At 44.9% G+C, this 114,888-nt stretch carries 123 protein-coding genes, 1 other RNA gene, 8 pseudogenes and 2 other annotated features (1 of these 134 only partly in view); of the genes and pseudogenes, 107 read left to right on the top strand and 25 right to left on the bottom strand.

What is annotated here, in order from left to right; genetic code table 11:
• From AXI59_RS14535 to AXI59_RS14490, 9 genes are all read left to right on the top strand, one after another.
• On the top strand, window positions 1–7 hold the 3' end of the coding sequence (locus tag AXI59_RS14535) for a phage baseplate upper protein (RefSeq protein ID WP_061522948.1). 1,280 nt of this gene lie to the left of the window's left edge; 7 of the gene's 1,287 nt are visible here — the last part of the coding sequence; its start codon lies beyond the left edge, outside the window; its stop codon occupies window positions 5–7.
• Window positions 8–346, top strand: a complete 339-nt coding sequence (locus AXI59_RS14530) for a DUF2977 domain-containing protein (RefSeq protein ID WP_061522947.1) — start codon at window positions 8–10, stop codon at window positions 344–346.
• Between the two features lie 3 nt (window positions 347–349).
• A complete protein-coding gene (locus AXI59_RS14525) occupies window positions 350–595 on the top strand; it encodes an XkdX family protein (RefSeq protein WP_061522946.1) in 246 nt (81 codons plus the stop codon).
• Window positions 596–629: 34 nt separating this feature from the next.
• Window positions 630–845 carry a BhlA/UviB family holin-like peptide gene (locus AXI59_RS14520; protein ID WP_013351487.1) on the top strand — a complete coding sequence of 72 codons (216 nt, stop codon included), beginning with the start codon at window positions 630–632 and terminating at the stop codon, window positions 843–845.
• Window positions 846–856: 11 nt separating this feature from the next.
• Window positions 857–1,123: a phage holin gene (locus AXI59_RS14515; RefSeq protein ID WP_061522945.1), complete on the top strand. Its 267-nt coding sequence runs from the start codon at window positions 857–859 to the stop codon at window positions 1,121–1,123.
• Between the two features lie 55 nt (window positions 1,124–1,178).
• Window positions 1,179–2,339, top strand: coding sequence for an N-acetylmuramoyl-L-alanine amidase (locus AXI59_RS14510; RefSeq protein WP_061522944.1), 1,161 nt, complete (start codon window positions 1,179–1,181; stop codon window positions 2,337–2,339).
• 627 nt (window positions 2,340–2,966) lie between these two features.
• The gene (locus tag AXI59_RS14500) at window positions 2,967–3,551 is read left to right on the top strand and encodes a DUF5626 family protein (protein ID WP_061522942.1); all 585 of its coding nucleotides are present in this window, start codon (window positions 2,967–2,969) and stop codon (window positions 3,549–3,551) included.
• 331 nt (window positions 3,552–3,882) lie between these two features.
• Complete coding sequence (locus AXI59_RS14495; protein WP_061522941.1) at window positions 3,883–5,013, top strand: response regulator aspartate phosphatase; 1,131 nt, start codon at window positions 3,883–3,885, stop codon at window positions 5,011–5,013.
• Complete coding sequence (locus tag AXI59_RS14490) at window positions 5,003–5,185, top strand: hypothetical protein (RefSeq protein ID WP_061522940.1); 183 nt, start codon at window positions 5,003–5,005, stop codon at window positions 5,183–5,185. Before AXI59_RS14495 ends, AXI59_RS14490 begins: the two co-directional genes overlap by 11 nt.
• Before the next feature lie 54 nt (window positions 5,186–5,239).
• Here the strand turns inward: AXI59_RS14490 and AXI59_RS20660 are convergent, their stop codons facing one another.
• Complete coding sequence (locus AXI59_RS20660) at window positions 5,240–5,368, bottom strand: hypothetical protein (RefSeq protein ID WP_269448772.1); 129 nt, start codon at window positions 5,366–5,368, stop codon at window positions 5,240–5,242.
• A gap of 129 nt (window positions 5,369–5,497) precedes the next feature.
• Between AXI59_RS20660 and radC the strand changes: the two are divergent.
• The 15 genes and pseudogenes from radC to pheA all read left to right on the top strand — a co-directional run.
• Window positions 5,498–5,800: pseudogene (gene radC / locus AXI59_RS14485) on the top strand (RadC family protein); the annotation flags it as partial.
• Window positions 5,801–5,891: 91 nt separating this feature from the next.
• The gene (gene mreB, locus AXI59_RS14480) at window positions 5,892–6,905 is read left to right on the top strand and encodes a cell shape-determining protein MreB (protein WP_061522939.1); all 1,014 of its coding nucleotides are present in this window, start codon (window positions 5,892–5,894) and stop codon (window positions 6,903–6,905) included.
• Window positions 6,906–6,935: 30 nt separating this feature from the next.
• Entirely contained in the window at window positions 6,936–7,808 is an 873-nt protein-coding gene (mreC, locus tag AXI59_RS14475) for a rod shape-determining protein MreC (RefSeq protein WP_061522938.1), read from the top strand.
• The gene (mreD, locus tag AXI59_RS14470; RefSeq protein ID WP_061522937.1) at window positions 7,805–8,323 is read left to right on the top strand and encodes a rod shape-determining protein MreD; all 519 of its coding nucleotides are present in this window, start codon (window positions 7,805–7,807) and stop codon (window positions 8,321–8,323) included. The genes mreC and mreD overlap by 4 nt, the downstream gene beginning before the upstream one ends.
• Window positions 8,324–8,375: 52 nt before the next feature.
• Window positions 8,376–9,056, top strand: a complete 681-nt coding sequence (gene minC, locus AXI59_RS14465; RefSeq protein WP_061523004.1) for a septum site-determining protein MinC — start codon at window positions 8,376–8,378, stop codon at window positions 9,054–9,056.
• A gap of 2 nt (window positions 9,057–9,058) precedes the next feature.
• The gene (gene minD / locus AXI59_RS14460) at window positions 9,059–9,862 is read left to right on the top strand and encodes a septum site-determining protein MinD (protein WP_061522936.1); all 804 of its coding nucleotides are present in this window, start codon (window positions 9,059–9,061) and stop codon (window positions 9,860–9,862) included.
• Between the two features lie 135 nt (window positions 9,863–9,997).
• On the top strand, window positions 9,998–10,798 hold the full coding sequence (locus AXI59_RS14455; RefSeq protein WP_061522935.1) for a M23 family metallopeptidase: 801 nt from the start codon (window positions 9,998–10,000) through the stop codon (window positions 10,796–10,798).
• On the top strand, window positions 10,791–11,657 hold the full coding sequence (locus AXI59_RS14450) for a M50 family metallopeptidase (RefSeq protein WP_061528592.1): 867 nt from the start codon (window positions 10,791–10,793) through the stop codon (window positions 11,655–11,657). Before AXI59_RS14455 ends, AXI59_RS14450 begins: the two co-directional genes overlap by 8 nt.
• Window positions 11,658–11,715: 58 nt before the next feature.
• Window positions 11,716–11,789: a sequence feature (ribosomal protein L21 leader region), on the top strand.
• A 13-nt stretch (window positions 11,790–11,802) separates the two neighbouring features.
• A complete protein-coding gene (gene rplU, locus AXI59_RS14445; RefSeq protein ID WP_003152660.1) occupies window positions 11,803–12,111 on the top strand; it encodes a 50S ribosomal protein L21 in 309 nt (102 codons plus the stop codon).
• 2 nt (window positions 12,112–12,113) lie between these two features.
• Window positions 12,114–12,455: a ribosomal-processing cysteine protease Prp gene (locus tag AXI59_RS14440; RefSeq protein WP_061522933.1), complete on the top strand. Its 342-nt coding sequence runs from the start codon at window positions 12,114–12,116 to the stop codon at window positions 12,453–12,455.
• Window positions 12,456–12,467: 12 nt separating this feature from the next.
• Window positions 12,468–12,752, top strand: a complete 285-nt coding sequence (gene rpmA / locus AXI59_RS14435) for a 50S ribosomal protein L27 (RefSeq protein WP_003152662.1) — start codon at window positions 12,468–12,470, stop codon at window positions 12,750–12,752.
• 318 nt (window positions 12,753–13,070) lie between these two features.
• The gene (locus tag AXI59_RS14430) at window positions 13,071–13,649 is read left to right on the top strand and encodes a sporulation initiation phosphotransferase B (RefSeq protein ID WP_061522932.1); all 579 of its coding nucleotides are present in this window, start codon (window positions 13,071–13,073) and stop codon (window positions 13,647–13,649) included.
• Between the two features lie 31 nt (window positions 13,650–13,680).
• A complete protein-coding gene (gene obgE, locus AXI59_RS14425) occupies window positions 13,681–14,967 on the top strand; it encodes a GTPase ObgE (RefSeq protein ID WP_061522931.1) in 1,287 nt (428 codons plus the stop codon).
• A 52-nt stretch (window positions 14,968–15,019) separates the two neighbouring features.
• Window positions 15,020–15,463 carry a transcriptional regulator ThrR gene (gene thrR / locus AXI59_RS14420; RefSeq protein ID WP_007408173.1) on the top strand — a complete coding sequence of 148 codons (444 nt, stop codon included), beginning with the start codon at window positions 15,020–15,022 and terminating at the stop codon, window positions 15,461–15,463.
• 14 nt (window positions 15,464–15,477) lie between these two features.
• On the top strand, window positions 15,478–16,335 hold the full coding sequence (gene pheA, locus AXI59_RS14415) for a prephenate dehydratase (RefSeq protein WP_061522930.1): 858 nt from the start codon (window positions 15,478–15,480) through the stop codon (window positions 16,333–16,335).
• Between the two features lie 28 nt (window positions 16,336–16,363).
• Here pheA and AXI59_RS14410 read toward each other — a convergent pair whose 3' ends face one another.
• A complete protein-coding gene (locus AXI59_RS14410; protein WP_061528591.1) occupies window positions 16,364–16,906 on the bottom strand; it encodes a transcription repressor NadR in 543 nt (180 codons plus the stop codon).
• On the bottom strand, window positions 16,903–18,054 hold the full coding sequence (locus AXI59_RS14405) for an IscS subfamily cysteine desulfurase (RefSeq protein WP_061528590.1): 1,152 nt from the start codon (window positions 18,052–18,054) through the stop codon (window positions 16,903–16,905). The genes AXI59_RS14410 and AXI59_RS14405 overlap by 4 nt, the downstream gene beginning before the upstream one ends.
• Before the next feature lie 103 nt (window positions 18,055–18,157).
• On the opposite strand from AXI59_RS14405, the gene nadB reads away from it, so the two are divergent.
• From nadB to AXI59_RS14380, 5 genes are all read left to right on the top strand, one after another.
• A complete protein-coding gene (gene nadB / locus AXI59_RS14400) occupies window positions 18,158–19,723 on the top strand; it encodes an L-aspartate oxidase (RefSeq protein WP_061528589.1) in 1,566 nt (521 codons plus the stop codon).
• Window positions 19,705–20,568 carry a carboxylating nicotinate-nucleotide diphosphorylase gene (nadC, locus tag AXI59_RS14395; RefSeq protein WP_061528588.1) on the top strand — a complete coding sequence of 288 codons (864 nt, stop codon included), beginning with the start codon at window positions 19,705–19,707 and terminating at the stop codon, window positions 20,566–20,568. The genes nadB and nadC overlap by 19 nt, the downstream gene beginning before the upstream one ends.
• Entirely contained in the window at window positions 20,555–21,661 is a 1,107-nt protein-coding gene (gene nadA / locus AXI59_RS14390; RefSeq protein WP_061528587.1) for a quinolinate synthase NadA, read from the top strand. Before nadC ends, nadA begins: the two co-directional genes overlap by 14 nt.
• Window positions 21,662–21,788: 127 nt before the next feature.
• Entirely contained in the window at window positions 21,789–22,994 is a 1,206-nt protein-coding gene (gene safA / locus AXI59_RS14385) for a spore coat assembly protein SafA (protein WP_061528586.1), read from the top strand.
• 135 nt (window positions 22,995–23,129) lie between these two features.
• Window positions 23,130–23,738 (top strand): YhcN/YlaJ family sporulation lipoprotein, encoded by a 609-nt coding sequence (locus tag AXI59_RS14380; protein WP_061522923.1) that lies wholly within the window; start codon window positions 23,130–23,132, stop codon window positions 23,736–23,738.
• Window positions 23,739–23,779: 41 nt separating this feature from the next.
• Here AXI59_RS14380 and AXI59_RS14375 read toward each other — a convergent pair.
• Window positions 23,780–25,221 (bottom strand): annotated as a pseudogene (locus AXI59_RS14375) (alanine/glycine:cation symporter family protein).
• 232 nt (window positions 25,222–25,453) lie between these two features.
• Between AXI59_RS14375 and AXI59_RS20535 the strand changes: the two are divergent.
• From AXI59_RS20535 to yajC, 8 genes and pseudogenes are all read left to right on the top strand, one after another.
• Window positions 25,454–25,531: pseudogene (locus AXI59_RS20535) on the top strand (hypothetical protein); the annotation flags it as partial.
• 116 nt (window positions 25,532–25,647) lie between these two features.
• Window positions 25,648–26,151, top strand: a complete 504-nt coding sequence (locus AXI59_RS14370; protein WP_061523003.1) for an intercompartmental signaling factor BofC — start codon at window positions 25,648–25,650, stop codon at window positions 26,149–26,151.
• Between the two features lie 134 nt (window positions 26,152–26,285).
• Entirely contained in the window at window positions 26,286–26,891 is a 606-nt protein-coding gene (gene ruvA / locus AXI59_RS14365; protein ID WP_061522922.1) for a Holliday junction branch migration protein RuvA, read from the top strand.
• Window positions 26,892–26,901: 10 nt separating this feature from the next.
• Window positions 26,902–27,906: a Holliday junction branch migration DNA helicase RuvB gene (gene ruvB / locus AXI59_RS14360; protein ID WP_061522921.1), complete on the top strand. Its 1,005-nt coding sequence runs from the start codon at window positions 26,902–26,904 to the stop codon at window positions 27,904–27,906.
• Window positions 27,899–28,099: a DUF2905 domain-containing protein gene (locus tag AXI59_RS14355; RefSeq protein WP_061522920.1), complete on the top strand. Its 201-nt coding sequence runs from the start codon at window positions 27,899–27,901 to the stop codon at window positions 28,097–28,099. Before ruvB ends, AXI59_RS14355 begins: the two co-directional genes overlap by 8 nt.
• 25 nt (window positions 28,100–28,124) lie before the next feature.
• On the top strand, window positions 28,125–29,153 hold the full coding sequence (gene queA / locus AXI59_RS14350) for a tRNA preQ1(34) S-adenosylmethionine ribosyltransferase-isomerase QueA (protein WP_061522919.1): 1,029 nt from the start codon (window positions 28,125–28,127) through the stop codon (window positions 29,151–29,153).
• A 27-nt stretch (window positions 29,154–29,180) separates the two neighbouring features.
• Window positions 29,181–30,326, top strand: a complete 1,146-nt coding sequence (tgt, locus tag AXI59_RS14345) for a tRNA guanosine(34) transglycosylase Tgt (protein ID WP_061522918.1) — start codon at window positions 29,181–29,183, stop codon at window positions 30,324–30,326.
• A 32-nt stretch (window positions 30,327–30,358) separates the two neighbouring features.
• A complete protein-coding gene (gene yajC / locus AXI59_RS14340; RefSeq protein WP_003152695.1) occupies window positions 30,359–30,619 on the top strand; it encodes a preprotein translocase subunit YajC in 261 nt (86 codons plus the stop codon).
• A gap of 48 nt (window positions 30,620–30,667) precedes the next feature.
• On the opposite strand, the gene AXI59_RS14335 is transcribed toward yajC, so the two are convergent.
• Complete coding sequence (locus AXI59_RS14335; protein WP_061522917.1) at window positions 30,668–31,054, bottom strand: TIGR04086 family membrane protein; 387 nt, start codon at window positions 31,052–31,054, stop codon at window positions 30,668–30,670.
• Window positions 31,055–31,233: 179 nt separating this feature from the next.
• Here AXI59_RS14335 and AXI59_RS14330 point away from each other — a divergent pair, with 179 nt between their 5' ends.
• Complete coding sequence (locus tag AXI59_RS14330) at window positions 31,234–31,890, top strand: DUF421 domain-containing protein (RefSeq protein WP_061522916.1); 657 nt, start codon at window positions 31,234–31,236, stop codon at window positions 31,888–31,890.
• Window positions 31,891–31,897: 7 nt separating this feature from the next.
• Here the strand turns inward: AXI59_RS14330 and spoVB are convergent, their stop codons facing one another.
• Window positions 31,898–33,454: a stage V sporulation protein B gene (gene spoVB / locus AXI59_RS14325; protein ID WP_061522915.1), complete on the bottom strand. Its 1,557-nt coding sequence runs from the start codon at window positions 33,452–33,454 to the stop codon at window positions 31,898–31,900.
• Between the two features lie 114 nt (window positions 33,455–33,568).
• On the opposite strand from spoVB, the gene AXI59_RS14320 reads away from it, so the two are divergent.
• The 8 genes from AXI59_RS14320 to dtd all read left to right on the top strand — a co-directional run bounded on the left by AXI59_RS14320 (window position 33,569) and on the right by dtd (window position 42,900).
• Entirely contained in the window at window positions 33,569–33,865 is a 297-nt protein-coding gene (locus AXI59_RS14320) for a post-transcriptional regulator (protein WP_061522914.1), read from the top strand.
• A 37-nt stretch (window positions 33,866–33,902) separates the two neighbouring features.
• The gene (gene secDF / locus AXI59_RS14315; RefSeq protein ID WP_061528585.1) at window positions 33,903–36,122 is read left to right on the top strand and encodes a protein translocase subunit SecDF; all 2,220 of its coding nucleotides are present in this window, start codon (window positions 33,903–33,905) and stop codon (window positions 36,120–36,122) included.
• Window positions 36,123–36,249: 127 nt separating this feature from the next.
• Window positions 36,250–36,747 carry a cation:proton antiporter regulatory subunit gene (locus AXI59_RS14310; protein ID WP_061528584.1) on the top strand — a complete coding sequence of 166 codons (498 nt, stop codon included), beginning with the start codon at window positions 36,250–36,252 and terminating at the stop codon, window positions 36,745–36,747.
• A gap of 73 nt (window positions 36,748–36,820) precedes the next feature.
• On the top strand, window positions 36,821–37,147 hold the full coding sequence (locus AXI59_RS14305; protein WP_061522911.1) for a LapA family protein: 327 nt from the start codon (window positions 36,821–36,823) through the stop codon (window positions 37,145–37,147).
• A gap of 55 nt (window positions 37,148–37,202) precedes the next feature.
• Complete coding sequence (recJ, locus tag AXI59_RS14300; protein ID WP_061528583.1) at window positions 37,203–39,563, top strand: single-stranded-DNA-specific exonuclease RecJ; 2,361 nt, start codon at window positions 37,203–37,205, stop codon at window positions 39,561–39,563.
• A gap of 5 nt (window positions 39,564–39,568) precedes the next feature.
• Window positions 39,569–40,081, top strand: coding sequence for an adenine phosphoribosyltransferase (locus AXI59_RS14295; RefSeq protein WP_061522909.1), 513 nt, complete (start codon window positions 39,569–39,571; stop codon window positions 40,079–40,081).
• 158 nt (window positions 40,082–40,239) lie between these two features.
• A complete protein-coding gene (gene relA / locus AXI59_RS14290; protein ID WP_061528582.1) occupies window positions 40,240–42,444 on the top strand; it encodes a GTP diphosphokinase in 2,205 nt (734 codons plus the stop codon).
• Between the two features lie 12 nt (window positions 42,445–42,456).
• A complete protein-coding gene (gene dtd, locus AXI59_RS14285; RefSeq protein WP_061528581.1) occupies window positions 42,457–42,900 on the top strand; it encodes a D-aminoacyl-tRNA deacylase in 444 nt (147 codons plus the stop codon).
• 28 nt (window positions 42,901–42,928) lie between these two features.
• Here dtd and AXI59_RS14280 read toward each other — a convergent pair whose 3' ends face one another.
• Window positions 42,929–44,485, bottom strand: a complete 1,557-nt coding sequence (locus AXI59_RS14280; protein WP_061528580.1) for an N-acetylmuramoyl-L-alanine amidase family protein — start codon at window positions 44,483–44,485, stop codon at window positions 42,929–42,931.
• A gap of 130 nt (window positions 44,486–44,615) precedes the next feature.
• Between AXI59_RS14280 and AXI59_RS20065 the strand changes: the two genes are divergently transcribed.
• The 5 genes from AXI59_RS20065 to AXI59_RS14255 all read left to right on the top strand — a co-directional run bounded on the left by AXI59_RS20065 (window position 44,616) and on the right by AXI59_RS14255 (window position 49,312).
• Window positions 44,616–44,786: a YrzK family protein gene (locus AXI59_RS20065; protein WP_167348380.1), complete on the top strand. Its 171-nt coding sequence runs from the start codon at window positions 44,616–44,618 to the stop codon at window positions 44,784–44,786.
• Between the two features lie 53 nt (window positions 44,787–44,839).
• Window positions 44,840–45,084: a binding site (T-box leader), on the top strand.
• 71 nt (window positions 45,085–45,155) lie between these two features.
• Entirely contained in the window at window positions 45,156–46,427 is a 1,272-nt protein-coding gene (hisS, locus tag AXI59_RS14270; RefSeq protein WP_061528579.1) for a histidine--tRNA ligase, read from the top strand.
• A 17-nt stretch (window positions 46,428–46,444) separates the two neighbouring features.
• Window positions 46,445–48,223, top strand: coding sequence for an aspartate--tRNA ligase (aspS, locus tag AXI59_RS14265; protein WP_061528578.1), 1,779 nt, complete (start codon window positions 46,445–46,447; stop codon window positions 48,221–48,223).
• A gap of 61 nt (window positions 48,224–48,284) precedes the next feature.
• Window positions 48,285–48,477: non-coding RNA, 6S RNA (gene ssrS / locus AXI59_RS14260), on the top strand.
• Between the two features lie 70 nt (window positions 48,478–48,547).
• Entirely contained in the window at window positions 48,548–49,312 is a 765-nt protein-coding gene (locus tag AXI59_RS14255; RefSeq protein ID WP_061522902.1) for a tRNA threonylcarbamoyladenosine dehydratase, read from the top strand.
• A 122-nt stretch (window positions 49,313–49,434) separates the two neighbouring features.
• Here AXI59_RS14255 and AXI59_RS14250 read toward each other — a convergent pair whose 3' ends face one another.
• The gene (locus AXI59_RS14250; RefSeq protein ID WP_061522901.1) at window positions 49,435–50,703 is read right to left on the bottom strand and encodes a replication-associated recombination protein A; all 1,269 of its coding nucleotides are present in this window, start codon (window positions 50,701–50,703) and stop codon (window positions 49,435–49,437) included.
• 194 nt (window positions 50,704–50,897) lie between these two features.
• On the opposite strand from AXI59_RS14250, the gene cymR reads away from it, so the two are divergent.
• From cymR to AXI59_RS19465, 8 genes are all read left to right on the top strand, one after another.
• Entirely contained in the window at window positions 50,898–51,314 is a 417-nt protein-coding gene (cymR, locus tag AXI59_RS14245) for a cysteine metabolism transcriptional regulator CymR (RefSeq protein WP_061522900.1), read from the top strand.
• A gap of 18 nt (window positions 51,315–51,332) precedes the next feature.
• A complete protein-coding gene (locus AXI59_RS14240; RefSeq protein ID WP_061528577.1) occupies window positions 51,333–52,472 on the top strand; it encodes a cysteine desulfurase family protein in 1,140 nt (379 codons plus the stop codon).
• A 38-nt stretch (window positions 52,473–52,510) separates the two neighbouring features.
• Window positions 52,511–53,626, top strand: a complete 1,116-nt coding sequence (gene mnmA, locus AXI59_RS14235) for a tRNA 2-thiouridine(34) synthase MnmA (RefSeq protein WP_061522898.1) — start codon at window positions 52,511–52,513, stop codon at window positions 53,624–53,626.
• A gap of 88 nt (window positions 53,627–53,714) precedes the next feature.
• Window positions 53,715–54,335, top strand: coding sequence for a tetratricopeptide repeat protein (locus tag AXI59_RS14230; RefSeq protein ID WP_156476298.1), 621 nt, complete (start codon window positions 53,715–53,717; stop codon window positions 54,333–54,335).
• A 35-nt stretch (window positions 54,336–54,370) separates the two neighbouring features.
• A complete protein-coding gene (recD2, locus tag AXI59_RS14225) occupies window positions 54,371–56,734 on the top strand; it encodes an SF1B family DNA helicase RecD2 (protein WP_061523002.1) in 2,364 nt (787 codons plus the stop codon).
• Between the two features lie 116 nt (window positions 56,735–56,850).
• The gene (locus tag AXI59_RS14220) at window positions 56,851–57,309 is read left to right on the top strand and encodes a PRC-barrel domain-containing protein (protein WP_061522896.1); all 459 of its coding nucleotides are present in this window, start codon (window positions 56,851–56,853) and stop codon (window positions 57,307–57,309) included.
• A 12-nt stretch (window positions 57,310–57,321) separates the two neighbouring features.
• Window positions 57,322–57,513 (top strand): hypothetical protein, encoded by a 192-nt coding sequence (locus tag AXI59_RS14215; protein ID WP_003225893.1) that lies wholly within the window; start codon window positions 57,322–57,324, stop codon window positions 57,511–57,513.
• Window positions 57,514–57,534: 21 nt separating this feature from the next.
• On the top strand, window positions 57,535–57,666 hold the full coding sequence (locus AXI59_RS19465) for a YrzQ family protein (RefSeq protein WP_064485278.1): 132 nt from the start codon (window positions 57,535–57,537) through the stop codon (window positions 57,664–57,666).
• 35 nt (window positions 57,667–57,701) lie between these two features.
• Here the strand turns inward: AXI59_RS19465 and AXI59_RS14210 are convergent, their stop codons facing one another.
• From AXI59_RS14210 to AXI59_RS14195, 4 genes are read right to left on the bottom strand one after another with little or no spacing between them, the layout of a single operon-like run.
• Window positions 57,702–58,364, bottom strand: coding sequence for an amino acid ABC transporter permease (locus tag AXI59_RS14210; RefSeq protein WP_061528576.1), 663 nt, complete (start codon window positions 58,362–58,364; stop codon window positions 57,702–57,704).
• 18 nt (window positions 58,365–58,382) lie between these two features.
• Window positions 58,383–59,033, bottom strand: a complete 651-nt coding sequence (locus tag AXI59_RS14205; protein ID WP_061528575.1) for an amino acid ABC transporter permease — start codon at window positions 59,031–59,033, stop codon at window positions 58,383–58,385.
• A gap of 57 nt (window positions 59,034–59,090) precedes the next feature.
• Window positions 59,091–59,918 carry a transporter substrate-binding domain-containing protein gene (locus tag AXI59_RS14200; protein ID WP_061522893.1) on the bottom strand — a complete coding sequence of 276 codons (828 nt, stop codon included), beginning with the start codon at window positions 59,916–59,918 and terminating at the stop codon, window positions 59,091–59,093.
• 21 nt (window positions 59,919–59,939) lie between these two features.
• Window positions 59,940–60,668 carry an amino acid ABC transporter ATP-binding protein gene (locus tag AXI59_RS14195; RefSeq protein ID WP_061522892.1) on the bottom strand — a complete coding sequence of 243 codons (729 nt, stop codon included), beginning with the start codon at window positions 60,666–60,668 and terminating at the stop codon, window positions 59,940–59,942.
• Between the two features lie 231 nt (window positions 60,669–60,899).
• On the opposite strand from AXI59_RS14195, the gene AXI59_RS14190 reads away from it, so the two are divergent.
• From AXI59_RS14190 to AXI59_RS14130, 13 genes are all read left to right on the top strand, one after another.
• Complete coding sequence (locus AXI59_RS14190) at window positions 60,900–61,961, top strand: AI-2E family transporter (RefSeq protein WP_061528574.1); 1,062 nt, start codon at window positions 60,900–60,902, stop codon at window positions 61,959–61,961.
• 330 nt (window positions 61,962–62,291) lie between these two features.
• Window positions 62,292–64,928, top strand: coding sequence for an alanine--tRNA ligase (gene alaS, locus AXI59_RS14185; protein WP_061528573.1), 2,637 nt, complete (start codon window positions 62,292–62,294; stop codon window positions 64,926–64,928).
• Between the two features lie 84 nt (window positions 64,929–65,012).
• Entirely contained in the window at window positions 65,013–65,279 is a 267-nt protein-coding gene (locus tag AXI59_RS14180) for an IreB family regulatory phosphoprotein (protein WP_003152749.1), read from the top strand.
• Window positions 65,280–65,287: 8 nt separating this feature from the next.
• A complete protein-coding gene (gene ruvX / locus AXI59_RS14175) occupies window positions 65,288–65,704 on the top strand; it encodes a Holliday junction resolvase RuvX (RefSeq protein WP_061528572.1) in 417 nt (138 codons plus the stop codon).
• A 12-nt stretch (window positions 65,705–65,716) separates the two neighbouring features.
• Window positions 65,717–65,998: a DUF1292 domain-containing protein gene (locus AXI59_RS14170; RefSeq protein WP_061522888.1), complete on the top strand. Its 282-nt coding sequence runs from the start codon at window positions 65,717–65,719 to the stop codon at window positions 65,996–65,998.
• A gap of 112 nt (window positions 65,999–66,110) precedes the next feature.
• Window positions 66,111–67,202, top strand: a complete 1,092-nt coding sequence (gene mltG / locus AXI59_RS14165; protein ID WP_061522887.1) for an endolytic transglycosylase MltG — start codon at window positions 66,111–66,113, stop codon at window positions 67,200–67,202.
• Window positions 67,203–67,351: 149 nt separating this feature from the next.
• Window positions 67,352–68,005, top strand: a complete 654-nt coding sequence (locus AXI59_RS14160) for an O-methyltransferase (RefSeq protein WP_061528571.1) — start codon at window positions 67,352–67,354, stop codon at window positions 68,003–68,005.
• Window positions 68,006–68,010: 5 nt separating this feature from the next.
• Window positions 68,011–68,940: a peptidase U32 family protein gene (locus tag AXI59_RS14155; RefSeq protein ID WP_061522885.1), complete on the top strand. Its 930-nt coding sequence runs from the start codon at window positions 68,011–68,013 to the stop codon at window positions 68,938–68,940.
• 17 nt (window positions 68,941–68,957) lie between these two features.
• Window positions 68,958–70,226, top strand: coding sequence for a peptidase U32 family protein (locus AXI59_RS14150; RefSeq protein WP_061522884.1), 1,269 nt, complete (start codon window positions 68,958–68,960; stop codon window positions 70,224–70,226).
• A gap of 6 nt (window positions 70,227–70,232) precedes the next feature.
• A complete protein-coding gene (gene udk, locus AXI59_RS14145) occupies window positions 70,233–70,868 on the top strand; it encodes a uridine kinase (RefSeq protein ID WP_061522883.1) in 636 nt (211 codons plus the stop codon).
• A gap of 254 nt (window positions 70,869–71,122) precedes the next feature.
• The gene (greA, locus tag AXI59_RS14140) at window positions 71,123–71,596 is read left to right on the top strand and encodes a transcription elongation factor GreA (RefSeq protein ID WP_061522882.1); all 474 of its coding nucleotides are present in this window, start codon (window positions 71,123–71,125) and stop codon (window positions 71,594–71,596) included.
• Window positions 71,597–71,647: 51 nt separating this feature from the next.
• Window positions 71,648–73,402 (top strand): peptidoglycan D,D-transpeptidase FtsI family protein, encoded by a 1,755-nt coding sequence (locus AXI59_RS14135; RefSeq protein ID WP_061528570.1) that lies wholly within the window; start codon window positions 71,648–71,650, stop codon window positions 73,400–73,402.
• Between the two features lie 63 nt (window positions 73,403–73,465).
• Window positions 73,466–74,176, top strand: a complete 711-nt coding sequence (locus AXI59_RS14130; protein ID WP_061528569.1) for a YrrS family protein — start codon at window positions 73,466–73,468, stop codon at window positions 74,174–74,176.
• Window positions 74,177–74,224: 48 nt separating this feature from the next.
• Here the strand turns inward: AXI59_RS14130 and AXI59_RS14125 are convergent, their stop codons facing one another.
• Window positions 74,225–74,428: a YrzA family protein gene (locus AXI59_RS14125; protein WP_061528568.1), complete on the bottom strand. Its 204-nt coding sequence runs from the start codon at window positions 74,426–74,428 to the stop codon at window positions 74,225–74,227.
• A 183-nt stretch (window positions 74,429–74,611) separates the two neighbouring features.
• Here AXI59_RS14125 and AXI59_RS14120 point away from each other — a divergent pair, with 183 nt between their 5' ends.
• The 5 genes from AXI59_RS14120 (at window position 74,612) to AXI59_RS14100 (ending at window position 78,396) form a co-directional block, all read left to right on the top strand.
• Window positions 74,612–75,253, top strand: coding sequence for a class I SAM-dependent methyltransferase (locus AXI59_RS14120; protein WP_061528567.1), 642 nt, complete (start codon window positions 74,612–74,614; stop codon window positions 75,251–75,253).
• Window positions 75,254–75,273: 20 nt separating this feature from the next.
• On the top strand, window positions 75,274–75,969 hold the full coding sequence (mtnN, locus tag AXI59_RS14115; protein WP_061528566.1) for a 5'-methylthioadenosine/S-adenosylhomocysteine nucleosidase: 696 nt from the start codon (window positions 75,274–75,276) through the stop codon (window positions 75,967–75,969).
• A gap of 46 nt (window positions 75,970–76,015) precedes the next feature.
• Window positions 76,016–76,939, top strand: a complete 924-nt coding sequence (locus tag AXI59_RS14110) for an O-acetylserine dependent cystathionine beta-synthase (protein WP_061528565.1) — start codon at window positions 76,016–76,018, stop codon at window positions 76,937–76,939.
• 1 nt (window position 76,940) lies between these two features.
• The gene (locus tag AXI59_RS14105) at window positions 76,941–78,083 is read left to right on the top strand and encodes a bifunctional cystathionine gamma-lyase/homocysteine desulfhydrase (RefSeq protein ID WP_061528564.1); all 1,143 of its coding nucleotides are present in this window, start codon (window positions 76,941–76,943) and stop codon (window positions 78,081–78,083) included.
• A gap of 82 nt (window positions 78,084–78,165) precedes the next feature.
• Window positions 78,166–78,396 carry a YrhC family protein gene (locus tag AXI59_RS14100; RefSeq protein WP_061522874.1) on the top strand — a complete coding sequence of 77 codons (231 nt, stop codon included), beginning with the start codon at window positions 78,166–78,168 and terminating at the stop codon, window positions 78,394–78,396.
• A gap of 41 nt (window positions 78,397–78,437) precedes the next feature.
• On the opposite strand, the gene AXI59_RS14095 is transcribed toward AXI59_RS14100, so the two are convergent.
• Window positions 78,438–78,929 (bottom strand): helical membrane plugin domain-containing protein, encoded by a 492-nt coding sequence (locus AXI59_RS14095; RefSeq protein ID WP_061528563.1) that lies wholly within the window; start codon window positions 78,927–78,929, stop codon window positions 78,438–78,440.
• Between the two features lie 18 nt (window positions 78,930–78,947).
• Window positions 78,948–81,890 (bottom strand): formate dehydrogenase subunit alpha, encoded by a 2,943-nt coding sequence (fdhF, locus tag AXI59_RS14090; RefSeq protein WP_156476291.1) that lies wholly within the window; start codon window positions 81,888–81,890, stop codon window positions 78,948–78,950.
• Between the two features lie 303 nt (window positions 81,891–82,193).
• Between fdhF and AXI59_RS14085 the strand changes: the two genes are divergently transcribed.
• The 7 genes from AXI59_RS14085 to AXI59_RS14060 all read left to right on the top strand — a co-directional run bounded on the left by AXI59_RS14085 (window position 82,194) and on the right by AXI59_RS14060 (window position 89,362).
• A complete protein-coding gene (locus AXI59_RS14085) occupies window positions 82,194–82,562 on the top strand; it encodes a Na-translocating system protein MpsC family protein (RefSeq protein ID WP_061528562.1) in 369 nt (122 codons plus the stop codon).
• A gap of 262 nt (window positions 82,563–82,824) precedes the next feature.
• A complete protein-coding gene (locus tag AXI59_RS14080; protein WP_061523001.1) occupies window positions 82,825–83,625 on the top strand; it encodes a formate/nitrite transporter family protein in 801 nt (266 codons plus the stop codon).
• Window positions 83,626–84,017: 392 nt separating this feature from the next.
• Window positions 84,018–84,158 (top strand): YrzI family small protein, encoded by a 141-nt coding sequence (locus AXI59_RS18895; RefSeq protein ID WP_063668161.1) that lies wholly within the window; start codon window positions 84,018–84,020, stop codon window positions 84,156–84,158.
• 174 nt (window positions 84,159–84,332) lie between these two features.
• Window positions 84,333–84,488 (top strand): hypothetical protein, encoded by a 156-nt coding sequence (locus AXI59_RS20530; RefSeq protein WP_229977308.1) that lies wholly within the window; start codon window positions 84,333–84,335, stop codon window positions 84,486–84,488.
• Window positions 84,489–84,661: 173 nt separating this feature from the next.
• On the top strand, window positions 84,662–85,201 hold the full coding sequence (locus AXI59_RS14070) for a class I SAM-dependent methyltransferase (protein WP_061528561.1): 540 nt from the start codon (window positions 84,662–84,664) through the stop codon (window positions 85,199–85,201).
• A gap of 407 nt (window positions 85,202–85,608) precedes the next feature.
• The gene (locus tag AXI59_RS14065; protein WP_061528560.1) at window positions 85,609–86,175 is read left to right on the top strand and encodes a transcriptional regulator FatR; all 567 of its coding nucleotides are present in this window, start codon (window positions 85,609–85,611) and stop codon (window positions 86,173–86,175) included.
• A gap of 28 nt (window positions 86,176–86,203) precedes the next feature.
• The gene (locus AXI59_RS14060; protein WP_061528559.1) at window positions 86,204–89,362 is read left to right on the top strand and encodes a bifunctional cytochrome P450/NADPH--P450 reductase; all 3,159 of its coding nucleotides are present in this window, start codon (window positions 86,204–86,206) and stop codon (window positions 89,360–89,362) included.
• Between the two features lie 143 nt (window positions 89,363–89,505).
• Here the strand turns inward: AXI59_RS14060 and AXI59_RS14055 are convergent, their stop codons facing one another.
• Complete coding sequence (locus AXI59_RS14055) at window positions 89,506–90,723, bottom strand: MFS transporter (protein ID WP_061528558.1); 1,218 nt, start codon at window positions 90,721–90,723, stop codon at window positions 89,506–89,508.
• A gap of 120 nt (window positions 90,724–90,843) precedes the next feature.
• On the opposite strand from AXI59_RS14055, the pseudogene AXI59_RS14050 reads away from it, so the two are divergent.
• Window positions 90,844–91,622: pseudogene (locus AXI59_RS14050) on the top strand (LysR family transcriptional regulator).
• 1 nt (window position 91,623) lies between these two features.
• On the opposite strand, the gene AXI59_RS14045 reads toward AXI59_RS14050, so the two are convergent.
• Both AXI59_RS14045 and AXI59_RS14040 read right to left on the bottom strand, forming a co-directional pair.
• Window positions 91,624–92,430 (bottom strand): MBL fold metallo-hydrolase, encoded by an 807-nt coding sequence (locus AXI59_RS14045; RefSeq protein ID WP_061522867.1) that lies wholly within the window; start codon window positions 92,428–92,430, stop codon window positions 91,624–91,626.
• A gap of 197 nt (window positions 92,431–92,627) precedes the next feature.
• A pseudogene (locus AXI59_RS14040) lies at window positions 92,628–93,023 on the bottom strand (TetR-like C-terminal domain-containing protein); the annotation flags it as partial.
• Between AXI59_RS14040 and AXI59_RS14035 the strand changes: the two are divergent.
• The 8 genes and pseudogenes from AXI59_RS14035 to manA all read left to right on the top strand — a co-directional run bounded on the left by AXI59_RS14035 (window position 92,979) and on the right by manA (window position 101,546).
• Window positions 92,979–93,776 (top strand): aldo/keto reductase, encoded by a 798-nt coding sequence (locus tag AXI59_RS14035; protein ID WP_082791784.1) that lies wholly within the window; start codon window positions 92,979–92,981, stop codon window positions 93,774–93,776. The pseudogene AXI59_RS14040 and the gene AXI59_RS14035 sit on opposite strands and share 45 nt — an antisense overlap.
• A complete protein-coding gene (locus AXI59_RS20745) occupies window positions 93,767–93,979 on the top strand; it encodes an HPr family phosphocarrier protein (protein ID WP_061528557.1) in 213 nt (70 codons plus the stop codon). Before AXI59_RS14035 ends, AXI59_RS20745 begins: the two co-directional genes overlap by 10 nt.
• Window positions 93,980–94,127: 148 nt before the next feature.
• On the top strand, window positions 94,128–94,610 hold the full coding sequence (ybaK, locus tag AXI59_RS14025) for a Cys-tRNA(Pro) deacylase (protein ID WP_061522866.1): 483 nt from the start codon (window positions 94,128–94,130) through the stop codon (window positions 94,608–94,610).
• Window positions 94,611–94,713: 103 nt separating this feature from the next.
• Window positions 94,714–95,634, top strand: a complete 921-nt coding sequence (locus AXI59_RS14020; RefSeq protein WP_061528556.1) for an MBL fold metallo-hydrolase — start codon at window positions 94,714–94,716, stop codon at window positions 95,632–95,634.
• A gap of 99 nt (window positions 95,635–95,733) precedes the next feature.
• Window positions 95,734–96,360, top strand: coding sequence for a hypothetical protein (locus AXI59_RS14015; protein ID WP_061528555.1), 627 nt, complete (start codon window positions 95,734–95,736; stop codon window positions 96,358–96,360).
• A 269-nt stretch (window positions 96,361–96,629) separates the two neighbouring features.
• Window positions 96,630–98,582 carry a mannose transport/utilization transcriptional regulator ManR gene (gene manR, locus AXI59_RS14010; RefSeq protein ID WP_061528554.1) on the top strand — a complete coding sequence of 651 codons (1,953 nt, stop codon included), beginning with the start codon at window positions 96,630–96,632 and terminating at the stop codon, window positions 98,580–98,582.
• 152 nt (window positions 98,583–98,734) lie between these two features.
• Complete coding sequence (locus AXI59_RS14005; RefSeq protein ID WP_061522863.1) at window positions 98,735–100,696, top strand: fructose-specific PTS transporter subunit EIIC; 1,962 nt, start codon at window positions 98,735–98,737, stop codon at window positions 100,694–100,696.
• Window positions 100,697–100,711: 15 nt separating this feature from the next.
• Window positions 100,712–101,546, top strand: a pseudogene (manA, locus tag AXI59_RS14000) (mannose-6-phosphate isomerase, class I).
• A gap of 518 nt (window positions 101,547–102,064) precedes the next feature.
• Here manA and AXI59_RS13995 read toward each other — a convergent pair.
• Together AXI59_RS13995 and AXI59_RS13990 are read right to left on the bottom strand one after the other, a co-directional pair.
• Window positions 102,065–102,463: pseudogene (locus tag AXI59_RS13995) on the bottom strand (sigma-70 family RNA polymerase sigma factor); the annotation flags it as partial.
• Window positions 102,464–102,602: 139 nt separating this feature from the next.
• Entirely contained in the window at window positions 102,603–103,094 is a 492-nt protein-coding gene (locus AXI59_RS13990; RefSeq protein WP_061528553.1) for an ImmA/IrrE family metallo-endopeptidase, read from the bottom strand.
• Window positions 103,095–103,409: 315 nt separating this feature from the next.
• Here AXI59_RS13990 and AXI59_RS13980 point away from each other — a divergent pair, with 315 nt between their 5' ends.
• Window positions 103,410–103,670: a hypothetical protein gene (locus AXI59_RS13980; RefSeq protein WP_061528552.1), complete on the top strand. Its 261-nt coding sequence runs from the start codon at window positions 103,410–103,412 to the stop codon at window positions 103,668–103,670.
• Between the two features lie 3 nt (window positions 103,671–103,673).
• Window positions 103,674–104,489, top strand: coding sequence for a DNA adenine methylase (locus AXI59_RS13975; RefSeq protein ID WP_061528551.1), 816 nt, complete (start codon window positions 103,674–103,676; stop codon window positions 104,487–104,489).
• Window positions 104,490–104,632: 143 nt separating this feature from the next.
• On the opposite strand, the gene AXI59_RS13970 is transcribed toward AXI59_RS13975, so the two are convergent.
• The gene (locus AXI59_RS13970; RefSeq protein ID WP_061528550.1) at window positions 104,633–104,983 is read right to left on the bottom strand and encodes a hypothetical protein; all 351 of its coding nucleotides are present in this window, start codon (window positions 104,981–104,983) and stop codon (window positions 104,633–104,635) included.
• Between the two features lie 130 nt (window positions 104,984–105,113).
• Between AXI59_RS13970 and AXI59_RS13965 the strand changes: the two genes are divergently transcribed.
• Both AXI59_RS13965 and AXI59_RS20060 read left to right on the top strand, forming a co-directional pair.
• The gene (locus tag AXI59_RS13965; RefSeq protein WP_061528613.1) at window positions 105,114–105,518 is read left to right on the top strand and encodes a hypothetical protein; all 405 of its coding nucleotides are present in this window, start codon (window positions 105,114–105,116) and stop codon (window positions 105,516–105,518) included.
• A 9-nt stretch (window positions 105,519–105,527) separates the two neighbouring features.
• Window positions 105,528–105,698, top strand: coding sequence for a hypothetical protein (locus AXI59_RS20060; protein WP_167348379.1), 171 nt, complete (start codon window positions 105,528–105,530; stop codon window positions 105,696–105,698).
• Window positions 105,699–106,038: 340 nt separating this feature from the next.
• On the opposite strand, the gene AXI59_RS13960 is transcribed toward AXI59_RS20060, so the two are convergent.
• Complete coding sequence (locus AXI59_RS13960; protein ID WP_061528549.1) at window positions 106,039–106,410, bottom strand: hypothetical protein; 372 nt, start codon at window positions 106,408–106,410, stop codon at window positions 106,039–106,041.
• Between the two features lie 98 nt (window positions 106,411–106,508).
• Between AXI59_RS13960 and AXI59_RS20180 the strand changes: the two genes are divergently transcribed.
• From AXI59_RS20180 to AXI59_RS13950, 3 genes are all read left to right on the top strand, one after another.
• Window positions 106,509–106,799: a hypothetical protein gene (locus AXI59_RS20180; protein ID WP_205632586.1), complete on the top strand. Its 291-nt coding sequence runs from the start codon at window positions 106,509–106,511 to the stop codon at window positions 106,797–106,799.
• A 101-nt stretch (window positions 106,800–106,900) separates the two neighbouring features.
• A complete protein-coding gene (locus tag AXI59_RS20520) occupies window positions 106,901–107,029 on the top strand; it encodes a hypothetical protein (protein WP_240491527.1) in 129 nt (42 codons plus the stop codon).
• Window positions 107,030–107,043: 14 nt separating this feature from the next.
• Window positions 107,044–107,559 (top strand): sigma-70 family RNA polymerase sigma factor, encoded by a 516-nt coding sequence (locus tag AXI59_RS13950; RefSeq protein WP_061528547.1) that lies wholly within the window; start codon window positions 107,044–107,046, stop codon window positions 107,557–107,559.
• A gap of 67 nt (window positions 107,560–107,626) precedes the next feature.
• Here the strand turns inward: AXI59_RS13950 and AXI59_RS13945 are convergent, their stop codons facing one another.
• Window positions 107,627–107,950 (bottom strand): hypothetical protein, encoded by a 324-nt coding sequence (locus AXI59_RS13945; protein ID WP_061528546.1) that lies wholly within the window; start codon window positions 107,948–107,950, stop codon window positions 107,627–107,629.
• A gap of 24 nt (window positions 107,951–107,974) precedes the next feature.
• Window positions 107,975–108,532: a hypothetical protein gene (locus tag AXI59_RS20175; protein WP_061528545.1), complete on the bottom strand. Its 558-nt coding sequence runs from the start codon at window positions 108,530–108,532 to the stop codon at window positions 107,975–107,977.
• A 162-nt stretch (window positions 108,533–108,694) separates the two neighbouring features.
• On the opposite strand from AXI59_RS20175, the gene AXI59_RS13935 reads away from it, so the two are divergent.
• Window positions 108,695–109,255: a hypothetical protein gene (locus AXI59_RS13935; RefSeq protein WP_061528544.1), complete on the top strand. Its 561-nt coding sequence runs from the start codon at window positions 108,695–108,697 to the stop codon at window positions 109,253–109,255.
• Between the two features lie 742 nt (window positions 109,256–109,997).
• On the opposite strand, the gene AXI59_RS19455 is transcribed toward AXI59_RS13935, so the two are convergent.
• Entirely contained in the window at window positions 109,998–110,129 is a 132-nt protein-coding gene (locus AXI59_RS19455; RefSeq protein ID WP_082791782.1) for a YjcZ family sporulation protein, read from the bottom strand.
• A gap of 181 nt (window positions 110,130–110,310) precedes the next feature.
• Here AXI59_RS19455 and terS point away from each other — a divergent pair, with 181 nt between their 5' ends.
• The 6 genes and pseudogenes from terS to AXI59_RS20515 form a co-directional block, all read left to right on the top strand.
• Window positions 110,311–111,192 (top strand): phage terminase small subunit, encoded by an 882-nt coding sequence (gene terS / locus AXI59_RS13930; RefSeq protein ID WP_082791781.1) that lies wholly within the window; start codon window positions 110,311–110,313, stop codon window positions 111,190–111,192.
• The gene (locus tag AXI59_RS13925) at window positions 111,179–112,144 is read left to right on the top strand and encodes a phage protein (protein WP_061528543.1); all 966 of its coding nucleotides are present in this window, start codon (window positions 111,179–111,181) and stop codon (window positions 112,142–112,144) included. Before terS ends, AXI59_RS13925 begins: the two co-directional genes overlap by 14 nt.
• Before the next feature lie 451 nt (window positions 112,145–112,595).
• Window positions 112,596–113,780 carry a baseplate J/gp47 family protein gene (locus AXI59_RS13915; protein WP_240491526.1) on the top strand — a complete coding sequence of 395 codons (1,185 nt, stop codon included), beginning with the start codon at window positions 112,596–112,598 and terminating at the stop codon, window positions 113,778–113,780.
• The gene (locus AXI59_RS13910; protein ID WP_061528540.1) at window positions 113,777–114,373 is read left to right on the top strand and encodes a hypothetical protein; all 597 of its coding nucleotides are present in this window, start codon (window positions 113,777–113,779) and stop codon (window positions 114,371–114,373) included. The genes AXI59_RS13915 and AXI59_RS13910 overlap by 4 nt, the downstream gene beginning before the upstream one ends.
• Window positions 114,374–114,493: 120 nt before the next feature.
• The gene (locus tag AXI59_RS13905) at window positions 114,494–114,688 is read left to right on the top strand and encodes an XkdX family protein (protein WP_156476237.1); all 195 of its coding nucleotides are present in this window, start codon (window positions 114,494–114,496) and stop codon (window positions 114,686–114,688) included.
• A 72-nt stretch (window positions 114,689–114,760) separates the two neighbouring features.
• Window positions 114,761–114,888 (top strand): annotated as a pseudogene (locus AXI59_RS20515) (hemolysin XhlA family protein); the annotation flags it as partial.

Raw genomic sequence — 114,888 nt, 5'->3', positions numbered from 1 at the left:
CTTTTAATTGCAGATTGTCCTAAATGAAAATAATGAAGTCGTTGCCTATGCTTTGGTCGGGGAGCTTGATAAAGCGGTTGAGGTATCGGATGAATTTGCAACGGCTGATTTTATTTCAAATCCGTTCCGCTACAAATTATCTGAAGGCGCGCTGATTGTGAACCCGGATTATCAAAATCCTGTCATTGATGATTCGAATACACCCGGCCCATTAGAGCAGGCCCAGCAGCAAATTGTTTCCCTTGTTCAGCAGCACATCACCGACAGCCAAGTCATTAAGCAAATGCAAGAACAAATTATCCAATTAGCTAAAACAGTCATGACATTACAGAAGGGGGAAGAGTAACTCATGAATTTTCCAACGTATGCAGACGCACAGGTTTATTATCAATGGGGCTTTGATATTTCATTTTGTGTGGAAGGCGGGGCCATTACACCGGATCAATATAAAGAGATTACCGGGAAGGATTACGGAGAAGAAACAAAGGGAACGGCAGGCGATGCCACACCCTCGGCCGGGCCTTCTGAGTCAACTGGCAGCACTACTGAAAGTGAACAAGTAAAGAAAGATGAAACGGCACCTGTAGGCGAATAGGTGTTTTTATTTTGCCGGAAAGGAGAAACAAACAATGGAAATGGACATCATGCAATATTTGATGACTCAGGGGCCGTTTGCGGTGTTATTTTGCTCCCTGCTGTATTATGTCATGAAAACGAGCAGAGAGCGGGAGGCAAAGCTCTACGGGCAAATTGATTCACAAAATGAGCTTTTAGCAAGGTTCAGTGATAAATATGAAATTGTCATTGATAAGCTGGATGAAATTCAAATGAAAATTGAAAAATAGGAGGATTCTTTATGTTGAATATGAGAGACAGGGGTACGGTCATTCGGACTGTGCTTCTTTTTATTGCATTAATTAACCAAACAATGTTGATGTTTGGAAAGTCACCGCTAGAGATTACAGACAGTCAGGTCACTCAACTTGTGAATGGGTTGTATACCGTCGGATCGGCGGCTTTTACAATTGGCACAACGTTAACAGCGTGGTTTAAAAATAACTACGTGACAGATAAAGGCCATAAACAGAAAGCCATTCTGAAACACCACAAACTCATTAAATAAGGGGTTGCCGTTCGGCAGCCTCTTTTTATATTTGAAAAAGATAGGGGAGATTTTTATGTCATCATTCAGAAACCAATATATTGATATTAACAAATGGACGCGGCCGGGAATTAAAAACAACGGCGTGAGAAAACTGACGGTACACTACACAGCAAATCCTGGGGCAACCGCAGCCAACCATTATACCTTCTTCGGAAGAACGCTTCCAGAGACAAACAGAACGCGACCGCTGAGTAAACAAGAGTTTGCATCTGCTCATATCTTTGTTGATCGGACAGATGCCATTTGCATTATTCCATTGAATGAAGTGGCTTACCATGCGAATGATGTGCAGCAGATTGTTAACGGGCAGCCTTACCGGGGTGTCGCGGCATTAAAACCGAATGCGAATTTCTTATCTGTAGGCGTGGAGCTGTGCATTGAAAAAAACGGCACTTTTCACCCGGATACAGTCGCCCGTGCGGAACAAGTTTGTGCCGAGCTGTGCAAGATGTTTAAACTTGATCCGATTAATGATATTGTTCGGCACTATGATATTACGCATAAAATTTGCCCTGCGCCGTGGGTGAGCAATCCGCAGGGGTTTACTGGTTTTAAGAGCCGCGTTAAAAAACGAATGGCCGGGACGGTTGTAACGGGGTCTGTAGTATCAAATCCAGCCGTTACCCATACAGACACAGGAAGATTTATTAAAAACACTGTGGTGGCAAAGGATGGGCTTGTTTTGCGTACACAACGGAGCGCCGCCTCTTCTATGGTGCTTACCCTGCCGAACGGCACGATTGTAAAATATCAGCTTGGTTCAACTGTGAACGGATGGGGCTATGTTGAGTACACCAATTCCAAAGGCCAAACGTTTCATGGGTATGTCAATGTCTCCTATATCAAGAGTGACAATGAGCTGAAAAGCAGCGGCCAAAAGAAATCGTCATCGTCAAAGCCAAAAACAACCGAGAAATCAAAATTCAGCCTGCCTAACGGGGTGTTTAAAGTCACAAGCCCGTTAACAAAAGGGGAGGCTGTAAAACAGATTCAGACGGCGCTGGCAGCTCTTTATTACTATCCTGACAAAGGGGCACCCAACAACGGAATCGACGGCTATTACGGACCGAAGACAGCAAATGCAGTCAAACGGTTCCAGTCCATGTATGGATTGACTGCGGACGGTATTTACGGACCGAAAACGAAAGCGAAGGTCGAAGCGCTTTTAAAATAAAAGAAGTGCCCCTTTTAAAGGGGCACTCTCATTTTTATTGCAGGGTCTATCCCCTGTTTTTCAGTAAACTGATTATCTCGTTGTTTTGATCAATTTTCTTAAAAGAATTTTTCCTCATAGTGACCAGATACGATATTGCCCACCAAACGACACCTACAATTGCCAGCAAGAAAACATAAGGAATAATGGTCGTGATTACAGTCAGAAAAAAGTCCACTAATTCTTCCTCCTTTTTTATAAATCACTTACACCAGCCAATAAACCTATAAGGGCCAATATTATTGTAATAGCTAAGAAAGCCCAGACTAATGCGCCAAATGGACTGTTAAGCCCCATTCTTTCTCTCCATTGATTCTTGTTTTGGCTGTCCGCTTTAATCTTCCCAAGCTGTATACACAGTATGACATTCAAGAAAACGGATATTACGAGAGCTGTCACTACATACAGGTTCAAAACCATCAACCTTTCTTTTTCAGCCTTCCCTTAAGTACAATATACTCTGTTAGAGAATACAAGAGTCAATATTCATATTTTTCTTTAGTTACATTTTATAGGAATTATTGTATTTTTATGGTTATGTATGTTAGTATGGTTTTGTTTCAAAAAAAGTTTGATAGGAGGAGTAGCATGAAAAAGTTTGTGACAGTTGTTATTGCCACGGTTTTAGCGCTCTTATTGTCAACACCATTTGAACAAACATCAAAGGCTGAGGAATTGCCTCAGCAGTCTTATTTACCTGAGAAGGAATTCGCATTTGATATGGATGTAACTGATCCGCAAGAACAAAAGGTTTTCGATGATAATGGAAATTATGTCGGTACGATGGGGATTATTCCCGAAAAGACTGAGGATGGATTTGAAACGATGGGCACAACCCCAGTCCCGGTAGGTACAACGACATTTAAAATCTACTGGAATACTGGCGTGGTAAACTTGAGCTACCGCATAAAGGTTAACCGCCCGAAACCGAAAAAGGTAATTTCGTATAGTAAAATCACAAAAGCATGGGACGAGTGGCATTTTGTAACACCGCCATTTACTGTGCAAGATGATGTACTGAAAATCACGAATGCCCAAGAAAAATCTAAGTCCCCAGCCACTGCCAGATATAGATTGAAATATGGAATTCTTGGACAAGGATCGATTCACTATGATCTGAAATCAAAAGTAAGCAAACATTATTTATATACGTCAGTTTCTAGTTTTGGATAATCGAAGGGCCTACAAGGCCCTCAGGCTGTCGAGAAAATCTCGACAGCCTTTTTGAAATTTAATCACACAATATACTGGTCTGATCCCATAGGCAGGCACACAATATATTGTGTCTCGGAACGAAAGAAATTAAAAGAATGAGGGTTTCTTTGCCATACGTCTTCAAAACCCCCACTTTCTCTTTAATCTGAGGGCCTACAAGGCCCTTTTTTTCTTGCTCCTCATCGCATAACGAAAAAGCCGAAACATATATTGCGGGTTTTTTTCGTTTCCGCATATTATATAAATAGTTATAATATTACAAAAATAGACATTAAAGGGAGAGGTGTGTATGGATCAAGTTTTATCGTCGTCCCAAGTGGGGGTCAAGATCAACGAATGGTACAGGATGATTCGTCAATTTAGTGTACCAGATGCTGAAATTTTAAAAGCGGAAGTGGAACAAGAAATAAACCAAATGGAAGAAGATCAAGATTTGTTGTTGTATTACTCTCTTATGTGTTTGCGCCACAATTTGATGCTCGAGTACCTTGAACCAAAAACGATGAATGAAGAACGCTCAAATAATTCATACTTATTAGAAAAGATTGAAGGTAGTCGATCTGAATTAAAAGGACTTCTTGAATATTATTTTCACTTTTTCCGTGGGATGTATGAATTTGAGAAATATGAATATCTTAAAGCGATCACGTTTTACAAGCAAGCTGAAAAGAAGTTGTCACTTGTTGCCGATGAGATTGAACGAGCTGAGTTTCATTATAAGGTTGCTGAAGTGTATTACCATATGAAGCAAACACACATGTCGATGCATCACATTATTCAGGCAATTGAGAGCTACAGAGCGCATGAAACCTATACCGTTAGGGAAATTCAGTGTTCATTTGTCATTGGCTTGAATTATTTAGACATGGAGTATCCTGAAAAAGCAATTCCTCATTTTGAAAAAGCTTTGGAAAATGCAAAGAAAGGGGATATATATCGTTTACAGGGTGTGTCTCTTTACAACATCGGTCTTAGTTTTTTTGTCAGCGATGATTTCGAAAAAGCTTCTAAATATTTTGCTCAATCCTTAGCGATTTACGAAGAAAAGTACGAAAATTCAAACAGACTGTTAGACCCTCTTATTATGCTTACAAAGACAAAATTCAAATTAAAGGATAATGAAGCAACTTCTTTATGTGAACGTGGTCTAATGTTATCCAGAAAACTTAATGACGAGATTTTGTACAGTGAGTTTAGATTCCTAAAAACGCTGTATACTCAGGATTCCATTACTGAGCTTGAAAATATCTTGAAGTATTTAGAAGAAAAGATGATGCTACCTGACATGGAGGATTTAGCTACAGACGCAGCGAAGTATTATAAAGAAAATGAAGACCATAAAGCGGCTGGAGTCTTTTATGAGAAAGTGCTTTATGCCCAAAAACAAATTCAGAGAGGGGATTGTCTTTATGAGTATTAAAGTTACTTCTGCATGTATCTTATTCATTGTATTGCTTGGTTTTTTAGGACATTATCTTGTTTCAAAGCCATCAGAAATGAAAGAGGCTAGGCGAGGACAAACAGCTAGTATTGAAATGGCAGCTCATAAGCTAGGTGATATCAACACAGCAAGTAAATTTCAAAGTGTTTAATATTTGTAATAAACAAATGCAAAAAGCCCATCCATTGGAGGGCTTCTTTTTTATTCAATCAATTTTATTTGTTATCTTTCCGGCAGCCCGACGTTTGCCGAGTGTGCCGTTTTTCGCTGAGTTTACATCCCCTAGAATCTTGTCCGCCTTATACAACGCCGATCTGATTTTATTAATATTCATATAATTCCCCTCTTTAAATTATAGCTTAAATATATATTTTTTTTTGAAAGCGAGCTTTTTTTTGAAACCATTTTTTCTTGGCTTCGTCTAACAGACGTGGACTTATGACTTTTTCGTATTTATGTCAAGTTTTCATGTTTATATTTAAATACCAAAAATCAAGTCATTCATAAACGCACCGTTTTTATAGGAAGTCTGAATTCATCTATTGTCCACCCGCGGGAGGTGTTTAAAGAAGCTTTCAAACGATCCGCCGCATCCTTCATTTGCGTTCACAATCATCCTTCAGGAGATCCTACACCAAGCAGGGAAGATATAGAGGTGACAAGACGGCTTTTTGAATGCGGAAATTTAATCGGCATCGAGCTGCTGGATCATTTAGTCATTGGTGATAAAAAATTTGTGAGTTTAAAGGAAAAAGGATATTTGTAACACTTTTTTTTTCGTTAAATTAAGATATAATAGATTTTATGAGTTTTTCCCTTTAGGGTATTTTTGCTTTAAGAAAGGAAGATACATACATATGTTCGGAATTGGTACAAGAGACCTTGGTATAGATCTGGGAACTGCGAATACGCTTGTGTTTGTAAAAGGTAAAGGAATTGTTGTGAGAGAGCCGTCTGTCGTTGCGCTGCAAACGGATACGAAATCAATCGTGGCTGTCGGTAACGACGCCAAAAACATGATCGGGCGCACACCGGGCAACGTGGTGGCCCTCCGTCCGATGAAAGACGGCGTTATCGCTGATTATGAAACTACTGCGACAATGATGAAATATTATATTAATCAGGCTGTGAAAAATAAAGGCTTATTTGCGAGAAAGCCGTACGTTATGGTCTGTGTGCCGTCAGGTATTACAGCGGTTGAAGAACGCGCTGTCATTGACGCGACAAGACAAGCCGGTGCGCGTGACGCTTACCCGATTGAAGAGCCGTTTGCCGCTGCCATCGGTGCAAACCTTCCAGTATGGGAGCCGACGGGCAGCATGGTCGTTGATATCGGAGGCGGAACTACGGAAGTCGCGATTATCTCACTAGGCGGCATTGTTACATCTCAATCTATCCGCGTGGCCGGTGACGAAATGGATGATTCGATCATCAGCTATATCAGAAAAACATATAACCTGATGATCGGGGACCGTACGGCGGAAGCCATCAAAATGGAGATCGGGTCAGCGGAAACGGGCGAAGAAAATGCGACAATGGAAATTCGCGGCCGTGACCTGCTGACAGGCCTGCCGAAAACAATCGAAATTACGGGAACCGAAATTGCAAATGCACTGCGTGATACCGTTCTTTCTATTGTTGACGCGGTGAAGAGCACGCTTGAAAAAACACCGCCTGAACTTGCCGCTGATATTATGGACAGAGGCATTGTATTAACAGGGGGAGGCGCGCTGCTTCGAAACCTTGACAAAGTCATCAGCGATGAAACGAAAATGCCGGTTCTTATCGCTGAAGATCCGCTTGATTGTGTCGCGATCGGTACTGGAAAAGCACTGGAGCACATCCATCTTTTCAAAGGGAAAACAAGATAATCAGGAGTTAAATAGAAGAGGTGTAACACGATGCCGAATAAACGGTTAATGCTATTACTTCTGTGTATTATCATATTGGTGGCTATGATTGGATTCTCGCTGAAGAACGGCCGTAATACCACCTGGCCTGAAAAGCTGATCGGTGATACGACGGGAGTATTTCAAAATATTTTTCACACGCCTGCCGAATATTTTGCAGGGTTCTTCGGGGACATAGAAGACCTGAAAAACACATACAAAGAAAACGAACGTTTAAGAGAAAAACTGGACGGACAGACGCAATATGAAGCAAAGCTCCAAGAATTGAAAGATGAAAACAAGAAATTGCTTGATGAACTCGGGCACGTCAAATCGATTACCGATTATGAACCGATTTTAGCGACCGTTATCGCGAGAAACCCTGATCAATGGTACAAGCAAATCATGATTAATAAGGGATCGAAGCAAAAAGTGGCCAAAGACATGGCTGTCACAAACGAAAAGGGCGCGCTGGTCGGGAAAATTAAAAGCAGCGGGCTGAACAACTTTACATCTGCCGTTCAGCTGTTAAGCGATGTTGACCGCAATAACAGAGTGGCAACCAAAATCTCAGGTAAAAAAGGCAGTAAAGGCTACGGTTTAATTGAGGGGTATGACAAAAAGAAACAAACCCTTAAAATGACCATTCTTGAGCCGGATGAAAAGCGCGAAGTGAAAAAGGGTGATCTTGTGGAAACCTCCGGAACGGGCGGTGTATTTCCTCAAGGCTTGACAGTCGGCGAAGTAACTGACGTCGAATCTGATTCTTACGGCCTGACCAAAATCGCGTACGTCAAACCGGCTGCCAATCTGTATGATTTAGACCATGTTATTGTGGTAAACCGCAGCGTAGCAACTTCTGATACAGGGGTGGGAGGATCGTGAAACGTTTCCTTCTCCCTTTGATTATGATGCTGGTCTTTTCTGCGGAAAGCATCTACACCGATTTGGTGCATTTTCCTTTCATTTCCGACGAGCAGCAGGTCGTTCCGCACTTTCTTTTGCTTGTTTTAATTTTTATGTCCGCTTACATCAATCAAAAACATGCAGTCATTTACGGATTCATTTTCGGTCTTCTCTATGACATCACGTATACTGGTGTTTTAGGAGTTTATATGTTTGGTTTTGCCGGCTTATGCTACCTGGCTGCTAAAGCGTTTAAAGTGCTGCAGACGAACGCTTTAATGGTCATTCTTGTGGCGGTGCTCGGTGTATGTGTGCTTGAATTTTACGTCTACGGAATTCAGACTTTAATTCACAGCGGCACGATGACGTTCAATGAATTTGTCATTCAGCGGTTTTTACCGACCGTTTTACTGAATATTGCAGGCGCAATTGTACTGGTCCTGCCTGTTAGGCTGTTTTATATAAGTCTAAAGAAAGAATTAAGAGATGAGTAAAAAGGATTTTATCTTTTTTTGACGAAAAGAGTATGTTGTTGAGGTGAACATTGTGAAGACCAAAAAGCAGCAATATGTAACAATAAAAGGAACAAAAAACGGCTTAACATTGCATCTGGATGATGCGTGTTCTTTTGATGAGCTTCTCGATGGTCTTCAAAGTATGCTGTCGATTGAACAATATACTGATGGCAAAGGTCAAAAAATCAGTGTTCATATTAAACTCGGACATCGCTATCTGTATCAGGAACAGGAAGAACAGCTCACTGATCTGATCGCGTCAAAGAAAGATTTAGTCGTTCATTCAATTGACAGTGAAGTCATCGCCAAAGAAGAAGCACAGCGCATGAAAGAGGAAGCGGAGATTGTCTCGGTTTCTAAAATAGTCCGTTCAGGACAGGTGCTTCACGTGACGGGAGATTTGCTTTTGATCGGAGATGTGAATCCCGGCGGAACGGTTAAGGCCGGAGGGAATATATTTGTTCTCGGCTCATTAAAAGGAATTGCCCACGCCGGTTATAACGGAAACAGCCGGGCCGTGATTGCGGCTTCCGAAATGCTGCCGACACAATTAAGGATCAATCACGTGTTAAATCGCTCCCCAGACCACATTCAAAAAGGGAACGACATGGAATGTGCTTATTTAGATACAGACGGAAATATGGTCATTGAACGCCTTCAACATTTGGCTCATTTAAGACCTGATCTAACAAGGCTTGAGGGAGGAATGTGAAATTGGGTGAGGCTATCGTAATAACTTCGGGAAAAGGCGGAGTAGGAAAAACAACAACATCTGCAAACCTCGGTACCGCCTTAGCCATTTTAGGGAAACGCGTCTGTTTAGTTGATACAGATATCGGACTGCGAAACCTTGATGTCGTAATGGGTCTTGAAAACAGAATTATATATGACTTAGTTGACGTCATTGAAGGCAGATGCAAGATGCATCAGGCGCTTGTTAAGGATAAACGTTTTGATGATCTGCTTCATTTGATGCCGGCTGCCCAGACAAGCGACAAAACGGCTGTTGTTCCTGAGCAAATCAAATCGCTTGTGCAGCAGCTCAAGCAGGAATTTGATTATGTCATCATTGATTGTCCCGCCGGAATTGAACAGGGCTATAAAAATGCCGTGTCCGGAGCTGATAAGGCGATTGTTGTGACAACGCCGGAAATTTCAGCGGTGCGGGATGCCGACCGTATTATCGGTCTTTTGGAGCAGGAGGAAATTGAACCGCCGCGGCTTATCGTTAACCGCATCAGAAATCACCTTGTGAAAAACGGTGACACGATGGATGTCGACGAGGTTGTTCATCATCTTTCTATTGATCTGCTCGGAATCGTCGCTGACGATGATGAAGTGATTAAAGCATCAAATATCGGCGAGCCGATTGCAATGAATTCAAAAAACCGCGCCAGCATTGCATACCGCAATATTGCCCGGCGTATTTTAGGGGAATCCGTTCCTTTACAGGTGCTTGAAGAGCAGCAAAAAGGGATGATGGCGAAAATAAAGTCATTTTTTGGCGTGCGGTCATAATAAAATAATAGAAAACAAGGATCTGATGAAGCGCCAGCTTGTCAGGTCTTTTTTTGTTTATCATCAGCAAGGCGCATATTTGCAATGGACAAGGCATAGGATGTACAAACCCAACGATTGCAAAGGATGATGGCGATGAGTCACAGAGCTGATGAAATTAGAAAAAGACTGGCCAAAAGAAGAAAGCAGCAGCCCGGTTCAAAACGCCCTGCCGTTCAAACCGCTCAGAAGAAACAAAAGCTCCCGGCTTGGCAGGCAGTCGAGGAACAAGAAAAGCACAGGCTCCTTCCGAGCTATGAAACGGAACATCCGCCGGAATTCAACGGAAGGCATCCATTGATTAACACCAATTCTATCATTTTAAAATGCCTGCTGGCGGCGTGTCTTGTCCTTATCTCCGCTATCGCCTATAAAACTGACAAACAGCCTTTGAGCCAAATCAAGCCGGCTATCGCTCAAACCTTTCAAAAAGAATTTCAGTTTGCTGCCGTGAGCCACTGGTTTGAGTCCGCATTCGGAAATCCGCTCGCTTTTCTCACACCCGGAACGAAAAAAAAGGGCGGCCAAGTAGCGGTCAGTCAGGAGCTGGCCGTACCTGCTGCGGGCAAAATCCAGGAGGACTTTCAGAATAATGGGGAAGGCGTAATCGTAGAAACAGCCAGCGATACAATTGATAGTGTAAAAGAGGGTTATGTCGTTGAAGTCAATAAAGATAAGAAAACAGGGTTGACGGTGAAGGTGCAGCACGCAGACAACAGCTGCAGCATTTACGGCCAGCTTAAAGACGTTAACGTGTCTCTGTATGATTTTATCGATAAAGGCAAAAAGATCGGTTCCATCAAGCTTGGCGATAAAAATAAAGGCCAATACTATTTTGCGATCCAAGAAGGAGACAAATTCATAGATCCGATTCAGGTGATCACATTTGATGAATAAATGGCTGAGTCTGATCTTAAAAATTCACGTTCATCCTTTTCTTTGGATTATCATGGGGCTTGGGCTTGTGACAGGGCACATTAAAGCGCTGTTATGTCTTTTGCTGGTTGTATTCGTCCATGAGCTGGGGCATGCTGCTCTGGCCGTGTTTTTTTCGTGGCGGATTAAACGGATTTTTTTGCTTCCCTTCGGCGGGACGGTTGAAGTGGAGGAGCACGGAAACCGGCCGCTTAAGGAAGAATTTGCGGTCATTCTGGCCGGCCCGCTTCAGCATTTATGGCTTCAGGCAGCGGCCTGGCTTCTTTTTGGGTTAGGCATAGTCGGACAGCAGACGTTCGAGATGTTTACATTTTATAACCTGTCGATTCTTTTCATCAACCTGCTGCCGATCTGGCCGCTTGACGGGGGGAAAATGGTTTTTTTATACTTTTCGAAACAAATGGCATTTCAAAGAGCGCACCTGCTCAGTGTACAGACCTCGTCCGTTTTCGCATTTTTGCTCTGCTGCTGGATTGTACTGGCTGTCCCCTTGCAGATCAGCGCCTGGGTGCTGTTCGTATTTCTCGCGGCTTCCCTGTGGGATGAATACCGGAAAAGGCATTATATTCAGATGAGGTTTCTATTGGAGAGATATTACGGAAATAACCTCGATGTTGAAATGCTGCTCCCTCTGACGGTCAAGGCTGATGCCAAGATTAAGCACGTAATGGCCGAATTTAAGCGGGGATGCAAGCACCCGATTATCATTGAAAAAGCCGGCGAGAAACTCAGCCAGCTCGATGAGAATGAAGTGCTGCACGCGTATTTCGCCGATAAGCGGACAGATTCCTCTATGGAAGAACTGCTGCTGCCTTACTAGAAATAGATTGACATATGTCTTCTGTTTTGATATATTTTTTAATGTTATGGATGTAGCACCATTGCTACAACCGCTCAGTACAGGTGTTAAGAGCTTTTCAGCCCCCTGCTGCTGGCGAGTCTTAGTCTAATAGGAGGTGCAGAGAATGTACGCAATCATTAAAACAGGCGGAAAACAAATCAAAGTTGAAGAAGGTCAAACTGTTTACATCGAAAAACTTGCTGCTGAAGCAGGTGAAACAGTGACGTTTGAAGACGTATTGTTTGTTGGCGGAGACAGCGTGAAAGTCGGCAACCCGACAGTTGCAGGCGCGACAGTTACAGCTAAAGTTGAAAAACAAGGCCGTGCGAAAAAAATCACAGTTTTCCGTTACAAACCAAAGAAAAATGTTCATAAAAAACAAGGTCATCGTCAGCCTTATACTAAATTGACAATCGAAAAAATCAACGCGTAAGCATGATTCAGGCAACAATTCGAAGATCCCGCACAGAAGAGGGCATTTTGTCCTTTGAAATGACGGGGCATGCCGATTTTGCTGAACATGGACGAGATCTCGTTTGCGCCGCGGTCACAGCTGTTGTCTTCGGAGCAGTCAATGCGGTTATCGCACTGGCTCCTCTCGAACCGATTCTTGATATAGGCGAGGACGGGGGTTATTTCTATTTTGAATTCCCTGAAGCCGCTGATCAGGAAGCTTTTCAAAAAGCGCAGCTGCTGATTGAAGGCATGATTGTTTCTCTTGAGACAATCGAGCGGGATTACAATGACCACTTACGGTTGACTACAAACCAAATATAGGAGGTGAGTTACATGCTTAGATTAGATCTTCAGTTTTTCGCTTCTAAAAAAGGTGTAGGTTCTACAAAGAACGGACGTGACTCTGAATCTAAACGTTTAGGCGCTAAACGTGCAGACGGTCAATTCGTTACAGGCGGATCTATCCTTTACCGTCAACGCGGAACGAAAATTTACCCAGGTGAAAACGTGGGCCGCGGAGGAGATGACACTCTTTTTGCTAAAATCGACGGAACTGTTAAATTCGAACGTTTCGGCCGTGACCGCAAAAAAGTGAGCGTATATCCTGTAGCTCAATAATGACACAAAAAACTCCGGTCGTTGACTGGAGTTTTTTTTGCAGTAAGCGGAGTAACATCAAGAATGAAAAGCAGAGGATGTGCGAGTGAACCCCGCCTAGAATGAGAACACCAGCTTCTCATACCCACTGGATATGTTCCCCAAGCAGTGATACTACAATGTTTCTGCCTGGCATCCAAAACGCATGCCGATCCAAAAAAGGAACATGATGAACCAGGAAAAACAAGTGTTTTTCTAACAAAGCCTTCTCTGTTATAATTCATAGTACACACTTATCAAGACTCCTAAATAAGAAATTAAACGATTGGGAGTGCGAAAATGAAGGATGTATCGAAGAAACAAGAAGAACCTATAAGCGAGGCGGCTTTAACCAGCGAGCTGATCCATTTAATGGGCCATTTCCGGCATGATTGGATGAATAAGCTTCAGCTTATTAAAGGAAACTTAAGCTTGCAGAAGTATGACCGCGTTGTTGAAATCATTGACGAAATGGTCATAGATGCAAAGCATGAATCAAAGCTCTCAAACCTGAAAACCCCGCACTTGGCGTTTGACTTTCTGACGTTTAATTGGAAGTCCCAATATATGAGGCTCGAATATGAAGTGCTCGGAGAAATAAAAGATTTATCGGCATATGATCAAAAGCTGTCGAACATGATGAGAAAACTGTTTCATCTGTTCGGTCTGGCGGTAAGCAATGAAAGTGAAAATCATCTGACCGTATCGCTGCAAACGGATCACCCTGACAGACAGCTTATTTTATATCTCGATTTTCACGGAACAATTGCAAATGCAGACGTTTTTGATGATTTTCGCAAATCCCGATATGAGGACTTTGATGTAATCCAATTTGAGCTGACGGGCCATGAATGTGTGGCCGAAATTGGGGTGAACTAGCGGTTTTTCACGGTTTAGAACGGAGGATATTATGTTTGTAGATCAGGTGAAAGTATATGTAAAAGGCGGCGACGGCGGTAACGGAATGGTTGCGTTCCGCCGTGAAAAATATGTGCCGAAAGGCGGGCCTGCGGGCGGCGACGGAGGAAAGGGCGGCGACGTCGTTTTTGAGGTCGATGAAGGTCTGCGCACGTTAATGGATTTCCGTTACCAAAGACATTTCAAAGCCATCCGCGGCGAGCACGGCATGTCTAAAAATCAGCACGGCAAAAACGCGGAGGACATGGTGATTAAAGTTCCGCCCGGCACAGTCGTGACAGATGATGATACAAAACAGGTCATTGCCGATCTGACTGAGCACGGCCAGCGTGCCGTCATAGCAAAAGGCGGACGCGGCGGACGCGGAAATACCCGTTTTGCGACACCGGCCAATCCGGCACCGCAGCTGTCAGAGCACGGAGAACCGGGAAAAGAGCGCTATATCGTGCTTGAATTAAAGGTGCTTGCAGACGTAGGTCTCGTCGGTTTCCCGAGCGTCGGAAAATCTACGCTTTTGTCTGTCGTATCATCGGCAAAACCGAAAATCGCGGATTATCATTTTACAACGCTTGTTCCGAATCTGGGCATGGTGGAAACAGATGACGCGAGAAGCTTTGTCATGGCTGATTTGCCCGGTTTAATTGAAGGGGCTCATGAAGGGGTCGGGTTAGGCCACCAATTTCTCCGCCATATCGAACGGACGCGCGTCATTGTCCACGTGATTGATATGTCGGCGATGGAAGGCCGCGATCCGTATGAGGATTATCTGACCATTAATCAGGAGCTCAGTGAGTATAATCTGCGGCTGACAGAGCGCCCGCAAATTATAGTCGCAAATAAAATGGACATGCCTGAGGCAGCTGAAAACCTAAAGGCGTTTAAAGAAAAGCTTCAGGATGACCATCCTGTCTTCCCGATCAGTGCGGTGACGAGAGAAGGGGTCCGCGAGCTTCTGTTTGAAGTCGCTAACCAATTGGAAACAACGCCTGAATTCCCGCTGTATGATGAGGAAGAACTGGCGGAAAACCGCGTCTTGTACACGATGGAAGATGAAGAAATGCCGTTTAACATCACCCGTGATCCTGACGGTGCGTTTGTGCTTTCAGGAGACAGCCTTGAACGCTTGTTTAAGATGACTGACTTCTCCCGTGACGAATCCGTCAAGCGCTTTGCAAGACAGATGCGCGGAATGGGCGTTGATGAAGCGCTGAGAGAACAGGGAGCAAAAGACGGCGATATCATCAGGCTCTTGGAATTTGAATTTGAATTTATTGATTAAAAAAAGGAGAGCTTGCTTTGCAGGCTCTCTGATGTAAGAGGGAGGGGTGAAAATGAAAGAAGAGACATTTTATTTAGTCCGTGAAGACGTTTTGCCTGATGCGATGCGAAAGACCCTCGAAGTCAAAAAGCTGCTCGACAGAAAAAAAGCTGAGTCAGTTGCAGACGCCGTGCAAAAAGTGGATTTAAGCAGAAGCGCTTTTTATAAATACAGAGATGCTGTTTTCCCTTTTTATACAATGGTTAAAGAACAAATAATCACACTTTTCTTTCATTTGGAGGATCGGTCAGGGGCGTTATCCCAGCTTTTGCAGGCGGTAGCTGACTCTGGAAGCAATGTGCTTTCCATTCACCAGACGATTCCGCTTCAGGGCAGGGCGAATGTAACGCTCTCAATCAGCACGTCCGCCATGGAAGAAAACATTCATACGTTAATGAATAAACTGAGAAAATTTGATTTTATAGAAAAAGTTGAAATCTTAGGGTCAGGTGCGTAAGGAGAGAAGAAATCATGAAAGTCGGTTATTTAGGTCCAGAAGCTACATTTACACATCTAGCAGTCAGTTCTTGCTTTCAAAACAGTATGACACAAGCTGCGTACCATACGATACCGGCATGCATGGATGCGGCGGTTGCAGGGGAAGTTGATCTGGCCTTTGTTCCTTTGGAGAATGCGCTGGAGGGGTCTGTTAATTTAACGATAGACTACTTGATCCACGAACAGCCTTTGTCGATCGTGGGGGAAATGACGCTGCCGATTCACCAGCATCTGCTTGTCCACCCTTCAAGGGAAAATGAGTGGAAACACCTTGAGAAAATTTATTCTCATTCTCATGCAATCGCGCAATGCCACAAATTTCTTCATCGGCATTTTTCGTCTGTTCCTTATGAGTATGCAAAATCAACTGGTGCGGCGGCTAAATACGTCAGCGAGCACTCTGAACTTCCGATCGGTGTGATTGCAAATGAAATGGCGGCCGCTACATACGGATTACGCATCGTTAAGCGTGATATCCAAGATTATCAGGACAACCATACAAGATTTATCATTCTTTCACCTGAAAAAGATGTCTCATTTGAAGTGAATAAGAAGCTGTCTTCAAGACCGAAAACGACGCTGATGGTGACGCTCCCTCAGGACGACCAATCAGGCGCCCTGCACAGGGTGCTGTCCGCTTTTTCATGGAGAAACTTAAACTTGTCAAAGATTGAATCGCGCCCGACAAAAACCGGTCTGGGCAACTATTTCTTTATCATCGATATTGAACAGGCAATGGATAAGGTGCTCATTCCGGGTGCCATTCAAGAACTGGAAGCCCTCGGCTGCCGGGTCAAGCTTCTCGGAACGTATCAATCCTATTGTCTGTAAAAAAAGCCCTCTTGCTTGAGGGCTTTTTTTAATCCTTAATTAATATTCCTGCGTCGTCCAGCGCCTGGCAGGCTTGGTCAATCCGATCTTCTGTCGGTGCGCTCAAAGTATGGAGATGCACGCCTCCGGTCAGCTGAGACAGGTAAGCGGCGTTTGTCGAGTTAATTTTATTCATGAACTGTTTAATTTCTTTACGGGTGCTGACCCGTATGGAAGCCGTTAAATCGCCGTATACGGGATGTTCAATGATGACGTCCTTTATGGTGACACCTTCATCAACGATGAGTTCAAGTTCTTCTTCCGTCCGCTCCGGGCCGTGTATGCAGGCGATAATCCGTTCGGCGCCTTTTTCGCCGCCTGCGGTCCGGCTGATGTATAAATAGCCTTGGCTCGTTGCGATGATCGGCTCATTTTTTGCCTTCAGCAGCGAAATGTCCTGCACGATGACTTGTCTCGACACGTTCGCTTTTTTTGCTAACTCTCCCCCTGTTAATGGTGAGCCGGCTTCTTTCAGCCAATGAAGCAGCGTCTCGCGTCTTTTCGCCCCCGTAAGCTTTATTCCTTCTGTCAAATTGCTGATTCTCCTTTCTTTTGCTCCCATAGCGCCGTAAATGTATGTAATAACATATCGAGCTGTTCGAATGTGGTCTCGTTCCCGAATGAAATCCGGATAAACCGCCGTGCGTCCCGTTCGGGTTTTTTCAACGCCTTCATAGCCGAAGAAGGACCGTGATGCCCGGCGGAACAAGCGCTCCCCGTTGAGATGCAAATATCGTTACGATTACATTCTAACATAACATATTGTCCTTCAAAGAAGTGAAAAAAACACCCGACAATGTGGGGCAGGCACTCGCCCTCGGTCTCCTCAGCCGAGAATGAGACGGGGAGGCCGCTTAGACGGACTTGCTCAAACAAATATTGCCGCAAGCTTTCAGCGTGCAGCCGGTTTTTTTTCATATTCCTCACTGCATATTCCGCCGCAGCCGTAAAAGCTCCGATACCCGGCACATTGACCGTACCGGCCCGAAATCCATTTTCATGTACTGTTTGGGGGTAAACCGGCTTCCAGCTGACACTGGGCCGGATATAAACGGCGCCTGCCCCCTTAGGTCCGTACACCTTATGGCTCGAAACGGAAAGGGCGTCTATTCCCGTCTCGTCGGCATGAATCGGCAGTTTGCCAAAGGTTTGCACGCAATCGCAATGCAGGAGAATCCCCCTTTTATGGAGAAATGCCGCCAGGGGCTGCACCGGCTGGATGAGGCCTGTTTCTGAATTGGCATGCTGAATGGAAACCAATCCTGTATCAGGTCTGATATGGGCTGCCAATATGTCCTCGGTAATAAGCCCGTTTTTATCGGGATACATGACAGTGACGTCAATCCCCTGATGAGAAAGAAAAGCCGCGGCATTATGGATGGAAGGATGCTCCATGGCGGTTGTAATAAAATGTTTTTTTTCGGCAGGAAGGCCGTGTACCAATGATTGAACCGCCAATATGTTCGCTTCCGTTCCGCCGTCCGTAAAATAAATGCCGTCAGCCTCTCCGCCGATCAGCTCCGCTAAAGAATTTCTGCAGTATGTGAGCACATTGGCCGCTTTTCCGCCGGCGTCATGAAGGCTGGTTGCATTTCCGTATACCTCCGTGCTGAGGCGCTGAAATACTTGCAGTGCTTCTTCGCAAACAGGTGCTGACGCTGCGTAGTCAAGATAGATCATGTAGTCAGTCTCCTATCCGTTCATGATAAAAAATGCTTGAGTTTATTTTATCGTTGTGTAAATATAAGTGTCAAGACATGTGTAAACAACAGGAGGCCGATGTATGTCTGAAAAAACAATTATTGTCATTGGTTCGGGGACAGCCGCACTTTCATTTGCTTCCTCATTGCCCCCGTCATACCAAGTGACTGTCATCACGAAAAAAAACGTCAAAAACAGCAATTCACATTACGCCCAAGGCGGAATTGCCGCTTCATACGCAAAAGAAGACTCCATCGAATCCCATGTAAATGATACGCTGTACGCGGGCTGCGGCCATAATGATGTGACAGCTGTTCGGGAACTGTTGAAGAGCGGAAAAAAAATCATCAATCAGCTGATTGTAAGCCAATTTCCATTTGACGTTGATTCATACGGAGAAGTGAGCCTCGGCAAGGAAGGGGCTCATTCAATCCGCAGAATTCTGCATGCCGGAGGTGACGCCACCGGCCGAATCTTGGTTGATTTTCTGCTTCAGCGGCTTAGCGGCAGAATACAAATCATTGAACATGAAACGGCATTAGATCTGCTGATTGAACACGGCCGATGTGCCGGCGTTGCTGTGAAGGATGCGGAGGGCTCTGTTTCATACAGAAGATCGGACTATGTAGTGCTCGCAGCCGGCGGCTGCGGCAATCTTTATCAGCATCATACAAACGATTCTGCGATAACGGGAGACGGAATTGCGCTTGCTTACCGGGCGGGGGCTGAGATAACAGATATGGAATTCACCCAGTTTCATCCGACCCTCCTTATCAAAAACGGAGCGGCATACGGGCTTATATCTGAAGCGGTCAGAGGAGAGGGCGGTTGTTTAACGGACCTGTCAGGGCGCCGGATTATGGCCGGCAGGCACCCGCTGGAAGATTTGGCGCCAAGAGACGTTGTCTCAAGAGCCATTCATGAAGAGATGATGAGAAATAATCCGATCAGCATGGATTGCAGCCGAATTTCCGGCTTTGAAAAGCGGTTTCCGACCATAACGGGCATTTGTCAAGCAGCGGGTATCGATATCAGCGACGGGATACCTGTAGCTCCGGGGATGCATTTTTTAATGGGCGGTGTAAAAGTCAATACATGGGGAGAAACCGCTGTGCCTGACCTATACGCAATTGGAGAAACCGCCTGCACCGGCTTGCATGGAGCGAACCGGCTTGCAAGCAATTCCCTGCTGGAGGCGCTGGTGAGCGGACAAAGAGCGGCTGAGCATATCATTCAAAAACCGGCCAATGGAAGGTTGAAAAAAGCATCAGCGGAACGTGACATCATCTTTCAAGTACCGGATATCCAGCTTCAAGAGCTCCAAGCCAGAATGACAAACGCAGCGGGCATCGTCAGAGAAAAGGAACAATTGCAGGCGTTGGAAAAATGGCTTTCTGACGCGTTTGTGCATCATATTAATGTGAAGGAAATCACAATTGAACAAGCAGAGCTTTCTTTCTTATGGCAGGCCGCAAAACTTGTGACAGCCTCTGCACTGCTGCGGGAAGAAAGCAGGGGAGCCCATTTTCGCTCTGATTTTCCGCAAACGGAGGAACAGTGGCGCGGAAAACAAATCATTCATTCGAAATCAGAAACGGTCATCAGAAAAAACGAAGGGATTTGGAAACAATGGACGTTTTGCAGCTAAAGAAATTGCTGACTCATTTTTTTCAGGAGGATATCGGATCGGGGGACGCCACATCACAAGCGATCTTTTCAGATCATCGGTGTAAGGCTGAAATTATCGCCAAAACTGACGGAGTGTTTGCCGGAGCTGCAATCATCCGTGAAGGTTACGGGCTTTTAGACAGTGAAATCAGCATCGATTTCATCAAAAAAGACGGAGACCGTATGAAGAAAGGGGACGTTCTTGCCTCATTAGAAGGGTCTGCAGCTTCACTTCTTACCGGAGAGCGCGTCATTCTTAACCTCATTCAGAGAATGTCCGGCATCGCGACAATGACCGATGAGGCCAAAAGACGCCTGGATGATCCGGCCATTAAGCTTTGTGATACAAGAAAAACGACACCGGGGCTGCGAATGCTTGAAAAATATGCTGTTCGAATCGGAGGAGGGAGTAACCACCGGTTCGGCTTATATGACGGCATCATGATTAAAGATAACCATATCGCTGCGTGCGGCTCGATAAAGGCGGCTATGGAGCGGGCGCGAAAAGCAGCGGGCCATATGCTTGCGATAGAGGTCGAGATTGAATCAGAGCAGCAGCTGCAAGAGGCCATTGGGGCCGGAGCGGATGTCATTATGTTTGATAATTGTCCGCCTGAAACCGTCAGGGAATTTGCAAACATGACTCCGGGCCATATCAAAACGGAAGCATCCGGCGGAATCACGCTTGAGACATTGCCTGCTTATAAAGGAACGGGCGTTCAGTTTATTTCCTTAGGGTTTCTGACTCATTCTGTCAAAAGCGCCGACATCAGTATGGATGTTGCAGTATCAAAAACGGGGGGACTGGAAAATGTCAATCTTTGATGTCATGACAAAATCAAATGAATTCATGCCGAGCCGTTATAAAGAGATGACTGCTCGGGAAATGGAGGAACGGGTCGCCGCAATTAAACAGAAATTCGGAAAGCGTCTGTTCATTCCCGGCCATCACTATCAAAAGGATGAGGTCATTCAATTTGCCGATACGACGGGTGACTCCCTTCAGCTTGCCCAGGTGGCGGAAAAAAATAAAGAAGCGGAATATATTGTGTTTTGCGGCGTACATTTTATGGCTGAAACGGCAGATATGCTGACGGCAGATGACCAAACCGTTATTTTGCCTGATATGCGTGCGGGCTGTTCGATGGCAGACATGGCAGATATACAGCAGACAGATAAAGCGTGGGAAGAGCTTCAGCGTATGTACGGAGATACCATCATCCCCTTAACGTATGTCAATTCTACTGCAGAGATTAAGGCATTTGTCGGGCGGCACGGCGGGGCGACCGTTACCTCTTCAAATGCCCTGAAAGTGCTGAAATGGGCTTTTATGCAAAAGAAAAGAATTTTATTTTTGCCTGATCAGCATCTGGGCAGAAATACGGCTTATGACCTCGGTATTCCGCTGGAGGATATGGCTGTATGGGACCCGATACAAGAACAATTGCTCACTGAGGAACACCCGGAAAAGATAAGGGTCATTCTGTGGAAAGGGCATTGCTCCGTCCATGAAAAGTTTACCGCGGAAAACATTTCTCATTTGCGTAAGCGTGATCCGGAGATTCGAATTATCGTTCATCCTGAATGCTCGCGGGAGACGGTCTCACTCAGCGACGACAGCGGCTCTACCAAATACATCATTGATACGATTGAACGGGCTGAACCGAACAGTAAGTGGGCGATTGGGACGGAGATGAATCTAGTTCAGCGCCTTATTCAGTCGCATCCGGATAAACAAATTGAATCGCTGAACCCTGATATGTGCCCGTGTCTGACGATGAACAGAATTGACCTTCCTCATTTGCTTTGGTCGTTAGAGCAGGTGGAAAAAGGCGAGCCGACAGGCGTCATCAAAGTGCCGAAGGCCGTTCAAACAGATGCGCTGCAGGCGTTAAACAGAATGCTGAAACATACGTAAAGATGAAAAAATTCCCCTCCTTTCAAAAATTTTTATCATCATGCCTTGTACGTAGGCATATATTGTGAAGAAACATATTGTAATGACAAATGAACTGTTCACGTTTTGTGCATAGGAGGGGAAAACGTTGAAAATTCATATCGTTCAAAAAGGCGATTCGCTCTGGAAAATAGCTGAAAAATACGGAGTTGATTTCGAAGAGATAAAAAAACTGAATACTCAGCTCAGCAATCCAGACTTAATCATGCCTGGAATGAAGATAAAGGTGCCTTCAGAAGCTGTTCCGGTCAGAAAAGAACCTAAGGCACATTTCGGGCCTTCAGTGCAAAAGCACGAGCATCCATATGCTAAGGAAAAGCCGAAATCAGTTGTGGACATTGAAGACACAATGCCGGAAGAAGAAAAAACGTCAGTGCCGTATGTGCCGCCAATGCCCGAAAAACATGAAAATGTACTGCCGGAAGCTGATATGAATCAATATTATCCATCCAATCAGCTGTTTCAGCCGTGGTCGCCTCCTAAGCCGGAGGAGCTAGTGACGCATTTTGTCGAGCCGAAAGAGAATGAGTTTGACATGAATAAATTTCCACAACAGGAGGCAATGATCAATATGGAAAACTCGAATTACCCGAAAATGCCTAATATGCCTAATATGCCTAATATGCCTAATATGCCTAATATGCCGAAGGCGCCTGAAGCCGGCAAGATGGAAAAAGAAAATATAACTTATAACATTCCGAATATGCCTAATATTCCAGCCATGCCGATGCCTAGTATGCCGATGGTTGAGCCGTATATGCATTACCAGATGCCTTGCTGCCCGTGTCCGGTTCCGGTTACGCCGGTGCTGCCGGGGTCAGGATTATGCCACCCTTGCTATCCGATGGGCGGAGGCTATCCGATGCCCATGCCTTATTCGTACGGATTCCATCCTGGTTTTGTTTCACCGGCGGGTTATGGCGGATATGAAAACCAGGCTCATGAAAATATGGAATATGACGGTTACAAACATGCTCACGGAGGCGCAATGTCCGCGAATATGCCTTATTACGGCGGTTACCCGGCGGTCGGTGCCAACTATTACGCGAATGCGCCTCATAAACATGAAGATGGAAAATTTAAGGATGATGATTGCGGCTGTCATGATTCACATCATCACCACCACCATCACGGCTCACATCACCATTATGCGAATATGCCTGTGCAAGCTTATCCGAATATGGGGGCGTACGGCGGGCATTATATGCATTATGGGGGAGCAGCCCCTAACGTCATGGCGAATCAGCCAAATGCAAACCAAATGTTCGGCCGGCCGGACGAAGAAGAAGATTAATCATTCGGGACGATGTATGTCGTTCCTTTTTTTTATGCTGGTCATAACTGACAAGCTTAAACCCCCCATTTGCCGTGCATCCTAAAACATGAGCGGCAACGCTCAGAAGCGATGAATCCACGGGGGGTTTTTCCATTGGGTAAAAAATTGACGACGATAGCCGGCCTTTTGGTCGTGACAGCAAGCTTATCAGCATGCGGAGCAAACAATGCCATGAATGATGGGCGTTACAATCATAATCAGACAACCCGTCCTGTCGGGTACTATTCAAATGATAATGATATCGGCAGACGTCAGAACGGAATGGACCACCAAGGCCCTATTTCCGAAATGATGGAAAACCGAAACGGCCGTCATTATACGACGAATAATACAACGAATGTGTCCGATCGATATGCGCCGAATGACGGCGTTCCGTTAACAACGGACGGCACTTATAACGGCCGTAACGTTAACAACCCGGCTGCGATGTCATACAATGGCTATGACAATGCCGAAAATATCAGAACGGCCTCAAAAATTGCAGACCGTGTGAAAAAAGTAAACGGCGTTCAGGATGCTCAGGTCATTGTAACCGATACCCGAGTCGTCATTGCAGTCAGAACGAACCATCCTTTTACGAAGCATAATGATAAGCAAATCAAACGTGCGGCGAAAAAATTTGCAAACGGCCGCACAATTCAAGTGTTTACCGATAATGCAACGTTTACTAGGCTGCGCGACATGAATCAAAACAGCCGTTAAAAGCAAACTGCCGGATGATGTCATCCGGCAGTGTTTACATATTAAGATACCCGTTTATGGTCAGCATACTTCTTTTCCCAAAAAACAGCATTTTTTATCCCGAGCGCTTTAGGATCAAACACAGGGTCAAGCCCTTGTTTTTTCTGTCTTTCATAGTCCTTTAACGTAAGCAGGGCCGGTTTTGCAAGCACGACAATGGCAATGACATTCAGCCACACCATGATTCCCAGCCCGGCATCTCCCAGCGCCCAGGTAATATCTGCCGTTTTAACAGCACCGTAAAACGTTGCGATAAGAATGACCGCTTTTAAGCCGAGCATCGCCCATTTGTTTTTTCCGCCCCGTGTTAAGTAGACGATATTTGTCTCGGCAATGTAGTAATAAGCCATAATGGTTGTAAAAGCGAAGAAGAAAAGAGCAACCGCGACAAAACCTGCCCCGAATCCCGGCATAACTTGATCAATTGCGGCCTGGGTAAAACCGGGCCCCGCTTCAACCCCTTTGACATGGTAGACAATATACGAGCCATCCTCTGTCTGAGTATTAAACATCCCTGTAAATAAAATCATAAATGCGGTTGCCGAACAGACAAACAGCGTATCAATATAAACCGAAAAAGCCTGAACCAAACCTTGCTTGGCCGGATGAGAAACCTCTGCGGCCGCCGCTGGGTGCGCCCCTGTTCCCTGACCTGCTTCATTAGAATAGATTCCCCGTTTCACTCCCCAAGAAATTGCCATGCCGATAAGGCCGCCAAACGCAGCGTCCAATGCAAACGCGCTTTTGAAGATCAGTGCGATAACCGCAGGCAGCTCCGTAATATTCATTAATATAATGACAAGTGACAAAAGGATATAACCAAAGGCCATGAACGGCACAATCATCTGCGCGGCCTGGGCAATCCGTTTCACTCCGCCGAAAATGATAAAACCGAGCAGCAGTACGAGGAAGCAGCCCGTAAAAATGGGATTGATGCCAAATGCATTATGTACGCTTTCAGCGATCGAATTTGATTGAACACCCGGCATCAGGACGGCCATAGCAACGAGTGCGGCAAAGGCAAATAATACGGCAAACCATTTGATTCCGATCCCTTTTTCTATGTAATAAGCAGGGCCGCCCCTGTATTGGCCGTTTTCTTTCACTTTATAAATTTGTGCGAGGGTGGACTCGACAAAGGCGCTGGCTGAACCGATAAAGGCGATGACCCACATCCAAAACACGGCGCCGGGACCGCCGAACGCTATGGCTGTTGCCACACCTGCAATATTTCCCGTCCCTACGCGCCCTGAGAGCGCAATGGACAATGCCTGAAATGACGATACGCCCGTTTTTCCTTGAAACATCAGGAGAATCATCTCTTTTATATGCCGGACTTGCAAAAAGCGGGTCAAAATCGAAAAGATAAGGCCGACTGCTACAAAATATAAATAACGGGCGTGCTCCACAAAATACCGTTTAAGCTTGCTGTAAATTCTGCCAATCAGATTCCCCCTTGTTTGTCTTATATTTGGATTATGGCGCGGCATGACTATTTACACAATTTTTCGGGTATATTTTCTCCCTCATTATTAAAAAAGCCGGCTTTACCATTCCTTTACATTTTCTTAAAACGCCCTTCATATCGCCTTGTTACGATGGAAGCAATAAGAAAGAGACGGAGGGGCCGGAATGAAAAAAACAAACCAGTATGACCAAGCTTCGGTGCAGGGGAAGTGTATTTAACCGTCAGGGGCTATCGCCTTAAGCTGACGCCCGGGCAAATGAAGCTGATTGCAGGTAAGCGCAAATAGCATGGCAAAGCAGTCTTCCGACGGGAGGGCTGCTTTTTTACGGATGCAAAGGAAAGAATGGTTAAGCCGCCGCATCTTTGGTCAAACTAGCATAAAGAGTTTGATTGAATAAAGAGGTGTTTTTGGTGAAACGTCTTTTGTTTATACTTATATTATCAGCCGCAGCCCTTTTTACAGGGGAGCCCCGCGTGTTTGGAGCGGAGGTTGAGCATTATGGGCCGCTTCGGGTGCACGTGCAGTTGGAAAGGGTTTATTTAGACGGAGATGTCGGCATTGAACATACGGATGAAACCGTTTTGGCGATGGAAGATTTCTGGGCGGCCTATGCGGGATGGACGCTTGTTGAACAGAAAAAAGGGTTTGTGCTGTTCCGCAAGCATGTAGATGATATCTCTCCGCTCAGCAAAGTCAACGGATATATCGGCATCACGGACGGGGGCGTCATTTCCACTTTTCACGGCCGACCCGACTCTTTAGCGGAGCCGATCCAGTCCTTCTTTCAGATTGATTTAGAACGGCTGGAAAGCCATTTGCAAAAGCACTTGGAAAACGGCATTCCGTACAGGACAAAAGCAGAATTTGAGAGCGTCATCGATCATATTAAGACATACAGCGGATGATTTTTGTGTAAGACATGTTCCCCATGTCTTTTTTTTCTGACATGAGGGGCGGCAACGCGAACATACGTTAACTTTTCTTAAGACTTTGGCTGTTTTTATGGTACAATGAAAAGCAGTCAAAGAGGTGAATAGGTGTGATTGAATTCGTGAAGGGGACGATTGATTACGTATCTCCCCAATACATTGTGATTGAAAACGGCGGAATCGGCTATCAGATCTTCACCCCGAATCCGTTTATCTATAAGGTAAGCAATCAAGAGACCATTTTTACGTACCATCATATTAAAGAAGACGCCTTTTCCCTGTACGGCTTTTCAACCCGTGAAGAAAAAGCGCTTTTCACAAAGCTGTTAAACGTCACGGGCATCGGGCCGAAAGGGGCGCTCGCGATACTCGGTTCGGGTGATCCGGGGGCGGTCATTGAAGCGATTGAACAGGAAGATGAAGCCTTTTTGGTGAAGTTTCCCGGCGTCGGCAAAAAAACGGCGCGGCAGATCATTTTGGATTTAAAAGGGAAGCTTGCCGATGTAGTGCCTGAAATGATCGACAACTTGTTTAATCATGAAGAACGCATTGAAAAACAAGAGGCTGAGACCGCGCTCGATGAGGCGCTTGAAGCGCTCAGGGTTCTCGGCTATGCCGAGAAAGAGATTAAGAAAGTGCTTCCTCACTTAAAAGAGGAAAAGGCGCTTTCCACAGATCAATATGTGAAAAAAGCATTGCAAAAACTATTAAAGTAAGGTGATGTTCATGGATGAACGGCTCGTTTCAAGTGAAGCAGACAGCCATGAATCAATAATCGAGCAAAGTCTCAGGCCGCAAAGCCTCGCGCAATACATCGGCCAGCAGAAGGTAAAAGAAAATTTGCGCGTATTTATCGATGCGGCAAAAATGAGGCAGGAAACGCTTGACCACGTTCTTTTATACGGACCACCGGGGCTCGGGAAAACAACGCTTGCGTCCATTGTGGCCAATGAGATGGGAGTGGAGATGCGGACCACATCAGGGCCTGCGATTGAAAGGCCCGGTGATTTGGCCGCGATTTTGACGGCGCTTGAGCCGGGTGATGTGCTGTTTATAGATGAAATTCACAGGCTGAACCGCTCAATCGAAGAAGTGCTGTATCCGGCAATGGAGGATTTCTGCCTCGATATCGTCATTGGAAAAGGCCCTTCCGCCCGATCCGTCCGTCTTGATCTTCCGCCTTTTACGCTGGTGGGCGCGACGACGAGAGTCGGCCTATTAACGGCGCCGCTCAGAGATCGGTTCGGCGTGCTGTCGCGCCTTGAATATTATACGCAGGAAGAGCTTACAGATATCGTTTCGAGAACGGCAGAGGTATTTGAAGCAGATATAGAAAAAGCGTCTGCTTTAGAAATTGCCAGACGTTCAAGGGGAACGCCGCGGGTCGCAAACCGGCTCCTCAGAAGGGTCAGGGATTTTGCCCAAGTGTTAGGCGACAGCCGCATTACGGAAGAAATCGCTCATGATGCGCTTGAGCGCCTTCAAGTCGACGCGCTCGGCCTTGACCATATTGACCACAAGCTTTTAATGGGTATGATTGAAAAATTCAACGGCGGTCCTGTCGGGCTTGACACGATTTCCGCGACAATCGGCGAAGAACCGCATACAATAGAGGACGTATACGAACCGTACCTTCTGCAAATCGGATTTCTCCAAAGAACGCCGAGAGGGCGGATCGTGACGCGGGCCGTGTACGAGCATTTTCGATTGGAGGCGCCCCGCTATGACTGAATTTCCTAAAATTCTCATGGTTCTAGGTGCTGTTTTGCTTATTGCCGGCGCAGTCTGGCATTTTGTCGGAAGGCTGCCCGGAGATATTTTCGTCAAAAAAGGGAACGTAACATTTTTCTTTCCCGTTGTCACTTGTATTATTATCAGTGTGATATTATCAATCTTACTCAATCTTTTCAGCAGAATGAAATAACTAAAGACAGAATAAAGGTGAAATGATGAAAGTCGATTTATTTGATTTTGAACTGCCTGATCACTTAATTGCCCAAGTACCGCTGAAACAGCGTGACGCTTCACGGCTGATGGTGCTTGACAAACATACGGGCGGGCTTACGGACAGTTCATTTAAAGAGATTGTCAGCTTTTTTAAAGAAGGGGACTGTCTCGTATTGAACAATACCCGTGTTCTGCCTGCCAGATTATTCGGCACAAAAGAAGATACGGGAGCAAAAGTGGAGCTCCTTTTGTTAAAACAGGAAGAAAATGACAGGTGGGAAACGCTTGTAAAGCCGGCGAAACGTGTGAAAAAAGGCACGGTTCTGACGTTTGGCGACGGCCGGCTGAAAGCGGTCTGCACAGAAGAGCTTGACCACGGCGGCAGAAAAGTGGAGTTCCGTTATGACGGAATTTTCTATGAGGTGCTTGAATCGCTCGGTGAAATGCCGCTGCCGCCTTATATAAAAGAGCAGCTTGACGACAAAGAACGTTACCAAACCGTTTTCTCAAAGGAAATCGGTTCTGCCGCCGCGCCGACAGCCGGGCTTCATTTTACGGAAGAAATCCTGGACGAGCTGAAGCAAAAAGGCGTACGGATTGAATTTATCACTCTTCACGTCGGGCTCGGGACATTCCGTCCGGTGAGCGCGGATGAAGTGGAAGAACACAATATGCATGCGGAATTTTATGAGATGACGGAAGAAACCGCCGCCTCTTTAAATGAGGTCAGAAAGGCGGGAGGCCGCATCGTATCAGTCGGGACGACATCAACGCGCACGCTTGAAACCATTGCCGGCGACAATGACGGTGTATTTACCGCTTCAAGCGGCTGGACTTCCATTTTCATTTATCCGGGCTACGAGTTTAAAGCGATAGACGGCATGATCACAAATTTCCACTTGCCGAAATCGTCGCTGATTATGCTTGTTTCTGCGCTTGCCGGCAGAGATCATGTTCTTCATGCATACCGCCACGCGGTAGAAGAGGAATATCGTTTCTTCAGTTTTGGCGACGCTATGCTGATTATCTAATTTGAATGACAGGAGGCCTCATATCAAGTGGCTGAACAACCTATACGTTATGAATTTATAAAGGAATGCAAACAAACGGGAGCGCGTCTGGGCAGAGTGCACACGCCCCATGGCTCCTTTGAGACGCCGGTATTTATGCCGGTAGGAACGCTTGCGACGGTGAAGACCATGTCTCCTGACGAGCTGAAATCAATGGATGCGGGAATTATTTTAAGCAACACCTACCATTTGTGGCTCCGTCCCGGACATGACATCGTCAAAGAAGCGGGCGGACTTCATCAGTTCATGAACTGGGATCGCGCTATTTTAACAGATTCCGGCGGCTTTCAGGTCTTCTCATTAAGTAAGTTCCGCAATATCGAAGAAGAAGGCGTTCATTTCCGCAATCACTTAAATGGAGATAAGCTGTTTTTATCTCCGGAAAAAGCGATGGAAATTCAAAATGCCCTCGGCTCAGATATTATGATGGCTTTTGACGAATGCCCGCCGTATCCGGCAGAGTATGATTATATGAAACGGTCTGTAGAGCGGACAAGCCGCTGGGCGGAACGCTGTCTGAAAGCCCACGCGCGCTCAGATGAGCAGGGCCTCTTCGGTATCGTTCAAGGCGGAGAATATGAAGATTTACGGACACAAAGCGCGAAAGACTTGATTTCCCTTGATTTTCCGGGCTATGCTATAGGCGGATTGTCTGTCGGCGAACCGAAGCACGTCATGAACCGGGTGCTTGAGTTTACGACGCCGCTTTTGCCGAAGGACAAGCCGAGATACCTGATGGGCGTCGGTTCGCCGGATGCCTTAATTGACGGGGCAATCCGCGGAGTTGATATGTTTGACTGCGTGCTGCCGACACGTATTGCCCGAAACGGCACAGTGTTTACAAATGAAGGCCGGCTGAATATGAAAAACGCTAAGTATGAGCGGGATTTCCGTCCGATTGATGAAGAGTGCAGCTGCCATACATGCAAAAATTACTCACGTGCTTACATCAGACATTTGATCCGATGCAATGAAACGTTTGGAATTCGATTAACAACTTACCATAACCTTCATTTTCTGTTACACTTAATGGAGCAAGTGAGACAGGCTATCCGTGAGGATCGTCTGGGTGATTTCCGAGAAGAGTTCTTTGAGCGTTACGGCTATAACAAGCCAAATGCGAAAAGCTTCTAAATAAAATAATTTTTTGAAAGGGAGGGACGCAGATGGGTACATTAGGTACAATCGTTCCTATTATCTTAATGTTTGCAGTTCTTTATTTCTTACTGATTCGTCCGCAGCAAAAGCAGCAAAAGGCTGTGCGTCAGATGCAGGAAGAGCTGAAAAAAGGAGATTCAGTGGTGACAATCGGAGGATTGCACGGCACTGTTGATTCAATTGATGAAAGCAAGGTCGTCATCAAAACAGGTGATAACACCCGTTTAACGTTTGACCGCCGCGCGATCAGAGAAGCTTCTGCTGAGTAACAGCGAAGCTTATACATAATAAAAAAGAGCGGGCTTCCGCTCTTTTTTTTACGCTGATCTGCTTCCCTTTACATTCACCCCGAAAATCCCGCCCAGCATACTGACTCCTAAAAACCCGAGATGAAACAGCAGCTGTCCTGAAGTAAACGTTTTTCCAAATCCTAAATACTGAAACAGCAAAATGATTAAGGAAAAACAAACGGCGGTTAACGCTCCGATCATCCAGCCTTTCTCTTTTGCTTTTCCGCCTGAAATAAACCCGCCGACAAATAAAGAAAGAAATGAAAGGGCGGTGATCAGCCAGCTGAAAGATGACTCTTCCATTGATGTGACGGTCAGTAAAAGCGAAATGGCTAAACTCGTAAGAAGCATGGCTGCAAAAATAGCGACTAAGCCGTACAAAACGCCTTTTCCCACTTGTTTTGTTTCTTCCATCTTTATCTCCTCTCCGCCCAGCGGACTGATGTTTGTAAAGTGTCATCAGCCAAGCCCGGGCTCGTCTTTTTCTAAATGTATTCTCTGAATGTTCGGATTAGACGTAAAAGCATCACATTCACGCATTTCTTACATAAATCAGAGCGGTTGGCAAAAGCTATGACCGTTGGAGGTGCGACATGGAAGATATTTTCATTATTACGTTTCGTACGATTGTGCTGTATTTCATCATTCTTGTGATTTTTAGGCTGATGGGCAAGCGGGAAATCGGAGAGCTGAGCATTTTGGATCTTGTCGTTTCTATTATGATTGCCGAAATTGCCGTTTTGGCGATTGAAAACGTAAAGGATCAGCTGTTGCATACAGTTGTGCCGATTGTCGTTTTAATGATCATTCAAGTAAGCCTTGCTTATATTTCGCTCAAAAGCCAAAAAATACGGCAGCTTCTTGACGGAAAGCCGACGGTTATCATTAAGCAGGGAAAAATTGATGAACGGGCGATGAGATCGCAGCGCTACAATTTTGACGATTTACTCATGCAGCTGAGAGAAAATAATATCGAAAGAATATCCGACGTGTCATACGCCGTTTTGGAATCGTCAGGAAAACTTTCAATCGTTAAAAAGAAAAATAATAAGCATAAACAGCTCGAAACACCGCTTATTGTTGACGGGATTATTCAAAACGAGCATTTAGACAGAATCGGCAAAGATAAACAATGGCTCGAAAAAAATTTAGCAAAAAGAGGCTACAGCGATCTTTCTGAGATCGCATTCTGCACGTTTACAGACGGCGTTTTTTTTATTGACATAAAAGACGAAAAAGGGGAGTCTTAAACCGGATTCAGCGCATCACAAGCCTGCCGATGACAGGAATCCGGCCCAGCTCCTCCCTTTTAATCAGACGGAATAAAAGCAGCAGCACGATATATAAAAGAACGGTCATGGCGATCCAGCCTGCGAGATTAACGGCTTCAGACCCAGAAAAGCGGACAGCGTGCTTTAAGAAACTGCTCACATACCCGCATATAAAAATCACGGCAAAACACAGTGCGTATTCTTTTATTTTAATGCTGATCGGGAGTACTTTGCTGACAGTGGCAGCATGTAATAGGGTGACAAGCACCATCCCTGTCACAATCGCTAACGCCGCGCCCATAATGCCGAGCGAAGGTCTGGTCGCCAGGACAAAAATAAGTCCGGTTTTGACAACGGCGCCGATAAAACTGTTCATCATGGCGGCCCCCGCTAAATTGAGCGCCTGCAGCACCGCTTGAAGGGGCCCCTGAAAATAATAAAGCAGAAAAAACGGCGCCATGACTTTTATAAACACCGCCGCACCTGTTGATCCGTACATGACGGACATCAGCTCATCGGCAAAGGAGAACAAAATGACCACTGAAATTCCCCCGCTTAAAAGACAGAGCCGCATCGCCTGTTCCAGCCGATATTCGACAACCTGCAACTTTTTTTGCTCCATTCCTTCACTGATCGCAGGAACTAACGCCGTTGACAGAGAATAGGTAATAAAGCTGGGCAAGGTTAAAAGCGTCATGGCAAATCCCGTCAGTTCACCGTACTGACTGGTTGCCGCAGCGGTGGCCACCCCTGCAATCGCCAAGCTCTGCGCGACGACAATCGGTTCAAAAAACCATGACAGGTTTCCGATAAAACGGCTTCCCGTCGTCGGAAGCGATACACTCATAAGCTGAAGGAAGGTTTCTTTTCCGTTTGCAATGGACTGGAAAAACTGTTTTCTGATTTTGATGGTCTTTTTGTATTTGAAACAAATGAATAGATAAATGAGAGAGGCGAGCTCTCCGATGACAGAAGAAATCATGGCTCCGGCCGCGGCATATTCAATTCCGTACGGCAGGAAAATGGTGGTGCACACTGCCACAAGGGAAATGCGCACGACTTGCTCAAGCACTTGAGAAAGCGCCAGCGGATTCATATTTTGCCTGCCTTGGAAATAACCCCGCAGCACACTGGAGACGGCAATAATCGGCACGACCGGTGTAATGGCTAACAGCGGGTAAACCGTCCGTTTATCTGTCAGCATCGTTTCAGCCATAACGGGTGCAAAACATAAAAACAGCGGCGTGAAAATAAGACTCAATATCCCTGTGATGGTTAGAGACATGACTAAAATATTTTTGGTTTTCTTTTGGTCTCCCCGGGCGCTGGCTTCAGCGACAAGCTTGCTGATGGCGACCGGAAGGCCGAATTGGGTCAAAGTGGTGGCCAAGAAAAAGGTGGGGGCAGCCATCATATACAGCCCGACCCCTTCTTCACCGATAAACCGGGCGATAACCACCCGATTGACAAAGCCGAGCATTCTTGTAATCATCCCAGCTGTGATGAGAATAAGAGTGCCTCTTAAAAACGTCTGTTTTGCCATTTTCAAACCCCTGCCTTCTCAAACTACCTGGAATCATATACAATAAAGATATGCGCCAATGTCGTCCAAGCATGACAAGTCTTCATGAAAAATGAAAAAAGGAGCGTGCGTTCAGTGGAGAAACATCCCGCCGAAATGTATAAAGATCATTTACGGCCTTTTTTGTACAGTAAGCTTGAAGAGTTCAAAATCCTTGGCTACGATGATGTTGAGCACGAGAGTTTATGGTCATACTTAATACATAAAAAATGGAAAAAGAATGCTGAGCTGCCGCTGTATGAATTGGCCGGCGGTATTTTATCAGTTAAAATTGGCGATTTTATGAACTATGCAACCGTAGAAGCATTTAAGACGTCTAATTGGCTGGAAAGCGAAGAGGGCCAGGAAGCTTTGGACGAACTGCTGAGATAGCGATTTTGATGGCATAGGTTTAAGGAGGAAATACATAATGAAAAAAGGACGCTTGATTGCGTTTTTCCTGATTGTATTAGTAATCGGCACGGGATTGGGATACTTTACAAAACCGGCTGCAAACAATATTACATTAGGATTGGATTTGCGCGGCGGGTTTGAAGTTCTGTATGATGTGCAGCCCGTCAAAAAAGGCGATAAAATAACAAAAGACGTGCTGGTCAGCACGGTGGAAGCATTAAACCGCCGGGCCAACGTTCTCGGCGTCAGTGAGCCGAACATTCAGATTGAAGGGAATAACCGCATACGCGTTCAGCTTGCGGGTGTGACCAACCAGAACAGGGCGCGTGAAATCCTGTCCACAGAAGCACAGCTCTCTTTCAGGGATACGAACGATAAGGAGCTTCTGAACGGTTCAGACCTTGTGGAAAACGGCGCGAAACAAACATTCAATGCGACGACGAACGAACCGATCGTCAGCGTCAAGCTGAAGGATGCGGACAAGTTCGGAGATGTGACGAAAAAAGTCATGAAAATGGCGCCTAACAATCAGCTTGTCATTTGGCTTGATTACAGTAAAGGCGACTCATTTAAAAAAGAAGTGGGCAAAAAGCATCCGAAATATGTATCCGCTCCGAACGTGAGCCAGGAATTAAATACAAGGGATGTCACGATTGAAGGCAACTTCACCGTTCAAAAAGCAAAGGACTTGGCGAATATTCTAAATGCCGGCGCACTGCCGGTTAAACTGACTGAAAAATATTCAACCTCAGTAGGGGCGCAATTCGGACAGCAGGCATTACATGACACAGTAGAAGCAGGAATCATCGGAATTGCACTTGTTTTCTTATTTATGCTGCTTTTCTACCGGCTGCCAGGACTCATTGCGGTCATCACGCTTTCTGTATATGTGTATATCACGCTCCAAGTCTTTGACTGGATGCAGGCGGTGCTGACGCTGCCTGGTATCGCGGCGCTTATTTTAGGTGTCGGGATGGCGGTTGACGCCAACATTATTACCTATGAACGGATTAAAGAGGAGCTGAAGCTCGGCAAGTCCGTCCGCTCTGCTTTCCGTTCCGGGAACAGACGGTCATTTGCAACCATTTTTGATGCGAATATCACAACGATCATCGCTGCGATTGTGCTCTTTATATTCGGGACAAGCTCTGTAAAAGGGTTTGCTACGATGCTGATCCTGTCGATTTTGACAAGCTTTATTACGGCTGTCTTCCTCTCAAGGTTCCTGCTGTCTCTTCTCGTGGAAAGCAGATGGCTTGACCGGAAAAAAGGCTGGTTCGGCGTCAGTAAAAAACACATTATGGACATTCAAAAAACGGACGAAAATACAGAGCCTCATACGGCGTTCCAAAAATGGGACTTCACGAGCAAACGAAAATACTTCTTTATTTTCTCAAGTGCCGTTACCATTGCGGGAATTATCGTCTTACTGATCTTTAAACTGAATCTGGGAATCGATTTTGCAAGCGGTGCGCGGATTGATGTGCAAAGCAATCATTCCTTAACGGCGCAGCAGGTCGAACATGACTTTGACTCCCTCGGCATGAAGCCGGAAAATGTAGTGCTGTCCGGGAAAGAGAATCATGTTGCCGCGGCCCGGTTTGTCGGTGAGCCTTCTAAAGAAAAAATAGCCGAGATCAAAACGTACTTCAAAGATAAATACGGAGCGGAACCGAATGTCAGCACCGTATCGCCGACGGTAGGAAAAGAATTGGCCCGCAACGCCTTATACGCGGTGGCGATTGCTTCCATCGGCATCATTATTTACGTGTCGTTCCGATTTGAGTACAGAATGGCTATTGCGGCAATCGTATCATTGCTGTATGACGCTTTCTTTATTGTTGCGTTTTTCAGCATCACAAGACTTGAAGTTGACGTTACCTTTATTGCCGCGATTCTCACCATTATCGGTTACTCGATAAATGATACGATTGTTACATTTGACCGTATACGAGAACATATGAAAAAACGCAAGCCGAAGTCATTTGCCGAACTGAACCACATCGTAAATCTGAGCTTGCAGCAAACCTTTACCCGTTCGATCAATACGGTTATGACCGTTCTGATTGTTGTCGTAGTATTGCTCATTTTAGGCTCATCGTCTATTACAAACTTCTCTATCGCATTATTAATCGGTTTGTTAACGGGCGTTTACTCCTCTCTTTACATTGCCGCACAGCTTTGGCTTGTATGGAAAGGAAAAGAATTTACGAAGAAAAAATCAATCGAAGAATAATGGCAAGCAGGCTGTCTTTAGAAGGCAGCCTGTTTTTAGGTTACATTGAACTTGAAACCGGCATTTGCTATAATGGCATACGCTTACATAATCAATCATCATTGTAAAAACATGTAGGAGGGTTCTTATGAAGGTTCGTGAGTCGGAGCTTCCGGGCATCGGTCAGAAGGTCGAAATCATTACGAAAAATCAAGAAAAAATCAGTATTATACTTCATGATGACGGCAGAAGAGAGCTCTATTACTTCGATGAGAACGATCATGAGGAATGTATGGCTTCTATTGCATTTAATGACGAAGAGGCAAGGCGGATTTCTGCGATTTTAGGCGGAATGACGTATAAACCGAAAGCGCTCGAATCTGTGGAAGTTGCGCTCGATGACCTGGTTATTGAATGGTTTAAAACGGAGCCTCAAGCGCCAGCAGTCCGCCGCACCATCGGAGAATTGGATATAAAGACGCATTACAATGTCCAAGTCATTGCCATCGTGAAGAAAAATCAGCAAAAGCAGCTGAGTCCGGGCTTTGACACATTGATTGAAGAGGGAGACACCCTCGTGATATCCGGGGAAAGAAGCGGGTTGAAAAAGCTGATTCGCGAGCAATTAACTGCCCGGGAAAACTGACATCTTACTGATGGTTTATCAGCAGGAAGATAAGGGAACAACATGTAGAAATCAACAGTCTGGAGGCTGACGTATGAATAAACAATGGACCATTATATTTGCTCTGATATTTACCTTAATCGTCGCCATTTTCGCCGTCATTAACGTGAGGGCGGTAGAGGTTGATTATCTGTTCGGAACCTCTGAATGGCCGCTTATTTTAGTTATTTTAGGCTCCGTTTTAATGGGGGCGCTCATCGTCTTTTCCGTCGGGATTTTTCAAATCATGAAACTGAAGCGTGAAATCAAAACGCTTCGGAAAGAAAACCGATCCGCGCCTGAATTAACAGCTGAAACAGATGATAAAAAACCTGCGGCGGTGACGGAGGAAACGCTGAAAGAGAAAAAAGGATTAGAATAACATTTGAAACCCCTCAGTCCGCTCTAGTATAATAGGGTGGTTGAGGGGTGAATTTATGTTAGCGTCAAAAATGCGCTGGGAAATCCAGCAGCCAGATCAGGATAAGGTCAAATCACTCACAGAACAATTGGACATAACACCTCTTGTGGCGTCTCTGCTTGTGAAGAGAGGTTTTGACACTGCAGAAAGCGCAAGGCTGTTTTTACATACAAAGGATGCAGACTTTTATGATCCGTTTGAATTGAAAGGAATGCAAGAAGCGGTTGATCGGATAAAGCTGGCGATTTCACGCGGCGAGCCGATTATGATTTATGGAGATTACGATGCCGACGGCGTCACAAGCACGTCAGTGATGCTGAAAACGCTCCGTCAGCTTTCAGCCAATGTTGATTTCTATATTCCGGACCGTTTTACGGAAGGTTACGGGCCGAACGAACATGCCTTCCGTTCCATAAAAGAGCGGGGATTTTCGCTTATTATCACGGTTGATACGGGCATTGCCGCCGTTCACGAAGCGGAGGTCGCGAAAGAGCTGGGCTTAGACGTCATTATCACCGACCACCATGAGCCGGGTCCGGCGCTTCCTGACGTTTATGCGATTGTCCACCCGAAGCAGCCAGGGTGCAGCTATCCGTTTAAAGAACTGGCGGGCGTCGGTGTGGCGTTTAAGCTTGCCCATGCACTCACGGGCTCCTTGCCGGAAGCTCTTCTTGATCTAGCAGCTATCGGCACGATCGCAGATCTGGTGCCGCTTCATGATGAAAACAGATTAATCGCTTCACTCGGAATAGAAAGGCTTCGGACAACAAATCGTCCGGGCTTGCAGGCCTTAATTAAGCTGTCCGGCGGAGATATCGGACAAGCGGATGAGGAAACGATCGGTTTTCAGGTCGCACCGAGGCTTAATGCCGTCGGAAGAATTGAACAGGCTGATCCCGCCGTTCATCTGCTGATGACTGAAGACCCTTTTGAGGCGGAGGAACTTGCAGCCAATATCGACCAGCTGAATAAAGAGCGGCAGAAGATGGTGAAAACCATGACGGAAGAGGCCGTTGAAATGATTCAGCAGCAAAGCGGGAACCCGTCGGCGATTGTTGTGGCAAAAGCCGGCTGGAATCCGGGCGTTGTCGGTATTGTCGCCTCTAAGCTTGTAGAGCGTTTTTACCGGCCTGCGGTTGTTCTTGGCATTGATGAAGAAAAAGGGATTGCAAAAGGTTCGGCGCGGAGCATCAGGGGTTTTAACCTTTTTACAAGCCTTTCAAACTGCAGAGACATTCTTCCCCATTTCGGCGGACATCCGATGGCCGCAGGGATGACGCTGAAGGCTGAAGATGTGCCTGATTTAAGGGACAGGCTTAATCAAATGGCTGAAGAAACGCTTACCGAAGAGGATTTTATCCCCGTTCAAGACGTAGATCTTGTTTGCGGTGTTGAAGACATTACCGTCGAGAGCATAACCGAAATGAATATGCTGTCGCCGTTTGGCATGCTTAACCCGAAACCGCATGTGATGGTGGAAAATGCAGTGCTGGAAGATGTCCGTCTGATCGGAGCGAATAAAAACCACGTAAAAATGACGGTGAAAAATGATTCCGCCATGCTTGATTGCGTCGGCTTTAACAAAGGCGAGCTTGAAGCGGGGCTTGTGCCCGGATCAAACATTTCCATCGTCGGTGAAATGTCCATTAATGAATGGAACAACAGAAAGAAGCCTCAGCTTATGATTAAAGATGCTGCGGTTTTTGAATGGCAGCTTTTTGATGTAAGAGGCAAGCGGACATGGGAAGAAACGGTCACTGCACTTCCAGAGGAAAAAAGAGTGCTGATCAGTTTTAACGGGAAGACGGATCAGCAGCTCCGGACGGAAGAGCTGCGCGGTGAGCTGAATGAAATCAAATCAGAGGCTGAGGCAAAAGCGCTTCAGCTTGACGAAAAATATGCCGTTTTTCTGGATGTGCCGCCATCAACGGACCTGCTGAGGGATTTGCTTCACGGAAAGAAACCGGAACGGATTTATTTTATTTTTATCAATCATGAAGAACATTTCCTGTCCTCATTTCCGTCGCGAAATGATTTCAAGTGGTTTTATGCGTTTCTCTTGAAAAGGGGCACTTTTGACTTGCAGAAGCATGGTTCAGATCTTGCCAGACACAGAGGTTGGTCAATTGACACAATCAATTTCATGACAAAGGTGTTTTTTGATCTAGGTTTTGTTAAAATAGAAGATGGTGTGCTGTCTGTAGTGAGCGGCGCAAAAAAACGCGATCTGGCAGACTCGCAAACCTATCAGGTAAAACAGCAGCTGATGGAATTAGACCAAAAGCTGAATTATTCCGCGGCCAAAGAGCTGAAGGAATGGCTGAATAAGCTCATGAATCAAGATTCAGAGGCTTATGAAAGTACGAGGAGGACATAGAACAGATGGATCTTAAAAAATACGTAACAATTGTGCCCGATTATCCGAAAGAGGGCGTGCAATTTAAAGATATTACGACATTAATGGACAAAGGCGACGTATACCGATACGCGACTGACCAAATTGTTGAATATGCAAAAGAAAAAGAAATTGATTTAGTGGTCGGACCGGAAGCGCGGGGCTTTATTATCGGCTGTCCTGTCGCATATGCGCTTGGAGTCGGTTTTGCGCCTGTCCGCAAAGAAGGAAAACTTCCGCGTGAAGTCATTAAAGTCGATTACGGCTTGGAGTACGGAAAAGACGTGCTGACCATTCATAAAGATGCCATTTTGCCCGGCCAGCGCGTGCTGATTACTGATGACTTATTGGCAACAGGCGGCACAATCGAGGCGACGATTAAGCTTGTTGAAGAGCTTGGCGGCGTCGTGGCGGGAATTGCGTTTTTAATAGAGCTTTCTTACCTTGACGGCAGAGAAAAGCTTGACGATTACGACATTTTAACGTTAATGAAATATTAACCGCATAATGGAAAAAAGCACTCATGACCGGGTGCTTTTTTCCTATTATTTCATCATGCTGACAGAATCTTTAGGTGTTTTGAACTTCTGCCCTTTACATCTCTCGTTTTTTTCTTGATAATAAACTAATACAGTTTACATTTAAAAAAGGTGATTCCATGGCGAACGAACAAGTATTGACTGCCGAGCAAGTAATAGATAAAGCACGCACCTATCTGCCGGAGGAGCAGATTGCGTTTGTTGAGAAAGCTTACCTGTACGCACAAGACGCGCATCGCGAACAGTACCGCAAATCAGGTGAGCCGTACATCATTCATCCGATTCAGGTGGCGGGTATTCTCGTTGATCTTGAAATGGACCCATCCACAATTGCAGGCGGATTTTTGCATGATGTGGTGGAGGACACCGATGTCACCCTCGATGATCTAAAGGAAACATTCTCAGAAGAAGTGGCGATGCTTGTGGACGGTGTAACGAAGCTCGGTAAAATTAAGTATAAATCTCAAGAGGAACAGCAGGCGGAAAACCATCGCAAAATGTTTGTCGCTATGGCTCAGGATATAAGAGTCATATTGATCAAGCTGGCGGATCGCCTTCATAATATGCGCACGTTAAAGCATCTTCCTCAGGAAAAACAGCGGAGAATTTCAAATGAGACGCTTGAAATCTTTGCTCCTTTGGCACACCGCCTCGGGATTTCTAAAATTAAATGGGAGCTTGAGGATACCGCTCTCCGTTATTTGAATCCTCAGCAATATTACAGAATCGTAAACCTCATGAAGAAAAAGCGCGCGGAACGCGAACTTTATGTAGATGAGGTTGTCAACGAAGTGAAAAAACGTGTCGAAGAAGTGAACATCAAAGCTGACTTCTCGGGCCGCCCGAAGCATATTTACAGTATTTATCGCAAGATGGCGCTGCAAAACAAACAATTCAATGAAATATATGATCTGCTCGCCGTCCGTATTCTTGTCGGAAGCATAAAAGACTGCTATGCGGTGCTCGGCATTATCCACACTTGCTGGAAGCCGATGCCGGGCAGATTTAAAGATTATATTGCGATGCCTAAGCCAAACATGTATCAATCCCTTCACACGACTGTGATAGGGCCTAAAGGCGACCCGCTGGAAGTGCAGATCAGAACATTCGAGATGCATGAAATAGCTGAATACGGGGTTGCGGCCCACTGGGCATATAAAGAAGGCAAGGCGGCAAACGAAGAAGCGACATTTGAGAAAAAGCTTTCTTGGTTCCGTGAAATATTGGAATTCCAAAACGAATCAACCGATGCGGAAGAATTTATGGAATCATTAAAAATTGATTTGTTTTCTGACATGGTATACGTGTTTACGCCAAAAGGCGATGTCATAGAGCTTCCGTCAGGCTCCGTTCCGATCGACTTTTCCTACAGAATTCATTCGGAAATCGGCAATAAAACAATCGGAGCGAAAGTCAACGGAAAAATGGTGACGCTTGACCATAAGCTGAGAACGGGGGACATCGTCGAAATTTTGACTTCCAAGCATTCGTACGGACCGAGCCAAGACTGGGTCAAACTTGCCCAGACCTCGCAGGCGAAACATAAAATCCGCCAGTTCTTTAAAAAACAGCGGCGTGAAGAAAACGTCGAAAAGGGCCGTGAACTGGTCGAGAAAGAAATTAAGAACCTTGATTTTGAGGTGAAGGACGTTTTAACGCCTGACAACCTTCAAAAGGTCGCCGATAAGTTTAATTTCACTAATGAAGAGGATATGTATGCGGCGGTAGGCTATAACGGCATCACTGCTTTGCAGGTGGCCAACAGGCTGACGGAAAAAGAACGGAAGCTGCGTGATCAGGAAGAGCAGGAAAAAATCGTTCAAGAGGTCACTGCTGAGCCGAAGCAGTATCCGCAAGGCAGAAAGCGGGAAGCGGGGGTCCGCGTAAAAGGCATTGACAATCTTCTCGTCCGTTTGTCAAAATGCTGCAACCCGGTGCCTGGCGACCATATCGTCGGCTTTATTACAAAAGGCCGCGGTGTATCCGTTCACCGTGACGACTGTCCGAACGTGAAAACAAATGAAGCGCAGGAGCGTCTTATCCCAGTCGAATGGGAACATGAATCACATGTTCAAAAGCGCAAGGAATATAATGTTGAAATCGAAATTTTAGGCTATGACCGCCGCGGACTGTTAAACGAGGTGCTTCAAGCCGTAAATGAAACGAAAACAAATATTTCATCTGTTTCCGGCAAATCCGACCGCAATAAAGTGGCAACGATTCATATGGCGATTTTCATTCAAAACATCAATCATCTGCATAAAGTGGTCGAGCGGATCAAACAGATCAGAGACATTTATTCAGTACGCCGGGTAATGAATTAAAAGGAGCTTACAATGAGATTAGTTGTTCAGCGCGTAACAGAAGCAAGCGTGACAGTTGACGGCACCGAAGTCGGCCGGATCGGCCCCGGCATTATGGCGCTTGTCGGCGTCACTCATGAAGATACAGCGGAAGATGCCGCTTATTTAGCCGACAAAATTATTAATCTCCGGATTTTTGAAGACGAAAGCGGGAAGATGAATCTATCGCTTTTAGACACAGGCGGAGAACTTTTATCAGTCTCCCAGTTTACGCTTTACGGAGAAACGAAAAAAGGACGCCGCCCGAATTTTATGAATGCGGCCAAGCCGGATCAAGCTCTGCTCCTTTATGAAAAATGGAACGAGCTTCTTCGTGAAAAAGGGGTCAAAGTCGAAACCGGAACATTCGGAGCCATGATGGATGTTCAACTGACAAACTCAGGGCCTGTCACATTGATCATGGATTCTAAACAATAAAAAAGCTGCCATTCGGCCGCTTTTTTTGTTACTGAAAATAATGTTCCAATCCGCTTTCAATTCCGTCTGTCACCTTTTCCTGATAAGAGCCGCTATGTAAGATCGTTTCTTCTTGCGGATGACTGAGATAGCCGAGCTCATACAGCATGGCAGGCCGCTTGTTTTCCCTCAGTACGTAATAATCCCCGAATAATACGCCGCGGTCAGGAATAGGCGAACGCTTCACCACTTCGGAGTGAACGTCTGAGGCAAGCTCACGATCCTTTGACGGACTGTAATAATACGCCGTGCTTCCGCGGGTCGATGTATCAGCATAGCTGTCATAGTGAATGCTGATAAAGGCATCTGCATTTCGGTAATGAGAGGTTGAGACACGTGACTGCAGGCTGATAAACGTATCGTCCTGCCTTGTGACATACACATTTGCGCCGGCTGCTCTCAATTTGCCTGCTAAAAGTTTAGCGGTTTTAATCGTTAAGTTTTTTTCGAACTGTCCTGAGTAGCCGATCGTTCCGCTGTCTTTCCCGCCGTGTCCGGGGTCAACAACGATCGTTTTGTTTTTGAGTGATCCGTTTCCGCCCGAGGCTTTAGGGGCCGGTGCTTCGCCGGATTCCTCCCCGCTTTTTGACGTCTGGACGACCCAGCTGGCCACATAAGCCGTTTGGCCGTTTTCTAGCCGGACTTCATACCATTTGCCGCTGGATCCGATAATCGGGTAAGATGCGCCCTTATTGGCCCGTTCCACGATGGAAGCAGAGGTTGAAGCCGAGCTTCTTAAATTCGTCCCGCCGTAAACAATATACGCTTTTTTCGCGGAGCTTGAGCTGTCAGAGCCGCCGGAGCCGGAAGCGCTGTCTGATGAATCAGACTCCCTTATGATATAGTGGCTCGCCGCCCATCCTTTTTGCCCGTTTGCTTCAATATTCAGCCAGCCGTGGTCTTCGCTTAAAATCGATACCTTTGTTCCGCGGGATAATTTTGTGATAATTGCTGAATCATGTGATGCTGCGCTTCTGACATTCAGTGAGGAAACGCCGACCGTCCCGCTTTTTGAGCCGTTTTGGGACCGATTCTCTCCCGGCTCCTGCCCGCGGCTTCCCGCTGTAACGTATTCGGAAGAAACCCATCCGGACGTTCCTTGATAAGAAATTTTTACCCAGCCGGTGTTCTTGTCAAGGACAGAGGCACTTTCGCCTTGCGGCAGTTTGCCGATGACTTCGTACGAAGTTCCTGGCCCTTTTCTGATTCGGAGGTCAGGATCAGTTGAAGTGACTGTTCCGCTTTGTGCGGACGAACTGCTTGTCCCCCCGGTTGTTTTTGATATCAGCCAGGAGACGACCCATCCGGTTTTGCCGGAGCTCAGCTGAACCTGCACCCAGTCACCCTCTTCTTTGAGGATCGGATATCTTTCTCCTTTTTTCACTTCAGCTATAATTCCATAGCTCAGGCCGGGACCGCCTCTGACATTGATCTTGTCTGTTGCGATGACGGCTTCTCCCTCTGCGGCAATGACGGTATGAAATGACGGAAGAAGTGCTGTGATGATGACGCTGCATAAAATAAGAGCAAGAGTTTTCTTATTCATGGCTGTCCTCCTTTCTGAACTAACTAAAATATATTCTTGTATAATATCGTAATTTCCTTGCTGAATGTTAAATAAAAATAAAATGATTTGTTTATACTAGTCATAAATACAGCGAAAAGGTGTGCAAATCATGAAATATCAACCAAAAATGGGTCGCGCGCTGCATGATACAGAAGCAAATCTGCACTTCAGTGAACAGGCTGGGGCGGATCAGGCCGGCTATCTTGAAGAGACGTCTTCGGAGCTCGGACTCTTATCAAAGGAAGCCGTCTCAAGGAGAAACAGACGGAATAAAACTTGACAGAGAAGTGCAATCCCATTATTATAATAGAAATTGATGTACATATGAAATCATTTGAACCGATAATGGAGAAGAGTAGGTCAGAATGCATGGAGAAGAGAGGAACCGTCCCGGGCTGAAAGCGGATCCGCACTGCATCTTTCTCGAAACAACACTCCGGAGGTTTCCTGCTGAACGCTTTTGCATGATGATGCACCGGTCATTAGGCAGCGGACGTGAACCTGCGTTAAAGGCCAGAGCGGGAATGCTGAGGCGTTCCAACTAGGGTGGCACCACGGGTATAACTCTCGTCCCTACTATACATGTATAGTAGGGGCGGGAGTTTTTTATTTTATGTTTTTAAGAAAGACAATGAAGGAGGCCTGTAAGATGGCATATCACATTCCGAGAGGCACACAGGATATACTGCCGGGTGAATCAGACAGATGGCAGTTCGTTGAACAAATAATGAGAGACACGTGCCGTACTTATCAATATAAAGAAATCCGCACGCCGATTTTTGAACATACAGAACTGTTCGCAAGAGGCGTCGGTGAATCTACAGACATCGTGCAAAAAGAAATGTATACCTTTGAAGACCGCAAAGGCAGAAGCCTGACGCTTCGTCCTGAAGGTACGGCTGCTGCTGTACGCGCGTTTAATGAAAATAAATTATTCGCGAATCCGGTTCAGCCGACGAAACTTTACTATGTCGGGCCGATGTTCCGTTATGAACGCCCGCAGACGGGACGCTTCCGCCAATTCTATCAATTCGGGATTGAAGCCATCGGTTCTAAAGATCCGGCCGTAGACGCAGAAGTGATCGCGCTTGCGATGAGTATTTACCGAAAAGCCGGCTTGAAAAATGTCAAGCTCGTGCTGAACAGCCTCGGTGATCAAAACAGCCGTCAGGCTTATCGGGAAGCGCTCGTCAAACATTTTGAACCGCGCATCGGTGAATTTTGTTCAGACTGCCAGTCGCGCCTGCACACAAATCCGCTCAGAATTCTCGATTGCAAGAAAGACAGGGAGCATGAGCTGATGAAAACGGCTCCGTCTATTCTTGATTATTTAAATGAAGAATCGGCAGCCTATTTTCAAAAGGTGCAGCAATACGTAACAGCGCTCGGCATTCCGTTTGAGATTGATCCGAACCTTGTCAGAGGGCTTGATTATTACAATCATACTGCGTTTGAAATCATGAGCAATGCAGAAGGTTTCGGAGCGATTACAACACTTGCCGGCGGCGGGCGCTATGACGGGCTTGTCGAGCAGATTGGCGGACCGGAAGCGCCGGGTATCGGGTTTGCAATGAGCATCGAACGCCTCCTGGCGGCGATTGACGCAGAGAAAACGGAGCTTCCCGTCAACCGGGGAATTGACTGCTATATCGTAACGCTTGGAGAAAAGGCGAAGGATTATTCCGTTTCTCTCGTGTACAAACTGAGAGAAGCCGGCATTTCAAGCGAAATTGATTATGAAAACAAAAAAATGAAGGGCCAATTCAAAACAGCTGACCGTCTGGGAGCGCGTTTTATAGCGATTTTAGGGGAAGACGAGCTTGCCCAAAACAAAATCAATCTAAAAAATGCGGATACCGGAGAACAGCGTGAAGTGGTTTTAGATGAGCTGATACAAGTGTTAAAGGCAGATCAAAAGTAGTGAAGGAGAGGAACGCTATGTTTGGAAGAACATTTTATTGTGGCGATATCACTGAAAAAGCAATTGGCGAATCCGTCAAACTGAAAGGATGGGTGCAGAAACGGCGTGATCTCGGCGGTTTGATCTTTATTGATCTGCGTGACCGTTCGGGTATTGTGCAAGTGGTATTTAATCCTGACGTATCAGCGGAAGCCCTTGCTGTTGCGGAAAGCATCAGAAATGAATACGTGCTTGATATCGAAGGAACGGTTGTTGCCCGTGAAGAAGGCACAGTGAATCAAAATCTGAAAACGGGCAAAATCGAAATTAAGGCTGAAGCGGTAACGGTGCTGAGCACGGCAAAAACTCCGCCGTTTGCGATCAGCGAGCAGGCGGATGACGTTTCAGAGGACGTCCGTTTGAAATACCGCTATTTGGATTTGCGCCGTCCGGCCATGTTCCAGACACTGCAAATGCGTCATCAGGTAACAAAGGCGATCCGCCATTTCTTGGATGAAAACGGATTTCTCGATATTGAAACACCGATTTTAACGAAAAGCTCACCGGAAGGCGCCCGGGATTACTTAGTGCCGAGCCGGGTGCATGAAGGAGAATTTTACGCCCTTCCGCAATCACCGCAAATTTTTAAGCAGCTGCTGATGGTTTCAGGTTTTGAGCGTTATTATCAAGTGGCCCGCTGCTTCCGTGATGAAGACTTGCGTGCCGACCGCCAGCCTGAATTCACGCAAATCGATATCGAAATGTCCTTCATGAGCCAAGAAGACATTATGGCTCTTGCAGAAGAAATGATGGCGAAGGTCATGCTAGAAACAAAGGGCGTCGAAGTCTCACTTCCGCTTCCGCGCATGACGTATGATGAAGCCATGAACCGTTACGGTTCCGATAAACCGGATACTCGCTTCGGCATGCTGCTGACGGATGTATCCGACATTGTGAAGGATACCGAATTTAAAGTGTTCTCATCAGCCGTTGCAAACGGCGGCGTTGTCAAAGCCATCAATGTCAAAGGCGCTGCCGGCGACTATTCCAGAAAAGATATCGATGCGCTCGGCGTATTTGCCGGAAACTACGGCGCCAAAGGCCTTGCATGGGTAAAAGTTGAAGCTGAAGGCGTTAAAGGCCCGATTGCGAAATTCTTTGATGAAGAGAAGCAGGCGAAGCTGATTGAAGCGCTTGACGCTGCTGAAGGCGATTTGCTGCTGTTTGGCGCTGACAAGTTTGAGATTGTCGCCCAATCGCTTGGCGCACTTCGTTTGAAGCTCGGAAAAGAGCGCGGCTTGATCGACGAAACCCTCTTCAACTTCTTATGGGTCGTTGATTGGCCGCTATTAGAGCATGACGCGGAAGAAGGCCGTTTTTATGCGGCGCACCATCCGTTTACAATGCCTGTGCGTGAAGATCTTGAGCTGATCGAAACCGCGCCTGAGGACATGAAAGCGCAAGCCTATGACCTTGTCTTAAACGGCTACGAACTGGGCGGCGGCTCGATCCGTATTTTCGAAAAGGATATTCAAGAAAAAATGTTTGCGCTCCTCGGCTTCACAAAAGAACAAGCGGTTGAGGAATTCGGTTATCTTCTCGAAGCATTTGAATACGGCGCTCCTCCGCACGGCGGAATTGCCCTTGGCTTGGACCGTTTGGTTATGCTTCTTGCGGGCCGCACGAATTTAAGAGATACAATCGCCTTCCCGAAAACGGCAAGCGCGAGCTGCCTGCTGACAGAAGCGCCGGGAGAAGTGAGCGACGCCCAGCTTGATGAACTTCACCTTTCTGTCAAAAGTAAAGTGAAAAATTAAGATGAGCAGTTTGTTTCTTGAAAATCAAAATCTGCTGTGATATGATTTTGACAAGTTAAATAAAGTCCTGATGTGTTAGTTGAATACCTAGTTTTGACCGAACATTTTTTTGATTTGGGAGCCCGCATTTTTAAATGGCGTACATGCCTCTTTTCATTCGGTAAAGAGGACTTACAAGATTTAAAAAAGGGCACCCACCTGCTGAGAGCGGGTTCAAAACGAAGGAAAGCTGCAACGGCACAATTGGGACTTTATTTTTTATGTTCTGAAACAACGGCTTCTTTAAGCCGTGATCCTATAAAACCAGAATGTGGAGTGAGGTTCTTGTTACACCAGTTTTCCCGTAATGAGTTAGCGATTGGAAAAGAAGGGCTGGAAACATTAAAAAACAGCACGGTGGCCGTTCTCGGCGTCGGCGGAGTCGGTTCATTTGCAGCCGAAGCTTTGGCGAGGTCAGGGGTAGGGCGCATCCTGCTTGTCGATAAAGATGACGTTGACATTACAAACGTAAACCGCCAAATTCACGCGCTCTTGTCAACGGTGGGCCAGCCGAAGACGGATTTAATGAAAGCGCGGATTGCTGACATAAACCCTGATTGTGATGTTATTGCTTTAAAAATGTTTTATACGGAAGAGACGTATGAGCAATTTTTTGACTATCCTCTCGATTATGTCATTGATGCGTCAGATACCATTCATTATAAAATCCATTTAATGAAGGAATGCCTGAAACGGAACATTCCGTTAATTTCCAGCATGGGAGCGGCAAACAAGACAGACCCGACACGCTTTCAAATCGCTGATATTTCCAAAACCCATACTGATCCGATTGCCAAAGTCGTCCGGACAAGGCTTCGCAAAGAAGGGATTAAAAAAGGCGTACAGGTTATCTTTTCTGATGAAAGCCCGATCGTCATTCGGGAAGAGGTCAGAAAAGAAGTAGGGAATGATGAAGCGAAAATCCGCAAAGCGCAAATGCCGCCGTCTTCCAACGCTTTCGTTCCGTCAGTGGCCGGCCTGATTATGGGCGGACATGTCGTGATGGAGCTTTTGAAGGATATTGAAATTAAAAGAGTGAAGGATAAATAAAAAGGAAAACAGCCTTAGTGAGTAAGGCTGTTTTTTGTTTTGAACAGAAACTTACGGGGATTTTATAAGACTTCCATTTTCATGTACAAAAAACAAGAACACATCGTTGTGTCCTTGCTTGGCTACTTTTTCTGCTTCATTAATTTTTCATATACCTGCTTTATAGCGGCTTCAAATTTCCCCGTTTGTTTCGGCTTATAATATTGTTTGTTTTTTAGCGGGTCAGGCAAGTATTGCTGCTCTACCCAGCCGTTCTCAAAATTATGCGGATATTGATAGCCGATTCCCCGTCCGAGCTCTTCTGCCCCTTTATAGTGCGCATCCTTTAAATGCTTCGGCACGTCTCCGATTTTCCCCGCCCTGATATCCTTGATCGCTTCATCAACTGCTAAAATGGCGGAGTTGGATTTTGGCGAAAGGCACAGCTCAATGACCGCGTTAGCCAGCGGTATTCTCGCTTCAGGAAAGCCGATCCGCTCTGCGGTCTGGATGGCGCTCAGCACCCTGGCACCGGCCTGCGGGCTTGCAAGTCCGATATCTTCATAGGCAATGACAAGAAGCCGCCGTGATATGCTTTCAAGATCTCCCGCTTCAATAAGACGCGCCAAATAGTGAAGGGCGGCGTTTGCATCAGAGCCGCGAATCGATTTCTGGAACGCGGATAAGACGTCATAATGCGCATCTCCGTTTTTATCATGGGAAAAGCTTTTTTTCTGGAGGCATTCTTCCGCGGTTTCAAGCGTAATGCGGATGGCGCCGCCGTCGGACTCTTTCGTTGATAACACGGAGAGCTCAAGCGCGTTTAAGGCCGAACGGACGTCTCCGCCGCAGCCGCTGGCGAAATGATCCATCGCTTCGTCATCAACTGCAACACGGTAAGAACCGAGTCCCCGGTGTTCATCCTTCAGCGCTCTTGTCAGCGCCTGCTTGATTAAATCGGGCGTTAAAGGTTCAAGCTCAAATATTTGCGTCCGGCTTCTGATGGCCGGGTTAATGGCGTGGTAGGGATTGGCTGTCGTTGCGCCGATTAAGATAATCATGCCGTTTTCTAAATAAGGCAGCAGAAAATCCTGTTTTCCCTTATCGAGCCTGTGAACTTCATCAAGTATTAAAATGACCTGCCCGGACATTTTCGCTTCCTGTGCGACAATCTCCATATCTTTTTTATTATTGATAACGGCATTCAGTTTCCGAAAAGCAATGCTTGTCGAGCCTGCAATGGCCGTGGCTATCGAGGTTTTGCCGATTCCCGGCGGCCCGTACAGGATCATTGATGATAAATGCTTGGCACGCACCATTCTGCCGATAATTTTATCTTCTTTGACCAAATGCTCTTGGCCGATAATATCTTCTATTTTGGTAGGACGCATCCGATACGCTAATGGCTTCATGATCATCTCTCCTTACATATACAGGGTAACGGAAAAATAACGAATAGAAAAGGGGATTGTCTCAGTCCGCGTGAGCCAATGAAAATTAGGATAAGTTATGTTATAATAACAGTTGGTCTATAAGATACTAAACAGATTATTCATATCCATTTACTTGTATAAATTAACAATTAGAAATGACTGGGGTGTTCATAATGAAAATATCGACAAAGGGAAGATACGGGCTCACCATTATGATTGAATTGGCGAAAAAGCACGGAGACGGTCCGACTTCGCTAAAAAGCATTGCCCAAACAAACAGCCTTTCGGAGCATTACTTAGAACAGCTTGTATCACCGCTCAGAAACGCAGGGCTCGTAAAAAGCATCAGGGGTGCTTACGGCGGTTACGTGCTTGGCGGCCAGCCTGAAGAGATAACGGCCGGAGACATTATCAGAGTGCTGGAAGGGCCGATCAGCCCGGTGGAAGTGCTTGAGGATGAAGAGCCTGCCAAACGGGAGTTATGGATCCGCATCCGAGACGCCGTAAAAGAAGTGCTGGACAGCACGACATTAGAAGACCTTGCGAGCTACACGGACGGCGAGCAGGAAGCATACATGTTCTATATTTAAATCAGAGGTGTAAAAACAATGGAACGGATTTATTTAGATCATGCCGCGACATCTCCCATGGATGAGCGTGTGCTGGAAAAAATGAAACCGCACTTTTTCGGCAGTTTCGGCAATCCGTCAAGCATTCATTCCTTCGGGAGAGAATCACGCAAATGGGTAGACGAAGCAAGAGCGGAGATCGCGCGGGAAATCGGAGCGAAAGAACAGGAAATCATTTTCACAAGCGGAGGAACGGAAGCTGATAATTTAGCCATCCTTGGAACCGCTGCTGCCCGGACAGACAAAGGAAAGCATATCATTACGACAGCTATTGAACATCATGCCGTGTTGCATGCTTGCGAAAAGCTGGAGGAAGACGGGTTTGAGGTGACATACCTGATCCCGGGTCCTTCAGGACGGATCAGTGCAAATCAGGTGAAAGAAGCGCTTCGTGATGATACAATCCTTGTTACCGTCATGTATGGCAATAACGAAGTCGGAACCGTTCAGCCGATTGACGAGATCGGCGGGCTGTTAAGCGGGCATCAGGCATATTTTCACACAGATGCCGTTCAGGCGTTCGGTTATGTGCCGATTGACGTGAATAAAAGCCGAATTGACTTGCTGTCTGTTTCCGGTCATAAGCTAAACGGACCAAAAGGGACAGGCTTTTTATATGTAAATCAAGAGGTGAAGCTGTCTCCGATGCTCCTTGGGGGAGAGCAGGAAAGAAAACGGCGCGCAGGAACGGAAAATGTGCCGGGCATCGCCGGGTTAAAAGAAGCGGTCGTTCTTTCAAGCCGGGAGCGGGAGGAAAAAACCGCTCTGTTTAAGGAGTTTAAAAACATGATCATCAGCACGCTGGAAAAAGCCGGCGTCAAGGCAGAGGTAAACGGAGATGAGGCGAACAGCCTGCCTCATATTTTAAACCTTTATTTTCCGGGTGTGCCGGTAGAAGCGCTGCTGGTCAATCTTGATATGGAAGGCATTGCCGTATCAAGCGGGTCTGCATGTACGGCCGGCTCCGTTCTCCCGTCCCATGTGCTGACGGGTATGTTCGGAAGCGAGAGCGACAGGCTGACCTCGTCGATCCGCATCAGCTTCGGCCTCGGCAATACGGCGGAACAAATCGAAGCAGCCGCCGAAAAGCTTGCCGCCGTTGTCAAACGGCTTGCTTAAACAAGGCGGACTTACGTTTTTTAATGGAGTGAATGCAAATGGAAAAACGGCCGGAGGATACAAGAGTCGTTGTCGGTATGTCAGGCGGCGTCGACTCTTCTGTGGCAGCCCTTTTGTTAAAAGAGCAGGGCTACGATGTAATCGGGATATTTATGAAAAACTGGGACGATACGGATGAGAACGGTTTTTGCACGGCGACGGAAGATTATGAAGATGTCATCCGGGTCTGCAACCAAATCGGGATTCCGTATTATGCCGTCAATTTTGAAAAGCAGTATTGGGAAAAGGTGTTTCAATATTTCCTGGATGAATATAAAGCCGGAAGAACCCCAAACCCGGATGTCATGTGCAACAAAGAAATTAAGTTTAAGGCTTTCTTAGAGCATGCTTTATCACTCGGAGCGGATTATCTCGCCACAGGCCATTATGCGCGGGTTGACAGAAGCGGCGATTCAGTGCGTATGCTTCGCGGCCTTGATGAGAATAAAGATCAAACCTACTTTTTAAATCAGCTCAGCCAAGAGCAGCTCAGTAAAGTCATGTTCCCGATCGGTGATCTGCAAAAAAGCCGCGTGCGGGAAATCGCCAAAGAAGCAGAGCTTGCGACCGCAGCGAAAAAAGACAGCACAGGCATCTGCTTTATCGGTGAACGCAACTTCAAAACGTTCCTCAGCCAATATCTCCCTGCTCAGCCGGGCGATATGATGACGATGGACGGAGAAGTGAAGGGGCGCCATGACGGACTGATGTATTATACGATCGGCCAGAGGCACGGCCTCGGAATCGGAGGAAGCGGCGAGCCATGGTTTGCGGTCGGAAAAGATCTTGAAAAAAATATTTTATACGTTGATCAAGGGTTCCATAATCCGCTTCTGTATTCTGATAAGATTACAGCGACAAACGTCAGCTGGACGCGTCCCGGCATTATGGACGGAAGTGAAATGACCTGCACGGCGAAATTCCGCTACCGTCAGGAAGATCACAAAGTTACCGTGAAAATGACGGGCGCAGATGAAGCGGAAATCTTATTTGACGGGCAGGTTCGCGCCGTGACGCCGGGTCAAGCCGTCGTCTTTTATGACGGTGAAGAGTGCCTTGGCGGCGGAACGATTGATGATGTCTTTAAAGACGGAACGAAATTGTGGTACGTATAACACATGTAAAAAACCTCAACTCGCATGTTGGGGTTTTTTAGCGAAAGGAAGATGAGAAATGGATTATAATAAAATGGGTATTGACGCCATGCAGGAAGGCGATTTTGAAAAAGCGGCAGAGGCCTTTACAAAGGCAATTGAAGAAAACGGCCAAGACCCGGTCCCATACATCAACTTTGCGAACCTGCTTTCCTCAGTCAATGAATTGGAGCGGGCGCTTGCATTTTATAACAAAGCGCTTGAATTGGACAGTTCAGCGGCAGCGGCTTATTATGGAGCGGGAAATGTATATGTCATGAAAGAATCTTATCCGGAAGCGAAGGACATGTTTGAAAAAGCGCTTCGTTCAGGGATGGAAAATGGCGACTTGTTTTATATGCTCGGCACCGTACTCGTTAAATTAGAGCAGCCTAAGCTTGCGCTGCCTTATTTGCAGCGTGCGGTTGAACTGAATGAAAATGACACGGAGGCCCGTTTCCAATTCGGAATGTGCCTGGCAAATGAAGAAATGCTCGATGAGGCACTGGCGCAATTTGAGACGGTTATTAAGCAGGACCCCGGCCATGCGGACGCGTTTTATAATGCCGGAGTTGCTTACGCGTACAAAGAAAACCGCGAAAAGGCGCTTCAGATGCTTGAACGCACGCTTGACATACAGCCGGATCATATGCTCGCGCTTCACGCGAAACAGCTTATCGCCCAATCATAATCGAGAAGGAGGGAAGGCTCGTGGATCAGCTGAAAATGGAAGAAGAGCCGTTTGTAAAAGGCACCATTCTTACTGTCATTTATCATAATGACACCAACCTGTACACGGTACTGAAAGTAAAGGTTGCCGAAACGTCTGAAGCGATTGAAGACAAGGTCGTATCCGTAACGGGCTACTTCCCTCTGCTGCAAGAAGAAGAGACCTACACGTTTTACGGAAAAACGGCAACACATCCCAAGTTCGGCCTGCAATTTCAGGCAGAGCATTTTAAAAAAGAAATTCCGACCACAAAAGAAGGTATCATCCACTATTTATCAAGTGATCTGTTTGAGGGCATCGGTAAAAAAACGGCAGAAGAAATCGTAAAAAAGCTGGGAGACAGCGCACTGAATAAAATTCTGGCCGATGCTTCGGTTCTTTATGATGTGCCGAAAATGTCAAAAAAGAAAGCGGACAAGCTTGCGGGCGAGCTTCAGCGCCATCAGGGCCTGGAGCAGATTATGATTTCTCTGAACCAATACGGCTTCGGGCCGCAGCTGTCTATGAAAATTTATCAGGCTTACGAAACAGAAACGCTCGAAAAAATTCAGGAAAATCCTTATCAGCTTGTGAAGGATGTGGAAGGCATCGGCTTTGTAAAAGCGGATGAGCTGGGCGGAAAAATGGGGCTGTCCGGAAACCACCCTGAGCGGATTAAAGCGGCTATTTTATACACCATTGAATCAACCTGCCTTGCAGAGGGTCACACGTACATAGAAACAAAGCAACTCATCATCAACACACAAACGCTTTTAAACCAATCCGCTGACGGCGGGCGCGTGACGGAGATGGACGCGGCCAACGGCATCATCGCTCTCGGGGAGCATAAAGATATTGTCATAGAAGATGAACGCTGTTATTTTCCATCCTTGTTTTACGCGGAGCAGAACGTTGCGAAGCGCGTGCTTGATATTGCGGGCCAAACTGAGTACGCTGATCAATTTCCCGAATCAGAATTTTTGCTGGCACTCGGTGAATTGGAAGAGCGCATGAAAGTTCAATACGCCCCGAGCCAAAAGGATGCGATTCAAAAGGCGCTGTCATCACCGATGCTGCTGCTGACCGGAGGACCCGGTACCGGAAAAACAACCGTAATCAGAGGGATCGTCGAATTATACAGCGAACTGCACGGCGTGTCGCTCGATCCGGCAGATTATAAAAAAGACGAAGCATTTCCAGTGCTGCTTGCCGCCCCGACTGGAAGAGCCGCAAAACGGATGAGCGAATCAACGGGTTTGCCGGCTGTCACGATTCACAGGCTGCTCGGCTGGAACGGGGCTGAAGGTTTTACCCATAATGAGGATCAGCCGATTGAAGGAAAGCTGCTCATTATAGATGAAGCGAGTATGCTCGATATTTGGCTGGCGAACCATCTGTTTAAGGCGCTTCCTAAGAATATTCAGCTGATTATTGTCGGCGATGAGGACCAGCTTCCGTCTGTAGGGCCGGGCCAAGTATTAAGAGATCTGTTGGCCTCGGAGGTGCTGCCGACGGTCCGCCTGACCGACATTTACCGCCAGGCTGAAGGATCGTCCATTGTTGAGCTTGCCCACGATATGAAAAAAGGAATGCTGCCTAAAGGACTGACGGCACCGACGAAAGACCGCTCTTTTATCCGCTGCAATTCCTCGCAAATTAAAGAGGTTGTTGATAAGGTCGTCTCAAATGCTTTAACAAAGGGCTATACATCAAAAGATATCCAAGTGCTTGCGCCAATGTACAGGGGAAAAGCCGGAATTAATGAGCTTAACATGCTTTTGCAGGGCATTATGAATCCGCCGAAAGAAAAAAGGCGTGAATTGAAATTCGGGGATGTCGTCTACAGGACGGGAGATAAAATATTGCAGCTTGTCAATCAGCCGGAAAACAATGTATTTAACGGTGACATCGGCGAAATCGTGTCCATCTTTTATGCCAAAGAAAATACGGAAAAAGAAGACATGGTGGTCGTTTCGTTTGACGGCAATGAAATCACTTTTACGAAAAAAGATTTCAGCCAATTTACCCATGCCTATTGCTGTTCGATTCATAAGTCTCAAGGAAGCGAATTTCCGATTGTCGTTCTTCCGGTAGTCAAAGGCTATTATCGGATGCTCAGGAGAAATCTGCTGTATACCGCCATTACAAGGGCGAAAAAATTTCTGATTCTTTGCGGAGAAGAAGAAGCGCTTGAGTGGGGTGTCAAAAACAATGATGCAACTGTCAGACAAACATCGCTGAAAAACAGGCTGGCGCAGCAGACGGAAGAGATGGATGAAGAACTGGCGGCGCTGCAAAAAGAGCTGCCGTTCAGTGTTTATGATGCAAACATCGGAATGGAAGGCATTACGCCGTTTGATTTTATGAAAGAAGAAGCGTGAACAGATCCCGGCATGAACAGGTGCCGGGTTTTTTATTGTGGAAGTCATTTCAAAGTATGGCGCCCGGCTTCTCTGCAAAACCTATACGTGTTCAACAAAAGGTGGTTGATCACACTTTGAGAACATGCCATGCAGCTGAAGGACGCACTGTATATGCCGAACGCACTCGCCGTAACCTCGGAATGATATCGGATGTGTGTTTCTCTCTCGACGGACAGTTTCTCGGTTTTGTACTTGAGCAGAAACGCCTGTTTCATCACCGCCATCTCTTTTTGCAGGCCTCTGATATAAGCGATATGAGCCAGCAAGCCGTTTTTGCCGGCCCGGATAACCTTCAGCCTTTGCCGAAGCGCTGTTTCACCTATGAGCAGATTAAGATGCAGCCGGTGAAATCACCTGAGGGTGAAATGATGGGGCTTCTGGAAGATGTATACTTTTGTATGGACAAGGGCATAATCGTAGCATATGAACTCTCGGACGGCTTCTTTTCAGATCTGGCGGGCAAACGCCAAGTGCGGCGTGCAGCCGATACGCTTATTGAAATAGGGAAAGACGGCATCGTCCTGAACGGATAAGAGGTGTAGTCTGTGCTTATATGTCCAAACTGCAAAAGTAAAGATATCGGCAAAATCGGCGTAAACCAATATTATTGCTGGGGCTGTTTCATTGAACTGACGGTGGCAAAAGGCAAAATTGCGACACATCAAGTAGAGGAAGACGGCACGTTAAGCAGTCTTGATGATTTGTTTTCTGAAGATGAACGCAGTATCAATTTTTAGTTTTGAAAGGAGATACGCGCGATGGGTAAAACAATGACCTCTTTATTGGCTTTAGGAGCGGGAGCCATTATGTACCGTATGGCCTCTCAGTCAGATATGATGAACAAAAAAGGCATGAAACGGATGAGAAGACGTGTCATGAAAATGTTTTAATTTGAAAAAGGATACTTCTTATAGGAGTATCCTTTTTACGTCTGTCTGGCTTCAAGCCGTCTGGCTGCTAGTGAAAGGCTGTAATTGACCGCAAAATACATAAAGGCCGCCAGCGCAAATATCGGGAAGAAATAACCGCCGTCTGCACTTTGTCCGTTTAATATCTGCGCATTATGAATCAATTCGGGAAGAGCGATGACAACCGCGAGAGACGTATCCTTTAACAAAGAGATAAATTGGCTTACAATCGGCGGAACCATGCGGCGAAGTGCCTGCGGCATCACGACGAGAAAGAGTGTTTGCGTATAGGACAGGCCTGAAGAACGTGCCGCTTCAATCTGTCCTTTATCAACGGATTGTAAACTGCTTCCGCTTCTGATGATTTCTGACAGCATGGCCGATTCGAATATGGTAAGCGCCGTGATGGCCGCTGCTGTAATCTCCAGTTTAATTCCGATTTCCGGCAGGGCGAAAAAAGTGAAGAAAATGATTAGTAACAGCGGCAGGTTTCGGATGGTTTCAACAGCTGCCGCAATGACGCGGGAGACAATCGGGATTTTCGCATAGCGCAAAGTGCCGGCGACAAGCCCAAAAATAAAACTGAGTATAATCGAAATAAAAGCAACATAAATCGTAATCAAAAAACCGTTCCATAAAAACAGCAGATGGTCCGGCGTATAGGCGCCGATGAAGTCCATGGCTCTCACTCTCCTTCGTCAATAGCTTTTTCCAAGGCGTTTTTCTAAATAATGAACACCGAGGCTGAGCGGTATCGTTAAAATTAAATAAAAGAGCGCCGCAAAGATGTACACATCAAATACAACGAGTGTGCTGGAGGAAACGAGATCCGCCTGATACATTAAATCCAATCCCGCCACCACCCCGAGTATGGAGGAGTTCTTTACAAGGTTTAAAAATTGGTTTCCAAGCGGCGGAATAACGATTTTAATCGCCTGGGGAAGGATGATGTATCTCATCGCCTGGCCGTATGTAAAGCCTGAGGATCTGGCAGCTTCCATTTGTCCTTTGGCGACGGTCTGAATCCCGGCCCTGATTGCTTCTGCGATAAAGGCGGACGTATATATAGTCAGCGCGATCGTCCCCGCCTGGAAGCCGTCAAGCCGCAGACCGGCGTTCGGAAGGCCGAAATAGAAAACAAATGTAATTAAGAGGAGGGGAATATTTCGGATGAATTCCACATACGCTGTTCCGATCCATTGAAATGGCTTAAAAGACGTAATTCTCATAACGGCAATCAGAACACCCAGCAGAAAACTGCCGGCCAGTGCGATCAGGCTTGCGAGCAGCGTGTGGAAAAACCCGTCCAGATACATATCGAAGTTATTAGTTAAAATGGAAATGTTCACGCTTTTTCACTCCTTATAAAATGGGGATGAGCATACCTGCTCATCCCGCAGATGGTGCTATTTTGCTGGGTCTTCTTTCATCCATTTTTTATAGATTTCATCATATCTTCCGTCGGACTTCATTTTTTTCAAAGAGGCGTTTATCTCCTTTACGAGGCCCGATTGGCCTTTTTTCACGGCGATTCCGTACGGCTCATCGGTAAAAGTGCCGCCTGTCAGCTGATAGTTTTTATTTTCATCAGCCATGCCGTACAAAATGGCGTTATCGGTTGTAAGGGCGTCTCCCTGTCCTGATTTAAGAGCGGTGAAAGCTTCCGCGTAATTTTCAAATTCCAGCACTGTCGCGTCAGGCGCTTTTTCCCTGATGTTTTGTGAGGAGGTTGAGCCTTTTACCGCCAAAACTTTAGAGCCTTTCCCGAGGTCAACGGTGCTTTTCATCTTGCTTCCTTTTTTGACGAGCAGGGATTGCCCGGCTTTGAAATAGACATCTGAGAAATCAACTTCTTTCTTGCGTTCATCCGTTATCGTCATTGTTGCTGCGATAGCATCGATATCGCCGTTTTGCAGCATCGGTATCCTCGTTTTGGATGTGACTTCTTTAAACTCTGCTTTCTTCTCATCGCCTAAAATATCTTTTGCGATTTGTTTGGCGATATCAATATCGAAACCTTCAATGTCTCCGGAGCTTGGGTTTTTCAGCCCGAATAATCTGGTGTCGGTTTTGACGCCGAAGACGATTTTGTCATTGTCTTTAATAGCGGCCAATGTATCTTTTTTGCTCCCTTTTGAATCTCCGCCCGTTTCCTTGCCTCCGCAAGCGGCTAACATGAAGACGGCCAAAAGTGAAATTAATCCGAAAGATAACCATTTTTTTACACGTGACATTAAAGTTCCTCCGCTTCTTTATCAGTGATTTAATATACGGCTTAAGAATAAACGCGCCCTCTCCTCGCGGGGGCTCGCGTAAAACTCAGCCGGTGCAGCTTCTTCTAAGATAGATCCGCCGTCGATAAAAACAATGCGGTCGGCGACCTCTTTGGCAAATCCCATTTCATGAGTCACGACAACCATTGTCATGCCTTCTTTTGCGAGAGTTTTCATGACATCCAGCACCTCTCCGATCATTTCGGGGTCGAGCGCGGACGTCGGTTCATCGAACAGCATGACTTCAGGCTTCATCGCAAGTCCTCTGGCGATGGCCACGCGCTGCTGCTGCCCGCCTGAAAGCTGTGATGGATACGCATCCGCTTTGTCAGGAATGCCGACTTTCTTCAAATAAGATAAGGCGGTTTCTTTTGCTTCCTCTTTTGATTGGTTCAGTACTTTCATCGGGGCAAGCATGATATTTTGCAATACGGTTTTATGCGGATACAAATGAAAATGCTGAAACACCATGCCGATGTTGCGGCGGACTTTATTAATATCCGTTTTTTTATCGTGGATGGCTGTGCCGTTTACCGTCAAGGTGCCTTCGTCAATCGTTTCCAGCTGGTTAATGCAGCGGAGAAGCGTGCTTTTTCCTGAGCCGGAAGGGCCGATGACAACGACAACCTCTCCCTTTTGAATCTGTAAATTAATGTCCTTCAGTACATGAAAATCTCCATAGTGCTTATTTACATCCTGAAAAGAGATCATTGCAATCCTCCTAAACAAAACTTCAAACAAGATGTGTCATATTTCCTAACTTTATATGTTAATAATATTAACGTTACGGTGTATTATACAGATTTTTTTGATTTGTAGTCAAATTTTTTTGTAATTTCTGACAATTCATTCGGTCAAGAGGTCTGCGTCATAAGGCTGACATTTACGAATCGGGAATAATTCCTGCTTTCTGTCAAAAGATAAAGCAAGAGGTGAAACACAATGCTTCAAAAACCGCTGCAGCTCTTAATGTGGGTGGCAATATGTCTGCTCGTATTGTTAACAGTGTATGTCTTTTGTATGCTCGATATGTTATGGTCGCCCTTGTGGCTTGTTATAAAATCTCTCTTTATTCCTATCTTCATTGCAGTATTTATCGCTTATCTTTTGCTTCCGATTACCGAATGGCTTCACGGCAAAGGGATGCCTAGAACTTTAAGCCTGCTTTTGATTTATTTTCTGTTTTTCGGAGGGATCGGCTGGAGCGTTTATAAAGGGGTGCCCGTATTAATTGAACAGCTGACGGATTTGTCCGCGAGCATCCCGGACCTTGCTGAAAACTACAACAGCATGCTGCGGCATTTGCATAATCATACGGATCATTGGCCGGACGGCATGCACCACCGGATGGACAAAATGATTCAGCAGACGGAAAATTTTCTCGCCGGGACGATTGAGAGCACCATCAGAAGCATTCGTTTTGTGCTTGATTATATTCTGATTGCGGCGACGATTCCTTTTCTCGTTTTCTATATGGTCAAAGATATTGACTTAATGAAAAAGACAGTCTGGTATTTAACCCCGAAGTCATGGAGAAAAAGGGGCAGTGAATTTTTGCGGGATGTCGATGACTCTCTCGGCGACTATATCCGCGGCCAGCTGCTCGTTTGTTTTTTGCTCGGTCTTTTGGCCGGCGGTTCTTTTTGGCTGTTCGGTCTGCCTTATCCGCTGATTTTAGGCCTCATTATCGGAATTACGAATGTGATTCCGTACTTCGGCCCGTTTATCGGCGCGGTTCCGGCGCTGCTCCTTTCGCTGGCGCTGTCGGTTAAGGCTGTAATCGTCGTCATTGTCACCATCTTTATTCTGCAGTTTATAGAAGGCAATATCTTAAGCCCGCTCATTGTCGGCCGAAGCCTCAAAATGCATCCCGTCGTTATTATGCTTGCGCTTTTGGCCGGCGGAGAACTTGCGGGCATTCCAGGCATGATTCTCGCCGTCCCGGCAACAGCCGTTTTAAAGGTGATGGTCATTCACTTTTTGCGGATAAGGACGGAACATTGACATTCGGACCTTGCTTGTCTATAATTTCGAGTAGAATACATACGAATCTCGAGTGACGGATACGAGTACGCCGAAGACCTGTTTAAGAGAGAAGCTCCAACATGCTGAAAGGAGCTTTAACAGAAGAGCGGCAGAAGCTAATCCTGAGTGCAGTTAAAGGCTGCCGCAGTCCTGCGTTACGGGATGAAAGGTGACGGGCCGGCGGCGCCCGTAATCAGGGTGGTACCGCGAGACAGCTCTCGTCCCTGTGTGAACGCATGGTTTGCATAGGGAGAGGGCTTTTTTGCTGTCGCAAAAGAGAATTTCGGGTAGTGATAAGGAGGAATATCGATGAAACACTTAACATCTGCTGAAGTGCGTCAAATGTTTTTAGATTTCTTTAAAGAAAAAGGCCATGCCGTAGAGCCGAGCGCCTCATTGGTGCCTCATGAAGATCCGTCTTTATTGTGGATCAACAGCGGCGTTGCGACGCTGAAAAAATACTTTGACGGCCGTGTCGTGCCGGAAAATCCAAGAATCGTGAACGCGCAAAAATCAATCCGCACAAATGATATTGAAAATGTGGGAAAAACAGCGCGCCACCATACATTTTTTGAGATGCTCGGAAACTTTTCCATCGGAGATTATTTTAAAGAAGAAGCCATAACTTGGGCGTGGGAATTTTTAACGAGCGAGAAATGGATCGGTTTTGATCAAGAGCTTTTATCCGTCACGGTGCACCCTGAGGATGAAGAAGCATATGACCTGTGGGCAAAAAAAATCGGCGTTCCCGAAGAAAGAATCATCCGTTTGGAAGGAAACTTCTGGGATATCGGCGAGGGCCCGAGCGGACCGAATACAGAGATTTTCTATGACCGCGGCGAAAAATACGGCAATGATCCATCCGATCCTGAATTGTATCCGGGCGGGGAAAATGATCGTTATCTTGAAGTGTGGAACTTAGTGTTCTCTGAGTTTAACCACAATCCGGACGGCACGTATACGCCGCTTCCGAAGAAAAATATTGATACGGGCATGGGGCTTGAACGGATGGTTTCTGTCATCCAAGACGTTCCGACCAACTTTGACACCGATTTGTTTATGCCGATTATCGAAGCGGCAGAACGTATTTCGGAAGAAACATATGGCAAAGACGATGTGAAGGACACGGCTTTTAAAGTCATTGCAGACCATATCAGAACGGTAGCCTTTGCGGTGAGCGACGGGGCGCTTCCTTCAAATGAAGGGCGCGGCTATGTGCTGAGACGCCTTTTGCGCCGGGCTGTGCGATATGCGAAAACAATCGGCATCAACCGTCCGTTTATGTATGAGCTTGTTCCGACTGTAGCTGACATTATGGCGGCCTTCTATCCGGAAGTCAAAGAAAAACAAGACTTTATCGCCAAAGTCATTAAAACGGAGGAAGAGCGCTTTCATGAAACGCTGAATGAAGGGCTTGCCATTTTATCCGACGTCATGAAAAAAGAAAAAGAAAACGGAAGCGGGATCATCTCAGGAAAAGACGTGTTCAAACTGTACGATACGTACGGCTTCCCGGTCGAATTGACGGAGGAATACGCAGAAGATGAACAAATGAAGGTTGACCACAAAGGCTTTGAAGAAGAAATGAACAAACAGCGCGAGCGCGCCAGAAACGCTCGTCAAGATGTCGGCAGCATGCAGGTGCAGGGCGGCGCATTGCGAGACATTACCGCTGAAAGCACATTTGTCGGCTACAGCCGTACAAAAGCCGAGGCTAAAGTAATCGAGCTTCTCCGGGACGGACAATTAATCGGCGAGGCGCATGAAGGGGATACGGTTCAGATTCTTCTTGATGAAACACCGTTCTACGCTGAAAGCGGCGGACAAATAGGCGATAAGGGCGTGCTGAGAAGCGGACAGGCTGTCGTGAAAATTAAAGACGTCAAAAAAGCGCCGAACGGCCAGCACGTGCATGAAGGTACAGTGGAAAGCGGCACTGTTCAAAAAGGCATCAGCGTTACTGCGGAAGTTGAGGATCAAATGAGAAGCGGCGTGGTGAAAAACCATACGGCAACACACCTTCTTCATCAGGCGCTCAAAGACGTCCTCGGCACACATGTCAACCAAGCGGGTTCACTTGTAACAGAAAACCGGCTTCGCTTTGATTTCTCCCACTTCGGCCAGGTGACAAAAGAAGAACTTGACCGCATTGAAGTGATTGTGAACGAAAAAATCTGGGCCAGCATTCCTGTAGCGATTGACCTCAAACCGATCAGTGAAGCGAAAGAAATGGGCGCAATGGCTCTGTTCGGCGAGAAATACGGTGATATCGTACGCGTCGTTCAAGTCGGGGATTACAGCCTTGAACTTTGCGGCGGCTGCCACGTCAGCAACACGGCTGAAATCGGCTTGTTTAAAATCGTATCTGAATCAGGAATCGGGGCCGGCACACGAAGAATCGAAGCCGTAACAGGAAAAGGCGCTTATCAGGAAATGAACAGCCAGCTCGGCTTGCTTTATCAGGCAGCAGATGAATTAAAGGCAAACGTAAAAGATGTGCCGAAACGCATCCAATCTCTTCAGGCAGAGCTGAAAGAAGCGCAAAGAGAAAATGAATCACTCTTAAGCAAGCTCGGCAATGTAGAAGCGGGCGCCATTTTGTCTAAAGTAAAAGACATCGGCGGTGTGAAAGTGCTTGCTGAAAAAGTAAACGCCAAAGATATGAACCACCTGCGTACAATGGTGGATGAATTAAAGGCGAAACTCGGTTCCGCGGTTATTATCCTGGGAGCGGTGCAAAATGATAAGGTCAATCTTTCAGCAGGCGTAACCAAAGATCTGATCGAAAAAGGACTTCATGCCGGCAAAATGGTCAAACAAGCAGCGGAAGTGTGCGGCGGAGGCGGCGGAGGCCGTCCTGACATGGCGCAGGCCGGCGGAAAGCAGCCTGAGAAATTGGAAGAGGCCCTCAATTCTGCGGAAGATTGGATAAAATCCGTTTTATAATCCTTTCAACTAGTGTAGAATGATGATAAGATGAGGACCTCAGGCTGAACTTTGCCTGCGAATTTGGGAAAGAGGTGCAAAACGGTGAGCTCGTTTGATAAAACGATGAAATTTAATTTCTCCGATGATTCTGCTGAAACAAACGTCGAAGAAGTGCTGATTACGGTATATGATGCGCTTCAGGAAAAGGGGTACAATCCTATCAACCAGATTGTCGGATACTTGCTGTCAGGAGATCCTGCATACATTCCTAGGCATCGCGACGCCCGGAACTTAATTCGTAAATTGGAACGCGACGAATTAATTGAGGAATTGGTAAAATCCTATCTAGAACAGCATAAAGAGGCGTAAACAAACTCATGAGAATACTGGGACTTGATTTGGGAACGAAAACACTCGGCGTTGCTTTGAGCGATGAGATGGGCTGGACGGCCCAGGGCATCGAGACGATAAAAATAAACGAAGCGGAAGGGGATTTGGGGCTTGCCCGTTTATCCGAGCTGATAAAGGACTATAATGTAGATAAAATCGTGCTCGGCTTTCCGAAAAACATGAACGGAACGATCGGCCCGAGAGGCGAAGCCAGCCAAACATTTGCGAAACTGCTTGAAACAACGTACAATGTTCCTGTTGTACTGTGGGACGAGCGTCTGACGACGATGGCGGCTGAAAAAATGCTGATCGCGGCTGACGTCAGCAGGCAAAAACGAAAAAAAGTCATTGATAAAATGGCGGCTGTCATGATCCTTCAAGGATATCTGGACAGCTTAAACTAAGAGGTGAAAACAATGGAACACGGCGAAAAACACATTACGATTGTCGATGATCAAGGCAATGAACAGCTTTGTGAAGTGCTGTTTACATTTGAAAACGACGAATTTAACAAATCTTACGTCCTTTACTATCCGATTGATGCCCAGGATGATGAAGAGATCGAAATTCATGCTTCAAGCTTCGAGCCGAATGAAAACGGAGAAGACGGCGAGCTGATGCCGATCGAAACTGATGAAGAGTGGGAAATGATCGAAGAAACGCTGAATACGTTTTTAGCGGAAGAAGACGAAGAATAAGCCGACACAAAAAGCCGGAGCCGATAAGCCGCTCCGGCTTTTTTGTTTGTAATAAATTGCCGAATGCACCCGAATCATGTAGTATAAGAGCTGTTGGGAGGGAAAAACTTGTATGGATATCAATCAGCCTAAAAATTCATTTCTGCACAAAAACAAAAAAATGACTATAATACTGTCCTCCGTTATTGCTGTTCTCATCATCATTGGCGGTGCTTTTTTCTATGGAAAATCATTGCTCGCGCCAGTTGAAAAAGGCAGTAAAACGACAGTAAATATTAACATTCCGAGCGGGTCTTCGGTATCAGCCATAGCGGCTGTCCTTGAGGATCAGCATGTCATCAAAAGCAAGAAAGCGTTTCAGCTCTATGTGAAATATAAAGGCGCTGCCGGGTTTCAGGCCGGTTATTACCACCTGAACAAAGGAATGGACGCGGATGCGATTATCAAAAAGCTGACTGCAGGCTCAACGGGCTATGCGTTTCAAATCACCGTTCCGGAGGGGAAACAACTCACCCAAATTGCCGAAGCGATCGCAAAGGAAACGTCATTTTCAAAACAACAGGTTATGGCTAAGCTTGACGACGAAACCTTCATAGCCAAATTAAAAAAACAATTTCCCGATACGATAACAGACGCTCTTTCTAATAAGAAGCTGAAGCATCCGCTCGAAGGCTATCTGTATCCGGCTACATACCCGTTTAACGATCCGGATACATCCCTGGACGCGATTCTGACGGCTATGGTTCAGGAGACAAACACCCGCGTCGAAACGTATAAATCGGTTCTTGCGAAAAAGAAACTTTCCGTGCATAACGCACTTACGATGGCATCGCTCATCGAAGAAGAAGCAACGGCGAAAGCCGACCGCCATAAAATCGCAAGCGTATTTTACAACAGGCTTAAAGAAAAGATGCCGCTGCAAACCGATCCGACTGTTTTATATGCGGCGGGCAAACATAAAAGCCGTGTCTATTATAAAGATTTGAAAATCGACTCTCCGTACAACACGTACAAGCATAAGGGGCTGCCGCCGGGGCCGATTGCCAATGCCGGCGATTCTTCATGGGAAGCGGCGCTTAACCCGGATAAAACCGATTTCCTCTATTTCTTGGCAAAATCAAACGGCGAAGTTGTTTTTACGAAAACATTAAAAGAACATAATAAAGCAAAGGAAAAGTTTATTTCCAAAAAAGACAGCGAATAAAGGAGGGCAAAAGCTCTCCTTTTATTCCATTCTAAAAGGTTTTATGATAAAATATATCGGGTTGTTTACTTATGAATAAAGAAGTGTCTTAGAGAGTGTCCCCGCGGATTCGATTGGGGCACTCCTTTTTAGAACGGAGGCTGTTTGCCGTGAATGATCGGTATGAACAAATAAATGAGTATATAAACGCATTGCTGAAGCCTCGGCCTGATAAAGTGAAAAAGCTTGAAGCCTATGCAAAAGAGCATCATGTTCCGATTATGGAAGAAGCGGGCATCGAGGTGCTGCTTCAGATGCTGTCTATTCAACAGGCGAAAAACATTTTAGAAATCGGTACGGCAATCGGATATTCCGCGATTCGTATGGCATCAGAGCTGCCGGAAGCGGACATTTACACGATTGAACGTGATGAAAAACGCTATAAAGAAGCTGTGAACAATATAAAAGACTTTGAAATGGATGATCGGATTCACGTACTATACGGGGATGCGTTGGAGCTTTCGGAGTCTGTACATGTCACGGCTCCTTATGATGCGATTTTTATCGACGCGGCCAAAGGCCAGTATACGAACTTTTTTGAGCTCTACGAACCTATGCTTGCGCCGGACGGCGTCATTTTCACAGACAACGTGCTGTTTAAAGGTCTGGTGGCGCAAGACCATTCACAAATTGAGCCGAAAAGAAGACGGAAGCTCGTCGAAAAAATCGATCAATATAATCAATGGCTGATGAACCGCCCTGACTATCAAACGGTCATACTGCCGGTCGGAGACGGTATCGCCATTAGTAAAAAGAAGAGGTGACGATCATGAAAAAACCTGAGCTCTTGGTGACACCGACAGCGGTACAGGATATTCTGCCGCTTATAAAAGCAGGCGCAACGGCGCTGTTAGTCGGGGAACAAAGATACGGCCTGAGACTGGCCGGGGAATTTTCAAGAGAAGATATCAAAGAAGCTGCAGCCATTGCCCATAAAGAGGGCGTGAAAGTGTACGCGGCTGTCAATGCTATTTTTCATAATGAAAAAGCGGACGAGCTTAACGGCTACCTTGCCTTTCTGCAAGAAGCCGGCGTCGATGCTGCTGTATTCGGAGATCCGGCCGTTTTAATGGCGGCGCGGGAAGCAGCTCCTGGCCTCAAACTTCACTGGAGCACTGAAACAACTGGAACCAACTACTACTCCTGCAACTATTGGGGCCGCAAAGGCGCAGCCCGCGCGGTGCTCGCAAAGGAATTAAATATGGACAGCATCGTTGAGATTAAAGAAAATGCTGAAGTGGAAGTTGAAATTCAAGTCCACGGCATGACTTGCATGTTTCAATCAAAACGTTCATTAATCGGCCATTATTTCGAATATCAGGGTAAAGTCATGGACATCGAACAGAAGAAAAAAGAAGCGGGCATGTTTCTGCATGATAAAGAACGGGGCAATAAATACCCGATTTTTGAGGATGAAAACGGCACGCATATCATGAGCCCGAACGATGTGTGCATCATAGACGAATTAGAGGATCTGATTGACGCAGGCGTGGATTCTTTTAAAATCGACGGCGTCCTGAAGTCTCCGGAATATTTAGTTGAAGTGACCCGCATGTACAGAGAAGCGATTGATTTATGCGCTGACAGCCGGGAAGCATACGAAGATCAAAAAGAGAGCTGGATAGAGCGGATTGAAAGCATTCAGCCTGTGAACAGAAATATAGACACAGGATTTTTCTTTAAAGAAACGGTCTATTAAAAAGGAGGGTGTAACGGATGACTGCCGTAAATCAAACCATTTCCAAAGTCGTAAACGGAAAACGCGTCATTACGAAAAAACCTGAACTCCTTGCTCCGGCAGGAAACCTGGAAAAATTAAAAATCGCCGTCCACTACGGGGCTGACGCGGTTTTTATCGGAGGTCAGGAATACGGACTGCGTTCCAATGCTGATAACTTTTCTATAGAAGAAATTGCAGAGGGCGTAGAATTTGCCAAAAAATACGGGGCGAAAATATACGTGACAACAAATATTTTTGCCCATAATGAAAATATGGACGGCCTTGAGGAATACTTAAAAGCGTTAGGAGACGCGAAAGTGGCCGGAATTATCGTTGCCGATCCGCTGATCATTGAAACATGCCGGAGAGTGGCGCCGGACGTAGAAGTGCATCTCAGCACGCAGCAGTCTCTTTCAAACTGGAGAGCGGTCCAGTTTTGGAAAGAAGAAGGCCTTGACCGTGTGGTGCTGGCCCGTGAAACGAGCGGACTGGAAATCAAAGAGATGAAAGAGAAAGTGGATATTGAAATTGAAACCTTTATCCACGGCGCAATGTGTATCGCCTATTCAGGCCGCTGTGTACTGAGCAATCACATGACGGCGCGGGATTCCAACCGCGGCGGCTGCTGCCAGTCGTGCCGCTGGGACTACGACCTGTATCAGACAGACGGGGCAAACGCGGTCGCATTGTATGATGACGGAGACGCTCCGTTTGCGATGAGCCCGAAAGATTTAAAATTGATTGAATCCATTCCGCAAATGATCGAGATGGGCATCGACAGCCTGAAGATTGAAGGCCGGATGAAATCTATCCATTATGTCGCAACGGTTGTCAGCGTCTATCGCAAAGTCATTGATGCATACTGCGCCGATCCCGAAAACTTTGTCATCCAAAAAGAATGGCTTGAAGAACTGGATAAGTGCGCAAACAGAGACACAGCGCCCGCTTTCTTTGAAGGCACACCGGGCTTTGAGGAGCAGATGTTTGGAGAACACGGAAAGAAAACAACATTTGATTTTGCCGGCCTTGTGCTCGCATATAACGAAGAAACTCAAATGGTGACGCTCCAGCAGCGCAATTTCTTTAAACAAGGTGACGTCGTGGAATTTTTCGGACCGGAAATTGAGAATTTCACATACACCATCGGCACTATTTGGGACGAAGACGGAAACGAGCTTGATGCTGCCCGCCATCCCCTGCAAATCGTTACATTTAAAGTAGACAAAAAGATTTATCCAAGCAACATGATGAGAAAGGGGAAGTAATTACTAATGGGTAAGAGTCCTGTAGTCATAGGCATCGCGGGAGGTTCCGGATCAGGAAAAACAAGCGTCACCCGTTCCATTTACGAACAGTTTAAAGGGCACTCGATTTTAATGATCCAGCAAGACCTTTATTATAAAGACCAAAGCCATCTTCCTTTTGAAGAAAGGCTGAATACAAACTACGATCACCCGCTCGCATTTGATAATGACTATTTAATCGAGCATATTCAGGAACTTTTGAATTACCGGCCGATTGAAAAACCGATCTACGACTATAAAATTCATACGCGTTCTGAGGAAACCGTTCCGGTTGAGCCGAAGGATGTCATTATTTTAGAAGGCATTCTCGTCTTGGAAGATAAGAGACTCCGCGACTTGATGGATATTAAGCTGTATGTCGATACTGACGCCGATCTCCGTATCATCAGACGTATTATGAGAGATATTAACGAAAGAGGCCGTTCAATCGATTCAGTCATTGAACAATATGTGTCCGTCGTCAGGCCGATGCACAATCAGTTCGTAGAGCCGACAAAACGCTACGCGGATATCATTATACCGGAGGGCGGCCAAAATCACGTCGCGATCGACCTGATGGTCACGAAGATTCAAACGATCCTTGAACAAAATGCAATTTTGTAATACCATAGCATAGACATAAATAACTCAGACCATATTATGTATAGGCTGGAAGGGAATGCGACAGTTCCCTTCTTTCCCTGTTTATAAACCGAAATATTTGCAGAACACGCACCATTCAGTTTAAGATAAACAGTACCTATATGGGAGAGAAGAACGAGGACTGCCCTGTGTTCTCATTCTTGATTTTTTCGTTTATGCTCTCATACATAATCAAATGTTATTGTTGAGGGACAACCACCAAGGAGTGAAGGAACATGGCACAAGAAAAAGTTTTTCCAATGACTGAAGAAGGAAAACAAAAACTTGAACAAGAATTAGAGCAATTGAAAACGGTTAAACGTAAAGAAGTAGTGGAACGCATTAAAATCGCAAGAAGCTTCGGAGATCTTTCCGAGAACTCTGAGTATGATTCTGCAAAAGAAGAACAGGCATTTGTGGAAGGGCGTATCACAACGCTGGAAAACATGATCCGCAATGCGAAAATCATTGAAGACGACGGCGGTTCAAATGTAGTCGGTTTGGGAAAAACTGTCTCATTCGTTGAATTGCCTGACGGTGAAGAAGAATCTTACACCATTGTCGGAAGCGCTGAAGCTGACCCGTTTGAAGGAAAAATTTCAAACGACTCGCCAATCGCGAAAAGCCTGCTCGGCAAAAAAGTGGATGATGAAGTCACAGTACAGACACCGGGCGGAGAAATGCTCGTGAAAATTGTGAAAATTTCATAAGATCCGTTTAACAATGAAACACCTCGTCCAAAATGTGGATGAGGTGTTTTTATGATCGTATCGAAAAGGCTGAAGACAGCCGTCATTTGTTTTTTGCTGGTGTTTTTCTTTCTGCTCGCCAGGCTTGCTGAAATCCAGCTGTTTTTTACAGAATCTTTTTCAAAATCAAATATTAATCTGCTTCAAGAAAGCGTCAAGCAGCGGACCGAAGAGGTGCTGATTTCTGACGGCAGAGGATCTTTCCTTGACCGGAACGGTGCCGAGCTGACCGGCAAAAAACAGCCGGCCGTCGTCCTGTTTCCGTTTCTCGTGACACAGGATTGGCCGATTAAACGGGTCTCGGCAATCCTCGGAATGAAGCAGGAAGACCTTAAGCAAATGCTCACTGAAGCGAAAAAACCGGTGATCTTAAACGGCAAAAAATTAAAGCATCTATCAAAACAATCTGTCTCAAATATCAATTCTTTGAAATATCCCGGCATTTACGGCGTATATATGAAAGACAGCAAAGAAACCAACATAGCCGCACATCTTTTAGGCGTGACAAATCAAGACCCCGAGCTTCTCAAAAAGAAATATCCCGGACGAAAAGAACTGCCGATAACGTCGAAAATCGGGACAAGCGGGATGGAACGGACATTTGATGAATTTTTACTTGCCGATCATGACACAAAGCTTTTGTATCATGTGGACGGAAGGGGAAACCCTTTGTTCGGAATGGACGTCAAATATACGGCTGAAGCAAACGCATTTTATCCGCTGCAAGTAAAAACCACCATTGACCGGAACATTCAAAAAGCAATGGAAGATGTATTAAAAGAACGCGGTTTAAAAAAGGGGGGAGCAGTCCTCTTAGACATTGAAAAAAGCAGTGTTCTCGGAATGGTATCAAAGCCTGACGCCGATGTGTCAAAGCAGCAGACATTGCAAAATTACATGCTGATGCCGATTTATCCGGGATCAGTATTTAAAACGGTTATCGCGGCAGCGGCGATCGAACGAAATGCAGTGAAGCCGAGCAGCAGCTTTAATTGCAGCCTCAATCTGTACGGGGAGCCCGGGGACGATAAAGGCACGCTCAATTTTGGCGAAAGCTTTGCCCAAAGCTGCAATTATACGTTCACAAGCCTTGCGGAAGAAATGATCAAAAAGGACAAGTCCGTGATTGAGAACATGGCGGAAAAGCTCGGTCTCACACAGCGGGCGGGCTGGGAAGGCAAGCTGTACCGCGAAGACGATTTCCGGCAATTATACAGTGAAAAAAACGGCGTCATTTGGGGAGACCAAAAGGATAAAACCGTGAAAAAAGCCGTTGCACAGACAGCCATTGGGCAAAAAAACGTGAAAGTAACACCCCTTGAGGTCGCCAATATGATGGCGACGATCGCACGCGGCGGTCAGAAAAAACAAGTCAAGATCGCAGACAAGATTGAATACAAAAACGGCACGACAATGGCTGCATTTAAAGAACAGGAGTTAAAGGGCAAGAACATTGACAAGTACACGGCGCAGCAGCTCCAAAAAGCGCTCAGGGAAGTCGTTGCATCACCAAAAGGAACGGGCAGAAGATTTCAGGACCTGCCTTACGCTGTAGCGGGGAAATCGGGAACGGCCCAGACAGGAATGTTCACGAAGGATAAAAAAACGCTTTACCACAAGTGGTTTGCCGGATATTTTCCTGCCGACAAACCGAAATACGCTCTCGTCGTCCTGCATATGGACACGCTGGGGAATAAGGCTCTGACAAATACAGTGTTTTATGATATTGTTAAAAAGGTACATCAAAATGAAACAAATCAGACATAGAACAACGGCTCAGCCCGTGGTAAAATATATGCTGAGCAAGAGGGATAAAGGAGTGCAGAATGATTGAGCAATAAACAATCTCGTTTTGAAAACCGTGATAAGCGCAGGAAGGCAAACTTGGTGCTTAACATTTTAATCGCTATCGTATCTATTCTTATTGTCGTTGTTGCAGTCAGCCTCTTCATCAACAGCCCGTCAAGCGACGTGAGCGAAAAAGCGGACACGAGCCAAAAGCAGGAATCTCCTGCATCAGGCAAAACGCAGCAAAAATCAGATGAAGACATAAAAGACAGTAAAAAAGATACCTCATCAGACGATGCCAAAAAAGATAAATCGGATAAATCTGACTCAGTTTCAGATTCCGACAGCAAAAAAGACGATTCATCTAAAAGTGATGCTGACAAAAGCAAAAAAGACTCAGAATCAAGCGATCCGTTTAAAGGAGCCACAGTAACAGAGGGCGGCTCATCAAGCAATGTCGAAAAAACCATTGTCAATTCCAAATGGAAACCCGTCGGTACAAAGCAGACCGGTGAACATGCGGCGACTTACGATTCAAGCTCTGAAGACTGGTCAGAAATGCTTGACGCCATGGCTTACGCGACTGGTGTGTCAAAGGATAACATGACCGTGCTGTGGCTTGGAAACAACGGAAGCCCGCAAGATGCGAAGGGCAAAATTTTGGATAAAACAAATGGAAAAAAATACCAGGTTACTATTACCTGGGAAGACAAAAAAGGCTGGAAGCCGACAAAAGTGGAAACATTAAAATAAACACAAAAAAGCAGCTGATCCGATTCAGCTGCTTTTTTGATTTACCTGTTACACATCAGCGGAAAAATGCACTGCCGCGCTGTATATGATTCTGCCGTCAACGGCCGTCATCTGATGGGAAACTGAACGGACACGCAGCATAATCGCCTGGTTGTTTTCAATTTGAACGTTAATTTTCTTTTCCAGCTCCTGTAAAGAAGCAGCTTCAAAAAATTCTACTTTATCTTTTATTAAATCCAATTGAAAATTCATCGCAAAAAGACCTCCCGATTTCTTAACGATCATATGAAAGTATAAGCCTTTTTGCCGTATTTACGCAATCATCCCAAAGTATTTTAGTACCCTTTTTTTCTTTTTTGTGATAGGATAGGAACTGTTCCATCAATAATTCATACTATACTCATAGGAATTATAAAATATGGAGAGTGAAAATATATGGGCCGTGAATTTATTCCTTTATTTGAAGATTGGGCAGCGACTTATGATGCAACGGTGAATGGGGCTGACAAACAATATGCAGAGGTATTCAGAGGGTATGAAGACATCCTTGATACCATCGTCAGCCTTTCCGGATCAAACGTGTTAGAATTCGGACCCGGTACGGGCAATTTAACAGCAAAATTAGTCGATGCGAACAAAAAGGTGTTTGGTGTAGAACCGTCTCCGTCTATGAGGAAATTGGCAGCTGACAAGCTTTCTGATAAAGCCGCATTCAGCGACGGAGATTTTCTCGAGTTTCCTGATCCGCCTTTTCAAATAGATACCATCGTCAGCTCGTACGCCTTTCATCATTTGACCGATGAAGAAAAGCAAACGGCTGTAAAGCAGTATGGCACAATCCTTCAGAAGCATGATAAAATAGTGTTTGCCGATACCGTCTTTGAAGATGCTGAATCATATGCTGAAGCGATAGCAAAAGCCAGCCAAAACGGCTATCACCAATTGGCGAACGATTTAAAGACGGAATATTATCCGACACTCGAGACGATGAAAACCATCTTTTCAGCTGAGGGATTTACTGCGCGATTTACGCAGCAAAATGACTTTGTCTGGATAATGGAGGCGATTAAACGGTAAATTGAAGGGATTGTGTATAAATGAAACTGGCAGTTATCGGAGCAATGGAAGAGGAAGTTACCATTTTAAGAAGCAAACTGAAAGATGCGAAACAGGAAACGATCGCCCACTGTGAATTTACGACGGGCACATATGAAGGCGTCGAAGTGATCCTTTTAAAATCAGGTATCGGAAAAGTAAACGCGGCGATCAGCACGACGCTGCTGCTTGACCGTTTCAAACCTGATTATGTGATTAACACAGGCTCAGCGGGCGGATTCCATCATACATTAAATGTAGGCGACGTCGTCATTTCAACAGATGTCCGCCACCATGATGTGGATGTGACGGCGTTTGACTATGAATACGGACAGGTGCCGGGTCTTCCTGCCGCATACGAAGCTGATGAAAAGCTGATCAGCATCACGGAGGAAGCGGTTTCTGAATTGAACGGAATTCAAGTGGCAAAAGGCACGATCGCTACAGGTGATTCCTTTATGAACGATCCGAAACGGGTTGAAGATGTACGCGCCAAATTTGCGGATTTGTATGCTGTGGAAATGGAAGCGGCCGCTGTCGCCCAAGTGTGCTACCAATTCAAAACTCCTTTTGTTGTCATTAGAGCTTTATCTGACATTGCCGGAAAAGAATCTGATGTTTCATTTGATAAATTTTTAGAACAGGCTGCCGTTCATTCAACAGAGCTTGTCCTGAATGTAATCAAACGTATTCATTAAGCGGGGGACTCGAGTTCTCCTCCGCTTTTTAGGAGGAGGACATATATTGAACGTGATAACAGATGTCACAGAGCTCATCGGAAACACGCCGCTGCTCCGGCTGAATCATTTTGATATTCCTGAGGGAACAGCGGTATATGCTAAGCTTGAGATGATGAATCCGGGCGGAAGCATTAAAGACAGACTTGGTGAGATGCTGATTGAAGATGCGCTCCAATCAGGGAAATTAAAATCAGGCGGCGTCATTATCGAAGCGACTGCCGGCAACACCGGAATCGGACTCGCTCTCAGCGCCAGAAAGCATCAGCTTCGCGCTATCTTTTGTGTCCCGGAGCATTTCAGCAGAGAAAAACAGAAAATCATGGAAGCGCTCGGAGCGGAGATTGTGCATACACCCCGGGAAGGCGGTATGCAGGGAGCAATCCAAAAAGCGCTTGAGCTGGAACAGGAGATCAACAATTCTTACGCCGTTTTGCAATTCAAAAACCGAGTAAATCCATTGACTTACTATAGGACGTTAGGGCCTGAAATATGGGAGGCGCTCAGCGGAAATATTCATGCTTTTGTCGCCGGCGCTGGCTCAGGCGGCACCTTTGCCGGAACGGCGGCCTATTTAAAAGAAAAAAATCCCGGTATTAAAACGGTAATCGTTGAACCGGAAGGCTCGATCCTTAACGGCGGAGAGCCTTATGCCCATAAAACAGAAGGCATCGGGATGGAGTTTATCCCTGATTATATGGATCAAAGCCATTTTGATGCCATTTATACGGTAGAGGATGAGACGGCGTTTTCACTTGTGAAAGAAGCGGCGGAAAAAGAAGGCCTTCTCATCGGAAGCTCATCCGGCGCAGCCCTCTATGCCGCCCTGCAAGAAGCGAAAAAAGCGCCCCGCGGGGCAAATATCGTCACGATTTTTCCTGACGGCAGCGATCGTTATATAAGCAAAAACATTTTTCAAGGAGGTCAGTAAGATGAAGAAAAGAACATTGATGGTGCACGGAGGAATTACGGGAGATGAAAAAACAGGAGCAGTCTCCGTACCTATTTATCAAGTAAGCACCTACAAGCAGCCGAAAGCCGGCGAGCATACAGGCTATGAATATTCGAGAACGGCCAACCCGACGAGAACGGCTCTTGAAAGCTTAATCACAGAACTTGAAGGCGGCTCGGCGGGATATGCGTTCAGTTCAGGCATGGCTGCAATTACAGCTGTTATGATGCTGTTTGACAGCGGAGACCATGTCGTATTGACTGATGATGTATACGGCGGGACATACCGGGTCATGACGGGCGTTTTAAACCGTCTCGGCATTGAAGCTGACTTTGTTGATACGAGCAGCAAAGAGAAAGTCAAAAAAGCGATCCGGCCAAATACAAAAGCCATTTATATTGAAACGCCGACAAATCCGCTGCTGAAAGTGACCGACCTCAAGCTGATGGCCGATATCGCAAAAGAAGCGGGCGTGCTGCTCATTGTCGATAATACGTTTTATACGCCGTATTTCCAGCAGCCGCTCCAACTCGGCGCTGACATCGTACTGCACAGCGCGACAAAATATCTCGGCGGCCATAGCGATGTCGTCGGCGGCTTAGTTGTAACAGCTGATAAAGAGCTCGGCGAAAAACTTCATTATGTGCAAAACTCGACAGGCGGCGTTTTAGGGCCGCAGGATTCGTGGCTGCTTATCAGAGGCATTAAAACGCTCGGGCTCAGAATGGACGCCATCAATCATAGCGCCGGAAAAATTGCCGAGCTGCTTGAGCAGCACGATGCCGTTCAGACGTTATACTATCCGGGCTCATCCAAGCATCAGGGCCATGAGCTCACAAAGACGCAAAGCACCGGTTTTGGCGGTATGATTTCCTTTGATATCGGAAGCAGCGAGCGGGTAGATGCATTTTTAGAAAAGCTGCACCTCTTTACGATTGCAGAAAGCTTAGGAGCGGTCGAAAGTTTAATCTCTGTACCGTCCAGAATGACGCACGCTTCAATTCCGCGTGATCGCCGTCTTGCACTTGGCATCACTGACGGACTGATCCGAATTTCCGTCGGTATTGAAGATACGGAAGATTTAGTAGCGGATGTAAAACAGGCGCTTGATTCGCTAGCATAATGATTGGATAGATTTACATTCTCTGTCGGCTGTCAGCTTATATTATAATGTTGCTATACTATCAAACTGGCAGGTGACCTTTATGGAGAAGAAAAGACTAAAATCGCTAAAAGAAGATTTTAAGCATTACGCATTTATTCTGCTTGCGGTCAGCACCTTCATTTATATCGGCGCAGTTCTTCCCGGACAAGGGCTGACGGTGAGTCAGAAAATGCTGATGTTTTTAACGGATTGTGTATTTTTAGCGGGCGCTTATTTTTGCGTTGACCGTTCACTTATATATAAAAAGAGGCTGGAAAAAGCTGATGAATAAAAAATAAGCCATTGTCCTTTGACAATGGCTTATTTTGATACTTACTCGGATGATTTTTCGCGTAATTCTTTTCCCATTCCTTTTAAAAATTGAAGACCGAAGCCGAGCGCACGGTTAATATCGGGGTCACCGATCGCTTTCATCAGCTCAAACATACTGACTTTCCGGTCCTCCTTCAAAAAGCTTTGCGCCTGATCCGTACCGGCCATCACGCTTTCTAAAAGCCTGCCCATAAACTCGGGATCTGCTTTTGATAATGCTCCGCCTGCAGCCATCATCGTATTCAGGAGATTTGTGACAGGTTCACGGGAAATTTGTCCGAGTGCGATCTTTGCAATTTCCTCTTTCGCCTGAAGCATATGGTTTGCTGCATCGAATATGCCCAAGCCATTCAGCTCTCCTATAATCGCCATCGTTTTGGTGACGGCTTCTTCGTTTTCTGCGAGAAGTGCTTTCAGCTCTTCCAGTTTTTCAGCTTTCAGCTGTTCTTCCGTTTTTGTTTCCTTTTGTATCGTGGTAATAGGGCTTGCCATAACTTGTTTCCTCCTTTCTTAATCGGTTAAATGAACATATCCCGGACGATTCCATTTTCGCTCCGCTTCAACGCCGTTTTGCGGATGGCGTTTTTTGTTCCGCGGATTTGTTTTCGGCAGCGGCGGAGTGTCGCAGGAGCCGAGCACTTCCATGCGGACTTTTGTCTGCTTATAGGCAGGCGTATGTGTGCGTGAATCATATGCAGGCCCTGTCAGGAAGTTAATCGCTGAATCTTTATCCGTTGAGTTCATCGGCAAGTACAGTTCATTTGCACGGACACGGTCTGTCACAAGCGCGTTTAATTTAACCGCTCCAAAAGGAGAGACGAGGCGAATCAGCGTTCCGTCGCAAATCCCGCGTTCAGCTGCCAGCTCCGGTGAAACTTCAACGAATACGTCCGGCACTTTAGACTGGATGCCTTTTGATTTGTTCGTCATGTTTCCTTCGTGGAAATGCTCAAGCATACGTCCGTTGTTAATATGGAGGTCATATTCCTCTGGGAACACAGCTGGCTCCACCCAGTCGCTCAGCGCGAAACGGGCTTTTTTATCAGGGAAGTTAAAGCCATCTTCATAAAGAAGCGGAGTGCTTTCTCCCGTAAAGCTGCCCCATAAGAAACTGTTCCAGCCTTCAATAACATCATAGCTCGCTTTTCCAAACAGCGGAGAAAGGCTCGCCATTTCTGAGAAAATGTCGCTTGGATGAGTATAATTCCAGTCAGCGCCCAAACGATTGGCAACCTCTTGAATAATCCACCAGTCGGGTTTTGCATCTCCGAGCGTCGGAAGCGCCTGATACAATCTTTGCACACGGCGTTCTGTGTTTGTAAATGTTCCGTCTTTTTCAAGAGAAGGAACGGCAGGCAATATGACGTCTGCATATTGAGCGGTTCTGGAAAGGAAAATATCCTGCACCACAAAGAATTCAAGGCTTGATAAGATGTCGTGAACATGGTTGGCGTTTGAATCCACAAGCGCCATATCTTCACCGACAAGGTACATGGCTTTCATTTTGCCTTCTTCGATCGCGTGAAGCATTTCAATATTATCGAGACCCGGTTTGCCGTCAATCGCTACGCCGTAAGCCTCTTCGAATTTCGCGCGTGCTTCATCATCGGTAATATGCTGATATCCCGGAAGCCAGCCCGGCAAAGTTCCCATATCGCAAGCGCCTTGAACGTTGTTATGGCCCCGAAGCGGATACGCGCCCGCACCCGGACGGCGGTAGTTTCCGGTCGCAAGCAGCAGGTTGGAAATCGCCGCAGACGTATCAGAGCCGCCTGTATTTTGGGTAACGCCCATGCCCCACAGAACACAAGTGCCGTCAGCGTCACGAATCATTTCCGCAATGCTGATAATGGTTTCTTTAGAAAGCCCGGTGATGCTTTCCGCATAGTCTAATGTATATTTTTTCAGCGTTTCTTTATAATCTTCAAAGAAATTGACATTTTCATCAATAAACGCTTGGTCGTGCCAGCCCTGATCGATCATATATTTCGTGACCGCCATGAGCCAGACCTGGTCAGTCCCTTGTTTCGGGCTGATAAAGAGGTCAGACCGTTCCGCCATTTCATTTCTGCGCAGATCGGCAACAATTAATTTTTGGCCGTGCAGCTTATGGGCACGTTTTACGCGGGTGGCCAGAACCGGATGTCCTTCCGCCGGATTGGCGCCGACAATGATCACAAGCCCGGCTTTTGCAATATCTTTGATTGTGCCTGCATCTCCGCCCATACCGACGGTGCGGAATAAGCCGTCCGTTGCCGGTGACTGGCAGTAGCGGGAGCAGTTATCCACGTTGTTTGTTTCAAACACTTGACGCGCTAATTTTTGAATCACATAGTTGTCTTCATTCGTTATTTTAGAAGAAGAAATGAAGCCGACAGAACCTTTTCCATGCTCCGTCTTAATTGTTCCGAGTCTGGAAGCAACAAGGTCAAGCGCTTCTTCCCATGAGGATTCAACAAATGTCCCGTTTTTCCGGATAAGCGGTTTTGTAATCCGTTCTTCTGAATTCACGAAGTCCCAGCCGAATTTTCCTTTTACACAAGTTGAAATGGCATTAACCGGTGCGTCGGAAACAGGCTGAATTTTAAGAATGTCGCGGCCTTTCGTCCATACTTCAAATGAGCATCCGACTCCGCAGAACGTGCAGACCGTTTTCGTTTTTTTCGTCCGTGTATCGCGCATAGCGGCTTCCACTTCTGAAACGGCGAAGATGCTCGTGTAGTCAGGCTCCACATTTTTAACTAAATCAATCATCGGCTCCATGACATCTTGTTTTATGCCCGTCATAAATCCGGCTTGCCCAAGCATTGATTTTTCCATCAGTGCATTACAAGGGCAGACGGTGACACACTGGCCGCAGCTGACGCAGGACGATTCATTAATCGCTACGCCTTCATCCCAAATGACACGCGGACGGTCGCGCTCCCAATCAATTGAAAGGGTTTCATTCACCTGCAGGTTTTGGCATACTTCAACACATTGGCCGCAGGCGATGCATTGGTTCGGATCATAGCGGTAAAACGGGTGAGACATATCCACTGCACACTTCGAATCATCCTTCGGTGTATATGGGTATTTCTGATGTTCAATGCCCATCATTTCCGCGGTATTATGCAGTGTGCAGTTTCCGTTGTTGTTATCGCAAACCGTACAGTAAAGCAAGTGGTTTTCAAGCAGACGGTCCATTGCTTCTGTCTGCGCTTCTTTCACTCTGCCTGCCGTGAGCGAAATAGACATTCCGTTTTCTGCAATTGTGGAACAGGAGCGCTGCAATTTCCCATTCACTTCAACAATACATGTATCACATGTTTGAATCGGATCTACTTCCGGTACATGGCATATTTGCGGTATGTCAATGCCGTTTTGATTCAAAATATCTAAAATTTTAGATCCCTCTGGTGCTTTGTACTCAGTGCCGTCAATATTGACACGGATAGACTGAACGTCTGTCACTTCCAATTCCCCTCCATCTTTTAAACTCGAAAAAAGCCATGCACATACACCGGCCTCTTGTCCAGAGGTCAGTATAAACACGCATGGCGGAATAGTTCACTAGCAAGCCTTACTAACAGACCAATCCAATTTGTATAAAACGATAGATTCATAACACGTTTCCTATTACAAATCCATCAACACTGCTTTTATTATAAGATGATATTTATTATAATACAATACGAAAGGAAAACTTTAACCAGGTGAAATGTCACAAGGGGAACCGGGAATGTCTTTCATAGGCTTGAATTGGAGGGGGACAATATGTCTAAAAAAATTCATGAGTTTAACGATATCATCCGCAAATTGCGCAAAGAATTATTCGGAAAAGGGCCCGAGCGCATTCATACCGTTTTTGTGGAGAACATGGCGGTATCAACGCTTTACGGCAATTTAAGCGCAAGTGAGCAGTTTATCGCCCGCACGCCAGAGGGGAGAGAGATGGTTCATTCGGCGCGGACGAGTTTAATTCAGGAGCTCTATTCGAAAAAAACGCCTGAGGGCATGGAAGAGCTCATCGGCGCAAAGCTCGTTCATCTGTTTTCAGACATCAAGATTGAAGAGAATATCGCGGTGTCTGTATTTGTATTTGACCGCACAATTGAAGAGCACAGAGAAGAAATCAAAAGCTGAAAAAATTCAATTGACACGAAATTGTCACATTTGATATGATATGACTGCTGGCAGTGGCATAAGGACGAATTCATGGAATGTGTGCATGATCTGTATATATTCTATATCGTATATTTTAATTCTGCTTGATATTGTTGTATGGGTATGCATACAAGTTAGGCAGCATTCAAACCCCGTTTCTGACGGGCTATTTGAATGCTGCCTTTTTTACTGAGTTCCTTTTGAAAACTGCAGGATGAATTGATAATGGAGGGGTTTAATGATGGCTTTTCGTAAACCGGACGAAATAGCGGAGCTTGCAGTCGAAGCAGGGGTGAAAAAAGTAAATTCGCCGCTTTCTTCGCTGCTTGTATTAGGATTTTTGGGAGGGGCATTTATCGCCTTCGGTTATTTGCTTGATATTCGCGTAATCGGTGACCTTCCGAAAGAATGGGGCAGTCTGTCTAGCTTAATCGGTGCGGCAGTATTTCCGGTCGGACTGGTGCTCGTTATTCTTGCCGGAGCCGAGTTGATTACGGGAAATATGATGTCGGTTGCCATGGCGCTGTTTTCTAAAAGAATTTCAGCCGGAGCACTGGTGAAAAACTGGATCATTATTACGTTAATGAATCTCGTCGGGGCGCTGTTTGTCGCCTACTTTTTCGGACATGTCGTCGGATTAACAGAAACAGGCCCTTATTTGGAGAAAACGATTGCGGTCGCACAAGGGAAACTGGATATGCCGTTTGGAAAAGTGCTTGTTTCAGCTGTCGGCTGCAACTGGCTTGTCTGCCTTGCTGTATGGCTTTCTTTTGGGGCGGAAGACGGAGCGGGTAAAATCGCGGGCATTTGGTTCCCGATTATGGCGTTTGTCGCGATTGGTTTCCAGCACGTTGTCGCCAATATGTTTATTATCCCAGCCGCCATTTTTGCAGGCTCTTTTACATGGGGCGGGCTTATCGGCAATCTGATCCCGGCTTTTATCGGAAATGTCATCGGCGGCGCGGTGTTTGTAGGACTCATTTATTTTATTGCTTATTCAAAAAAAGACCGGGAAAAACAAGGGATGAAAAAAGCTTCCTGACATACGAAAGCTGCCGGATTAGAAGGACAATTGAAGTGGAAATCCAGCACATTTTCAGTCCATTTCTAGAAAAAAATGTTTACAAAATGGTATTTGGTGGATATACTTACAAAGGAAGAAAAAAGCAAAGGGAGGTTGGATCAAATGACTTCGTTAAACAGCAAGCCGAACCTAAATGTGAATCGATTCAGCCTGTGGAAGAGTTCGTGTCCTTCCTTAACCTCTGCCCATTCAGCACGTTAATTTGGAGTATTTCAGGACATTCGCAGCTCCCCGCAGGTTAAAGAAGCGACAGTCTTCTTTTGTCTGCGGATTTAGTCTGCCCGCAGCACATCTTGACTTTGCTGCGGGTTATTTTCGCTTGTGCGGACAATGAAAGGGGGTGAGCGATAATGACCATTAACCTTTTCTTTTTAACATTAACCATTTCAAAACGTTTTAAAAGCGCTGAAGAGTATGAACGAGAACAGCAAGTCGAGGAGTTCTATAATGAAGCGAGAGAACGCCAGCTGAAACACTTTTATATGAACTAAACCGGCCGCAAGAGACAAAATGGAGGAGAAGGAGGAGATGACGATGTTCAGAATTGAGCTGTTGATTCATTATACAATGGAGAAGGACCAGGTTTAGCTTGAAATCCGCTGTCACTGAGCAGCCGGCCTGCATACGATGATAAAGTAAGAAATTATAGGTAAGCAGGTGACGGCATGCAGGGCGATCAGAACAGACTTCCATCCATCGGGCACGGGTATGCGTCAATGCCCCACTCTTTTAAACACGGCTATGGCAACCCGTATCGCCGGCAAAGAATGGCGGCGATTTCCTGGCAAAGAAGATATATATCACCTTATTATTGGTACTAGGGCAGGCGGAAAACCTACGTTTTCCGTCTTTTTTTATGAAAACTAATGTAAATTTCAAATAAATCGAAACGTTTATAAAAAGAAATGCGTCTAGTTAGTACCTCATACTAATATGAGGTGATTATTATCTTTGAATACTAAAATGACAGGAAAAGAAAAGCGGGTGTTATACAATGTTGCAACATACATCTTCAGCATTAAAAAGAATGCGCGCGAAATACTTGGCAAAATCAGAACCAGCACAAAGAGTCATTCAGCAAATGATGATGGATATACAAGAACATGACCGCATTCTGGAAATTGGAACAGGAAACGGCAAGATGTTTAAAAAAATAATCGGACAGCTTGAAAAAGGCAGTTTAAAAAGTATAGAATCTTCGAAAAGAAAACTGCGGAAAACGGCACGCGCAAACCGTTCCGCTATAAAGGCCGGAACGGGAGAAATTCTGCCGGGGCGCCCTGAAAGCATCCCATTTAATGACCGCAGTTTTCACAAAGTTCTTTCTTTACATACTGTTGAAACGGTCAGTGATTACCAGCTTGCATTAAAAGAAGTGTACCGAGTGCTTCAAATCGACGGGCGATTGTACATTGTCCTTCAGCCATCCGGAATAAGTGAAAAGGACGTAATTCAGCTGCTGCGCGATCAATATTTCAGAGAGATTTCAGTTGTCAGCAGAGATTCATTCCATTTTATTACTGCCATTAAATAGAATCATTTCTCGGGAAATAAAAAGAGCTGCATAAGTCATTGCAGCTCTTCAGCTGTCGAGAAAATCTCGACAGCCTTTTTGAAATTTAATCACACAATATACTGGTCTGATCCCATAGGCAGGCACACAATATATTGTGTCTCGGAACGAAAGAAATTAAAAGAATGAGGGTTTCTTTGCCATACGTCTTCAAAACCCCCACTTTCTCTTTAATCTGAAGAGCTGCATAAGTCATTGCAGCTCTTTTTAATAAATTGGGCATATTTTCTTATTTTCGATTTTTTCAGATATATTTTATATTAAAAAAGGTTTTTTTCTTATACAATGATAATCAGATGACCTTATGTTATATATTTTTGAACAAACGGAATGAATATTCATTCCGTAATTGGAAAGGGAGGGCTGTCATGACATCTTCAAACAAAGTAGATCTCATTATGAAAGCATCGCTCACTCTGTTTACAGAAAGAGGCTTTGACGCGACGACGATTCCGATGATTGCCGCGCAGGCCGATGTCGGAACCGGAACGATTTACCGCTACTTCGACAGTAAAGAAACGCTTGTGAATGTGCTTTATCAGGAAAGCGTTCAGCGTTTTACTGAAAAATTCAAAACCGATTTTTCAAAAATATCTGTAAGAGAAGGGTTTCAGCAGCTTTTTTATTGTCTCGTTGATTTTACGAAGGAAAGTGAATATGCGTTATTTTTCCTTGAAACGAATAAAGATGCTTACTTTTTAAATGAAACGAGTCATAAGCTGCTTGATGAATTAACAAAGATGCTGGGTGAGTATTTTCAGCGCGGCAAGTCTGAAGGAGTGCTTCGCAATCTGCCGTCAAATGTGCTTATGGCGATCGTGCTCGGCGCTTATCTTAAACTCTATCAGCTCGTCCGAACGGGCAGCGTGGAGATAACAAAGCCATTTCTGAAAGAATTAGAGCTGTGCTGCTGGGACGCTATCAGGAATCATTAACTATTCGCCGAAGGGAAGGAAGATCAATATGAAACAATTGAACGCTATACCTCAGCCGAAAACGTACGGACCGCTTAAAAATCTCCCCCATATCGAAAAAGAGAAACTGGCACAATCTCTTTGGAAAATTGCCGAAGAATACGGACCGATTTTCCGCTTTGAATTTCCAAGCTCCGCTGCGGTGTTCGTTTCCGGCCATAGGCTGGCAGCTGAAGTATTCGATGAATCGAGATTTGACAAAAACCTCGGCAAAGGACTGCTGAAAGTCCGTGAATTTGCCGGCGACGGATTGTTTACAAGCTGGACAAACGAGAAGAACTGGCAGAAAGCGCATCGGATTTTATTGCCGAGCTTCAGCCAAAAAGCTATGAAAGGCTATCATTCTATGATGCTGGATATTGCGATGCAGCTCGTGCAAAAATGGAGCAGACTGAATCCGAAAGAAGAAATTGACGTTGCTGAAGACATGACGCGCCTGACGTTAGATACAATCGGGCTGTGCGGATTTCATTTTCGCTTTAACAGCTTTTACCGCGACACACAGCATCCTTTCATTATAAGCATGCTTCGCGGGCTGCAAGAGGCGATGCGCCAATCGCAAAGACACAGCCTGCAAGATAAGCTGATGGTCAAAACAAGACACCAATTTCAGCAAGATATCGAAGTGATGAATTCGCTTGTTGATAAGATCATAGCTGAGCGAAGGGAAAACCCGGATGAAGAAATCACAGACCTTTTGTCATTGATGCTTGATGCCAAAGACCCGGTAACAGGCGAAACGCTTGATGATGAGAATATCCGCTATCAAATCATCACATTTTTAATCGCGGGACATGAAACGACAAGCGGTCTGCTTTCCTTTGCGATATACTGCCTGCTGAAAAACAAAGATAAATTGGAAAAAGCCAGTCAGGAGGCTGAACAGGTATTAACGGGAGACCTCCCTGATTATAAGCAGATCCAGCAGTTAAAATATATCCGCATGGTATTAAACGAGACATTGCGGCTTTATCCGACGGCTCCGGCCTTTTCATTATATGCGAAGGAAGATACGGTTCTTGGCGGGAAATATCCGATTGAGAAAGGACAGCCTGTGACGATTCTAACACCGCAATTACACCGTGATAAAAGCGCGTGGGGAGAAGATGCAGAAATGTTCCGTCCGGAGCGTTTCAGTGATCCCGCTGCGATCCCGAATCACGCTTATAAGCCTTTCGGAAACGGACAGCGTGCATGCATCGGGATGCAGTTTGCCCTGCATGAAGCGACAATGGTGCTCGGCCTCGTCTTAAAGCACTTTGAGCTGATTGATCACAAACATTATGAGCTGTCCATTAAAGAGGCCTTAACCATTAAGCCCGGCGACTTTACCATTCGGGTGAAAAAGAAGGACGTCCCGCTTCAGCCTGTACAAGAGAAACAAGCCGAGACGAGCGATACCAAAGAGGAGCTGAAAGATATACCGACTCACGGAACTCCGCTTCTCGTGCTTTACGGATCAAATTTAGGCACTGCGGAAGGAATCGCGGAAGAACTCTTCGATATCGGTCGCAGCAAAGGTTTTGCAGCCGAAACGGCTCCGCTTGATGATTATATCGGAAAACTGCCTACTGAAGGGGCGGTTGTCATTGTAACGGCTTCATATAACGGAGCTCCGCCTGATAATGCAGCAGGATTTGTGAAGTGGATGGATACGCTAAAAGATCATGATTTGAATGGCGTTTCATATGCCGTTTTCGGCTGCGGAAACCGCAACTGGGCGAGCACATACCAGCGGATTCCCCGCCTTATAGACAAAACGCTTGAGTTAAAAGGGGCAAAACGTCTCACATCCATCGGTGAAGGAGACGGAGCGGACGATTTTGAGAGCAGTCAGGAAGCATGGGAGAATTTGTTTTGGCAAGACATCATCAAGGCTTTTGATTTGGAAGATGTCACTGATCAGCAAAATAGATCATCACTATCAATTGAGTTTGTGAATGAAGCGACTGAAACGCCGCTTGCCAAAACCTATGACGCCTTTGAAACGAAAGTCATAAAAAATAAAGAGCTTCATACAGGAAACAGCACGCGGTCTGTCCGGCATATTGAGCTGCTTCTTCCTGAAACGGAAGCTTATCAAGAAGGGGACCATCTCGGTGTGCTGCCGAAAAACAGTGATGAACTTATAAACCGCGTGATACGCCGTTTCGGTCTGGACCCGCATCAGCTCTTTAAAATCAGCGGGCGCCATGTTCCTCATCTGCCTATGGATCGTCCGGTCAATGCCTCAGAGCTGCTGGCGTCGCATGTGGAATTGCAGGAACCGGCGACAAGAGCACAGCTTCGTGAGCTTGCGGCATACACGGTTTGCCCGCCGCACCAGAAGGAATTGGAATATCTTCATTCTGATGATGCGGCCTATAGAGAAAACGTGCTGAAAAAACGAATGACGATGCTGGATCTTTTAGAAGATTATCCGGCTTGTGAAATGCCGTTTGAACGGTTTTTAGAACTTCTGCCGTCATTGAAGGCGCGCTATTATTCCATCTCCAGTTCGCCAAAGGCCGCCAATGAGAAGGTGAGTATAACGGTCGGCGTCGTGGCGGCTCCGTCTTGGAGCGGCCGGGGAGAATACCGCGGCGTCGCTTCAAATTATTTAGCCGGATTACAGGAGGGAGATCGTGCAGTCTGCTTCATCCGTTCTCCGCAATCCGGGTTCGCATTGCCGGAGAATACGGAGACTCCGCTTATTATGGTGGGAGCGGGCACGGGTATTGCGCCATTCAGAGGATTCATCCAAGCGCGCGCTGCCGAAAAAGCGGCGGGAAACAGCCTGGGCGAAGCTCATTTATACTTCGGCTGCCGGCACCCTGAAGAGGATGACCTTTATAAAGATGAATTTATTCAAGCTGAGCAATCGGGGCTTGTCACGGTGCACCGGGCATATTCACGCTTAGACCAGAATTGTAAGATATATGTACAGGATATTCTGCATCGGGAAGCTTCACAAATCATTGGGCTTCTTGATAAAGGAGGCCATCTCTATATATGCGGAGACGGAAGCAAAATGGCTCCGGCTGTAGAAAACGTATTGCTTCGGGCATATGGAAGCGTACATGACACCGATGCAAATACTTCGCTGAAGTGGCTTGAGAAACTGCAAGCGGAAGGAAGATACGCGAAAGATGTTTGGGCGGGTGTGTAAAAGGTGAAAGACATCACACCTGACTAATGTAATACAACGAAGAAAGCCGGCACGATATTTGAAATCTACTGAATCAAAAGGAATAGTTATAGGGAGTATCGTGCCGGCCTTATCCTTACTATCGGACAAAAGACACAAAAACTTTAATGTTTTTGTTTATTTAAATGAAAACAGTCCCGTTTGTTTTTTTGAAACTCTGCCAAAAATAAAATCGGAAAAGAGAGCAAAAGCATAACAGAAATAAATGCAATAATGCCGATCCACTGAAAATGCGCCCAAAAGAATCCGCCAAATGATCCCGCAACGCTAGAACCAATATAATAGAATAGCAGATATAAAGAAGAGGCTTGCGAGCGATGATCACCGGCAGCGCGGGCGACCCACGAGCTTGCAATCGAATGCGATCCGAAGAAACCGAATGTAAAGACGGCAATCCCTGCGATTTTAAGCGCCAGCTGCGGTAAAAGAGTAATGACTGCGCCGGCCAGCATAACGAAGATGGCAATCTTAATCATCTTTGAACTGCCGTACAGATCCGCTTTTTTTCCCATATAAACAGAACTGAAAGTCCCTGCGAGATAGACAACGAAAATAAACCCGATCAAAGTTTGTGACAAATGATAAGGGGCCGCCATTAATTGAAAACCGATATAATTATATAAGGTTACAAAGCTCCCCATTAATATAAACCCTAACGAAATTAATAAAAGCAGCCGTTTGTGATGAAAGACCGCCCCGTATTCCTTGAGGGCCGTTTTCAAGCTCATGCCCCGTTTTTCAGAATGGCGCGGATCGGGAAGAAAGCGCCAAAATAAAAAGCTTAACGCGATAGACAGAATACCGATGATGCCAAGCGCCTGCCGCCAGCCGAATAAATCTGTCAGAAGCCCCGTTAAAAGCCTGCCGCTCATTCCTCCAATGCTTGTGCCGCTGATATACAGGCCCATCATTTTCCCAAGGCCTTTCGGATCGAATTCCTCGCCTACATATGTCATGGCGACAGCCGGAACGCCTGCCAAAAAAATGCCGAGCAGTCCTCTCATTGCCAAAAGCGCCGGAAAAGCCGGACTGAAGGCTGTTAACAGACCGAGAATAGACGTGGCAGATAATGAAAGCACCATTAATTTTTTTCTCCCAAACTTGTCGGATAAGGAAGCCGCGGCTACTAACGAAAATGCCAATACTGCAGTAGAGATGGATAAAGTTAAGCTGGCAGCCGCCGCAGAAATATGAAATTCTTCAGAAAACAAAGGCAAAAGCGGCTGTGTCGTATAAAGTGTGGCAAATGTCACAAAACCGCTGATAAACAGGGCCAGGCTGGCTTGTCGGTAAGACTTTGTATGAGGCTGAATAAACGTCATGAATGTCCCTCTTTTCTTACTGATGTCTTATATGTATCGTACGCTTTTCATTTCGATGTGTCTAATTTATAATTACTATTATATTAATGCATTTTGGTTATAACGGAAGGGGAGGGAAAGATGGAACCGCATCGGCTTGATAACTTTATTGCGGTTGCGAAACATCGGCATTTTACTAATGCGGCCAAAGAAAGAATGATCTCTCAGCCGGCGTTAAGCAGGTCCATTATCAATTCTCATCAAAGCAAAACAAGCCCGCCGCGCCTTAAATGACGGGATTGAACAAGTCAAAAAGAATATAGTCTGGAGTATGGTGAAATAGCAGTATCATTTCTCCATACGCTTGGTTTGCACTTAATGCCGCAGCTGATTGCCGAGTTTAAAAATCAGTATCCGAATGTGACCTTCAGGCTCTATCAAGGAGCAAATGAAACGCTTCGCAAAATGATGAAAACGGGAGATGCCGATATCCGCCTCAGCCCGCCGCCTTTGCCTAATGAACTTTTGCAATGGACGGTGGAGAAAGAGCCGCTTTACGCGGTGCTTCCGAAGACGCACCCTCTTGCAGCGGAGAAGGGCATTAAAATGAAGGGAAATCAGCATGCGGAGTTTGGTCGGATACGGAAGTATATGGGTGATCTGATGTGCGGGATTTGAATATTCACCCGCATCTCGCATTTGAAGGAGAGGAAGCGGCAACCATATTAGGGCTGACAGCCGCCTGTTTAGGTGCGGCAGTATTGCCGAAAACAACGGAGCATCAGTATTTTCCGGTCGCAGATTATACGTGCGAACGGACCATTGCATTGGCCCAGTTAAAAAACTACGAGCGCTCACCGGCCGCTGAGCGTTTTAAACAGTTTGCGGTTGAGTATTATAACGGCCGCACTGATGCGTAAGTCATTTCTTCAAAATGGATGTTACGATATGTTTTGAGTCCCACTGTCCTTTCGAAAAAACAGTAATGGGGTACTTGCGGGGAAATAGCAGCTGCTGAATGTCGTCGGCCGTCATACCTTTCTGATGCAATTGACGGACTTGATCAGTAACCTCATACAGATAATGAAGCTTTTGCCGAAGTTTATCCTTTCCGTTTTCAATATATCCGGCATGACAGCAAAACATTTCGTCAAAGTCAAAGGTGAGGATGTTTTCAATTGACTCAATAATTTGCGGAATCGACTCACTTTCCAACACAACCTTTGTTTTTGTGCTTACGTACAAATCACCTGAAAAAAGCTGTCCGGTTGAATGATTTAAGAAAGCTGTATGATCCCTTGAGTGGCCGGGGGTGAATATCGTCTCCCAACAATAACGGTTTGATGTAAATTTTTCCGGAAATGGCTGCGCTTTAAAAGGCGGTCTTGTTCCCCAGAAGAGCTTTCTGTATAAGGGATACTTACCTGATGCTGCTGCTTCAGGGACAGACAATTGGTTCAAGTAAATCGGTAAATTCCGCTCCTTTTGAAGCCAGGCCGCGCCCCCTGTATGATCCTCATGTATGTGTGTGCAATAAAGAGCATCAAACGATTGAGTATGAAAAAAATCCTGAAACTGAGGCGCTAATGATCGGGCGCCTGAATCAATAAGAATTCCGTCCGTCACATAACAATACACATTTAGTTTTACCGACAGAAACTGTATCGAACCGTTAGCAAAATGTACGTCTTTCACTTTACCTGCGTGCAAGTTTTTCCGGAACAGCAATTCGATCCCTCCCTTATGAATGATTAATCATTCAATTTCATTTGTAACATTTTTCTTTGTGAAAATCCAGTGAATGATATGAAATTGCATGCTTCGGAAATAAGCAGACAGCATCGCGAAAAGGGAAAGATAGGACAGCAAAATGCCGTCCAAATATTAAATAAAAGTACTAAGCCTATTTAGAACGCTCACAGAGCTTATAAATTCCGATCTAACAAAATGCCCAGCTGTTCTGCTACGACATGAGGCGGATCTGGTATACCCTTCGTAAAATAGGATTCCACTAATCCTACGATCGCTGACCCAAAGAATGTGAGAATAACATCCTTACTTAATCCTTGATTTTTTCCTTCAGTTATATTCACCTCACCTTTCAATTCTTCGATGACAAGTTCCAAGAACTTACTGCGAAACGCGGAGGCTCCTTTACTTGTCAACATCGTCGAAAAGAATAAATAATTGCTTTCAAAGTATTTAAACCAAATCACATTCCCTTCTTTAAAATCCAATTCGGCTGCAGAGGCGCAGAGTTTTCTCAGTTCGTTCATATGTTCGTCAATGAGCTTATCCAGAAGATCGTACTTATCCAAGTAAAAGTGTTTTGGCCGACAGGTCCGGATGTCAATGCAAAAGGCTTGTCCAGGCGCCGCATGTTGCAAGGTGCTGAAGACAGTCTGCGGCGTTTAAAAACGGATTACATTGATTTTTACTTTGTGCATGATTTTGATGAACGTACACCAATTGAGGAAACACTGCGTGCACTGGATGACCTGCAGCGGCAAGGGAAGATTCTCTATCCCGCCGTCAGTAACTGGGCGGCTTGGCAGATTGCCAAGGCATTAGGGATTTCTGCAAAAGAACAGCTTGCCCGTTTTGAACTCATTCAGCCAATGTATAACCTGGTTAAACGTCAAGCTGAGGCCGAAATTCTGCCGCTTGCTGCTTCTGAACAAATGGGAGTCATCTCATACAGTCCTCTGGGGGCTGAACTTCTCACCGGGAAATATGGGGTCAATAAACGGCCGGATCAAGGACGATTGGTTGAAGAAGCTAGATATACAGACCGATATGGAGATGAAATGAATTTTACTGTGGCTGACCGATTCAGCGCCTATAGTACGGAACAAGGAATAGACCCTTCGACGCTTGCCGTTGCGTGGGTGATGTCCAATCCTGCCGTCACAGCACCGATTATCGGGGCAAGAAATGCGGAGCAGCTGGAGTCTTCGCTTGCTGCTGCAGATGTAAACATGACTCCGGAATGGCGCGATGAAATATCTTCACTTTCTGTCACTCCCGCACCTGCAACGGACCGGGGTGAAACCCTGCTCTCGAAATGGACATGAGGGCAAAGCGGCAGCTTTATGAAACCGATGAAGAACAGAGGAATTCGCCCGTGCCGCAACGTTCCCCAAATCCCTCAGCTTTTGTGATGTCACTGGGAATAAAACCCGGCGCCCGCATTCAGATCAGAGCTGAAGGAACTGATGAATATGAAGCTTTACAAGGAATAGAAGAGTTCTTAAAAAGAAACGAGTTAACAAAGTAAAGCATGAATGCTTTCTGTATGAAGCAGCCCCCTTCTTTGAGAAGGGGGTTTTTTCAACTGATTATGCAGGTAAGTAGAAGAAGTGATGGCACTGATGTTACTATTTATATATTAGCTGGAAGGAATCGATTGATAGCGGGGGAAGAGCATGGCGAAAAAAACGGTTAAAACAAATGCTGTCCGTATCATTGAACAGCAAAACATCTCCTATGAGTTATTAGGTTACAAAACAGAAAGCGGGCAGCCGGCAGACGGCATTTCTGTTTCGGAAAAAATCGGTTATTCTGCCGAGTGTGTATATAAAACATTGGTTGCAACGGCAGGAGCAGATCGTTATTACGTCTTTGTTGTACCCGTTGCCGAGGAATTAGATCTAAAAAAGGCCGCTAAGGCAATAGGTGAGAAGAAAATAGAAATGATTGCAATGAAGGACCTTCTGGGGGTAACTGGCTATGTAAGAGGCGGCTGCTCACCGATCGGTATGAAGAAATGGTTCCCGACTTATATGGATGCATCCGCCGAAACCCTGGATTTCATCATTGTCAGTGCAGGAAAAATCGGAATGCAGCTGAAATTAGCGCCGAAAGATTTAGCCAAAGTATGCTGTGCGAAATTTATTGAAGTTGTTTAATACTAATTAAATTGCTTGTTACATGAACGCAAACCGAATCTTCAATTATAAACAGCTTTTCAGAACACAGCATAATAATAAAAGGCACTCAAGGAGAAACAGAGTGAAAAAAAGATACGAAAACTTGAATGGCGCAGTGAATGAACATGGATTCAGGGACATGATGAAATGGATGAAAGAAAGAAGAGGGAAAATCCAAGACTTAAGCGAGAACATTCCAATAGCGGGTTTTAGGGACGTCAAAAATGTTGCAAATAATCGAACGAAAACGTCAATCACATGGATCGGCCATTCTACGTTTCTCATCCAAATGCACGGGCTGAACATGATCACCGATCCTGTATGGGCGAGCCGAATGGGGTTGCAAAAACGGCTGACAAAGCCGGGGTATGAATTAAGCGAAATGCCGGAAATTGATGTCGTACTGATCTCCCACGGACATTATGATCATCTCGATTTTCCAAGTATTAAAAGATTGAAAGGAAACCCGGCTTACTATGTGCCTATGGGACTGAAACAGCTGTTTATAAAAAAAGGGTACAAGAAGGTCTATGAGGTGAATTGGTGGGATCGTGTTGAGGTGCAAAGAGTGAATGTTTCTTTTGTTCCCGCCCAGCATTGGACACGAAGAACACTTTGGGATACCAATACCTCTCATTGGGGAGGATGGATCATAGAAAACGAAAACGGCGAATCCATTTATTTTGCAGGTGATACAGGATATTTTGACGGCTTTAAAAAAATCGGCGAAAGGTTCAATATTAAGGCGGCACTAATGCCGATTGGCGCATACGAACCAGAATGGTTTATGAAAGTGTCACATATCAATCCGGAAGATGCCATTAAAGCATTTTTGGAGCTGCAAACTGACAGCTTTATTCCGATGCATTACGGAGCATTTCGGCTTGCTGATGATACAGGCCCCGAAGCGTTAAGAAGATTGCTTAAAGAATGGGAGCGGCTGGAATTGAATCAAAAAAAACTGAAAACGTTAGCTCTTGGAGAAACATGTTGGCTTCATTAGCAAGTTTTTTTGTAAACACCAACCGTTTCAAACGATTGGTGTTTTATCTTTGAAATTAGAGATAGGCTCTCCTAGTCTAAATAGTACAGGTGGTAAAAAGTGAAATTAGAAACAGCAAACCTTTTAAAAGCATTATCAGAGTATCAGTTTTATCATTGGGAAGATCATGAGGAGAATCAGCATCATCTAATGATTGGCCTCCCTGAAGATATGATTAATATAAGGAACTTTTATGATTCATTTGGCTTTGAATGCATAGATAATGAATATTCCGATGTTAAAATATCGAAAAAACAATGGACAGATATTGAAAATTTATTTTTTCAGTGGGTTTCTCCTTATTTATCAACATTCAACCAAACAATTGTCACTCCATTTTTGAGTAATGATTGGGAAGGAGAATTTGATTTAGAGGATATCGATGAAGATGAGCTTGCTGCTGCATATAAAAAGTACAAGGAGTTTTTAATATCTAAAGATTTGTATGATAAAACGCCAACTTTGATTGAGACTAGCAGAGGTTATAAAATTAATAATGCAGATGATTTTTCAACATTAGGTAAGATGGCTGCAAGAAATAATAAATATTTATTTTTTGCAGATGAAGAAAAAGTCTTTATGTTTACAGACTCACTGACATTTAATATTTATTTTAAAAATCAAGAAGTCTTAGAGAAAGAAAAGGAAAAGATTGTACAGTTATTAAGCCCTCAATTCTTAATATGATCACAGTCCAAGACGGAAAGCCTGCGGATACTGAACTTACAGCATTAATGCTGTTTGTTTGGTGTCCGCTTTTTGCATGAGCTGCCGGGCTGGTCTTTCATTTGGGGAATGAAGGATAAAAAGGTTTCATTATAAAAAATGTTTTTTTCCGGGAGCTTCGGTAAAAAACAAAACTTTTGGCTCTTTTGTTTTATTTTATAATGTAAACGGTTTCGTATGTAATAATCATTATTGTTCAAATGGATACTAACAGAAGGATAGAAAAACAGATGAAATACATGAATTCAAGACAAAAAGAGATTTTGTATCTGTTGTTATCTGAACCTGATGACTATTTAGTTGTGCAAGATTTCGCAGACAGGATCCGGTGTTCTGAAAAAACGATCAGAAATGATTTGAAAACGATCGAGGATTACCTAACTGAACATTCTCAAGCTCAGTTTATTCGTAAACCTGGATTAGGCGTCTATTTAAATATAGCAGAACAGGAAAGGGCCCGGTTAAGCCAACAATTATATAATGAACATTTGACTTCCGGGCAGCGGGCCGATGAAGAAAGAATGCCTCAAATTGCTTATGACTTATTAATGAATCCAAAGCATGTTTCCGCAAAAGAAATTGCCGCTCAGCATTTTGTTAACAGATCTTCTATTAAAAAGGATTTATGTGCGGTTGAAGAGTGGCTGAAGCGATTTGACCTTACACTGGTTTCCAAGCAGCGGCTTGGATTAAAGATTGAAGGGAACGAAAAAAATAAAAGAAAAGCATTATCAAGAATATCTGATTTGGCTGATAATACGGAGTTTACAAGCCGATTTATTAAAAGTAAGTTCTTAAGTCATGAAGCAGACTTTGTGAAGAAAGAAATCAAATCATTACAAAAAAAGCATTCGATCTATTTCACCGATGAAACGTTTGAGAGTTTACTGCTGCATACATTGTTAACGATCCGCCGAATCAAAATGAAGCAGCCAATCTCAATTCCCCCAAGACAGCTGGCCGCAGTAAAAAAGAAGAAAGAATATCAATGGACACTAGCTTGTTTAAAACGGCTGGAGCCGGTGTTTGCAATCCGCTTTCCTGAAGAAGAAGCCGTATATTTAACTTTACATATATTGGGCGGGAAAGTTCGCTATCCGCTACAAAAAGAAGAGAAAAATGATCTTGAAAATTCTGAGCTTCCCAAAGTTGTAAGGCATTTAATCAATCGTGTTTCAGAGCTGAAAATGCTGGATTTCCATAAAGATCAGGATCTGATCAACGGATTGAACATTCATCTCAATACGGTATTAAAACGGCTGAGCTACGATCTTTCTGTATCAAACCCCATGCTCAATGACATCAAGAAAATGTACCCTTATTTGTTTCATCTTATCATTGACGTTTTAGAAGACATAAATCAAACGTTTGATCTTCATATTCCTGAAGAAGAGGCCGCATATTTGACACTGCATTTTCAGGCAGCGATCGAACGGCTGCATCGCAACAGTGAGAAACATAAAAAGGCGATTGTCGTCTGTCACATGGGCATCGGAATGTCACAATTGCTGCGAACCAAAATTGAAAGAAAATTTCATCAAATTACTGTTTTGGCCTGTATCGCAAAAACCGATTTAGCGTTCTTTACAAAAAGGCATGAGGATATAGATTTTGTTGTTTCAACGACAGATCTGGAAAATATAACAATTCCTCATATTGTGGTATCACCGCTTTTGGAGCCTTCTGATGAGAAGAGATTGAGTGTATTTATGCATCAGCTTGATGAATCGCATCGCCAAAAGCAAAAAACATTTAAGATGTTGAACGATACGACTCCTTTTTTGGTTTTTTTGCAGCAAGAGACAGAGCACCGCTACAAGTTAATTGAACAAATGTCGTCAGCTTTGTATGAGAAAGGCTATGTTGAAAAGGAATATGGCGTTCATGCGGTAATGAGAGAAAAAATGTCGGCGACAAATATTGGGGCAGGGATTGCCATTCCTCATGCAAACTCTAAGTATATTAAACAATCAGCAATTGCAATCGCCACATTAAAAGAGCCGCTTGATTGGGGCGCTGAAAAAGTGTCGCTCGTTTTTATGCTGGCTGTCAAACACGAGGACCAAAACATGACAAGGCAATTGTTTAGTGAGCTTTCATACCTCAGCGAGCAGCCGGCCTTCATTCAAAAACTGACGAAAGAATCAAATGTCATGACATTCTTATCTTATTTGAATTATTAAAAGCAGGGATTGATTCCTTGCTTTTTTTTGTTTATAGGGAAAAATGCCTTTATTTCCGGAACTTCTGGTAAAAAAAGCGATTATAATGGCGTGATTTCGGTATACAGTTGAGACAAGATTTTGTTATTCAGACTGCAGAGGAGGATTTGTATATGAAACTGTTAGCGATTACATCCTGCCCGAACGGAATTGCCCATACGTATATGGCAGCCGAAAATCTGCAAAAAGCTGCCGACAGATTAGGCGTTGATATCAAAGTTGAGACCCAGGGCGGAATCGGGGTGGAAAATAAGCTGACCGAAGAGGAGATTCGGGAAGCAGACGCAATCATTATTGCTGCGGACCGCTCGGTAAACAAAGACCGATTTATAGGCAAAAAGCTGTTGGCCGTCGGAGTTCAGGACGGCATCCGCAAACCGGAAGATTTGATTCAAAAAGCACTTAGCGGAGATATACCGGTCTATCGGTCAGCTTCAAAATCTGAATCTAACAATCAACAGGAGAAAAAACAAAATCCGATTTACCGTCATTTAATGAACGGCGTTTCTTTTATGGTTCCTTTCATTGTCGTCGGCGGATTATTGATAGCGGTTGCATTGACGCTTGGAGGCGAAAAAACACCTAAAGGCTTAGTCATTCCGGATGAGTCTTTTTGGAAAACGATTGAGCAGATCGGGAGCGCTTCCTTTTCATTCATGATCCCCATTTTAGCCGGATATATCGCGTATAGCATCGCCGATAAGCCGGGACTAGTCCCAGGGATGATCGGCGGGTATATTGCAGCAACTGGAAGTTTTTACGGCAGCGCAAGCGGCGCCGGTTTCCTTGGAGGAATGATTGCCGGATTTTTAGCGGGATACGCGGCACTTGGGATAAAAAAATTAAAAGTTCCAAAAGCGATCCAGCCGATTATGCCGATTATTATTATTCCGGTGTTTGCTTCACTGATTGTAGGTTTAGCATTTGTATTTTTGATTGGCGCACCTGTAGCTCAAATTTTCGCATCTTTAACGGTTTGGCTGGCCGGGATGAAAGGTTCGAGTTCAATCCTTCTGGCATTGATTTTAGGAGCGATGATCTCATTTGATATGGGCGGTCCCGTAAATAAGGTGGCATTTCTGTTTGGATCGGCAATGATTGGAGAAGGAAATTATGAAATTATGGGGCCAATTGCCGTCTCCATTTGTATACCGCCGATTGGCCTCGGAATTGCGACGTTTTTCGGAAAAAGAAAATTCGCTGCGTCAGAAAGAGAAATGGGAAAAGCTTCATTTACAATGGGGCTCTTCGGTATCACTGAAGGAGCCATTCCATTTGCGGCACAAGATCCTCTTCGTGTCATTCCCAGTATTATGGCGGGTTCTATGACTGGTTCGGTGATCGCCATGATTGGCCATGTGGGAGACAGAGTGGCACACGGCGGTCCTATAGTTGCAGTACTTGGAGCGGTTGACCATGTATTGATGTTTTTTATTGCCGTGATTGCAGGATCTCTTGTCACCGCACTGTTAGTCAATGTACTGAAAAAAGATATGACGGATGCGTCCCCCGTGATCAGCGAAGCTGCACCGCCTGCCGGCCCAAGTGAAGCGGCAGCAGCAAAAGAAACCAAGCAGCCGATTCAAGCTGAAAGCCAAAAAGCCGAGATGATGGAAATCAAAAAACTGGCTGACATTATCAGTACAGAGCTGATTGAACCACATTTATCCGGGGAAACCAGGGATGACATTATTGATGAAATGATTCAAAAATTGTCCCGCGGAGGGGTGCTGCTTTCAGAAAAAGGATTTAAACAAGCGATCTTGGATCGTGAACAGCAGGGATCGACGGCGATTGGTATGAATATCGCAATTCCGCACGGGAAGTCTGAAGCTGTCATGAAGCCGAGTGTTGCGTTTGGAATAAAACGTTCAGGCGTTGACTGGAACAGCCTGGATGGATCAGAAGCAAAATTAATTTTTATGATCGCCGTACCGAAAGAGAGCGGAGGAAATCAGCACCTGAAGATATTGCAGATGTTATCTCGCAAACTAATGGATGACAGCTATAGGAAAAGGCTGCTCTCCGTCCGAACAAAAGAAGAGGCATACGAGCTGCTGGATGAAATCATATAAAGCGGGGGAATTATCATGACGGCTGAACCGTTATTTTTCAAGCCTGTTTTCAAAGAGAGAATTTGGGGAGGCACTGCCTTATCTGCTTTTGACTATAAAATTCCGTCAGAACGAACAGGGGAGTGCTGGGCATTTGCCGCTCATAAAAATGGACAAAGCGTTGTTCAAAACGGAGTGTATCAAGGCGTTACGCTCGGTGAATTATGGGAACATCACAGACATTTATTCGGACATCTTGAAGGGGACCGTTTCCCTCTTCTCACAAAAATTTTAGATGCAGATCAAGACTTATCCGTTCAGGTGCATCCGAATGATGAGTTTGCCAAAAAACGTGAAAACGGGGAGCTTGGAAAAACCGAATGCTGGTACATCATTGATTGCCAAAAAGATGCAGAGATCATTTACGGTCACAATGCAAAAACAAAAGAAGAACTGATAACGATGATTGAGCTTGGAGAATGGGACGAGCTCCTGCGCCGTGTAAAAGTAAAGCCGGGAGATTTCATTTATGTTCCAAGCGGTACCGTTCATGCGATTGGGAAAGGTATTCTCGTTTTAGAGACGCAGCAAAATTCAGATACAACTTATAGATTATATGATTACGAGCGGAAAGATGCAGAAGGCAAGATGCGCGAGCTTCATTTGGAAAAGAGTATAGAAGTGATAAATGTTCCATCTAACCAAGAACAGCAAACTGTTCATTCTTGTCAGTGTGATTGAAGGGGAAGGCAGGATTTTCACCGGCGAGCATGAAAATCACTTTAAAAAAGGAGATCATATGCTGCTGCCGTACGGGATTGAAGAATTCAAACTTTCGGGCCATGCAAAGTGTATAGTATCTAATCTGTAATATGATGTAATATAAACTCATTCCTTCTCGAATCTAATAGAATGAATTAAAACCCTTCTCAAATCGGAGCGGGGTTTTTTAAATAAAACGGAACGTGGCCAATTGTTATGAACCAGCATAGAAAGAATGCGCGGAGACATTGTTTTAACACGTGGTCGGGGTTTCAGGGACGTTAAAGCTGTTGCAGCCAACCGAACGAAGAAGGTAATCAAATGGATCGGCATTCTGCGTTCTTCATCCAAATGAGCGGGTTGAACGTTATCACGGATCCTGTATGGGCGAGCCGAATGGGAGGATTCAAAAACGACTGGAAAATCCGGGGTATGAATTAATCGAAATGACGAAATTGATGTCGTACTCATATCGCACAGATTATGGACCTCTCGATTTTTATGAAACGCGTTAGCCTTAAAATAAGGAAAATCAGTGTCGGATTCACTAATATACAATTGAAACGCAAAAAAGCAAGCTAACCATAGCCTGCTTTTCTCTATGATAACTCCACTGATCATTTCCCTTCATTTCCCTTTCGATTTCTTCCGCTTCTCCTTCTCCGCCCGATAAAACTCATGAAACATTTTCATCAGCGCCCGCTTCTCAATCCGGGACACATAACTCCTCGAAATCCCAAGCTCCTTCGCAATTTCTCTCTGTGTTTTCTCTTTTTTTAAATCCAAACCGAAACGGCCGACGATGACTTCTTTTTCTCGGTCGTCTAAAATGTCGATATATTTTTTGACCTTTTCAAGCTCCATGTTGAGCTGAATGGTGTCGATTACATCTTCACTTTCTGACTTGAGGACATCGATCAGGCTTATTTCATTCCCTTCTTTATCCTGGCCGATGGGATCATGAAGGGAGACGTCTTTTTTCGTTTTTTTCAAGGCGCGCAGATGCATTAAAATCTCAATTCTTATTACTAAAGGGGAGTGCATAGCCGAAACAACATGATATCAGCGTATGATTGAGCGCAAGGGGATATTCTGGCCCTATATGCAACAAACCAATTAAAATAAGCAGACGTGCTGCGGCCTGCTTATTTTAGTGCACAATTATTCACGCCGGAACAGCTTCTATAATAAGTCTGGCTTTGTTGAGGTACATATTTAAGCGGATATAGGCAAATGATTCAGGGACTTTGAATATGTCAGCAATGACTTTTGCCGCGTGGTATTGATTATGGGGAATATCTATTTGCCGGAGCATGAATGTAGGAATGCAGAAATGATACGCAAAATAATTCGCCTGACACTCTAAATACTCTTTCCAATAAATCGGCATGATTTTATTGTTGCATTCATGTCTGAACTCGTGGCAGACCTCATGAGAAAAATCAAACCATTGTTCTTTTCTGGATTTTCGAGAATCTAAAGAAATGGTGAACATTCCATTAAAGCGCAGCGCAAAACTGGTTACCGGATTGTAAACAATTAAAATATCCAGCGCATGAGCGATATGATCAAAATTAATGTCAATTGGATGGAGAATGTTTATTTCTCTATATAGCCTTTCAATCCAATCTTCCAGATGACTTTTTGTGTATACCAAGATGAACGCCCCCTTAAATATTTGGAAATTAAAATTTATACAATCTTCCTATGGTAAATGTGTCCAATTACCTATTGAAAATTATGGATCAAACATATGTTCTGTTTTAAGTGAAAAATATGTTTTATTTTATTTGTTCTCTCAGGCTCAGGCAGAGATTCAGCGGCTTTCTGAAGAGAATCGCAGGTTTAGAAAAGCCTTTTATCAGTTTGCAAATATGAAAACAGTTAGAACGGCGCCTGAGTTAGTGATACAAAGGTATTCCCGATATGCGAAGGAGCTTCTTGAAGGCAAAGAATTGGAGGGCGATGCAGAATGATGCCATTACAGGTAGAACTGCAACGGAACGTGAAGGCCACAAAGGACGAAGCAATGACCGTCGAGCAGGCGGCCGAGCTTTTAAAGGTTCCCCAGGAATACATCCCGATCCTGGTCGCTCGGTCTGACGATCTAAAAATGATCGGCGACGATACCATTATCGCTAAACGGGATAAAACAAATATCTGGCTGGTCGGGGGATGCGTGGCGCTCTTCTTCTTCGCTATCTCTGTCCTGCCGAATTTGATCGGGGGTTAAGGTATGGCGCGCTCACCATTCGGCGGCAAAGGACGTTACGCCGATCACATAATAAATAAAATGCCCGCACATAAGGTGTACGTCGAGCCTTTTGGCGGCGCGGCTCATGTCATAGCAAACAAGCCGCAAATAGGCCATGAAGTGTATAACGACATTGACGGCCATGTAGTAAATTTCTTGATGCAAGTCAGAAAGGATCCGAAGGCCATGCAGCAGGCTTGCGAATCCATTCCGTACAGCCGTGCGCTCTATGAGAAATGGAAAACCGAGGATTACCCGCAAGATGATTTTGACCGGGCTGTCAGGTGGTTTTATATGAATCGCTCCGGTATTAGTAAGGGGAACGCGGAGGAAGTACCGCAGACAGGCTGGAGGCATAGCACACAAAGTGGGCAGAACCCTGCTGGCGGATACATAAGCGCCTGTGCTGCCTTTCAGTCCTTCGCCAACCGGATGAAGGGCGTCATGATCGAATGTAAGGATTATCGTAACATCATTGATAAATACGATAGCCCAGATACTTTGTTTTATGTGGATCCGCCATATGTTGGCCGTGAGCGGTTTTATGCTGGCGGCTTTACCGAAGAGGATCACCGGGAACTGGCCCGGCTGCTTAATCAGGTCAAAGGGAAAGTGGTTCTTTCTTATTACGATGATCCTTTGATACTCGAGATCTACCCGAACTGGGAGTCAGAAACCTTTTCCGCATACAAACAGGTTGTCGGCGGATCCGGAAAAAGCCGCGGTGCTGAAGAATTATTGCTGTTCAACTATAAAATCACTCAGCTCAGCTTATTTGATCCGGAGGCCCGACCATGATCGAATACCATTGCCCGGACTGCAATTACACCAAACTTGATTTAGAAATCCGCGCAGATGCCTGTTGCCCGCATTGTGGCCGCGGCATGAACGGTAAAGTGGGAAATTAGAAGAGCATATTAGAATGCTCTTCTATTCGAAAATTAATAGACAAATACGTGTAGCTGACCGTATACTGATCCGTTTTTGAATATAGTTAAATATGCATTGCCAGTTTTATAGCCACGGACAAGTCCATTGGTATCTACTGTGAAAACAGCGCTATTATCTGAATGATAAGCGAATCCTGATCCTAAATATTTTGCATCTAATTGTTTAGAACCCCCAGCTCTTACTTCAAAAGTATCGTAATAGGATTTAATTGGACCAGGAGATATAGTTGTTTGCGTTTCGTTTTTTGGAGGAGTTATCTCCTTAGCGGAAGCCATACCACTAATGGATAAAGCTAATACAGGAATCGATAGTGCAGTAACAGCAGTCTTTTTGAAATTCATTTTAAACACTCCTTTGGTTTTTTATGGAACACAATAAGATTTCGAGCAATATAAAGATTATCCTTGTAAATAAATGTTAATTATTTGTGAACAAAGAGGTACTTGTTATATGAAGAAAGGAGAACAAGAAATGAAAAAACTATTCAAATCAATCATTCTATCAGCAGTATTAATTATAGGAGCGGTGGCCGTTGCGCCATCTGCTTCCGCCGCATGGTCGGGACACCAGACTAGTAAAAAGGTGCGGGTATACACAGGTGCAACAACCTACTCCTCTCGAGCAACCTCTGTCGATTGGAAAGCAGAAAAAACAACGGCCGGCCGTGTTTATTACTCAGCAATGCTTGTCAGATCGGATAATTACAGCAATTCGGGCGCGCAGCGGGGCAATTTCACAACAGCAACCCCATTGAAAAGGTTCAGCCTTTCAGGGGTGAAGCCGGGCACATACAGGATAATCGTCAATATATACTCGGATTCAAACGAACGGAATTATATCGGCTCGGCCAGTTCAGCGAAAATATATATTAAATAGGGGGATTCGATGGCTCTGAGAATAGTTTTTCTGCTGATGGGGATAGGATTCTGGTTTTATTTCCAGTACGAATATAGGCCGGACATGAAGGCGAACATCACATTAATAGGCGCAATCATAGCATTAACGGCTGCGGCGTTTTTTCAAGATATTGATAAGTATACAGAGAAAAAGCGTTGAATATTGCAATGTAAACCAAGGTCAATCAAAGTAAAAAGCAGGCCATCAGGCCTGCTAATTAAAAGTGATATTTTTTTGTGTATGAATCAGGGAATTTAGCTCCCACTGATTGTCCACCAATGCTTACGCCCAATAAAAATGATCCTTTTATGTGAATCTTAACTCCTCTATTTTTATCATAAAAAGAGTAGTTTGACATTGATTGATGCCAAGAAGATGGGAAGCTTGAAGAGTCAGACTTGATAGATGTCACTTTTTTGAATTTTTTTGATTTTCCTGACCCTGTGTATGTATATTTGAAGTCGATCCACATACTATATGGCAACCAAACTGAATATGCCTATCTTAAACTTTCTGAATTATTCCAACGTATTCTTTTTGTTCCTGTCTTAGTAAAAGATGCAGCTAAGAATGTAATGCTAGCTGGAGTTGTGCTATCATTGTATTCTTGAACGTTTTGCTTCTTATTTTTAGAAGCTTTTTCATAATCAGCAACAGCTTTCTTAAATTCTTCTACATTATCGAATTTGATAGTAGGTGTACCTTTTGGTAAGTTATAAACTAGCTCCACACTATCTGTTTGCTTATCAAACTTTTGAAGTTCTTGTTTGATTGTTTTTTGATCTTTTTGGACTGCTGTTGTAGCTTTAGTATTAAATGGAGTAAATATTAAAGCTGTACAGAGTGCGACTAAAACTGCGACTTTTTTCATGTTGAAGACTCCTTTGTATAATAATGTAACGTATGATATAATAACATGTAAAATTATGGTAGTCTATATATTTTTGAAAAAAAGGAGAAATTATGAAGTTGTCAAGAAAGAAAGTATATTCTCTTTTAAGTATTATCACAGTTATTATCTTGTCTCTTATCCCTGGATTAGGTCTATTTGCTAGTATTGAATTTTCTAAGCCTCATTATTTATTTGGATATCCAGCTAAATGGTTTGGTTATTCTGGAGATTTTCTTTTTAGTTTTCAAGTATTTAATTTGTTGTTCAATTTTGCTCTTTTCTATTTTGTTTTTGCCATATTAGATAAACTACGTAAAGTTCTATGGAAAAACCTATTACACATTAAAAATAGACTCTCAAACAGATAAAAATAAAATACCTGTCCTAGACGGAAAGCCTGCGGACACTGAACTTACAGCATTAGCGCTGTTTGTTCGGTGTCCGTTTTTTTGTTATCAGGAGGGATGACATGAAGCGGAAGAAAAAAGAGCCAGATAAAAACGTTTCTGAGCGATCAGATCGCTTTTGGCAGCGGATGATGGGACAAAATATGCAAACTCTGAAAAGAGGCAAGGGCGGCGCATTTAAGCGCAAATAAAGGGAGGAATCAGAATGCAGGATTTAATCATTGAATATAAACGAGCTTTAAGAGAAACGAGAAAAATGTATCGGCTCTACAAAGATACAGCTGAAGTCAATCTGACGGCTGAACAGATTAACGACAAAAAGATTATCAGTAGCATGATCAGTGATATTGAATTCACTCTTGAGTGGCTGCAGAACGGAAGACAGCCCGGCGCCCGCCGAGGTGCTGACAGAAGAGACGCATATCAAAGGACGATTCTTGCTGATCCGCGCTTAATTGATGCGCTGCCGGAAGAATATGCAATCGTTCAAGAAGCTGAGGGCGAGGTAAGCGATTGGGATAAGGAAAGAATCGCTGATGCCCTTTCCGTTCTCACAGAAAGAGAAAAAGACATATTCATGATGCATGCTGTGCAAAACATGTCATTCGAAGAGATAGCGCAGTTTTTGGGGATTAAAAAAGGAACTGTGCAGAAGAACATTGAACGTTCCCGTTTGAAAATGAAAAATAGAGCAAACCACAGCCTATTCTGTTTAGCGTGAATAGGCTCTTTAAAATAAAAATACACTTAATAAAAAAGAGAGCTTACGCTCTCGATTTTTTTAATGGCTATTTCAATACTTTTTCAATAATTTTAGTATGTAAGTCATCAGCTTTATAACCCAGAAGGATATCTTCTAATACTTGGTCTGTTAAACTAGGGATTCCTTTAATTTCAGCCAATTTTTTTCTGAAATCATCTTTAGAAGGTTTGAGCTTTTTAATCATAATTTCTGCAAAAAATCCATCTAGATCTGATATTTCTTGCTCTGTAAAGCCATGTTTTAATAAAGCTAAATCTCTTGTTCTAAAATCTGGTGCAAGGTGATCATGTAATGAGACGATTGCATTTCTCATCAGCATTAATTGCATTTCTAACTCTTCATGTTTCAAATGGAATTCCCCCTACAACAATCTTTACAGTAGCCATTTTGCTACATAAACTACCCAATAAGCAATACTTCTTGCAGAACTATTCTTGATACCTGTTCCCATTAAAGCAGAAGCTATTTGTCCTTCTACAGTTCCCCATGCCAAGGATTCGTATTTTAATAGTTTGTTTAATACCGGCTCGACATACTTATTCCAACGAATTTCAAGAGACTTTGCAGCTCTTTTTCCTCCAACTGTTCCAACTAAATTAAACACTTTTTGTTTGTGTTTTATAAGTGCTTTTATTCCTGCTTTTACCGCAGCAGTAGTCCCAGCTTGAGTTTTAAATGTAGGAGAAAGTCCTACAGAAGGGGCTGCATCCATGGTTTTTTCTAGAAGGGCTGGATCAGAGAATACTGATTCTAATGCCGCTAAATCCTCAGCTGACTCACTTTCAAACTCATAACTTACCTGCTCTTCTTCTTTTACGATTACAGGCTTCTGTGCAATTTCTTCTGCATGGATTGTAGGGAGAATAGTTGTAGCCAATAGGCTAGCTGTAATTAAAGATAGTGTCCCTTTTGCTAAAAAATTTAACTTCAAACCAAAAACCTCCTAAAAATTACTTTTACATGGGATATTCTACATAAATATTACTTATTAGGCAATGCTATCAAACTAAAAACTGGTAATTTTTGTTCGACAAATTTTGCAAATAGTGATTTTTAGAAAGTATTGGCCGATGTAGATATGGGGTGATATTTTATGACGAGAAAATTGAGTGAATCAAAAGTGGTTTTAACTTACTTGAAAAATCGCTATGGAAAAATTTATAACCTAACAATGGGAGAAGAAAAGGAATTACAAGAAACAATTATATTAGATCATGATAAAGATGATCTTAATAGAATGCTTAACAGGGTAGAGGGATCAATTAACATTGCAAAAGATAGTCAGACATTAAATGTTCAACCTTTTTCGTTTTTTATGGTATTGATTACTGCTTTTTCTTCTGCGACTGTAGGGTTAGTGGCGGCATCCATAACTATGTTCAATAGCTTTATTGGAAAATATTTAGATGATAAAGAAATCAAAAAAGATGAAATTTTAAATATGATGAATTCAATAGATTTCTCCCCTATTTTTCAGTCAGTGGCAAAATCTATCGCGGTGCCATTTATCATTGTTTTTTTTGCATGGTTAATGTTTTATTGGAGGTCAACAGCAAAAATAGATAAACGTTACAGTGTCTATGTTTTATTGAAGGAGTGTATAGAAGACTATGAAAAAGTAAAGGATCAGATGGAACAAATAGAAGAATACTAATTGGAAGAATGGGTTTTATTTGATTTAAGCATCCTTCGGGGTGCTTTTTGTCTTACGACTGCCACCTATTTATGAAAGTCACTTTCGTTCGACAAATTTTGCGAATGGTTCCTTTCTTCTACTCCTTAACCGATAATAAGGTGGGAGGTGAGAAAGTGGCTGATTTAAAAGAGTGTAAACATGATGAACTGAAAAGTGTTAAGACGGATTCTCCGTATAAGATGGTTATTAAAGTGTAAGTCGTGTGAAAAAACGATTTCTGCTTTAGAAGATATAGATATTCGAAAGTGGAATTCGCATATGTATAGGAATCACCAATTTTTTGAGAATCAATTTAATCACTTGAAAAGAGAAGTAGATACATTAAAAAGTGAATTGGATAAAAAATATGTTAATTATTGACTTGCTAGAAAGACTAAATAATCGCTTGAGATAATTGTTATAAGCATCCTTCGGGGTGCTTTTTTATATTCCCTGTAAACTGATTCCGGTAAATCTCAGGGAGACAATTGGCGGCTAACGGCTTGAGTACGGTGTCGGTTTAGAGGGAATATGCAATAGAAAATAAGTAGAGGAGATGTGAAATTGAACATCCAAGGACGATTTAAAAAAGCTCATTGAGCTTGATATAGAGCTTCAGAAAGATGAAGATTTGTACTAAGTAATCACATAGCAAAACGCCATAAAAACTTATTATGGCGTCTGCAGTATTACAAGAAGGTGATTCAAAAAGGCTTTGGATTTAAAGGAATGAAGCGCCAACAATGATCAACAGAATGAATAACACTACGATCAATACGAAGCAGCTGCATCCGCCAAAGCCGCCAGAGTATCCGCCAGAGTATCCACCATAACAACCACAACCACCGTACATAATGTCACCTCCTTTAGTGGAGATAGTATATGGTATGCCAAACAATAACTTTCGACATAGATTTAAGTTTGAAAAAGAAGAAATGAATACTTTGTCTAAAGGTGTAACAGTGGACACATCAGCAAAAACTATTAAAACAAACTCAAACTCAATTACATGGCTCGGGGGTGGGTGAAATGTAATGCCAAGAAAAAGAGATCCACGCAGAGACGAGGCTTTTCATTTGTGGAAAGAGAGCGGCGAAACCAAGAAACTAAAAGACATTGCCGATGAATTGGGCGTCACCAGCAGCACCGTCCGCAAATGGAAAGCTAATGATAAATGGGAAGAAAAAATGAATGGGAGCGCTCCTAAATCGAAAGGGAGCGCTCCTTTTCGTCCTGGTGCTCCGAAAGGTAACAAAAATGCCCAGGGTAATAAAGGCGGCAAGGCCCCGCCCGGGAATCAAAACGCTAAAGGGAACAGGGGCGGCGCAGCTCCTAAAGGGAATAAAAACTCTGTGCGTACAGGTGAGTATGAATCCATTTTATTTGATTTTATGGATGATACAGAAAAAGAGTTGTTTGATCAGATTGAAACTGATCCACTCTATCAAATTGAGTTAACGATTCGCGAGCTATATTTAAAAGAGCGTCGTATGATGAAACGTATCATGCAAATTGAGAATGGACTAAATGAAAAGCAGCGTCGAGTTCTTCAGCAAATGCGTAAGGTAAAAGACATAATGCCGACAAACGATAAAAAAACGGGTTTGGTCAAGCATGTACCTCTTACTAACGAACGACTCGTTGTTGTGGAAGTAGAAGAAACAGAAATGCGGTCCATTGACGATATTTTGAATATCGAGGAAGCGATGACCCGTGTTACTGATAGACGTCTTAAAGCCATACGTCAAAAACACGATATGATGCGATCAATGGATGAGCATGATCTCAAAATACAACAAATGAGCTTGAATATTGAGAAGACGAAGAAGGTTGTTAGTGGCAGCGACGGAAACACCCAAGAAAATAAGATTGCCGCAATGTTGAAAAGAATGGTGGATGACAATGGAACTGAATAAAAAGCTGTTTGGCCGGGTCGTTAAGATAACCATTGATAACGGCAGTTCGCAGATCACATTCGATTACAAGGACTTAGAAATTCATTTTGAGGTGCCCTTCGACGATGATTTCAAACCGAATGAAACAAAAGTCGATATTTACAATCTCAGCAAAGATTCAATCAACAAAATCAAAAAAGGCAGCACAATAACGGTTCAGGCTGGGTATCGAGACGACTACGGCGTTTTGACGATTGGCAAAGTGACAAAGGTTCTGAATAACTGGAGCGGCTTGGATAAGGTGACTTCAATCTATTCAAAAGATGGCGACGATTATACCCATATGAAAGTGACAACGGCAAATGCTGATCCAGCTGAAAAATATTACGTCAAAAAAAGATATAAGCTTGCAAAACCAGTTGTTACTGTCAGGAAAGATAAGAACGGGCGAACGTACAAGACTGTCAGGAATTACGGGACGCGGGAAGAGGTTAGGTATCGAAAACGATACATGAAGATTACTTTTAAAGCCGGAACTACTTCGAGGCAAATTGTAGATAAACTGCTGCGCGTTCTCGGAATTAAAGTGAAAAACATTATCCTGCCGAAAAATAAGGTGTACAAAAAAGGATACCGGGTGACTGGCTTAATAGAAAATAATTTAGAGGAAGTCATACATGATGCCGGAGCCGTTATGTACTATCGACGGGGGAAACCGGTAATTCGTCCACTTAATCAGGGCGATGATGAACGTTTTAAATTAGAAGAGGCCACCGGGCTTATTGAGACACCTGAGCAAGTCGAAGAAGATGATTTCAAAGGTTACAAGGTGAAGTGTCTTCTTCAGCACCGTATCACCGTTGCTTCAATTATTGAAATCAACAGCAAAACAGCAAAAGGAAAATATCGAGTGAAAGAAGGCACCCATTCATTTGATGGAAAAGACTTTTTCACAGAATGCAAGGTGATGTAATGAGTAAAGCGACGAGGTTTTTCGATGCGTTTGAAAAAAGAATCAAACTATCTATCCATACACTGGCCCCGGCTGGTGTTGTGAAATACAATGCCGAGAAGCATACTGCTGACCTGCAATTGTTGTTTCTTACGAATGATGGTGAATACCTTCATGAATACCCTTTGATCGAACATGCACCAGTTTTAAAGCATGTTGAGCCTGATATAAAGGTCGGTTCTTCGGTCTTTGTTTCATTCGCTGAAAGATCCCTTGATAACTTGGATGGAAACAAAACGTTTGATCCTGATTCTCGACGAACGCACAGTATCAATGATCCGGTGGTCATAGGAGTGTGGGAAGNNCATTGCGAGCGTTGAATCAGTTGAGTTTTCTCTTGATAAAGAGACGAGAAACATATCTGTCCACTTAAAAATGAAGAAAGAGGATGACCAAACAATCGAACTGGGGGGTGTTGATCTTGCTTGATGAAACAGGATTCCAACGGCAGACCTATTCGGAGCTCCTTGACAGCATGGAGGACAAAGCGAAGGAGCTGTTTGGCGAAGATATAAACACATCAAGCAAAACGCCATTAGGCATTATCCTGCGTATTTTCGCTTGGTTTTTAGCGGGAATTTGGGACATTGCAGAGCGGGTTTATAATAGCGGCTTTGTCAGTAAGTCGGAGGGTGTTCAGTTGGACAGGTTGGGAAGCAATTTCGGAATAAGCCGGGAGCCGGCAGCCGAGGCGGTCACAACTCTGTTTTTTACCGGGGAACCCGGATTCGTCATAGAAGAACAAACCCAATATACAACGGAATCCGGTATTTATTTTGAACTAATCGAAGATGTTGTAATCGGGGATGATGGAACGGGCACAGGGGCGGCTGTGTCACTGTCTAAAGGGATTATTAACAACGTCGCGGCAAATAACATTACTGAACAGGCAGAGACGTTAGAAGGCGTTTATTCAGTGAATAATCCGGAAGCTGCTTCCGGCGGCACTGACGAGGAATCTGATCCGGAATTTCGGGCGCGAATTAAAAAATCAGTTGAGGGCAGTTCTGCTTCTACGAATAGCGGCATCATTTCGGCATTGCTTGCCGTTTCGGGCGTTCGTTCAGCGAATATAGTTGCGAACAATACTATGCAAACGGATGCGGACGGAAATCCACCGAAAAGCATTCATGCTTATGTTCTTGGGGGAACAAAAGTAGACGTGGCCCAAGCTCTGTTTGACAGCGTGGCGGCCGGTATTGAAACAGTTGGAGAACAATCGGTTGTCATTACGGATGCAAGCGGTTTGAATCATGATGTCAAATTTGATTTTGCAAAAGAAGTAAAAATTTATGTGCAGCTTGATTTAAAAACAAACGCTTCATTCCCTGCCGACGGCGTGAGCCAAATCAAAAACAATCTCGTATATAAAATTGGCGGGATTGATGAAAATGGTTCATCTTTTACCGGCTCGCAGATGGGGTATGACGTTATTCTGTCACAGCTTTTTAATGCTGTATATCAGGTGAATGGGGTTTCAGACGTTACTATACAAATCGGGAAGGATGCGGCGGCTCTCGGTCAGTCAAATATCGCAATTGAACCGAGAGAAGTTGCGCAGGTTCAATTCTCTGAAATCGTGGTGAACCTCATATGATCAAAGATTTAATAGGGAAGCTTACCGATGCGTTCTTGAAAGACGAAAAGAGCAATATCGGGAAGCTTTTTTTAATTGTTGATGAACAATTGACAGCATTAAAAAATTCACTGACAACGGCGGAACAATGGCGGGATATTGACGCGGCGCGCGGCAAATCGCTGGACCTTCTCGGAGATAACGTAGCCCAGGACCGGGGCCGGGCCACTGATGAAATATACCGTGTGCTCATTCGTGGCAAGGTCGCCCGGAATGCCTCAGATGGGACAACAAACCGGATTATTGAAGCGCTGGCAAAAACATTGAACTGCAAGCCGAGTGAAATAAACATTGTAAGCAGCAAGGAGAACAATCAAGATGAACCAGCTGCAATCATTGTGAAAAAGGCGCCGATCGAGGCATTAAGTAAGGTGGGAATGAGCGAAACACAATTTTCAAACATCGTTCAGAAAACAGTGGCTGCGGGTGTTCGAGTAGCCTATGTGGATTTAAACGGGACTTTCCGTTTTTCCTCTTTAGCGGACACGATAGAAACAAGCGAATATGGGTTTTCTTCTGATGGGAAAGATGGCGGTACTCTGGGAGGCATCTAGGCGTTCAGCTTACAAATGAAATCTTAGCACGAAAGCAGGCTGAAGCAGTAAATATGTCAATGGGCGAACAGCTTGCCGCCTTAAAGCTTAAAGTATTGGAATTGGAAGGAGGAACGACCAGTGAATCTTAATTTTTGGGTTTATGCCTTGTTCTACAAGTGGGCGACAACAGCAATGGTAAAGCAGGCAATGGGTTTTAATGATTGTACCGTCAAAGATATGAAAGAGGGTGTGGCGGCTGCATATGTTACACCGGATCAGTTTCAGGAAGTAACAGGGCAACCATACGAGGAACAAACAGAAGCCAATAAATAAGGCTTTTTTATTTTGCCTCGAAGGAGGTGAAACGTATGAGATAGATAAAAGGGGGGCGTACTAATGTCGCAGATGACGGAGGTACCAGATATGAACCAGATACAACATGAATTTACTGTATTTAAGGGGGAGCAAAAGGCGCTCGAACAACGCGTAAGCGCATTGGAAAGAGTCTCCGACCGACAAGACCAGCAAATCAT

This window comes from Bacillus nakamurai, from assembly GCF_001584325.1.
In the GTDB taxonomy this organism is placed as follows: Bacteria; Bacillota; Bacilli; order Bacillales; family Bacillaceae; genus Bacillus; species Bacillus nakamurai.
This window is presented reverse-complemented; position numbering and strand designations above follow the sequence as displayed.

Bases quoted from the DNA above. Each gene is read 5' to 3' on its own strand.
- nadC (WP_061528588.1), top strand. From the start codon at position 19,705: ATGGACGTTTTGCAGCTAAAGAAATTGCTGACTCATTTTTTTCAGGAG.
- AXI59_RS20060 (WP_167348379.1), top strand. From the start codon at position 105,528: ATGGCTCTGAGAATAGTTTTTCTGCTGATGGGGATAGGATTCTGGTTT.
- mreC (WP_061522938.1), top strand. From the start codon at position 6,936: ATGCCGAATAAACGGTTAATGCTATTACTTCTGTGTATTATCATATTG.
- AXI59_RS13910 (WP_061528540.1), top strand. From the start codon at position 113,777: ATGATCAAAGATTTAATAGGGAAGCTTACCGATGCGTTCTTGAAAGAC.
- dtd (WP_061528581.1), top strand. From the start codon at position 42,457: ATGAGATTAGTTGTTCAGCGCGTAACAGAAGCAAGCGTGACAGTTGAC.
- AXI59_RS14125 (WP_061528568.1), bottom strand. From the start codon at position 74,428: ATGAATTTTCAATTGGATTTAATAAAAGATAAAGTAGAATTTTTTGAA.
- rpmA (WP_003152662.1), top strand. From the start codon at position 12,468: ATGCTTAGATTAGATCTTCAGTTTTTCGCTTCTAAAAAAGGTGTAGGT.
- thrR (WP_007408173.1), top strand. From the start codon at position 15,020: ATGAAAGAAGAGACATTTTATTTAGTCCGTGAAGACGTTTTGCCTGAT.
- AXI59_RS14200 (WP_061522893.1), bottom strand. From the start codon at position 59,918: ATGTCACGTGTAAAAAAATGGTTATCTTTCGGATTAATTTCACTTTTG.
- AXI59_RS20520 (WP_240491527.1), top strand. From the start codon at position 106,901: ATGAAGCGGAAGAAAAAAGAGCCAGATAAAAACGTTTCTGAGCGATCA.
- AXI59_RS13950 (WP_061528547.1), top strand. From the start codon at position 107,044: ATGCAGGATTTAATCATTGAATATAAACGAGCTTTAAGAGAAACGAGA.
- AXI59_RS14355 (WP_061522920.1), top strand. From the start codon at position 27,899: ATGACTGAATTTCCTAAAATTCTCATGGTTCTAGGTGCTGTTTTGCTT.
- AXI59_RS13965 (WP_061528613.1), top strand. From the start codon at position 105,114: ATGAAAAAACTATTCAAATCAATCATTCTATCAGCAGTATTAATTATA.
- AXI59_RS14150 (WP_061522884.1), top strand. From the start codon at position 68,958: ATGACTGCCGTAAATCAAACCATTTCCAAAGTCGTAAACGGAAAACGC.
- nadA (WP_061528587.1), top strand. From the start codon at position 20,555: ATGTCAATCTTTGATGTCATGACAAAATCAAATGAATTCATGCCGAGC.
- AXI59_RS13935 (WP_061528544.1), top strand. From the start codon at position 108,695: ATGACGAGAAAATTGAGTGAATCAAAAGTGGTTTTAACTTACTTGAAA.
- AXI59_RS14135 (WP_061528570.1), top strand. From the start codon at position 71,648: ATGATCGTATCGAAAAGGCTGAAGACAGCCGTCATTTGTTTTTTGCTG.
- nadB (WP_061528589.1), top strand. From the start codon at position 18,158: ATGTCTGAAAAAACAATTATTGTCATTGGTTCGGGGACAGCCGCACTT.
- AXI59_RS20745 (WP_061528557.1), top strand. From the start codon at position 93,767: ATGGACATGAGGGCAAAGCGGCAGCTTTATGAAACCGATGAAGAACAG.
- AXI59_RS14440 (WP_061522933.1), top strand. From the start codon at position 12,114: ATGATTCAGGCAACAATTCGAAGATCCCGCACAGAAGAGGGCATTTTG.
- AXI59_RS14120 (WP_061528567.1), top strand. From the start codon at position 74,612: ATGGGCCGTGAATTTATTCCTTTATTTGAAGATTGGGCAGCGACTTAT.
- AXI59_RS14455 (WP_061522935.1), top strand. From the start codon at position 9,998: ATGAGTCACAGAGCTGATGAAATTAGAAAAAGACTGGCCAAAAGAAGA.
- pheA (WP_061522930.1), top strand. From the start codon at position 15,478: ATGAAAGTCGGTTATTTAGGTCCAGAAGCTACATTTACACATCTAGCA.
- ruvB (WP_061522921.1), top strand. From the start codon at position 26,902: ATGGATGAACGGCTCGTTTCAAGTGAAGCAGACAGCCATGAATCAATA.
- AXI59_RS18895 (WP_063668161.1), top strand. From the start codon at position 84,018: ATGACCATTAACCTTTTCTTTTTAACATTAACCATTTCAAAACGTTTT.
- AXI59_RS14495 (WP_061522941.1), top strand. From the start codon at position 3,883: ATGGATCAAGTTTTATCGTCGTCCCAAGTGGGGGTCAAGATCAACGAA.
- AXI59_RS14190 (WP_061528574.1), top strand. From the start codon at position 60,900: ATGCTTCAAAAACCGCTGCAGCTCTTAATGTGGGTGGCAATATGTCTG.
- AXI59_RS14305 (WP_061522911.1), top strand. From the start codon at position 36,821: ATGAATAAACAATGGACCATTATATTTGCTCTGATATTTACCTTAATC.
- AXI59_RS20660 (WP_269448772.1), bottom strand. From the start codon at position 5,368: ATGAATATTAATAAAATCAGATCGGCGTTGTATAAGGCGGACAAGATT.
- AXI59_RS14155 (WP_061522885.1), top strand. From the start codon at position 68,011: ATGAAAAAACCTGAGCTCTTGGTGACACCGACAGCGGTACAGGATATT.
- AXI59_RS13975 (WP_061528551.1), top strand. From the start codon at position 103,674: ATGGCGCGCTCACCATTCGGCGGCAAAGGACGTTACGCCGATCACATA.
- alaS (WP_061528573.1), top strand. From the start codon at position 62,292: ATGAAACACTTAACATCTGCTGAAGTGCGTCAAATGTTTTTAGATTTC.
- AXI59_RS13970 (WP_061528550.1), bottom strand. From the start codon at position 104,983: ATGAATTTCAAAAAGACTGCTGTTACTGCACTATCGATTCCTGTATTA.
- AXI59_RS14210 (WP_061528576.1), bottom strand. From the start codon at position 58,364: ATGGACTTCATCGGCGCCTATACGCCGGACCATCTGCTGTTTTTATGG.
- AXI59_RS14035 (WP_082791784.1), top strand. From the start codon at position 92,979: ATGTTCGTCAATGAGCTTATCCAGAAGATCGTACTTATCCAAGTAAAA.
- recJ (WP_061528583.1), top strand. From the start codon at position 37,203: ATGTTAGCGTCAAAAATGCGCTGGGAAATCCAGCAGCCAGATCAGGAT.
- greA (WP_061522882.1), top strand. From the start codon at position 71,123: ATGGCACAAGAAAAAGTTTTTCCAATGACTGAAGAAGGAAAACAAAAA.
- AXI59_RS14005 (WP_061522863.1), top strand. From the start codon at position 98,735: ATGAAACTGTTAGCGATTACATCCTGCCCGAACGGAATTGCCCATACG.
- AXI59_RS14430 (WP_061522932.1), top strand. From the start codon at position 13,071: ATGAAGGATGTATCGAAGAAACAAGAAGAACCTATAAGCGAGGCGGCT.
- AXI59_RS14060 (WP_061528559.1), top strand. From the start codon at position 86,204: ATGAAACAATTGAACGCTATACCTCAGCCGAAAACGTACGGACCGCTT.
- AXI59_RS14405 (WP_061528590.1), bottom strand. From the start codon at position 18,054: ATGATCTATCTTGACTACGCAGCGTCAGCACCTGTTTGCGAAGAAGCA.
- AXI59_RS14520 (WP_013351487.1), top strand. From the start codon at position 630: ATGGAAATGGACATCATGCAATATTTGATGACTCAGGGGCCGTTTGCG.
- terS (WP_082791781.1), top strand. From the start codon at position 110,311: ATGCCAAGAAAAAGAGATCCACGCAGAGACGAGGCTTTTCATTTGTGG.
- AXI59_RS14080 (WP_061523001.1), top strand. From the start codon at position 82,825: ATGGCTTTTCGTAAACCGGACGAAATAGCGGAGCTTGCAGTCGAAGCA.
- AXI59_RS14515 (WP_061522945.1), top strand. From the start codon at position 857: ATGTTGAATATGAGAGACAGGGGTACGGTCATTCGGACTGTGCTTCTT.
- rplU (WP_003152660.1), top strand. From the start codon at position 11,803: ATGTACGCAATCATTAAAACAGGCGGAAAACAAATCAAAGTTGAAGAA.
- AXI59_RS14105 (WP_061528564.1), top strand. From the start codon at position 76,941: ATGAAGAAAAGAACATTGATGGTGCACGGAGGAATTACGGGAGATGAA.
- AXI59_RS14310 (WP_061528584.1), top strand. From the start codon at position 36,250: ATGAAGGTTCGTGAGTCGGAGCTTCCGGGCATCGGTCAGAAGGTCGAA.
- mreB (WP_061522939.1), top strand. From the start codon at position 5,892: ATGTTCGGAATTGGTACAAGAGACCTTGGTATAGATCTGGGAACTGCG.
- AXI59_RS13960 (WP_061528549.1), bottom strand. From the start codon at position 106,410: ATGAAAAAAGTCGCAGTTTTAGTCGCACTCTGTACAGCTTTAATATTT.
- recD2 (WP_061523002.1), top strand. From the start codon at position 54,371: ATGGAAGAAGAGCCGTTTGTAAAAGGCACCATTCTTACTGTCATTTAT.
- AXI59_RS14170 (WP_061522888.1), top strand. From the start codon at position 65,717: ATGGAACACGGCGAAAAACACATTACGATTGTCGATGATCAAGGCAAT.
- obgE (WP_061522931.1), top strand. From the start codon at position 13,681: ATGTTTGTAGATCAGGTGAAAGTATATGTAAAAGGCGGCGACGGCGGT.
- yajC (WP_003152695.1), top strand. From the start codon at position 30,359: ATGGGTACATTAGGTACAATCGTTCCTATTATCTTAATGTTTGCAGTT.
- ybaK (WP_061522866.1), top strand. From the start codon at position 94,128: ATGGCGAAAAAAACGGTTAAAACAAATGCTGTCCGTATCATTGAACAG.
- AXI59_RS14490 (WP_061522940.1), top strand. From the start codon at position 5,003: ATGAGTATTAAAGTTACTTCTGCATGTATCTTATTCATTGTATTGCTT.
- AXI59_RS14095 (WP_061528563.1), bottom strand. From the start codon at position 78,929: ATGGCAAGCCCTATTACCACGATACAAAAGGAAACAAAAACGGAAGAA.
- AXI59_RS13925 (WP_061528543.1), top strand. From the start codon at position 111,179: ATGGAACTGAATAAAAAGCTGTTTGGCCGGGTCGTTAAGATAACCATT.
- AXI59_RS19455 (WP_082791782.1), bottom strand. From the start codon at position 110,129: ATGTACGGTGGTTGTGGTTGTTATGGTGGATACTCTGGCGGATACTCT.
- AXI59_RS14195 (WP_061522892.1), bottom strand. From the start codon at position 60,668: ATGATCTCTTTTCAGGATGTAAATAAGCACTATGGAGATTTTCATGTA.
- AXI59_RS19465 (WP_064485278.1), top strand. From the start codon at position 57,535: ATGGGTAAAACAATGACCTCTTTATTGGCTTTAGGAGCGGGAGCCATT.
- queA (WP_061522919.1), top strand. From the start codon at position 28,125: ATGAAAGTCGATTTATTTGATTTTGAACTGCCTGATCACTTAATTGCC.
- AXI59_RS14335 (WP_061522917.1), bottom strand. From the start codon at position 31,054: ATGGAAGAAACAAAACAAGTGGGAAAAGGCGTTTTGTACGGCTTAGTC.
- AXI59_RS20530 (WP_229977308.1), top strand. From the start codon at position 84,333: ATGCAGGGCGATCAGAACAGACTTCCATCCATCGGGCACGGGTATGCG.
- AXI59_RS14250 (WP_061522901.1), bottom strand. From the start codon at position 50,703: ATGAAGCCATTAGCGTATCGGATGCGTCCTACCAAAATAGAAGATATT.
- AXI59_RS14240 (WP_061528577.1), top strand. From the start codon at position 51,333: ATGGAACGGATTTATTTAGATCATGCCGCGACATCTCCCATGGATGAG.
- AXI59_RS14055 (WP_061528558.1), bottom strand. From the start codon at position 90,723: ATGACGTTTATTCAGCCTCATACAAAGTCTTACCGACAAGCCAGCCTG.
- AXI59_RS14230 (WP_156476298.1), top strand. From the start codon at position 53,715: ATGCAGGAAGGCGATTTTGAAAAAGCGGCAGAGGCCTTTACAAAGGCA.
- AXI59_RS13980 (WP_061528552.1), top strand. From the start codon at position 103,410: ATGATGCCATTACAGGTAGAACTGCAACGGAACGTGAAGGCCACAAAG.
- cymR (WP_061522900.1), top strand. From the start codon at position 50,898: ATGAAAATATCGACAAAGGGAAGATACGGGCTCACCATTATGATTGAA.
- hisS (WP_061528579.1), top strand. From the start codon at position 45,156: ATGGCATATCACATTCCGAGAGGCACACAGGATATACTGCCGGGTGAA.
- AXI59_RS14450 (WP_061528592.1), top strand. From the start codon at position 10,791: ATGAATAAATGGCTGAGTCTGATCTTAAAAATTCACGTTCATCCTTTT.
- spoVB (WP_061522915.1), bottom strand. From the start codon at position 33,454: ATGGCAAAACAGACGTTTTTAAGAGGCACTCTTATTCTCATCACAGCT.
- manR (WP_061528554.1), top strand. From the start codon at position 96,630: ATGAAATACATGAATTCAAGACAAAAAGAGATTTTGTATCTGTTGTTA.
- AXI59_RS14065 (WP_061528560.1), top strand. From the start codon at position 85,609: ATGACATCTTCAAACAAAGTAGATCTCATTATGAAAGCATCGCTCACT.
- AXI59_RS14280 (WP_061528580.1), bottom strand. From the start codon at position 44,485: ATGAATAAGAAAACTCTTGCTCTTATTTTATGCAGCGTCATCATCACA.
- AXI59_RS14330 (WP_061522916.1), top strand. From the start codon at position 31,234: ATGGAAGATATTTTCATTATTACGTTTCGTACGATTGTGCTGTATTTC.
- mnmA (WP_061522898.1), top strand. From the start codon at position 52,511: ATGGAAAAACGGCCGGAGGATACAAGAGTCGTTGTCGGTATGTCAGGC.
- ruvX (WP_061528572.1), top strand. From the start codon at position 65,288: ATGAGAATACTGGGACTTGATTTGGGAACGAAAACACTCGGCGTTGCT.
- AXI59_RS14500 (WP_061522942.1), top strand. From the start codon at position 2,967: ATGAAAAAGTTTGTGACAGTTGTTATTGCCACGGTTTTAGCGCTCTTA.
- mltG (WP_061522887.1), top strand. From the start codon at position 66,111: ATGGATATCAATCAGCCTAAAAATTCATTTCTGCACAAAAACAAAAAA.
- aspS (WP_061528578.1), top strand. From the start codon at position 46,445: ATGTTTGGAAGAACATTTTATTGTGGCGATATCACTGAAAAAGCAATT.
- AXI59_RS14070 (WP_061528561.1), top strand. From the start codon at position 84,662: ATGTTGCAACATACATCTTCAGCATTAAAAAGAATGCGCGCGAAATAC.
- AXI59_RS14085 (WP_061528562.1), top strand. From the start codon at position 82,194: ATGTCTAAAAAAATTCATGAGTTTAACGATATCATCCGCAAATTGCGC.
- AXI59_RS14295 (WP_061522909.1), top strand. From the start codon at position 39,569: ATGGATCTTAAAAAATACGTAACAATTGTGCCCGATTATCCGAAAGAG.
- AXI59_RS14525 (WP_061522946.1), top strand. From the start codon at position 350: ATGAATTTTCCAACGTATGCAGACGCACAGGTTTATTATCAATGGGGC.
- udk (WP_061522883.1), top strand. From the start codon at position 70,233: ATGGGTAAGAGTCCTGTAGTCATAGGCATCGCGGGAGGTTCCGGATCA.
- AXI59_RS14510 (WP_061522944.1), top strand. From the start codon at position 1,179: ATGTCATCATTCAGAAACCAATATATTGATATTAACAAATGGACGCGG.
- relA (WP_061528582.1), top strand. From the start codon at position 40,240: ATGGCGAACGAACAAGTATTGACTGCCGAGCAAGTAATAGATAAAGCA.
- secDF (WP_061528585.1), top strand. From the start codon at position 33,903: ATGAAAAAAGGACGCTTGATTGCGTTTTTCCTGATTGTATTAGTAATC.
- mtnN (WP_061528566.1), top strand. From the start codon at position 75,274: ATGAAACTGGCAGTTATCGGAGCAATGGAAGAGGAAGTTACCATTTTA.
- AXI59_RS20065 (WP_167348380.1), top strand. From the start codon at position 44,616: ATGAAATATCAACCAAAAATGGGTCGCGCGCTGCATGATACAGAAGCA.
- AXI59_RS14100 (WP_061522874.1), top strand. From the start codon at position 78,166: ATGGAGAAGAAAAGACTAAAATCGCTAAAAGAAGATTTTAAGCATTAC.